Origin of the sequence: Burkholderia sp. AU16741, from assembly GCF_002223345.1 — a bacterium.
GTDB lineage: Bacteria > Pseudomonadota > Gammaproteobacteria > Burkholderiales > Burkholderiaceae > Burkholderia > Burkholderia sola.
Genome location: NZ_NKEZ01000003.1, coordinates 1423497 through 1536632, shown reverse-complemented (window position 1 = coordinate 1536632; position 113136 = coordinate 1423497). Strand labels below are relative to the sequence as shown.

General features: G+C 66.2%; 109 protein-coding genes, 1 other RNA gene and 3 pseudogenes (2 of these 113 running past the window's edge). 77 read left to right on the top strand and 36 right to left on the bottom strand.

Annotation, left to right across the window (positions count from 1 at the left end):
- The 5 genes from CFB89_RS09575 to CFB89_RS09560 form a co-directional block, all read left to right on the top strand.
- Positions 1-1062: the end of a calcium-binding protein gene (locus tag CFB89_RS09575; RefSeq protein WP_089467642.1), read on the top strand. 1950 nt of this gene lie to the left of the window's left edge; only the last 1062 of its 3012 coding nucleotides appear in the window; the start codon falls outside the window, past its left edge; its stop codon occupies positions 1060-1062.
- Positions 1059-2006 carry a hypothetical protein gene (locus CFB89_RS34115; RefSeq protein ID WP_144030080.1) on the top strand — a complete coding sequence of 316 codons (948 nt, stop codon included), beginning with the start codon at positions 1059-1061 and terminating at the stop codon, positions 2004-2006. Before CFB89_RS09575 ends, CFB89_RS34115 begins: the two co-directional genes overlap by 4 nt.
- A 10-nt stretch (positions 2007-2016) precedes the next feature.
- Positions 2017-2268: a PAAR domain-containing protein gene (locus CFB89_RS09570; protein WP_089467641.1), complete on the top strand. Its 252-nt coding sequence runs from the start codon at positions 2017-2019 to the stop codon at positions 2266-2268.
- A gap of 1879 nt (positions 2269-4147) precedes the next feature.
- Positions 4148-4444: a hypothetical protein gene (locus CFB89_RS09565; protein WP_089467640.1), complete on the top strand. Its 297-nt coding sequence runs from the start codon at positions 4148-4150 to the stop codon at positions 4442-4444.
- Positions 4445-4460: 16 nt separating this feature from the next.
- On the top strand, positions 4461-5099 hold the full coding sequence (locus tag CFB89_RS09560) for a hypothetical protein (RefSeq protein WP_256979623.1): 639 nt from the start codon (positions 4461-4463) through the stop codon (positions 5097-5099).
- 57 nt (positions 5100-5156) lie between these two features.
- Here CFB89_RS09560 and CFB89_RS09555 read toward each other — a convergent pair whose 3' ends face one another.
- Complete coding sequence (locus CFB89_RS09555) at positions 5157-5549, bottom strand: helix-turn-helix domain-containing protein (RefSeq protein WP_256979622.1); 393 nt, start codon at positions 5547-5549, stop codon at positions 5157-5159.
- A gap of 195 nt (positions 5550-5744) precedes the next feature.
- Between CFB89_RS09555 and CFB89_RS09550 the strand changes: the two genes are divergently transcribed.
- Positions 5745-6146, top strand: a complete 402-nt coding sequence (locus CFB89_RS09550; protein WP_256979621.1) for a hypothetical protein — start codon at positions 5745-5747, stop codon at positions 6144-6146.
- A gap of 82 nt (positions 6147-6228) precedes the next feature.
- Positions 6229-6618, top strand: coding sequence for a hypothetical protein (locus tag CFB89_RS34110; RefSeq protein ID WP_144030079.1), 390 nt, complete (start codon positions 6229-6231; stop codon positions 6616-6618).
- 1432 nt (positions 6619-8050) lie between these two features.
- Here CFB89_RS34110 and CFB89_RS09540 read toward each other — a convergent pair.
- Positions 8051-9283, bottom strand: coding sequence for an integrase arm-type DNA-binding domain-containing protein (locus CFB89_RS09540; RefSeq protein WP_089467637.1), 1233 nt, complete (start codon positions 9281-9283; stop codon positions 8051-8053).
- A gap of 178 nt (positions 9284-9461) precedes the next feature.
- On the opposite strand from CFB89_RS09540, the gene CFB89_RS09535 reads away from it, so the two are divergent.
- The 4 genes from CFB89_RS09535 (at position 9462) to CFB89_RS09520 (ending at position 11863) form a co-directional block, all read left to right on the top strand.
- Complete coding sequence (locus CFB89_RS09535; RefSeq protein WP_012328683.1) at positions 9462-9776, top strand: Dabb family protein; 315 nt, start codon at positions 9462-9464, stop codon at positions 9774-9776.
- A complete protein-coding gene (locus tag CFB89_RS09530; RefSeq protein ID WP_089467636.1) occupies positions 9773-10252 on the top strand; it encodes a PaaI family thioesterase in 480 nt (159 codons plus the stop codon). The genes CFB89_RS09535 and CFB89_RS09530 overlap by 4 nt, the downstream gene beginning before the upstream one ends.
- Positions 10253-10415: 163 nt before the next feature.
- Positions 10416-11375 carry an alpha/beta hydrolase gene (locus CFB89_RS09525; protein ID WP_089467635.1) on the top strand — a complete coding sequence of 320 codons (960 nt, stop codon included), beginning with the start codon at positions 10416-10418 and terminating at the stop codon, positions 11373-11375.
- A 41-nt stretch (positions 11376-11416) separates the two neighbouring features.
- Positions 11417-11863, top strand: a complete 447-nt coding sequence (locus CFB89_RS09520; RefSeq protein ID WP_089467634.1) for a GNAT family N-acetyltransferase — start codon at positions 11417-11419, stop codon at positions 11861-11863.
- A gap of 16 nt (positions 11864-11879) precedes the next feature.
- Here the strand turns inward: CFB89_RS09520 and CFB89_RS09515 are convergent, their stop codons facing one another.
- Positions 11880-12725 carry an NRDE family protein gene (locus tag CFB89_RS09515; protein ID WP_089467633.1) on the bottom strand — a complete coding sequence of 282 codons (846 nt, stop codon included), beginning with the start codon at positions 12723-12725 and terminating at the stop codon, positions 11880-11882.
- A gap of 76 nt (positions 12726-12801) precedes the next feature.
- Entirely contained in the window at positions 12802-13836 is a 1035-nt protein-coding gene (locus CFB89_RS09510; protein ID WP_089467632.1) for a folate-binding protein YgfZ, read from the bottom strand.
- Between the two features lie 77 nt (positions 13837-13913).
- On the opposite strand from CFB89_RS09510, the gene mltG reads away from it, so the two are divergent.
- The 9 genes from mltG to CFB89_RS09465 all read left to right on the top strand — a co-directional run bounded on the left by mltG (position 13914) and on the right by CFB89_RS09465 (position 22562).
- Positions 13914-14933 carry an endolytic transglycosylase MltG gene (gene mltG, locus CFB89_RS09505; protein ID WP_089467631.1) on the top strand — a complete coding sequence of 340 codons (1020 nt, stop codon included), beginning with the start codon at positions 13914-13916 and terminating at the stop codon, positions 14931-14933.
- Entirely contained in the window at positions 14934-15554 is a 621-nt protein-coding gene (gene tmk / locus CFB89_RS09500; RefSeq protein ID WP_089467630.1) for a dTMP kinase, read from the top strand.
- Between the two features lie 19 nt (positions 15555-15573).
- On the top strand, positions 15574-16602 hold the full coding sequence (locus tag CFB89_RS09495; RefSeq protein WP_089467629.1) for a DNA polymerase III subunit delta': 1029 nt from the start codon (positions 15574-15576) through the stop codon (positions 16600-16602).
- A gap of 126 nt (positions 16603-16728) precedes the next feature.
- Positions 16729-17508, top strand: a complete 780-nt coding sequence (locus tag CFB89_RS09490) for a TatD family hydrolase (RefSeq protein WP_089467628.1) — start codon at positions 16729-16731, stop codon at positions 17506-17508.
- Between the two features lie 43 nt (positions 17509-17551).
- Positions 17552-18262 (top strand): ankyrin repeat domain-containing protein, encoded by a 711-nt coding sequence (locus CFB89_RS09485; protein ID WP_089467627.1) that lies wholly within the window; start codon positions 17552-17554, stop codon positions 18260-18262.
- 121 nt (positions 18263-18383) lie between these two features.
- On the top strand, positions 18384-18740 hold the full coding sequence (locus CFB89_RS09480) for a Rap1a/Tai family immunity protein (RefSeq protein WP_006485939.1): 357 nt from the start codon (positions 18384-18386) through the stop codon (positions 18738-18740).
- A gap of 89 nt (positions 18741-18829) precedes the next feature.
- Positions 18830-20002 (top strand): mechanosensitive ion channel family protein, encoded by a 1173-nt coding sequence (locus CFB89_RS09475; RefSeq protein ID WP_089467626.1) that lies wholly within the window; start codon positions 18830-18832, stop codon positions 20000-20002.
- A 31-nt stretch (positions 20003-20033) separates the two neighbouring features.
- The gene (locus CFB89_RS09470) at positions 20034-21209 is read left to right on the top strand and encodes an AAA family ATPase (protein ID WP_089467625.1); all 1176 of its coding nucleotides are present in this window, start codon (positions 20034-20036) and stop codon (positions 21207-21209) included.
- A 288-nt stretch (positions 21210-21497) separates the two neighbouring features.
- A complete protein-coding gene (locus CFB89_RS09465; protein WP_089467624.1) occupies positions 21498-22562 on the top strand; it encodes a glycosyltransferase family 4 protein in 1065 nt (354 codons plus the stop codon).
- Between the two features lie 113 nt (positions 22563-22675).
- On the opposite strand, the gene CFB89_RS09460 is transcribed toward CFB89_RS09465, so the two are convergent.
- The 3 genes from CFB89_RS09460 to CFB89_RS09450 all read right to left on the bottom strand — a co-directional run bounded on the left by CFB89_RS09460 (position 22676) and on the right by CFB89_RS09450 (position 24514).
- Positions 22676-23263, bottom strand: coding sequence for a YSC84-related protein (locus CFB89_RS09460; protein WP_050013250.1), 588 nt, complete (start codon positions 23261-23263; stop codon positions 22676-22678).
- 252 nt (positions 23264-23515) lie between these two features.
- Positions 23516-23965 carry a hypothetical protein gene (locus CFB89_RS09455; RefSeq protein ID WP_089467623.1) on the bottom strand — a complete coding sequence of 150 codons (450 nt, stop codon included), beginning with the start codon at positions 23963-23965 and terminating at the stop codon, positions 23516-23518.
- 258 nt (positions 23966-24223) lie between these two features.
- On the bottom strand, positions 24224-24514 hold the full coding sequence (locus tag CFB89_RS09450) for a PsiF family protein (RefSeq protein ID WP_059233960.1): 291 nt from the start codon (positions 24512-24514) through the stop codon (positions 24224-24226).
- Positions 24515-24784: 270 nt separating this feature from the next.
- On the opposite strand from CFB89_RS09450, the gene CFB89_RS09445 reads away from it, so the two are divergent.
- Positions 24785-25807 (top strand): asparaginase, encoded by a 1023-nt coding sequence (locus CFB89_RS09445; protein WP_089467622.1) that lies wholly within the window; start codon positions 24785-24787, stop codon positions 25805-25807.
- Between the two features lie 87 nt (positions 25808-25894).
- Here the strand turns inward: CFB89_RS09445 and lysM are convergent, their stop codons facing one another.
- The 4 genes from lysM to gcl all read right to left on the bottom strand — a co-directional run bounded on the left by lysM (position 25895) and on the right by gcl (position 30392).
- Positions 25895-26365: a peptidoglycan-binding protein LysM gene (lysM, locus tag CFB89_RS09440; protein ID WP_089467972.1), complete on the bottom strand. Its 471-nt coding sequence runs from the start codon at positions 26363-26365 to the stop codon at positions 25895-25897.
- Positions 26366-26827: 462 nt separating this feature from the next.
- Positions 26828-27721 (bottom strand): 2-hydroxy-3-oxopropionate reductase, encoded by an 894-nt coding sequence (locus tag CFB89_RS09430; RefSeq protein WP_089467621.1) that lies wholly within the window; start codon positions 27719-27721, stop codon positions 26828-26830.
- Between the two features lie 41 nt (positions 27722-27762).
- Positions 27763-28572, bottom strand: coding sequence for a hydroxypyruvate isomerase (gene hyi, locus CFB89_RS09425; RefSeq protein WP_089467620.1), 810 nt, complete (start codon positions 28570-28572; stop codon positions 27763-27765).
- A 44-nt stretch (positions 28573-28616) separates the two neighbouring features.
- Positions 28617-30392, bottom strand: a complete 1776-nt coding sequence (gcl, locus tag CFB89_RS09420) for a glyoxylate carboligase (protein ID WP_089467619.1) — start codon at positions 30390-30392, stop codon at positions 28617-28619.
- Between the two features lie 170 nt (positions 30393-30562).
- On the opposite strand from gcl, the gene CFB89_RS09415 reads away from it, so the two are divergent.
- From CFB89_RS09415 to CFB89_RS09370, 10 genes are all read left to right on the top strand, one after another.
- Positions 30563-31474 (top strand): LysR family transcriptional regulator, encoded by a 912-nt coding sequence (locus tag CFB89_RS09415; RefSeq protein ID WP_089467618.1) that lies wholly within the window; start codon positions 30563-30565, stop codon positions 31472-31474.
- A gap of 167 nt (positions 31475-31641) precedes the next feature.
- Positions 31642-32289 (top strand): RNA polymerase sigma factor, encoded by a 648-nt coding sequence (locus CFB89_RS09410; RefSeq protein ID WP_089467617.1) that lies wholly within the window; start codon positions 31642-31644, stop codon positions 32287-32289.
- Positions 32279-33169 (top strand): anti-sigma factor, encoded by an 891-nt coding sequence (locus CFB89_RS09405; RefSeq protein WP_089467616.1) that lies wholly within the window; start codon positions 32279-32281, stop codon positions 33167-33169. The genes CFB89_RS09410 and CFB89_RS09405 overlap by 11 nt, the downstream gene beginning before the upstream one ends.
- 232 nt (positions 33170-33401) lie before the next feature.
- Positions 33402-33776 carry a 30S ribosomal protein S6 gene (gene rpsF / locus CFB89_RS09400; RefSeq protein WP_006486255.1) on the top strand — a complete coding sequence of 125 codons (375 nt, stop codon included), beginning with the start codon at positions 33402-33404 and terminating at the stop codon, positions 33774-33776.
- Positions 33777-33816: 40 nt separating this feature from the next.
- Positions 33817-34116: a primosomal replication protein N gene (gene priB / locus CFB89_RS09395; protein ID WP_011549649.1), complete on the top strand. Its 300-nt coding sequence runs from the start codon at positions 33817-33819 to the stop codon at positions 34114-34116.
- Between the two features lie 4 nt (positions 34117-34120).
- Entirely contained in the window at positions 34121-34396 is a 276-nt protein-coding gene (gene rpsR, locus CFB89_RS09390) for a 30S ribosomal protein S18 (protein ID WP_004193360.1), read from the top strand.
- Between the two features lie 27 nt (positions 34397-34423).
- Complete coding sequence (rplI, locus tag CFB89_RS09385) at positions 34424-34876, top strand: 50S ribosomal protein L9 (protein ID WP_006486256.1); 453 nt, start codon at positions 34424-34426, stop codon at positions 34874-34876.
- Between the two features lie 142 nt (positions 34877-35018).
- Positions 35019-36401: a replicative DNA helicase gene (locus CFB89_RS09380; RefSeq protein ID WP_006486249.1), complete on the top strand. Its 1383-nt coding sequence runs from the start codon at positions 35019-35021 to the stop codon at positions 36399-36401.
- Between the two features lie 138 nt (positions 36402-36539).
- On the top strand, positions 36540-37166 hold the full coding sequence (locus CFB89_RS09375) for a DUF47 domain-containing protein (RefSeq protein WP_089467615.1): 627 nt from the start codon (positions 36540-36542) through the stop codon (positions 37164-37166).
- A gap of 10 nt (positions 37167-37176) precedes the next feature.
- Positions 37177-38187 carry an inorganic phosphate transporter gene (locus CFB89_RS09370; RefSeq protein ID WP_089467614.1) on the top strand — a complete coding sequence of 337 codons (1011 nt, stop codon included), beginning with the start codon at positions 37177-37179 and terminating at the stop codon, positions 38185-38187.
- 134 nt (positions 38188-38321) lie between these two features.
- Here CFB89_RS09370 and CFB89_RS09365 read toward each other — a convergent pair whose 3' ends face one another.
- Positions 38322-39410, bottom strand: coding sequence for a C40 family peptidase (locus tag CFB89_RS09365; protein WP_089467613.1), 1089 nt, complete (start codon positions 39408-39410; stop codon positions 38322-38324).
- Between the two features lie 235 nt (positions 39411-39645).
- Positions 39646-41448, bottom strand: a complete 1803-nt coding sequence (locus CFB89_RS09360; protein WP_089467612.1) for a PhoH family protein — start codon at positions 41446-41448, stop codon at positions 39646-39648.
- Here CFB89_RS09360 and CFB89_RS35275 point away from each other — a divergent pair.
- Positions 41344-41585, top strand: a pseudogene (locus tag CFB89_RS35275) (hypothetical protein); the annotation flags it as partial. The gene CFB89_RS09360 and the pseudogene CFB89_RS35275 sit on opposite strands and share 105 nt — an antisense overlap.
- Positions 41586-41783: 198 nt before the next feature.
- Here CFB89_RS35275 and CFB89_RS09350 read toward each other — a convergent pair.
- The 9 genes from CFB89_RS09350 to CFB89_RS09310 form a co-directional block, all read right to left on the bottom strand.
- Complete coding sequence (locus CFB89_RS09350) at positions 41784-42245, bottom strand: peroxiredoxin (RefSeq protein WP_089467611.1); 462 nt, start codon at positions 42243-42245, stop codon at positions 41784-41786.
- A 109-nt stretch (positions 42246-42354) separates the two neighbouring features.
- Positions 42355-43251 (bottom strand): polysaccharide deacetylase family protein, encoded by an 897-nt coding sequence (locus CFB89_RS09345; RefSeq protein ID WP_089467610.1) that lies wholly within the window; start codon positions 43249-43251, stop codon positions 42355-42357.
- A gap of 13 nt (positions 43252-43264) precedes the next feature.
- A complete protein-coding gene (locus CFB89_RS09340; RefSeq protein ID WP_011352307.1) occupies positions 43265-44320 on the bottom strand; it encodes a bifunctional UDP-4-keto-pentose/UDP-xylose synthase in 1056 nt (351 codons plus the stop codon).
- Complete coding sequence (locus tag CFB89_RS09335; protein ID WP_089467609.1) at positions 44317-45264, bottom strand: formyltransferase; 948 nt, start codon at positions 45262-45264, stop codon at positions 44317-44319. The genes CFB89_RS09340 and CFB89_RS09335 overlap by 4 nt, the downstream gene beginning before the upstream one ends.
- Complete coding sequence (locus CFB89_RS09330) at positions 45261-46319, bottom strand: glycosyltransferase (protein ID WP_179233393.1); 1059 nt, start codon at positions 46317-46319, stop codon at positions 45261-45263. Before CFB89_RS09330 ends, CFB89_RS09335 begins: the two co-directional genes overlap by 4 nt.
- 6 nt (positions 46320-46325) lie before the next feature.
- Positions 46326-47477 (bottom strand): DegT/DnrJ/EryC1/StrS aminotransferase family protein, encoded by a 1152-nt coding sequence (locus CFB89_RS09325; RefSeq protein ID WP_089467608.1) that lies wholly within the window; start codon positions 47475-47477, stop codon positions 46326-46328.
- 129 nt (positions 47478-47606) lie between these two features.
- Positions 47607-47978 (bottom strand): EamA family transporter, encoded by a 372-nt coding sequence (locus CFB89_RS09320; protein WP_050013231.1) that lies wholly within the window; start codon positions 47976-47978, stop codon positions 47607-47609.
- 13 nt (positions 47979-47991) lie between these two features.
- Positions 47992-49668, bottom strand: coding sequence for a glycosyltransferase family 39 protein (locus CFB89_RS09315; protein ID WP_089467607.1), 1677 nt, complete (start codon positions 49666-49668; stop codon positions 47992-47994).
- A 123-nt stretch (positions 49669-49791) separates the two neighbouring features.
- Complete coding sequence (locus CFB89_RS09310) at positions 49792-50166, bottom strand: Mth938-like domain-containing protein (RefSeq protein WP_012328660.1); 375 nt, start codon at positions 50164-50166, stop codon at positions 49792-49794.
- A 316-nt stretch (positions 50167-50482) separates the two neighbouring features.
- Between CFB89_RS09310 and CFB89_RS09305 the strand changes: the two genes are divergently transcribed.
- The 6 genes from CFB89_RS09305 (at position 50483) to CFB89_RS09280 (ending at position 56824) form a co-directional block, all read left to right on the top strand.
- Positions 50483-51721 carry a pyridoxal phosphate-dependent aminotransferase gene (locus CFB89_RS09305; RefSeq protein WP_089467606.1) on the top strand — a complete coding sequence of 413 codons (1239 nt, stop codon included), beginning with the start codon at positions 50483-50485 and terminating at the stop codon, positions 51719-51721.
- A 53-nt stretch (positions 51722-51774) separates the two neighbouring features.
- Positions 51775-53103 carry a homoserine dehydrogenase gene (locus CFB89_RS09300; RefSeq protein WP_089467605.1) on the top strand — a complete coding sequence of 443 codons (1329 nt, stop codon included), beginning with the start codon at positions 51775-51777 and terminating at the stop codon, positions 53101-53103.
- Between the two features lie 10 nt (positions 53104-53113).
- Complete coding sequence (gene thrC / locus CFB89_RS09295) at positions 53114-54565, top strand: threonine synthase (RefSeq protein WP_089467604.1); 1452 nt, start codon at positions 53114-53116, stop codon at positions 54563-54565.
- Positions 54566-54812: 247 nt separating this feature from the next.
- Complete coding sequence (gene glp, locus CFB89_RS09290) at positions 54813-56060, top strand: gephyrin-like molybdotransferase Glp (protein WP_089467603.1); 1248 nt, start codon at positions 54813-54815, stop codon at positions 56058-56060.
- Between the two features lie 19 nt (positions 56061-56079).
- Positions 56080-56337, top strand: a complete 258-nt coding sequence (moaD, locus tag CFB89_RS09285) for a molybdopterin converting factor subunit 1 (protein WP_011352296.1) — start codon at positions 56080-56082, stop codon at positions 56335-56337.
- 10 nt (positions 56338-56347) lie between these two features.
- Entirely contained in the window at positions 56348-56824 is a 477-nt protein-coding gene (locus tag CFB89_RS09280; RefSeq protein WP_089467602.1) for a molybdenum cofactor biosynthesis protein MoaE, read from the top strand.
- A gap of 62 nt (positions 56825-56886) precedes the next feature.
- On the opposite strand, the gene CFB89_RS09275 is transcribed toward CFB89_RS09280, so the two are convergent.
- Positions 56887-57447, bottom strand: coding sequence for a group III truncated hemoglobin (locus CFB89_RS09275; RefSeq protein WP_089467601.1), 561 nt, complete (start codon positions 57445-57447; stop codon positions 56887-56889).
- Positions 57448-57699: 252 nt separating this feature from the next.
- Between CFB89_RS09275 and CFB89_RS09270 the strand changes: the two genes are divergently transcribed.
- Together CFB89_RS09270 and clpB are read left to right on the top strand one after the other, a co-directional pair.
- A complete protein-coding gene (locus tag CFB89_RS09270) occupies positions 57700-58218 on the top strand; it encodes an Rrf2 family transcriptional regulator (RefSeq protein ID WP_089467600.1) in 519 nt (172 codons plus the stop codon).
- 158 nt (positions 58219-58376) lie between these two features.
- Complete coding sequence (gene clpB / locus CFB89_RS09265) at positions 58377-60974, top strand: ATP-dependent chaperone ClpB (RefSeq protein WP_089467599.1); 2598 nt, start codon at positions 58377-58379, stop codon at positions 60972-60974.
- Positions 60975-61085: 111 nt separating this feature from the next.
- Here the strand turns inward: clpB and CFB89_RS09260 are convergent, their stop codons facing one another.
- Together CFB89_RS09260 and CFB89_RS09255 are read right to left on the bottom strand one after the other, a co-directional pair.
- Positions 61086-61517 carry a YidB family protein gene (locus CFB89_RS09260; RefSeq protein ID WP_089467598.1) on the bottom strand — a complete coding sequence of 144 codons (432 nt, stop codon included), beginning with the start codon at positions 61515-61517 and terminating at the stop codon, positions 61086-61088.
- Positions 61518-61605: 88 nt separating this feature from the next.
- A complete protein-coding gene (locus CFB89_RS09255) occupies positions 61606-62217 on the bottom strand; it encodes a helix-hairpin-helix domain-containing protein (RefSeq protein ID WP_089467597.1) in 612 nt (203 codons plus the stop codon).
- A 297-nt stretch (positions 62218-62514) separates the two neighbouring features.
- Between CFB89_RS09255 and CFB89_RS09250 the strand changes: the two genes are divergently transcribed.
- Together CFB89_RS09250 and CFB89_RS09245 are read left to right on the top strand one after the other, a co-directional pair.
- The gene (locus CFB89_RS09250) at positions 62515-62976 is read left to right on the top strand and encodes a MerR family transcriptional regulator (RefSeq protein WP_089467596.1); all 462 of its coding nucleotides are present in this window, start codon (positions 62515-62517) and stop codon (positions 62974-62976) included.
- Positions 62960-63394, top strand: coding sequence for a carboxymuconolactone decarboxylase family protein (locus tag CFB89_RS09245; RefSeq protein WP_089467595.1), 435 nt, complete (start codon positions 62960-62962; stop codon positions 63392-63394). The genes CFB89_RS09250 and CFB89_RS09245 overlap by 17 nt, the downstream gene beginning before the upstream one ends.
- A gap of 19 nt (positions 63395-63413) precedes the next feature.
- Here CFB89_RS09245 and CFB89_RS09240 read toward each other — a convergent pair whose 3' ends face one another.
- The gene (locus CFB89_RS09240; protein ID WP_089467594.1) at positions 63414-65330 is read right to left on the bottom strand and encodes a sigma-54-dependent Fis family transcriptional regulator; all 1917 of its coding nucleotides are present in this window, start codon (positions 65328-65330) and stop codon (positions 63414-63416) included.
- Between the two features lie 535 nt (positions 65331-65865).
- Between CFB89_RS09240 and CFB89_RS09230 the strand changes: the two genes are divergently transcribed.
- From CFB89_RS09230 to lipA, 6 genes and pseudogenes are all read left to right on the top strand, one after another.
- Positions 65866-66924: an ATP-NAD kinase family protein gene (locus tag CFB89_RS09230; RefSeq protein ID WP_089467592.1), complete on the top strand. Its 1059-nt coding sequence runs from the start codon at positions 65866-65868 to the stop codon at positions 66922-66924.
- Between the two features lie 57 nt (positions 66925-66981).
- Positions 66982-67068: pseudogene (locus CFB89_RS34105) on the top strand (SDR family NAD(P)-dependent oxidoreductase); the annotation flags it as partial.
- A gap of 96 nt (positions 67069-67164) precedes the next feature.
- Entirely contained in the window at positions 67165-68148 is a 984-nt protein-coding gene (locus tag CFB89_RS09225; RefSeq protein ID WP_089467591.1) for a thiamine pyrophosphate-dependent dehydrogenase E1 component subunit alpha, read from the top strand.
- A 54-nt stretch (positions 68149-68202) separates the two neighbouring features.
- Positions 68203-69207, top strand: a complete 1005-nt coding sequence (locus tag CFB89_RS09220) for an alpha-ketoacid dehydrogenase subunit beta (protein ID WP_089467590.1) — start codon at positions 68203-68205, stop codon at positions 69205-69207.
- Between the two features lie 4 nt (positions 69208-69211).
- On the top strand, positions 69212-70327 hold the full coding sequence (locus CFB89_RS09215; protein WP_089467589.1) for an acetoin dehydrogenase dihydrolipoyllysine-residue acetyltransferase subunit: 1116 nt from the start codon (positions 69212-69214) through the stop codon (positions 70325-70327).
- Positions 70328-70329: 2 nt separating this feature from the next.
- Positions 70330-71295, top strand: coding sequence for a lipoyl synthase (lipA, locus tag CFB89_RS09210; RefSeq protein WP_089467588.1), 966 nt, complete (start codon positions 70330-70332; stop codon positions 71293-71295).
- Between the two features lie 11 nt (positions 71296-71306).
- Here lipA and CFB89_RS09205 read toward each other — a convergent pair whose 3' ends face one another.
- The 8 genes from CFB89_RS09205 to trxA all read right to left on the bottom strand — a co-directional run bounded on the left by CFB89_RS09205 (position 71307) and on the right by trxA (position 79900).
- The gene (locus tag CFB89_RS09205; RefSeq protein WP_089467587.1) at positions 71307-72659 is read right to left on the bottom strand and encodes an MATE family efflux transporter; all 1353 of its coding nucleotides are present in this window, start codon (positions 72657-72659) and stop codon (positions 71307-71309) included.
- Between the two features lie 2 nt (positions 72660-72661).
- Positions 72662-74494: a glycosyltransferase family 39 protein gene (locus CFB89_RS09200; protein ID WP_089467586.1), complete on the bottom strand. Its 1833-nt coding sequence runs from the start codon at positions 74492-74494 to the stop codon at positions 72662-72664.
- A 144-nt stretch (positions 74495-74638) separates the two neighbouring features.
- Positions 74639-74905: a type B 50S ribosomal protein L31 gene (locus tag CFB89_RS09195; protein WP_050013208.1), complete on the bottom strand. Its 267-nt coding sequence runs from the start codon at positions 74903-74905 to the stop codon at positions 74639-74641.
- Between the two features lie 158 nt (positions 74906-75063).
- Positions 75064-75897, bottom strand: coding sequence for a zinc-dependent peptidase (locus tag CFB89_RS09190; RefSeq protein ID WP_089467585.1), 834 nt, complete (start codon positions 75895-75897; stop codon positions 75064-75066).
- 38 nt (positions 75898-75935) lie between these two features.
- Positions 75936-77489, bottom strand: coding sequence for an MFS transporter (locus CFB89_RS09185; RefSeq protein WP_089467584.1), 1554 nt, complete (start codon positions 77487-77489; stop codon positions 75936-75938).
- A complete protein-coding gene (locus tag CFB89_RS09180; protein WP_089467583.1) occupies positions 77486-77986 on the bottom strand; it encodes a MerR family transcriptional regulator in 501 nt (166 codons plus the stop codon). The genes CFB89_RS09185 and CFB89_RS09180 overlap by 4 nt, the downstream gene beginning before the upstream one ends.
- 129 nt (positions 77987-78115) lie before the next feature.
- The gene (gene rho / locus CFB89_RS09175) at positions 78116-79378 is read right to left on the bottom strand and encodes a transcription termination factor Rho (RefSeq protein ID WP_006478662.1); all 1263 of its coding nucleotides are present in this window, start codon (positions 79376-79378) and stop codon (positions 78116-78118) included.
- Between the two features lie 195 nt (positions 79379-79573).
- Positions 79574-79900: a thioredoxin TrxA gene (gene trxA, locus CFB89_RS09170; protein WP_006402348.1), complete on the bottom strand. Its 327-nt coding sequence runs from the start codon at positions 79898-79900 to the stop codon at positions 79574-79576.
- Between the two features lie 390 nt (positions 79901-80290).
- On the opposite strand from trxA, the gene ffs reads away from it, so the two are divergent.
- The 10 genes from ffs to CFB89_RS09120 all read left to right on the top strand — a co-directional run bounded on the left by ffs (position 80291) and on the right by CFB89_RS09120 (position 89880).
- Positions 80291-80389, top strand: an RNA gene (gene ffs, locus CFB89_RS09165) — signal recognition particle sRNA small type.
- A gap of 127 nt (positions 80390-80516) precedes the next feature.
- A complete protein-coding gene (locus CFB89_RS09160) occupies positions 80517-82892 on the top strand; it encodes a DNA polymerase III subunit gamma/tau (protein ID WP_089467582.1) in 2376 nt (791 codons plus the stop codon).
- Positions 82893-82987: 95 nt separating this feature from the next.
- A complete protein-coding gene (locus CFB89_RS09155; protein ID WP_006482124.1) occupies positions 82988-83314 on the top strand; it encodes a YbaB/EbfC family nucleoid-associated protein in 327 nt (108 codons plus the stop codon).
- Positions 83315-83345: 31 nt separating this feature from the next.
- Positions 83346-83942 (top strand): recombination mediator RecR, encoded by a 597-nt coding sequence (gene recR, locus CFB89_RS09150; RefSeq protein WP_006478665.1) that lies wholly within the window; start codon positions 83346-83348, stop codon positions 83940-83942.
- Between the two features lie 48 nt (positions 83943-83990).
- Positions 83991-85196: a CaiB/BaiF CoA-transferase family protein gene (locus CFB89_RS09145; protein WP_050013203.1), complete on the top strand. Its 1206-nt coding sequence runs from the start codon at positions 83991-83993 to the stop codon at positions 85194-85196.
- 217 nt (positions 85197-85413) lie between these two features.
- Complete coding sequence (gene surE / locus CFB89_RS09140) at positions 85414-86175, top strand: 5'/3'-nucleotidase SurE (protein ID WP_089467581.1); 762 nt, start codon at positions 85414-85416, stop codon at positions 86173-86175.
- Entirely contained in the window at positions 86172-87104 is a 933-nt protein-coding gene (locus CFB89_RS09135) for a protein-L-isoaspartate(D-aspartate) O-methyltransferase (protein WP_089467970.1), read from the top strand. Before surE ends, CFB89_RS09135 begins: the two co-directional genes overlap by 4 nt.
- Before the next feature lie 5 nt (positions 87105-87109).
- Positions 87110-88000 carry a peptidoglycan DD-metalloendopeptidase family protein gene (locus tag CFB89_RS09130; RefSeq protein ID WP_089467580.1) on the top strand — a complete coding sequence of 297 codons (891 nt, stop codon included), beginning with the start codon at positions 87110-87112 and terminating at the stop codon, positions 87998-88000.
- An 11-nt stretch (positions 88001-88011) separates the two neighbouring features.
- The gene (gene rpoS, locus CFB89_RS09125; RefSeq protein ID WP_089467579.1) at positions 88012-89100 is read left to right on the top strand and encodes an RNA polymerase sigma factor RpoS; all 1089 of its coding nucleotides are present in this window, start codon (positions 88012-88014) and stop codon (positions 89098-89100) included.
- A 3-nt stretch (positions 89101-89103) separates the two neighbouring features.
- Entirely contained in the window at positions 89104-89880 is a 777-nt protein-coding gene (locus CFB89_RS09120) for a 3'-5' exonuclease (RefSeq protein ID WP_074802594.1), read from the top strand.
- Positions 89881-89910: 30 nt separating this feature from the next.
- Here CFB89_RS09120 and CFB89_RS09115 read toward each other — a convergent pair whose 3' ends face one another.
- Complete coding sequence (locus CFB89_RS09115; RefSeq protein ID WP_089467578.1) at positions 89911-90765, bottom strand: endonuclease/exonuclease/phosphatase family protein; 855 nt, start codon at positions 90763-90765, stop codon at positions 89911-89913.
- A 327-nt stretch (positions 90766-91092) separates the two neighbouring features.
- On the opposite strand from CFB89_RS09115, the gene rlmD reads away from it, so the two are divergent.
- On the top strand, positions 91093-92397 hold the full coding sequence (rlmD, locus tag CFB89_RS09110) for a 23S rRNA (uracil(1939)-C(5))-methyltransferase RlmD (RefSeq protein WP_306427122.1): 1305 nt from the start codon (positions 91093-91095) through the stop codon (positions 92395-92397).
- A gap of 117 nt (positions 92398-92514) precedes the next feature.
- On the top strand, positions 92515-93843 hold the full coding sequence (locus CFB89_RS09105; protein WP_089467576.1) for an IS4 family transposase: 1329 nt from the start codon (positions 92515-92517) through the stop codon (positions 93841-93843).
- A 46-nt stretch (positions 93844-93889) separates the two neighbouring features.
- On the opposite strand, the gene CFB89_RS09100 is transcribed toward CFB89_RS09105, so the two are convergent.
- Positions 93890-94588: a Bax inhibitor-1/YccA family protein gene (locus CFB89_RS09100; RefSeq protein ID WP_089467575.1), complete on the bottom strand. Its 699-nt coding sequence runs from the start codon at positions 94586-94588 to the stop codon at positions 93890-93892.
- A 249-nt stretch (positions 94589-94837) separates the two neighbouring features.
- On the opposite strand from CFB89_RS09100, the gene ndk reads away from it, so the two are divergent.
- The 17 genes and pseudogenes from ndk to CFB89_RS09015 form a co-directional block, all read left to right on the top strand.
- Entirely contained in the window at positions 94838-95263 is a 426-nt protein-coding gene (gene ndk, locus CFB89_RS09095) for a nucleoside-diphosphate kinase (protein ID WP_006478674.1), read from the top strand.
- 55 nt (positions 95264-95318) lie between these two features.
- Positions 95319-96458: a 23S rRNA (adenine(2503)-C(2))-methyltransferase RlmN gene (rlmN, locus tag CFB89_RS09090; RefSeq protein ID WP_050013195.1), complete on the top strand. Its 1140-nt coding sequence runs from the start codon at positions 95319-95321 to the stop codon at positions 96456-96458.
- 163 nt (positions 96459-96621) lie between these two features.
- Positions 96622-97611 (top strand): helix-turn-helix domain-containing protein, encoded by a 990-nt coding sequence (locus CFB89_RS09085; protein ID WP_089467574.1) that lies wholly within the window; start codon positions 96622-96624, stop codon positions 97609-97611.
- Positions 97612-97723: 112 nt separating this feature from the next.
- Positions 97724-99028: a flavodoxin-dependent (E)-4-hydroxy-3-methylbut-2-enyl-diphosphate synthase gene (gene ispG, locus CFB89_RS09080; RefSeq protein ID WP_027806072.1), complete on the top strand. Its 1305-nt coding sequence runs from the start codon at positions 97724-97726 to the stop codon at positions 99026-99028.
- Between the two features lie 20 nt (positions 99029-99048).
- Complete coding sequence (hisS, locus tag CFB89_RS09075; RefSeq protein ID WP_034207440.1) at positions 99049-100389, top strand: histidine--tRNA ligase; 1341 nt, start codon at positions 99049-99051, stop codon at positions 100387-100389.
- 58 nt (positions 100390-100447) lie between these two features.
- Positions 100448-101077: a tetratricopeptide repeat protein gene (locus CFB89_RS09070; RefSeq protein ID WP_089467573.1), complete on the top strand. Its 630-nt coding sequence runs from the start codon at positions 100448-100450 to the stop codon at positions 101075-101077.
- Positions 101078-101118: 41 nt separating this feature from the next.
- Positions 101119-102264 (top strand): outer membrane protein assembly factor BamB, encoded by a 1146-nt coding sequence (gene bamB, locus CFB89_RS09065; RefSeq protein WP_059645732.1) that lies wholly within the window; start codon positions 101119-101121, stop codon positions 102262-102264.
- Positions 102265-102511: 247 nt separating this feature from the next.
- The gene (gene der, locus CFB89_RS09055) at positions 102512-103849 is read left to right on the top strand and encodes a ribosome biogenesis GTPase Der (RefSeq protein WP_089467572.1); all 1338 of its coding nucleotides are present in this window, start codon (positions 102512-102514) and stop codon (positions 103847-103849) included.
- A 129-nt stretch (positions 103850-103978) separates the two neighbouring features.
- A pseudogene (gene hfq, locus CFB89_RS35270) lies at positions 103979-104209 on the top strand (RNA chaperone Hfq); the annotation flags it as partial.
- A gap of 93 nt (positions 104210-104302) precedes the next feature.
- Entirely contained in the window at positions 104303-105475 is a 1173-nt protein-coding gene (gene hflX / locus CFB89_RS09050) for a GTPase HflX (protein ID WP_256979660.1), read from the top strand.
- A gap of 47 nt (positions 105476-105522) precedes the next feature.
- Positions 105523-106869, top strand: coding sequence for an FtsH protease activity modulator HflK (gene hflK, locus CFB89_RS09045; RefSeq protein WP_089467570.1), 1347 nt, complete (start codon positions 105523-105525; stop codon positions 106867-106869).
- A 15-nt stretch (positions 106870-106884) separates the two neighbouring features.
- Positions 106885-107784, top strand: a complete 900-nt coding sequence (gene hflC / locus CFB89_RS09040) for a protease modulator HflC (protein ID WP_089467569.1) — start codon at positions 106885-106887, stop codon at positions 107782-107784.
- A gap of 36 nt (positions 107785-107820) precedes the next feature.
- Positions 107821-108012, top strand: coding sequence for a DUF2065 domain-containing protein (locus tag CFB89_RS09035; RefSeq protein WP_012328623.1), 192 nt, complete (start codon positions 107821-107823; stop codon positions 108010-108012).
- A 114-nt stretch (positions 108013-108126) separates the two neighbouring features.
- Complete coding sequence (locus CFB89_RS09030) at positions 108127-109275, top strand: ATP phosphoribosyltransferase regulatory subunit (protein ID WP_089467568.1); 1149 nt, start codon at positions 108127-108129, stop codon at positions 109273-109275.
- A gap of 113 nt (positions 109276-109388) precedes the next feature.
- Positions 109389-110735, top strand: a complete 1347-nt coding sequence (locus tag CFB89_RS09025) for an adenylosuccinate synthase (protein ID WP_089467567.1) — start codon at positions 109389-109391, stop codon at positions 110733-110735.
- A gap of 7 nt (positions 110736-110742) precedes the next feature.
- Positions 110743-111339, top strand: coding sequence for a phosphoribosyltransferase (locus tag CFB89_RS09020; protein WP_179233391.1), 597 nt, complete (start codon positions 110743-110745; stop codon positions 111337-111339).
- 273 nt (positions 111340-111612) lie between these two features.
- On the top strand, positions 111613-113136 hold the 5' portion of the coding sequence (locus tag CFB89_RS09015; protein ID WP_089467566.1) for a potassium transporter Kup. It continues 393 nt past the right edge of the window; 1524 of the gene's 1917 nt are visible here — the first part of the coding sequence; its start codon is at positions 111613-111615; its stop codon lies beyond the right edge, outside the window.

Here is a 113136-nt window from a genome sequence, read left to right as displayed (position 1 = left end):
AGTGAGCTCATCCAGAAGCTCGAAAAAGCCATTGATGTCAATCACGACGGCAAGGTTACTGCCGCGGAATTGGCGGATGCGCAGAAGACGCCATGGTTAGCCGAAGCAATTTCGCACATAGTCGTGAAAAGTGAGAGCGAATGGGGCGGCAACATGGGGAAGTGGGAGGACATCACGCCCCATATGAAGCTCGTGCCATGGAAATGGCAGAACGAGATGGAACGGATCAAGAAGCTTCAGTGGTGGGAGGATGTTCAGTGTATTGATTCGAAGATTCTTCCGAAAGAACCGAAACCATGGCATTTTCATCCGATTGGGCTGATTGGAAATTTCTCGGCATCAGGCTCCTGCAATTGCATAAACGTGGATGAGTTTTGCAAGCGATATGCGGATCAACATCCGACTGAATTTGGCTGGTTCGAAGGCAAGAAACATGTGACGTTGCCACCGATGAATCCCCAGTCGGTCAAGAGCTTGCATGATCTTGTAACCGAAATGATGAAGCAATACCCGGTCCATTTCAAGGAATGCAAAACAGAGTACCTTGCGTATATGCTGGCAACAGCGCGAATTGAGTCGTACGACTGGCATACTCAGCATTTCTTCTCCCCGATATGCGAAGGAATTTCATATGATGAGGCGGAGACAAATTACGGAGTTGGCCCTCATGCAACAGAAGCACATAAAAAACGGGCTATAGCCAACGGAAACACAGAGGCTGGAGATGGGTATAAATATCGGGGGCGCGGACTGGTTCAACTTACGTGGAAAATTGGATACAAGAAATTTAAAGAAATAGCTGGCGCCGATATTGTCGCAAATCCAGATTTGGTCTTGGATTTACCTGTCGCGGTTAGAATTATGATGATTGGAATGAGGGATGGATTGTTTAGAGGCGGGAACTCGCTATCAACTCACCTCGATGGAGCAAAGCCTGACTATTATCATGCTCGCTACATTATTAATGGCGATAGTCCGGCGGGGTCAGGTCATCCAGACAAAGCTGAGCAGTTTCAGTTTTATGCAGAGAAATTTGAGAAGCTTATCAGGGAAACGAAATGATTGCTAAGTTTAGCTTTGGAACATGCCTCGCATTTGCATTTGCGTCAACTGCAATGGCGGGCAGCTATCAGATTCCTGGCCTGGAAGTTTGCGATGCGAATTCATCTGGGAAGCACTGCGGCCTCCAGTTGGATAGCAGTGGTTATCTCGTGGATAGCGCTAGCGGTACACACTTGTCTTCTGATCCAGATTTCAAGGGAGTCGTGGGTGATGCTACGCTCTATGAAAGTAAGACAAGTCTGGCTTTGGAATACAGCGATTCTTCATCGTCAAAAAACTGGACCGTCCTGATCTTCTCCTACAAGAATGGCGAGTTGCATGCTAAGAATTACATATCGCTCTCGAAGATGACGTTAGTGAATGGTGAACGATGGGGCGGGCAAAGTTGCCGAGGGGATGTGGTCTTGACCAGAGGGAAAACTATTTTGGCGAGCGCCTTTAAGGGCCTGTGCAATGGGAATGTGAATAATGATTCGCCGACTCCGACCAACACAGAAGCAATCAGAGTTGCAAGCCAAGCAGGGCTTGTTGTAACAGTGCCTGCATACGATGCTGATACGAGAGTTTGGTCGGTAGCAACGTACGCATTCCCTTCCAACAGCATGCCCGACGCAAGCGCATTACTCTGCCTTTCTGGTTGCAAGACTGATCCAGTAAATCAGCGTTTAGGTGGGTGGATCGGAAAGGATTTTTGGATAGATGCATCCTTGCCAAAAAGTGAGACTGGCACGGTCGACGGCAGCTACATCTATCTGAATAAAAAGGCACCAATTTCCGTTAAAGGAACAGTAGCGAATGGAAGTATGAACTTGACAGAATATTCGAGCTCAGGAAACGTGCCTGTCGCGACATTCACCGGAAAGAAGTTTGATAGCGCATATGTTGGAACCTGGGCATCAAATAACAAAAAATACAAATTCCTCCTGGGAACGATACTTTATTGATTATCCCGCCATGATTGATCTTATCCGCATCGACGACGACACGGACCATGGCGGCAAGGTCGAAACGGGCTCTGCGACCATGCGTTTCGATGGTCGCTATGTCGCCCGCAAGGGTGATCGCGTGTCGTGCCCCCAACATCCCGATGTCTCACCTAACCTCATCGAGGAAGGCGATCCATCGATGACGGATAATGGTATTCCGATCGCTCGTCACGGCCACCGCGCCACGTGCGGCTGTCACCTAATCTCAAGTCTCGTTTGAGTCTGAGGTCGAGCAGGTAGCGCCGTGTCGACACCATCATCGGTCATGCCTAGTGCCCCACACTTTTGCCGGGCTGGGGTGTTGGGTAACACATGGTTTGTTATTGGTAACGAGCGCTGTTTTTATGGCAACCGGCAACGATCGCCTCTCGAAAATCCGTGACTACCTCGCAACAGCAGGATTCACGCTGATGGCCCGCGAGTGGCGCGGTGTCTCGCATCAGTACCGGTTTCGTTGCGAAAACGGGCACGTATCTTCCCAGTTAGGAGCCAGTCTTTTGCGCCTCGTCCGAGTGACGCGGCGCTCGGTACGATGCCTTAAATGCTGGGGCGAGCAGACGATGACTCTAATGCACGATACGGCTGTCTCGGCTGGAGGTCAGTGTCTGAGTAAGCGGTATCGTGGAAAAAGCGCACACTACCGCTTCGTCTGTGCTGCAGGCCACAAGTTTGAGGCCAGCGCCGCTTCGGTCTTGGCCGATCATTGGTGTGCAAAGTGCTCCACCGAACGACGAGCTGAGCGTCGTCGATATCAAGGCGGCCTGAAACCGATACAGGATCGTGCGCGAGAGCGCGGCGGCGAATGCTTGTCGCCCGTCTATAACGGCCGCATGGCGAAGTATCGATTCCGATGCAGGCATGGGCATGAGTGGGAGGCCGCTGGCTACGACATCTTGCGTAAGGCATGGTGTCAAGAATGCTTCGTTGATGCGCGGCGAATTCCCGACGGACTTGCGAAACTGCAAGCGAAGGCGGCGGAGCACGGCGGCAGATGCCTCGCATCCTGCTATCAACGTATTCAGGCTCGTTACCCATTTCAGTGCGACCGGGGACACGAGTGGATGGCGTGGGGTACGGAAATCTTGAAGGGGCACTGGTGTCCGACATGTCGTACCGAAGACAGGCAGCGGCAGGGCATCGAATTGATGCGATCGATCGCTGCGGACCGGGGCGGCATGTGCGTATCTGGGCACTATGTCGACAACAACACGAGGCTCGAATGGGAGTGTGCGCGCGGTCATCGATGGTGGGCGCGACCCCGGCAGGTTTCGTCAGCGGGCAACTGGTGTGCTCAATGTCAGTATTTGTCGCAGATTACTCGGGAAAAAACGAGGCGAAAGCGTCGTTATGAGGCAGTAAGTCGTCGGAACCTTGATTTGTAGTCGCATTAATGAATTTGATGGGGCTGGAAAGCGATATCGAGCCTCGTTTTGCTATTCCTGCGCCCGATTTGGGTAGGTAATAAAGGCGTTAGCCTATATTTCGGGTTGCAAAATACACGAGGCGGCCTATTTTGCTCAAAAAATGAGCACCGATGCCCATTTTTCGCCCCGCAACGGTCCCATCCAGCGGTTGCCGCGCCACGCAAAGTTTACAAAACCATTTCGAATTGAAAATTCGGCCCATAGCGCCGCCGCATGGTTGCACCCATGCCAAGTCCTATCTGGGGTGAATCGGAGCCCCTGACGGGCCGGAAAATGAGTCAGAGAGCCATTTCCGGTATCAGCGGAGGATTCGGGACCGGCCCGAAGACATGAAAAAGTAAAAATTACCGATTTGTGAGCACTTGATCGAACCCCTTTATCTATTTTGATCGAGTTGTGCTACATTTTCCCCGCCGAAGAGTCGTTCTATGGTGTTGTTGGCCGATTTTGAGCAAAAATCCCTAGTTTTGCCTCTCTGCCTCGCGGTTGCCTGCACGTTTTCCGGCTCGGCCTGGACATCGCGTCTTCAACGGCCCCCGCGATCCCATTCATCGCACCTCGCTTTCCTGAAACGCCCCTGTATCGCCTCGCGTTTCAGTCTTTTCCACCCTTGAGCTTGTTTCCGAACATCAGTTCGGCGCCTTCGTTCGTCTTAATTATTCTGGATACCTAACCATGTACGCGCATCATCATTGCGAACCTCTGTTCCCTCTTGGCTTGATTGTTGCCACACTGGGCGCGCTCGACCTTCTCGACCGCACCGGCACCAACGCCAATGGCCTGCTTCGGCGGCACGGCAGAGGTGATTGGGGTGTCGTCTGCGCGGCCGATGCTCGCTCGAACGATCTCGCGGTCACGCATGGAACGCGTCTGCTGTCTGCATATGAGCTGGGCGATCGTCGCGAACGGCTGTGGGTCATCACGGAAGCCGATCGCCGGGCGACAACCCTCTTGTTGCCTTGCGAATACTGATGCGATGGAGTTTACCGTGCAAAAACTCCATCCGGCTCTTCATTCTGGCCGACGCCTCACGCTTGTCGGCTCGAATACCCCGGCATTCAGTTTTCAAGGGTGTTGGGACGGCGCCTGCGCATTACATGCAACGGCGATGGCGCTTGCCATGCTTGGGCTCTTGTCCGATCCATTGAATGTTCCGTCGCGCCGTCGCGACCCTGAAGCGGAATTCTGGCGTCGCGCGCAGCCGTTTTATCTCTCGGGCATGTCGCTCGAAGAACTGCAAGCGCTGATTCGGGAACTCGGCTCGGGACTGCGCACTACCCGCTTCGAAGGGGCACACGCTGACGTTCTCCGATTCAGCGAGCGAGAAGTATTGCGCGGTCGGCCGGTGATCCTGACGTTTCGGCAATCGCGTCGGGCGACCCTACATGCGGTGTTGGCTGTCGGCATCGAAGGAGGAAGGATCGGCCGGACCTTCGACGGACACACGTTGTTGGTGATCGATTCCGCTGAAGCCGAACCCGTACTCGCGGCCTACAACGCGCGGTTGACACGGACAGAAACCGTCCGCGGCAGGTTGGGCGGGTACGCGCGGTATGTGACTGGACTCGATCAGCGAAAAGTCGTGCTCACCGGCGCAATGTCGATTCGAACCATGAAGCCGCCGTAACGGCAGATGTCACTGGCACAGACGTTCGTTTGCCCACGTGGTACTTGCGATTCGGGATCACGTTCCCTTTCTGCTCGACTTTGTGCTCAACCGTGAAGGACGCTTACCTTGGGGCGCTTCCAGCAGGGCAAGAGCGTCGTCGATTAACCGCTCAACTATTTCTTGTTGCGCCGGCGTTAGGTGCGCGAGTTTTTCGTGAACTCTCGTTGCTCGGTCGTGTGAACTGACGCCAGCCGCACTCAATAAGTCGGCTAGTCGGCACTGCAGGCTCTCGGCAATGCCAGCTAAGCGCTCAAGACTAGGGATCAATGTCCCGCGTTCAATCCGCGAAAGCGACGACTGCTCTATTTGGAGTAGCTCAGACAGCTTCTCCTGCGTCATGTCGAGCGCCCTTCTGCGAGCCGCAATAGCCGCACCGATCGACCGCGCGAGCTGTTCAACGTTGCTCAAGCCTGACCCCTTCCTCGTTTGACGAAGAAGTGTCAGTTGTCACGGCATCGTGAGAGAAGAGCGTTATATGGAATAATATTCGTTATGTGGAATATTTCGGAGCGTGGCGAATGCGACAGGCCTCGGTGCAGGTCACAGGGCCGCCGTCGCTCGAGCAGTCGGACGGGTCCGTCAGATAACAACTGCGCGACTTTAATGCAAACCAGTCTCAACCACCAACGGGGTACCAAAGCCATGAAGCTTGCACATATTTCTGCCATTGCAATCGCACTTGCGGCGTCCGTCACACACGCGCAGACGAGCCAAGCGCCACAGCTTGATGCTGCACGGAAGATCGCGAGCGTGTGTCCTGACTTGACGAATGGGAAATACAACTCGGGGGAGCGGATCATTCGATGCCGCAACAGGGGGCTGACAGAAGAGCAACAAATGACGTTTGTGGGCGGATTGCCGATCTTGGCCCAAGCCTATGCGGCTTCGATGGTCCAAGACATCTACGAAGACAACGTCACCGACCCGATGCGAGGAAAGGCCATCTCCGACTACTACAACGCCTGCCTTCAGCGCGGGACGCCGTGTGCTCGCCCGAAGTGGTAAGCAACCTCATTTGCTGATGTTCCGATACATCGGCAACGTGCTTCGGCGGCAGACCTCTATTTAATTCACAACGGAGCCTGTTATGAGTTCATCTGGAAGCGATACCAATGCCTCGGCTGCAACGCCAGCTGCGAACCCGATCGCTAAACGAAGCAGACTGGGAACAGCGACATGGATCATCGGCGCGCTATTTATCGCGCTCTTGGCGACTGGTGTGTACATGCCACAGCATCCAAGCCACCCAGCTCTCAAGTTTCTCTTTCTCTGGTTCGGTGGTGCGTGGCTTGGCTATATCGGCGTCAGGCTGGGTGACGGCGTGCGGAAAATCTTCAGGCCCGACATCCTCGTGACGAGCGGCGGAATCTCCGATGCGATCTGGACGAGGATGTGCTGGGCGATCGGTCCACAATGCGTAGGACTGTTCTTGGGCGCGGTCACGGGTACCAGCATCTTGGCTGGTTGGATTAGCTGAACTTTGCGCACGAGTCTACTGGAGACTCACACGTGCCGAAGGCAGTGAAGCTGCAACACAGCTTCACTGCCTTCGGCACTTCATCACGCGCGGAGTTCGGCAGTACGGTGCGACTGCGACGGTCAAGGCTGGCAAGCTGATCGTGCACCGTGCACCGTGCGGCGGTGGCAGAGCATTCGACGCTTGGTTACTGCTGCATCCTTGGTGTGACGGTTGCAGGTGCTGCGGTGGGTTGCGTGCTCATGTGAGCGGGAAAAGTTGCCTCAGCTGCCCGAGTTTACCAGCGGCCCGCACGGGGTCGGTCGAAGCGCGCCATCGGCGAGTCATCGGCGGCGGCGATGGCGAGAGGCAGCTACCGGCCAAAAGCAGAACTTTTCGGTGATCATGCGAATGGCCGCGTTCTGCGTCACAACGGCTGCTTATCCGCTCGCCGCGGAGGGCGGGACCCGCGCCGCTGACGCGAACGCCATCACCTAACCCAATGCCCTTATGTTCTAACTGCCATTACTGGGCGCGCGTTCAGTTCCGCGAATGTGCATTCGCTCGCCAAGAAGCGGCCAGATAACGTCTGCCTCTCTACTGTCTGGATATAGTCGTCGCCGACGGCCATAGGAATATACGTAGGATTGGGCGCAATTTCGTCAGGCCAGCCGCCAGTTACGGCCCCGAGGAGGTCTGGCCGATTCCATACGGCTGACAACGTGGACCATAGGGTAACGTCGATCACCTCGCCGGATGGTAACGTCCACCACGCGTGCAAGTTGATGCCGGACCGTCCTACGAAGTCCGATGCCCGCAACCCTTGCCGATACCAAGTCCGAAGATCGGCCCAACTTGGATCGAAAAAGGGTCTGCTTGAGCTCAAGACTTGTCCAAAGGTAAGCAGGATTGGCTCGCCAAATACTTCCTCCGCGTGAGGTCGGAGGGCATGACTCCACTTCACGCACTGCCCGACAGCGCCGGCGAATGAATCAATGCCCAAATTTGAGATTCTCGCATGCAAGCACTCGCCTAGCTTAGCTGTGAATAACTCGGTTTTAGTTACAGGAAGCCGCGTGAATGAAGCGCCGAGACCTTCGGTGAAGTCATACGCGGCACGCAATCTCGCAATGTATGTATCGGTCATAGTTTTTTCACTGGTGACGGCGTGATCTCTGCAATATCGGCAAGCGCAGCCCCGATCTTAAATCGGCACCTTCGATGCCCGGGGTTGTCAGCCAAATCGGCCAGACAGAAACTGCTCGAGCTAGGGGCGCAAGTGACGGACGCCTCAATTATCTTGGTCTCATATCGGCGGGGAAGGAGGTAGTCACCGACCTTATGCGGGTGTCCCAAACGGATCGATAGCGGCCTGTCCTCAGATGCACAAGCGTAGGTCTTGGCGTAGGTTTGCACAGGAAGCCCTGTCAGGAAAGATGCAGGTGCTGCTGCATCATCGGTTACTGATGGGGGCGCTTGCGGTGCCCCGGTCTTGGCATGCCTCTTCCTCGACGTCGTCCAGCCAGTTAGCCCATGCTTGCATCATCTCCCGGCGCTCCGGCAAATACTTGGCATGGTTGTATGTCGAGCGAGTCCTGTCCTTGTCTTTGTGCGATAACTGCATTTCGACCACTTCGTCCTTCCACCCCATTTCATGGAGGTTGGTCGACGCAGTTGCTCGAAAGTCATGACCCGTTATCGGTTCCGGATTATCCGGAACCATGTAGTTGATAGCCCGATTGATCGTTGCGCGACTCATGTGCGGACGTTCTCGATTGCTATGCAGAATAGGCAGGATATACCCGCGATTTCCATACATCTCCTGCAGCTCGCGCAGAAGTCCAAGCGCTTGCTGGGGAAGGGGAACGATGTGGAGGCGCCGTGATTTTATTTTTTCCGGGGGTACTTTCCATTCAGCGGTTCCCAGGTCGATTTCGTCCCATCGAGCCCGGCAAAGTTCGATTGTTCGCGGAAACAGCATCATCAGCAATCGAATCGCAATCGCGGTTCGTCTGCTCTTGTAGGCCGGAAGCTGTCGGAAGAGCCGCTTTAGTTCTTCGCGGCTCAACGGCCGGGCATTCTCAGTCGGTGGCTTCAGGACCGAGCCACGCAGCACTGATGCGGGGTCCGTATCTGCCCGAAGTGTGATCACCGCGTATTGGAACACGTTCGATACGTACTGACGGAGCTTAATTGCTACGGAAGGCGAGCCCCGCTCTTCGACTCGGCGCATCAAAGCAAGGACATCGTGGGCGGTAATGGAGCGCATGGGGCGGTTTCCGATGAACGGGTACGCATCGGTTTCTAGCATGCGCAGAATCTCGCCAAAATGTCGTTCGGTCCATGTCTTCCGCTTCTTCTCCAGCCACTCGTCGCTGACGGCTCGAAATGTTGTTTTGCCTTCGTTGATACGCGCCGACAGCACTTCCTGTCGCGCGTGCGACGGATGCAGTCCCTTCTTTACGAGTTCGCGGGCATCGTCACGCGCTGCGCGAGCGGCCTGGAGGCTGACCGTTGGGTATTCACCGATCGCGAAGAGATTCTCCTTCCCAGCAATTCGGTACTTATATCGCCAGAGCTTGGAGCCGGACGGCTTCACCAACAGATACAGTCCATTGCCGTCGGTAAGTTTGGTAGGCTTGTTGCCTGCTTTCGCTTGTCGGATTTTGACGTCGGTAAGTGGCATAGTGAAAAAGGGGGTATCGACTCTGGATTATCGAAATGATACCCCCTTTTATACCCCCTTTTTTCTCGGGTGGACACGATTTCCGACGAACGTAAGCGAACAGTGGGAGGGCGCAAAGCGACCGACTGACAAGGGTTTTCGGAAAATTCGCGAACCAACACGAACAGGAGCGAACGAAGTGATTAGACATATCGTCATGTGGAAGTTGAAGGAATCGGCGGAAGGCGCCACGCGCGCGCAGAACGCGCTGAAGCTGAAGGAAAAGCTCGAAGGCTGCCGCGACCTCGTGCCGGGCACGTTACAGATCGACGTCGGCCTGGCGACCCCTGGCCTCGACGCGACCGCCGACATCGTGCTCGTCTCCGATTTCACCGACAAGGCAGCGCTCGACGCGTACCAGGTGCATCCGGTTCACCAGGAAGTGAAGAAATTCGTCGTCGCGGTGGCCGAATCGCGCGAGTGTGTCGACTACATCGTCGACGTCGCACGATGAGCGACGCGGCAACCCCGGCGGAAGGCCCGTCGATCGAAAGCCCGTTCGTCGATCTGCTCGGCGTGCAGCTTGTGTCCGCGAAGGATGGTGCGAGCGAGATCGTGCTGTCGCTCGAGGAGCGCCACATGAACACGTGGAGCATCGCGCACGGCGGCGTGACGATGACGCTCGCCGATATCGCGCTCGCGATGGCGGCGCGCAGCCTGACCGACGATGGCATCGGCGTCGTCACGGTCGAGATGAAGGTGAACTTCATGCAGCCGGGCCGCGGCGAGCTGCGCGCTTACGGGCGCGTGATGCACCGCTCGACGACGATGGCCTACTGCGAAGGCGAAGTGCGCGACAGCGACGGCAATTTCGTCGCGAAGGCGCTCGGTACGTTCAAATACATGCGGCGGCTCGCGGTCGGCCGCGACATCAAGCGGCAACGCTCGCGCACGGCGCCGGACGCCCACCCCGGCCCGAGCGACGCGTAAGCATCCGCCCCGCACGGCCCTGTCTCTTCGATGCGGCAGGGCCGTTTCGTTTTGGCGGCGCGGAATGCCGGCACACGGCGCTGCGCGCACGCCGGCCCGGCCTCCGCGTGGCATCATGTCACGCTTGTCCGTTCACGGCGCCACGCCGGCGCCGTCCACACCGATGCCGCTGAATCCGAAGATCGCCCAGGTGCTCGACATGATCGAGCGCGCGAAACGCCCGTCGTATCACCATCAGACGCCGCAGCAGGCGCGCGCCGCGTACGAGAAAAGCGCGCCGATCCTCGACGTCGCGCCGGCCCCGATGCATTCGGTGGAGGAGTGCGTGGTGCCGACGCGCGACGGCCGCACGATCGGCGCGCGGCTGTATCTGCCGGTCGCGCCGAGCCTGGCGGAGCCGCTGCCCGCGCTCGTGTACTACCACGGCGGCGGCTTCACGGTCGGCAGCGTCGACACGCACGATGCGCTGTGTCGGATGTTCGCGCACGATGCGCAATGCGCGGTGCTGTCGGTCGGCTACCGGCTCGCGCCCGAACACAAATTTCCGACCGCGGTGAACGACGCGGACGACGCGCTGCAGTGGCTGCATCGCGAGGCCGCCGCGTTCGGCATCGACGCCGCGCGGCTGGCGGTTGGCGGCGACAGCGCGGGCGGGACGCTCGCGACGGTCTGCGCGGTGCTCGCGCGCGACGCGGGCATTCGTCTTGCGCTGCAGCTGCTGATCTATCCGGGTGTGACGCGGAACCAGGACACCGAATCGCACGCGCGGCTCGCCAGCGGCCACCTGCTGACGCAGGAGACGATCCAGTGGTTTTTCACGCAATACGTGCGCGATCGGGCGGATCGCGACGACTGGCGTTTCGCGCCGCTCGACGGCACGCGCGATGCGCCGTCGTTCGCGGGCGTCGCACCGGCGTGGATCGCGACGGCCGAATACGATCCGCTGAGCGACGAGGGCGCCGCCTACGCGGACAAGTTGCGCGCGGCCGGCAACGCGGTCACGCTGGTCTGCTATCCGGGGATGATCCACGAATTCTTCAAGATGGGCGGCTACGTGCCGGAGGTGCGGACCGCGCATGCCGATGCGGTCGCGGTGCTGAAGGCTGCATTCGACGAGGTTTGACGGCGAGCGCCGGAAGGCGCGCGCGCCGCGGGAGGGCTGCGATGACGAACGGCGTGGGTGGGGTGGAAACGGGCGACTGGACGGTGCTGGGCGGCGACGCCGCACGCATCCGCGATGCGGTGTTCGTGCGCGAGCAGCAGATTCCGCCGGAATGGGAGCTCGACGACGACGATCCGCTGTCGCTGCATGCGGTCGCGTACCGGACCGACGCGGCGACCGGGCTGCGCCGCGCGGTCGCGACAGGGCGGCTGCTGCCGACCGGCACGATCGGCCGCGTCGCGGTGCTGGCCGACATGCGCGGGCAGGGCGTCGGGTCGGCCGTGCTGAATGCGCTGCTGGACGCCGCGCGGCGCCGCGGCGAAGCCGTCGTGCGGCTGTACGCGCAGGATTCGGCGGTGTCGTTCTATCTGCGGCACGGCTTCGCGGCGGTCGGCGAACCGTTCGTCGAAGCCGGCGTGCCGCACGTCGAGATGGCGCGCGCGCCGTAGCGCGCCGCGTGTGCGCTCAGCGCGGCCGCGCCGCGTCGATATCGAACGTAAACGCGCGTTCGAATGCGCCGGGGCGGACGGTGCGGTGCGAGCCGTCGTCGTCGCTGCGCTCCTTGACCTCGACCGTCAGCCGCACGCCTTCCTTCATCGTGACGCGCAGCGCGGTCGTGCCGCGCGTGCCGTATTCGGGCGTCTCGATGAACGCGGCCGACAGCGCGCGCTCGCGCTCGATCGGAATGCCCGTGTGCGGCAGCGCGTCGTCGTCCGCGACGTGCGGGTCGCGCATCAGCGCGATCAGCTCGTCGAGCGACGGGGTCGGGTTGTCGGTGAGCAGCGTGCCGAGCTCCGCGCGCTTGCGCACCACTTTGGGCCAGGGCGTATCGAGCCGTGCATTCGACAGCGCATGCACGCCCGGCGCGATCGCGACGGGCGCGGCGACACGGCTTTCGCCTTCGGGCGCGCGATTGCAGAACCACGCGAGCTCGCGCCGGCGCCAGTCGCCGACGAGCAGGTTGAAGCCGTTGTACACGGCCGCATGCTCGGCAAGCTGCGCGAGATAGTCGAGCGGCGCGACGGACGTGCCGCCGAGAAAGTCGGAGACCAGCTTGCCGCGGGTCGGCGCGCCCGCGCGGATGTCGAACGGCGCGCGGTAGTTGGTCAGCGCGGCGAAGCGGCCGTCGCGCGAGACGCCGAGCCACGTGCCGCCCGCTTCGAGATCGCGGCCGGCCAGTACGCCCGGCACGTCCTCCCACCACGAGAGCGGCGCGCTGGTCCGGCGAAAGAACTCGTCGCGATTGGCGGCGAGGGTAAAGACGGGACCGGCGGCGGCATCGGGCTGCCAGTCGAAGGCAATCAGACACATCGGGCGAATCTCTCGCAGGAAACGTCGTGCGCCGGCTGCGACTCGCGAGCCGGCGCGCGAACGGGTTGTCAGTGCATCACGCTTCGGTCGGCCACGCGTACGGCAGCGCGTCGAACGAGAGCGCCGGGCCGTCGGCCGAACCGAGGTGCACCGTGCCGCTGTCGAGCGCGGCGAGCTTGATCTCGACGAGCGCGTCGACGCCGCCCGCCGGCGCGGCCGCCGCGTTGACGATCATCCCGCACGGCTGGCCCGGGTCGTCGCTGTGGAACAGCTCGACGCCGGCATGCACGGTATCGGTCTCGCCGGCGACGTGCGCGAGCGCGGTGCGGCGCTTGATCGTGCCGCGGTACTGGCTGCGCGCCACCACTTCCTGGCCCGGGTAGCACCCTTTTCTGAAGTTAACGGCACCGATCACGTCGAAGTTGACCATTTGCGGCACGAACTGTTCGACGGCCGGCTGCGTGATGCGCGGCTCGCCCGCGCGAACGTCGAGCCAGTCCCACACGGCGGGCGACACGACGGGCAGCGTGCCGGCCAGCGCGGCGAGGCGCGCGTCGACCTCGGCGCGCGAGCCGATCCACAGATACCGCTTGCGGCCGGCCGCATCGGGCACGCGGATCAGCGCGCCGGCCGGGCCGTCGACCTTCACGTGCACGCCGTCGGGCAGCGCATCGAAGATGCCCGACAGCGCGTCGCGTACGTCGCCCGCGAAGCCGGCCACCGCGAGCGCGTCGTTCGCGTCGGTCAGCTTCGCCTTCGCGCGCAGCACGAACATCGACAGCCGCTTCTGCACGGCCGGCTGCACGTCCTTCGAGACGAGCAGGCGCACGTCGTGGCCGGCGCGCCACGTGAGGAACGACGCGAGCAGGCGGCCTTTCGGCGAGCAGTACCCGGACAGCCGAGCGCTACCGGCATCGAGATGCTCGATGTCGTTGGTGAGCTGGCTGTGCAGGAACGTCGCGGCGTCGTCGCCGGCCACGTCGATCACGCCGAACTGCGGCAGCGGCATGCAGGCGCCCGGCGCATCGAAATCGGCGGCGGACGGGCGGGGGAAAACGGGGAGCGAGGCAGATGCGGCCTGGGCAGCCGGTGAAGCGAACGGTGTGCTCATGGAATGAGGGAACAGTCAACCCTGACTTTGACGGAGGCGAGCAAGTATTATATGGGTCTTACCTGAGTCACGTTTCCATGTCCCTACTGAAGAAATGCGCCGCGACGATGGTGGCGCTGGCCGTCGTTGTGGCCGCTGCCGGCGCGGGCGGCGGGTATTACTGGGCAACCCGGCCGCTGTTGCTGGGCGCGGCATCGATCGACGTCACGATCAAGCCGCGCAGCAGCGTGAAGAGCGTCGCGCTGCAGCTCAAGCGCGGCGGCGTGCCGGTCGAGCCGTTCGCGTTCGTCGCGATGACGCGCGTGCTCGGGCTGTCGAGCCGCCTCAAATCGGGCAACTACGAATTCAAGACCGGCATCACGCCTTACGACGTGCTGCAGAAGATCGCGCGCGGCGACGTGAACGAGTATGTCGCGACGGTCATCGAGGGTTGGACCTTCAAGCGGATGCGCGCGGAGCTCGATGCGAACCCCGATCTGGTGCACACGACGGCCGGCATGAGCGACGCCGAGCTGCTGCGCGCGATCGACGCATCGGACAGCGCGGTGCGGCGCGGCAGCGGCGAGGGGCTGTTCTTCCCCGATACCTACCTGTTCGACAAGGGCACGAGCGACCTGAACATCTACCGGCGCGCGTACCGCCTGATGCAGACGCGCATCGACGAGGCCTGGGCCGCGCGCACGCCGGGGCTGCCGTACAAGACGCCTTACGAAATGCTGACGATTGCGTCGATCGTCGAGAAGGAAACGGGACACGCGGCCGACCGCGCGTTCGTCGCGGCCGTGTTCGCGAACCGGCTGCGCATCGGCATGCCGCTGCAGACCGATCCGTCGGTGATCTACGGGCTCGGCGACGCGTACGACGGCCGGCTGCGCAAGCGCGACCTGCAGACCGACACTCCCTACAATACCTACACCCGACGCGGGCTGCCGCCCACGCCGATCGCGTTGCCGGGTGTCGCCGCGCTGCAGGCGGCGATCAATCCGGCGCCGACGAGCGCGCTCTATTTCGTCGCGAAGGGCGACGGCACGAGCGTGTTCTCGGACACGCTCGGCGATCACAACAAGGCCGTGGACAAGTACATACGAGGTCAATAAATGGCGAGCGGTAAATTCATCACGTTCGAAGGTATCGACGGGGCGGGGAAGACCACCCACCTGCAATGGTTCTGCGAACGCCTCCGGGGCCGGCTGGCCGCGGCCGGCCGGCAGGTCGTCCTGACGCGCGAGCCGGGCGGCACGCAGCTCGGCGAGAAACTGCGCGACATCCTGCTGAACCAGCCGATGAATCTCGAGACGGAAGCGCTGCTGATGTTCGCCGCGCGTCGCGAGCACCTCGCGCTCGTGATCGAGCCGGCGCTCGCGCGCGGCGACTGGGTCGTGTCGGATCGCTTCACCGACGCGACGTTCGCATACCAGGGCGGCGGCCGCGGGCTGCCGCGCGACAAGCTCGAGACGCTCGAGCGCTGGGTGCAAGGCGGTTTCCAGCCCGACCTCACGGTGCTGTTCGACGTCGCGCCGCAAGTCGCGAGCGAGCGTCGCGGCGCCGCGCGCATGCCCGACAAGTTCGAAAGCGAATCCGACGCGTTCTTCTCGCGCACGCGCACCGAATACCTGCGTCGGGCGGAAGAGGCGCCGCACCGCTTCGCGATCGTCGACGCGACGCAACCGATTCCGGAGATCCGCCGGCAGCTCGAACGCGTGCTCGCCGCGCTGTAACCCGCAAGGAACGCACCCCATGATTTATCCGTGGCAAACCGACGACTGGAACCGCCTGCAGCAACTGCGTGCGCAATGGCCGCATGCGCTGCTGCTGCACGGTCAGGCCGGGATCGGCAAGCTGCAGTTCGCGCAGCATCTCGCGCAGGGTTTCCTGTGCGAATCGCCGCAGCCGAACGGCGAGCCGTGCGGCGCCTGCGCGGCGTGCAACTGGTTCTCGCAGGGCAACCATCCGGACTACCGGATCGTGCTGCCCGAGGCGCTGGCGGGCGAGGCGCCGGGCGCCGCCGACGACGCGAAGCCGGCCGACGCGGACGAAGGCGGCAAGAAGACGCGTGCGCCGAGCAAGGAAATCAAGATCGAGCAGGTGCGCGCGCTGCTCGACTTCTGCGGGGTCGGCTCACACCGCGGCGGCGCGCGCGTCGTCGTGCTGTATCCGGCCGAGGCGCTCAATGTCGCCGCGTCGAACGCGCTGCTGAAGACGCTGGAGGAGCCGCCGCCGGGCGTCGTGTTCCTGCTCGTGTCGGCGCGCATCGACCGCCTGCTGCCGACCATCATCAGCCGCTGCCGGCAGTGGCCGATGACCGTGCCGGCGCCGGAGGCTGCCTCTGCGTGGCTCGCGGCGCAGGGCGTGGACCATGCCAGCGCGCTGCTCGCCGAGGCCGGCGGCGCGCCGCTCGCCGCGCTGGCGCTCGCGAGCGACGAGAACCGCCCGCTGCGCGACTACACGCTGGGGCAGCTGGCCGCCGGCGCGGGCTGCGATCCTTTCGCCTGCGGCGAGGCGCTGCAGAAGCTGCCGGTGCCGCTGGTGCTCGGCTGGCTGCAGCGCTGGCTGTACGATCTGCTCGCGCAGCGGATGGCCGGCGCGCCGCGCTACTTCCCCACGCATGCGGCAGCCCTGGCGCGCTGCGCGGAAGCGGTCGACGCGAATGCATTCGCGCGCTTCATGAAGGCCGTGACGCGGCAGCGGACGGTCGAGAACCATCCGCTCAACGCGCGGCTCGTATTCGAGGAATTGTTTCTCGGATATCGGGAAATATTCGGTTGATCCGGTATTGTTTCCGATGAGTTGCGAAACGATGAACGGATCACGCGGCGGCCGGGCCGCGCACGTCGCCCGGTGCCGCATGCCGGCGGGCGCATGAGCGCCCGTCTTACGTATTCAGGAAACACGATGTTCGTCGACTCTCACTGCCACATCAATTTCAAGGGCCTGGCCGACCGCCTGCCGGCCGTTCTCGCGAACATGCGCGAGCACGAGGTCACGCACGCGCTGTGCGTGTCGGTCGATTTCGAGACGCTGCCCGACGTGCTCGCGATCGCCGAAGCGCACGACAACGTGTACGCGTCGGTCGGCGTGCATCCCGATCACGAGGACGCGCGCGAGCCGACGCTCGCGGAGCTGGTCGAGCTGGCCGCGCACCCGAAGGTCGTCGCGATCGGCGAAACCGGCCTCGACTACTACCGTCTCGAAGGCCGCTCGATCGCCGACATGGAATGGCAGCGCGACCGCTTTCGCACGCACATCCGCGCGGCGACCGCGACGATGAAGCCGCTGATCGTCCACACGCGTTCGTCGTCGGAAGACACGCTGCGGATCATGGCCGAGGAGCGCGCGGACGTGCCGGGCGGCGTGATGCACTGCTTCACCGAGCCGTGGCCGGTCGCGGAGCAGGCGCTCGCGCAGAACTTCCATATCTCGCTGTCGGGCATCGTCACGTTCAAGAACGCGACCGACGTGCAGGACGTCGCGCGGCGCGTGCCGCTCGACCGGTTGCTGATCGAGACCGACTCGCCGTACCTCGCGCCGGTGCCGTATCGCGGCAAGCCGAATGAACCTGCGTACGTCAGCCATGTCGGACGCTTTATCGCATCCGAGCGCGGTGTCGCCGTCGAGGCGCTCGCCGATGCGACGACGCAGAACTTTTTCCGGCTGTTCAAGATCGCCCGCTAACGACGTGCGCGCAGCCGACAACCCAGGGAAGGAGCCCACAACAATGACGAAGCCGACCAACCATCTGTCCAAACGCGTACTCGTTGCCGCCGCATTCGTCGCGAGCGGCCTGTTCGCCGCCGCCGGCGCGCATGCCGAGTCGCTCGACGCGGTCGTCAAGGCCGTCAAGTTCGACGACATCGCCGATATCGGCAAGCAGCTCAAGAGCGGCAAGCTCGATCCGAACACGGTCGCGCCGAACGGCGACCCGATCCTCGTGATCGCCGCGCGCGAGAAGTCCGACAAGGTCGCGGCGGCGATCGCCACGACGCCGAACGTCGATCTCGAGAAGGAAGACAAGGCCGGCGAGAACGCGCTGATGCTCGCGTCGCTGAACGGCGACCTCAACCTCGTCAAGCTGCTGATCGACAAGGGCGCGGAAGTGAGCAAGAAGGGCTGGGCGCCGCTGCACTACGCGGCGACCAACGGCCAGGACGCGGTCGTCAAGGTGCTGCTCGACCACGACGCGTACATCGACACCGCGTCGCCGAACGGCACGACGCCGCTGATGATGGCCGCGCGCGGCAACCATGCGTCGACGGTCACACTGCTGCTCGACCAGGGCGCCGATCCGCAGGTGAAGAACCAGCTCGGCATCACCGCGCTCGAGTTCGCGAAGCACTACAACGCGCCGGACGCGATCGAGATCCTGAGCAAGCGGACGACGCGTATCGGTGCGGCGACGCCGGCAGATGCTCAAAAGAGTGCAAAATAACGGTTTTTGGTGCGGCGGCGCGTGTCCGCCCGGCCGGCTTCCGGCCGGAGCAGCGCGTCCGGCGCCGCACCGGCCAAGGCAGCAGGCGGTCTCCGGCCGCATTGACATAAGAAGGAACACCATGTTGCGCGCAATGTTTTGTGCCGCGGCGTTTGCCGTGCCGTTGTCGGCGGCGGCTTTCACGGGCGCGGATCTCGACCGGCTGTGCGCGAAGACGGACGTCAAGTCGCGGGCGTCGTGCGCGGCCTATATCGAAGGCGCCGCCGACGGCGTCTACAACACGATCGATGCGATCGGCGGCACCACGGGGCCGCGCGTCGGCCAGTACTTCTGCCTGCCGCCCGACATCCGGGCGCAACAGATGACGGACGCGGTGCGCAAGTACATCGCGGAAAATCCGAAGCTGGCCGACTACAACGCGAGCACCGCGGTGTCGCTCGGTCTCGGCAAGGCGTTTCCCTGCAGGAGCGGCAACTGATCTGACGCCGTGTCCGGGCGCGTGCGTGGCCCGGACGTCGCCGACGCATCCAGGACGAAGCCTGTGCGCTTCATCACTCGAGGGCGCCGATGATTTCAATCGAGGAACTGCAGCGCATCGCCGATGCGCCGTTGCATTCGTGGCTCGGCACGCTGGGCGTGTCGGTCATCGTCATACTGGTCGTCACGGTCGTGCACCGCCTCGGCGCACGCATCGTCAAGCGCATCGCGCAGCCGTATCCGCTGATGAGCGCGATCCTGCGCTACATCGACAAACCGTCGCTCGTCGTGCTGGCGCTGCTGGCGCTCGAGTTCCTGTGGGTCCAGGCGGACGACGGCATGTCGTTCGTGCGCGGCATGCGCACCGCTGCCGCGGTCGGCTCGATCGTGTCGCTCACGTGGCTGCTGGTGCGGCTCGCGGCCGGCGTCGGCGACGCGATCATCCAGGCCCATCCGATCGATACGGCCGACAACCTCCAGGCGCGGCGCGTTCATACGCAGGCCAAGGTGCTCGTGCGGACCGTGATGGTGCTGATCGTGATCATCGGCACGGGCGCCGCGCTGATGACGTTTCCGAACGTGCGCCAGATCGGCGCGAGCCTGCTGGCATCGGCCGGCGTGGCCGGGCTGGTCGCCGGTATCGCCGCGCGGCCGGTGCTCGGCAACCTGATCGCCGGGTTGCAGATCGCGCTCACGCAGCCGATCCGGCTCGACGACGTGGTCGTGATCCAGGGCGAGTGGGGGCGCATCGAGGAAATCACCGGTTCGTTCGTGTCGGTGCGGCTGTGGGACCAAAGGCGCCTCGTCGTGCCGCTGCAGTGGATCATCGAGAACCCGTTCACGAACTGGACGCGCAGCAGCGCGGAAATCATCGGCACCGTCTATCTGTCGGTCGACTACCGCACGCCGCTCGCGCCGCTGCGCGAGGAACTCGCGCGGCTCGTCCAGGCCGCGCCCGAGTGGGACGGCCGCGTGCAGGTGCTGCAGGTGACCGACGCGACGGAGCGCACGATGCAGTTGCGCGCGCTCGTGAGCGCGGCCGATTCGTCGTCGTGCTGGGATCTGCGCTGCCGCGTGCGCGAAGGGCTGATCGCCTATCTGCAGAGCCGCTATCCGCAATGCCTGCCGCGCAGCCGGATGGAACTGTACCCGCACGAATCCGCGCCGGACGCGCCGAATCCCGAACGGTCGCATGTGCGCTCGCCCGCCGCCAGCACGGCGGCCAACACCGCAGCCGATCCGCAGGCTGTCGACGGCCGCTGAATACGCCCGGCCTGCTCATTGCCCATTTCCCATGACCGCGCTGAAGACGCTCGCCATCGCCAATTACCGCTCGCTGCGCGAGCTGATCGTGCCGCTCGCGGCGCTCAACGTCGTCACGGGGCCGAACGGTAGCGGCAAGTCGAGCGTGTACCGCGCGCTGCGTCTGCTCGCCGATACCGCGCAGGGCCGCGTGATCCCGTCGCTCGCGCGCGAAGGCGGCTTGCCGTCGACGTTGTGGGCCGGCCCCGAGCGCTTCTCGCGCGCGATGCTGGCCGGCGAGGTGTCGGTGACGGGCACCGTGCGCAATGGCCCGGTGAGCTTGAGGCTCGGCTTCGCGTGCGACGATTTCGGCTATTCGATCGATCTGGGCCTGCCGGTGCCGAGCCATTCGCAGTTCGCGCTCGATCCGGTGGTCAAGCGCGAATGCATCTGGGGCGGCGCGGTGCCGCGCCCGTCCACGCTGCTGGTCGACCGGCAGGGCGCGCAGATCCGGGCGCGCACCGCATCGGGAGACTGGCAGACGATTCCGCAGCCGGTCGCGAGCTTCGACAGCATGATGACCGAGTTCGCCGACCCGACCGGCGCGCCCGAGATGATCGCAGTGCGCGAACGGATCCGCTCGTGGCGCTTCTACGACCATTTCCGGACCGATGCGCAGGCGCCGGCGCGCCAGTCGCACATCGGCACCCATACGCCGGTGCTCGCGGACGACGGGGCCGATCTGGCCGCCGCGCTGCAGACGATTCGCGAAATCGGCGACGCGGCGGCGCTCGACACGGCGATCGACGACGCGTTTCCCGGCGCGTCGGTCGAGATCGACAATCCGGGCGGCCGCGGCCGCTTCGACGTGCTGATGCGCCAGCCGGGGCTGCTGCGGCCGCTGGCGGCGGCCGAGCTGTCCGACGGCACGCTGCGCTACCTGCTGCTCGCGGCCGCGCTGCTGACGCCGCGGCCGCCCGCGTTGATGGTGCTGAACGAGCCGGAGACGAGCCTGCATCCCGATCTGCTGCCGGCGCTCGGCCGCCTGATCGCGCGGGCGGCCCGGCACTCGCAGGTGCTGGTCGTGTCGCACGCGGCGCGGCTCATCGCGACGCTCGAGCGCGAGGCCGGCTGCGAATCGCTGGTGCTCGACAAGCGGCTCGGCGCGACCACGCTCGTCGATGCCGATTCACGCGACCTGCCGGCATGGAAGTGGCCGTCGCGTTGACGGCCCGATCGTGTGCCTGGAGGCGAGATCGGCAGCCGGCGGCGCCGGATCGGCCCGGCCGGGGCCTGATGCGAGGTAGGTCCCGGGCCCGGGCGGCCGAATGTATCCGGTCTGTAACAACCCCCAAAAAATGCAAGACCTGCGGTTCCGCTCCTCGGGATCGCCAATAATAATGAGATATCAGGCCGGTGCCATGCCGGCCCGCGCTGAATGGACGCAGGGCGGGATCGCATGAGCGAGTGCTCCGCCGGCCGTGCCGCAACGGACAGGACACAGGAGACGTCGACCATGAGAATTGCCCAGATCGCCCCGCTGACCGAATCCGTGCCGCCGAAGCTGTACGGCGGCACGGAGCGCGTCGTGTCCTACATCACCGAGGCGCTCGTCGAGCTCGGCCACGATGTGACGCTGTTCGCGAGCGGGGATTCGACGACGCGGGCGAAACTCGAGCCCGTGTGGCCGCGCGCGCTGCGGCTCGATTCGTCGATCCGCGACCGCGTCGCGCCGCACATGCTGCTGATGGAGACGGTCGCGCGCCGCGCGAAGGATTTCGACGTACTCCATTTCCACATGGACTACTACTCGTTCTCGGTCTTCAACCGGCAGGAAACGCCTTACGTGACGACGCTGCACGGCCGGCTCGACCTGCCCGAGCAGCAACCGGTGTTCGACACGTTCAACACGGCGCCGGTGATCTCGATTTCGAATTCGCAGCGCCAGCCGTTGCCGCAGGCGAAATGGCTGACGACCGTCTATCACGGGCTGCCCGATACGCTGTACATGCCGCAGCCCGTCGAGCCGCGCTATCTCGCGTTCCTGGGCCGCATCTCGCCGGAAAAACGCGTCGACACCGCGATCCGCATTGCCCGCCAGTGCGGGCTGCCGATCCGGATCGCCGCGAAGATCGACACGGCCGACCAGGAATACTTCGACCGCGAGATCAAGCCGCTCTTCGCGTTGCCGCACGTCGAATACATCGGCGAGATCGCCGATCACGAGAAGGCCGAATTCCTGTCGGGCGCGCATGCGCTGCTGTTTCCGATCGACTGGCCGGAGCCGTTCGGCCTGGTGATGATCGAGGCGATGTCGTGCGGCACGCCGGTGATCGCATTCAACCGCGGCGCGGTGCCCGAAGTGGTGGACGAGGGCGTATCGGGTTTCATCGTCGAGGATGAAATCAGCGCGGTGGCCGCCGTGAACCGGCTGCACCTGCTGCCGCGTGCGCGCGTGCGGCAGCGCTTCGAGGAGCGCTTCACGTCGCGCCGGATGGCGCAAGAGTACGTCGACGTGTACCAGTCGGTGATCCGCGCGCAGAAGCGCTCGCGCTTCAAGGTGATCGACTCGACGACCTGATCCACCAGACCGATCCGGCGCGCGGCGCAGGCGGATAAAAAAACGGCGATGCCCGCAAGGACATCGCCGTTTGCGCATGCCCCGCGCGCCATGCGCGCGGGCGTGCGTCGACGTCAGATCTTGAGCTTCGTGACCTTCGTGCCGTTGATCGACACGTCGCCCATCAGGCCCGCGTTGGTCAGCACGACGACCTGGATCGGCGCCGTGGCCGTGTTGGAGTCGACCGCACCGTTCGCGCCCATCTTCACGAGTGCGACCGATGCGCCGGCGCCGGCTGCCCAGCCGTCCGAGTTGCGGAATTCGTCGAGCGCCTGCTGCGTCATGAACAGGAACACGACCGCCTTCGATTGCGCGCCGGCCTGCAGGCCGACCGACAGCGACGACGTGTTGTAGTAGCCGACGGTGCTGCCGCCCACGCGCAGCGCGCCGTTGCCGGACTGGGCGCCGACGATGAAGCCGGCCTGCAGCACTTCGGGGAAGACCAGCACGCCGCGCGATTTCGCGACGAGCTCGCGCGAACCCTTGACGGTGGAGTACATGCGCGACAGCGTGGCGTCGACGCTCGCGTCGATCGACTGACGCTTCGACGCGTTGGTCGCGGCGTTGTCCGGCTTGTCCGGGGTGGTGGTGCAACCGGTGAGCGCGAGGCTACCGACGATCAGCGCGGCGGCGGCTTTGAGCACAAGAGTCCGTTTTTGCATCGTTGTTCTCCATCGGATGATGTTCGGAGTGAGTCTCGCTCAAGGAGCGGATCACGTCGGCAGTTATATCACAGCGGATTGGCGCCTTTTTTCGTTGCCGTGTGAAAAAGCGTCAAATCGCGCGGCGGTGTCGCGGCGCGCCAACGACGCATCGACGCCGACGCGCAAGGCGCGCCCGGCGCGTGACCGGCTGGCGGCGAACGCGAAGGTCGAACGCGAAGGTCGAACAAAGGGCGGCGGCGCGCGCCGGTGTCAGTGCGTGACGGGCGGAACGGGCGGCTTGATCGGCGGGCGGCGCAGCGCGCGGCGGATCAGCGCGATCACGACGCCGCACGCGAACAGGAACGCGGCCGGGACGACCCAGTAGCCGACGAACGCATGCCACAGGTAACCGGCGAGCGTGTTGCGGCGCACCACGTATTCGTCGCGGGCCGCCTGCTGGCGCGGCGCGTTGGCGGCGAGCACGTCGGCGGGGCAGCCGGCCGCGCGCGCCTCGTCAGGATCCCCGTGGCACTTCGCGGTGGCGCCGGCGGCCTGCTGCGCGTCGGTGAGCTGCCAGGTGGTCAGCGCAAGCTGCAGGTCCGTCTTGTTGTACGCCATTTCCTCGCGGATCTCGCGCACGGCGACGATCGCGACGGGCACGGCCCAGAACACGATCACGATCAGCCAGCGGCGGAACCAGCGGTGTTGTCTCCATGCCATCCAAGCCTCCGTTTGACGCGCGTGCGCGTCCGTCTCGAGGGCGGCCCGATGGCGCTTCTTGGTCTTGGGTGGGCCGCGTTGCAGCCATCATAGAAGAAAACGCGGCGAATTGCCGCACCATGTGGCGACGCCGCGGCGGCGGGCCGGAAAAACGGGGTGGGAAGGGCGGGAATGCGTGGGTCGATGCGCGTGCAACGAAAACGAAAATGCCGCGCCCGCCGAAGCGGTGCGCGGCATTCGAGACGGGAGCGCCGGAACTCAGGCGGCCGGCTGGTTGCTCAGGCAGCTCTTCATGAACGCCTTGCGATCGTCGCCTTTCTTGCCGGTGGCCTGCGTGTTGCACGCCTTCATCTTTTCCTGCTGCGTCATCGCCTTCGCGGGCTTCGCCGACAGGCAGTCCTTCATGAACGCCTTGCGTTCATCGCCCGTCTTGCCGGTGGCCTGCGTGTTACAGGCCTTCATCTTGTCCTGCTGGCTGTTCGCCGCGAATGCGGGGGAAGCCAGCATGCCGCCGAGAAGCACTGCGGCTACGAGCGATTGAATTTTCATTTCGACACTCCCATGGGGTGAGTTGCGTGTGATCGACGCGTCACGAAGCACGACGCGATGAGGACGGGGCCACATCGCACCACGCGTTCCGATTATGGCAAATCAATGTGAAAACACCAAAACGGCACTTTCTATAACGTTGCGGACGCCACGGCCGTTGACGGCACGCGCGTGCCGGAGATCGGGACAAACCATGACGCGCGACGGCCGGCCACGGCCGCCGCGCGGGAACCTGCCGGCTCGCGGCCGCGAGCCATTACAATCGCGGCCATGAATACTCCGAACTCCGCATCTTCTCCGTCCGCGGCGGCGCTGCCGCGCATCGCCGTACTCGCTACCGGCGGCACGATCGCCGGCGCCGCGCCCGACGCGGCCAGCACGGCCGGCTATCAGGCCGGCGCGCTCGGCGTCAATTTTCTGGTCGACGCCGTGCCGGCGCTCGCATCGGTCGCACGCATCGACGCCGAGCAGGTCGCCAGCATCGACAGCAAGGATCTCGCGCTGCCGCTGTGGAACACGCTCGCCGCGCGGATCGACGCGCTGATGGCCGATCCGGCCATCGACGGCATCGTGATCACCCACGGCACCGATACGCTCGAGGAAACCGCGTACGCGCTGCATCTGGTCGTCCGGGGCGACAAGCCCGTCGTGCTGACGGCCGCGATGCGGCCGGCGACCGCGCTGTCGTCCGACGGCCCGCTGAACCTGTTGAACGCGGTGACGGTGGCCGCCCATCCGGCCGCGCGCGGGCAGGGCGTGCTGGTCGCGTTCAACAACCGGATCCATGGCGCGCGCGAGGTCGTGAAGACGAGCACGTACGCGGTCGACGCGTTCCAGTCGCCGGAGCTCGGTGCGCTCGGCTGGGTGCAGGACGGCCGCGTCGAATTCGCCCGCCACGTCACGCGCACGCGCGACGCGCAACTGGCGATCGCGGCGACCTGGCCGCCGGTCGAAGTCGTCGCGAGCTATGCGGGCGTGACGCGCACGGCCGTCGACGCGCTCGTCGCGGCCGGCGTGCGCGGCCTCGTCGTCGCGGGCACCGGCAACGGATCGATCCACGCGACGCTGCAGGCGGCGCTCGCCGAGGCGGCGAGCGCGGGCGTGGCCGTGGTCCGTGCGTCGCGCGTCGGGTCGGGGCACGTGATGCGCAACGGCGCCGCGAGCGACGATGCGCTCGGTTTCGTGAGCGCGGGCTCGCTGCACCCGTTCAAGGCGCGCGTGCTGCTGATGCTCGCGCTCGCGAACGGCATTCACGATCGCGACGCACTGCAACGCGCATTCGACACGCTGTGACCGATGGCCGCCGCTCGGGCGGTGCGTAGAGCATAAAAAATGGCAGGCCAATGGCCTGCCATTTTTGCGTCAGTGCTGCGCGAATGCTCAGGACTGCGGCGGAATCACGAGCTTCTGGCCCGGGTAGATCCGGTCCGGGCTCGACAGCATCGGCTTGTTCGCCTCGAAGATCACCGGATACTTGTTCGCGTCGCCGTACACTTCCTTGGCGATCGCCGACAGCGTGTCGCCCGGTTTCACGTCGTGGTACTGCACTTCCGGATCGTCCGGCTGCAGATCGTCGTCGTTGACGCCCGCGACACCCTGCACGTTGCCGGCCGCGACCTTGACCTTCGCCTTGGTGTCGAGATCGGCGACGCTGCCCGACAGCGTGACGGTGCGCGATGCGCCGTCGAACGCGACGGTCAGGTTCGACGTGTCGAGCCCTTGCGAGTTGATGTAATGCTTGATCGCGTCGGCCGCGGTCTGGTTCGCGGCATTCGGATCTTCCGCTGCCTGTGCATCGGCGTGACCCAGCAGTTTTTCACCCGCCTCCTTGATAAACGAAAGAAGACCCATCGTTGCACTCCTTAGGTGGTTGAAAAGAAAACGCGCCGTGAAGTGGCGAAAAAAACACCGCGCTGGGTGCGAGCCCCGGAAGGGGCGCGCGGGCGCGGCGGTTTTCTCGAAAGGCGTGGCGAAAGTGTAGGCGTTCGACGCGACGAATGCATGAAAAATCGCTCGCTCGAACGTAAAGAAATGTAATACGCGAAATCCGACAGGCGGACACCCGACGACGACGTCTGACCGACCAAGGCTTCCCCGGCGCCGCCGGGTGCCGCTGCGGACCCCACCACGCCGCTCTCAGCCCAGAGCGGCGTTTTTTCGCCCCGTCGCGCACGCGTTTTTGCGATGCGCGGCGGGGCGCCCCACCGTGATGCGCGCGTGCATCGCGCATCGATGCGACCGGCCGCGGCCGGCTCGCGTGTGTTCGTCGCGCGCGTTTGCCGTTGCAGCGAAACGCACGCTGTTGCATCCGCGTTACGCGGCCGGCGTCTGGCCGATCTCGAAGTTCGACATGATCTCGAGCGCACGCACGAGCGCCGAGTGATCCCATGCCTTGCCGCCGTGCGAGGCGCACACGCTGAACAACTGCTGCGCGCTCGCCGTGTGCGGCAGCGCGAGGCCGAGCTTGCGCGCGCCGTCGAGCGCGAGGTTCAGGTCCTTCTGGTGCAGCTCGATGCGAAAGCCCGGATCGAACGTGCGCTTGGTCATCCGCGCGCCGTGCACTTCGAGGATGCGCGACGCGGCGAAGCCGCCCATCAGCGCTTGGCGCACGCGCTCCGGATCGGCGCCCGAGCGCGCGGCGAACAGCAGCGCTTCGCCGACCGCCTCGATGTTCAGCGCGACGATGATCTGGTTTGCGACCTTGCAGGTCTGCCCCGCGCCGTTGTCGCCGACGAGCGTGATGTTCTTGCCCATCTTCTCGAACAGCGGCTTCGCGCGCTCGAACGCCTTTTCCGGGCCGCCGACCATGATCGTCAGCGTCGCTTCGCGTGCGCCCACTTCGCCGCCGGACACCGGCGCGTCGAGGTAGTCGCAGCCGAGCGCGTTGACCTGCTTCGCGAATGCCTGCGTGTCGAGCGGCGAGATCGAACTCATGTCGATCACGAGCTTGCCGGCTGTCAGGCCCTTCGCGACGCCGTCGTCGGCGAACAGCACGTTACGCACGTCGGGCGTGTCCGGCACCATCGAGATGATGATGTCGGCGTGCTGCGCGACTTCGGTCGAGTTCGCGACGACCTTCGCGCTCGCGCGCAGATCGTCCGGCACCGGGAACGCGCCGTTCACGACGAGCTGATGATCGCCCTTGAGCAGGTTGCGCGCCATGTGCGCGCCCATGATGCCGAGGCCGATGAAACCGATGGTTGCCATGTGAAAGTCTCCTGTGGGGCTGAAAACGGGAAGGGCGCGACTCAGGCGGCGCGACGCGCCGAGGCCGGTGCGCAGCCGGCCACGCTTTGCAGCCAGCCGAGGCCCTCCGTCGTGGTGGTGCGGGGCTTGTATTCGCAGCCGACGTAGCCGGCATAGCCGAGCCGGTCGAGCAGCGCGAACAGGAACGCATAGTTGATCTCGCCGGTGCCCGGCTCGTTGCGGCCCGGGTTGTCCGCGAGCTGGACGTGGCCGATCGACGCGAGGTTGCGTTCGATCGTCGCGGCCAGTTCGCCTTCCATGCGTTGCATGTGATAGATGTCGTACTGCAGGAACAGGTTGTCCGAGCCGACCGCGCGGATCACGTCGAGGCCTTCCGACGAGCGGTTCAGCGCGAAGCCCGGGATGTCGAAGCGGTTGCACGGCTCGACGAGCAGGCGGATGCCTTCGCGCTTGAGCGCATCGGTGGCGAAGCGCAGGTTGTCGACGATCGTCACGAACGTCTTGTCGCGCGCGGTGCTCGCCGACGGGATGCCGACGAGGCAGTTCAGTTGCGGCGCCTTCAGCGCCTTCGCATACTCGATCGCACGGCCGACGCCTTCCTGGAACTCGCCGACGCGATCGGGCAGGCACGCGATGCCGCGCTCGCCCTGATCCCAGTTGCCGGCAGGCAGGTTGTGCAGCACGAGGCGCAGGCGGTGCGTCTCGAGCCGTTCGGCGAGTTCCTCTTTCGCGTACGGGTACGGGAACAGGAATTCGACGGCGTCGAAGCCCGCGTCCGCGGCCGCCTTGAAGCGGTCGAGGAACGGCACTTCGTTGAACAGCATGGTCAGGTTTGCAGCAAACTTCGGCATGAGCTAAGCCTCTTCGGTCGGTCAGTCAAAAAATGTCGTGCGGTTCAGTCGAGCATCGAGATCGCGGTCGGTGCGTGCTCGGCCTTTTCGGCGAGATCCTCGAATTCGTTGATCGCGTCGATTTCGGTGCCCATCGAGATGTTCGTCACGCGCTCGAGGATCACCTCGACGACCACCGGCACGCTGAATTCTTCCGCGAGCGTTTGCGCCTGGCGCAGCGCCGGTTCGATCTCTTCCGGCTTGAACACGCGCAGCGCCTTGCAGCCGAGGCCTTCGGCCACCGCCACGTGGTCGACGCCATACCCGTTCAGCTCCGGCGCGTTCACGTTGTCGAACGCGAGCTGCACGCAGTAGTCCATGTCGAACGCGCGCTGCGCCTGGCGGATCAGCCCGAGGTACGAGTTGTTCACGACGACGTGCACGTACGGCAGCTTGAATTGCGCGCCGGCGGCGAGCTCCTCGATCATGAACTGGAAGTCGTAGTCGCCGGACAGCGCGACGATCGGGCGGCTCGGGTCGGCCGCGCGCACGCCGAGCGCGGCGGGGATCGTCCAGCCGAGCGGGCCGGCCTGGCCGCAGTTGATCCAGTTGCGCGCCTTGAACACGTGCAGGAACTGCGCGGCCGCGATCTGCGACAGGCCGATCGTGCTGACGTAGCAGGTATCGCGGCCGAACACCTTGTTCATCTCCTCGTACACGCGCTGCGGCTTGACCGGCACGTTGTCGAAGTGCGTCTTGCGCTGCAGCGTGCGCTTGCGTGCCTGGCAGTCGGCGACCCACGCGCTGCGATCCTTCAGCTTGCCGGCGGCCTTCCATTCCTGCGCGACCGCGACGAACAGCTCGAGGGCGGCCTTCGCGTCGGACACGATGCCGAGATCCGGGCCGAACACGCGGCCGATCTGCGTCGGCTCGATGTCGACGTGCACGAACTTGCGGCCCTTCGTGTAGACCTCGACGCTGCCCGTGTGGCGGTTCGCCCAGCGGTTGCCGATGCCGAGCACGAAGTCGGACGCGAGCATCGTCGCGTTGCCGTAGCGGTGCGAGGTCTGCAGGCCGACCATGCCGGCCATCAGCGGGTGGTCGTCGGCAATCGCGCCCCACGACATCAGCGTCGGGATCACCGGCACGCCGACCGTTTCCGCGAACTGCACGAGCAGGTCCTCGGCCGCCGCGTTGAGCACGCCGCCGCCCGACACGATCAACGGCTTGTCCGCGTCATTGAGCATCGCGAGCGCCTTCTCGATCTGCGCGCGGGTGGCCGCGGGCTTGTAGACCGGCAGCGGTTCGTACGTGTCGATGTCGAATTCGATTTCGGCGAGCTGCACGTCGATGGGCAGGTCGACCAGCACCGGGCCCGGACGGCCCGAGCGCATCAGGTGAAACGCCTGCTGGAACACGCGCGGCACGAGCGCCGGTTCGCGCACGGTGACGGCCCACTTCGTGACCGGCTTCGCGATCGATTCGATGTCGACGGCCTGGAAGTCTTCCTTGTAGAGACGTGCGCGCGGCGCCTGGCCCGTGATCGCGAGGATCGGAATCGAGTCGGCGGACGCGGAGTAGAGGCCGGTGATCATGTCGGTGCCGGCGGGGCCCGACGTGCCGATGCACACGCCGATGTTGCCCGGCGCCGCCCGCGTGAAGCCTTCGGCCATGTGCGATGCGCCTTCGACGTGGCGCGCCAGCACGTGGCTGATGCCGCCCGACTTGCGCATGGCCGAGTAGAACGGGTTGATCGCGGCGCCCGGCACGCCGAACGCGGTCTGGATGCCTTCCTTCTCCAGCACGAGTACGGCAGCGTCGACGGCTCTCATCTTGGCCATGAATGTCTCCTTGAATGGTGGAATCTTGCGAATCGATCTGTTGAGGACACTTTAGGGATGCAGGAAAGGTTTGATAAGATCAGCCGAAGTCGCTTATTTCGAAACTAAAAGTATGGAATGACGGCCGGCCGGGGCTTCCCGCCGGTGTCGGAGCCGGGTGGAGACAGCAGATGGATCGTTTCAAGCAGATCGAGACGTTCGTGCGGGTGGCCGATGCCGGCAGCCTCGCGGCGGCCGCGCTCGAGGAGGGTGTGTCGCCGGTGGTGCTCGGGCGGCGCATCGACGCGCTGGAGAAGCGCCTCGGCGTGAAGCTGATGTACCGCTCGACGCGGAGGCTGGTGGTCAGCGAGGAGGGCGCCGCGTTTCTCGAGCGTTGCCGCGGGCTGCTGTCCGAATGGGATCAGGCCGAGAACGAGCTGGCCGCCGGGCGGCGCGCGGTCAGCGGGCACCTGATCGTGTCGGCGCCGGCCGCGTTCGGGCGCAAGCACGTCGCGCCGCACGCGCCTGGCTTCCTGGCCGACAAGCCAGAGATGCAGCTGTCGTTCAACCTGACCGACCGCGTCGTCGACCTGGTGCGCGAAGGCTACGACCTGTCGATCCGGATCGGCGGCGCGGTCGATCCGAACTTCGTCGCGGTGAAGCTCGCGTCGAACCGGCGCGTCGTGTGCGGCACGCCCGACTATTTCCGTCAGCACGGCCGCCCGAAGTCGCTCGACGACCTGCTCAAGCACAACTGTCTCGCGTTCAACCTGCAGGGCGGGCAGAACCGCGGCTGGTATTTCCAGCGCCACGGCAAGATCGCGACGATGCGCGTGACCGGCAATCTCGACTGCAACGACGGCGAGCTGCTGCACCGCTGGGTGGCCGAAGGGCTCGGGCTCGGCTGGCGCTCGACGTGGGAAATCGCCGCGCAGCTCGAGACGGGCGAACTCGAGACCGTGCTCGACGACTACGCGCTGCCCGACTACGACATCCTCGCGGTCTACCCGCAGCAGCGCTACGTGCCGGCGCGCGTGCGCTATTTCATCGACTACCTGCGCGAAGCGTACGCGCGCCCCGGCTACTGGAGCACCACGCCGTAACGGGCGGCCCGCCCGGCCGCCCGGCGATTTTTTACGCTTCATGCACGCGGCGCGGGAATAAACTCGACGCAGCAGCGGTAAGGTCATCGAGCGCGCACGTTGCCGGTCTGTCCGGGCGCCGTGCGCGGAACGGGCGCGGCGTCGGCCGCCGGGACCAGGGAGGCCATGTGGGGCAAGCCGGACAGGCGGTCGATGAACGGGCGGCGGACGATGCGCTCGCGCGCGGCGAGCGGTTTCGCGCGCTCGTGCTGCCGCATCTCGACGCCGCTTACAACCTCGCGCGCTGGCTGAGCGGCAGCGCCGGCGACGCGGACGACGTCGTGCAGGACGCGTGCATGCGCGCGTTGCGCTTCGTCGATTCGTGTCGCGGCGACAACGCGCGGCCGTGGCTGCTGACGATCGTGCGCCACACCTGGTACACCGAATGGCGGCGGCGCACGCATGCGCACGAGGTCGCGCTGCCCGACACGCTCGACGATGCCGACGTGCCCGACGACTGGCAGCCGGCGACGGAGGACCCGCTCGCGCACCTGCTGCGCGGCGAGAACGTGCGGCTCGTGAACGCGGCGCTCGCGAAGCTGCCGACCGAATACCGCGAGGTGCTCGTGCTGCGCGAAATGGAAGACCTGAGCTACCGCGAGATCGCGGCGATCGCGGACGTGCCGGTCGGCACGGTGATGTCGCGGCTCGCGCGCGGCCGGCGCAAGCTCGCCGCGCTGCTGGCCGGCGAGCCGGCGCCGGCGCCGACGACCGAAGGCCGGCCGGGCCGTGCGTCGGCGGGCGGAACCGCATCGGAGGCGATCGATGGACTGTAACGAAGCGCGAGCGTTGCTGGACGCGGACGTCGACCGCGAGCTGTCGGCGCCCGATGCGTTGCGGGTCCAGCAGCATGTCGAAGGGTGCGAGGCGTGCCGGCGCGAACGCGCGAGGATCGTCACGCTGGTGCAGGCGGTGCGGCAGGCCGATTATCACCGCGCGCCGGACGCACTGCGGGCGAGCATTCTCGCGAGCCTGCCAGCAGCGGCCGCGCCTGTTCACGAACCGTCGCGATCCGAGCCGCGGCCCGAGCCCCCGTTGCCGCGGCGGCGGCCGCCCGGACGCGAATGGTTCTCGTGGCTGGCCGGGCGGGGCGGGCCGGCACGACCGGGCCCGGTCGGCGCCGGCCCGCGCGTGGCCGCGTGGCCGGGCCTCGGCTGGGGCGTCGCGTTGCTGATGGCGGTCGCGGCGGCGGGCGGCATGGCGTGGTCCGCCCGCCACGCGGACACCGACCGAACGGTCGACGAACTGGTCGCGAGCCACGTGCGGGCCGATCTGTCGGGGCGCGACATCGACGTGATCTCGACCGACCAGCACACGGTCAAGCCGTGGTTCAACGGCCGGCTCGATTACGCGCCGCCGGTCGAGGATCTCGCCAAGGACGGTTTCGCACTGGTCGGCGGCCGGCTCGATTACGTCGGGCGGCGCCGTGTCGCGGTGCTCGTCTATCGCCACCGGCAGCACGTGGTCGACGTCTACGTGCAGCCGGCGGGCGAACGGCCGGCGGCCCCTTACGCGACCGTGTCGCAGGGCTATGCGCTGGATCGCTGGAACGCGGCCGGCATGACGTGGTGGGCCGTGACCGACGCCGAGCCGTCGGCGCTCGCGGCGTTCCGCACGGCGCTCGATGCGCGGCTTGCCGGCGCGCCTGACGAATGACCGTGGCGGCGGCGGGCGGGCGCATTGACGTTCCGACCCCCGCCCTCGCGAGGCCGAGCCATCGCCGCTTGCCCGGGCAATACCTGTTCAAGTCTTTGAAAACACGGCCGAATCCGGTGGCGAATCGTCGATTGGCCTTGCATGCGCCCCGTAACCGGGTTAAAATCTTCGGCTTCTCACTTGCCACACCGGTTCAGACGCCCGGGTGGCTTTAATCCACAAGGAGTGTGTAATGCGTCATTACGAAATCGTATTCATCGTGCACCCGGATCAAAGCGAGCAGGTGCCCGCGATGATCGAGCGCTACAAGTCCACGATCACGTCGCACGGCGGCCAGATCCACCGTGTCGAAGACTGGGGCCGTCGCCAGCTGGCCTACATGATCGAGAAACTCGCGAAGGCTCACTACGTCTGCATGAACATCGAGTGCGACCAGACGACGCTCGACGAACTCGAACACGCGTTCAAGTTCAACGACGCCGTGCTGCGTCACCTCATCGTCAAGATGAAGAAGGCCGAAACCGGCCCGTCGCCGATGATGAAGGAAGTTCAGCGCGAAGAAGCCAAGAAGGCGGCTGCTGCTCAGCCGGCCGAAGCGCAGGCTTAAGTTCGTCACTTATTAAGCCATCAAGGAGCGCGCCACTCACGTGAACAGGTTGCAATTGACGGCGAGCGTCGTCGAACGCGCACCGGTGCGATATACGCCGGCCGGTGTTCCGATCGCAAGCGCCACGTTGCATCACCGCACGGAAGTCGTCGAAGCAGGCATTCCCCGTCAGGTCGAAATGACGATCGAGGCGGTGGCGGCCGGTGAGGCGAGCGGCAAGCTGGAAAGTCGTGAAATGGGCGTCGAAACGCTGTTCACGGGCTTCCTGGCCAAGAAAAGCCGCAACGCGAGAACCTTGGTGTTTCACATCACTGCATTGCAGGACACAGGAAAGGACTGAAATCATGGCCCGCCCGACTGGTAAGAAATTCGACAAGCGTCGTCAGCAACAAAACCCGCTCTTCAAGCGCAAGAAGTTCTGCCGTTTCACGGCTGCCGGCGTCGAGCAGATCGACTACAAGGACACGGAAACGCTGAAGGACTTCATCGGCGAAAACGGCAAGATCACGCCGGCTCGCCTGACGGGTACGAAGGCGCACTATCAGCGTCAGCTGGATACGGCGATCAAGCGTGCGCGTTTCCTCGCGCTGCTGCCGTACACCGATCAGCACAAGGCGTAATCAGGCGACGCAATAAGGAGAATTCGAATGCAAATCATTCTGTTGGAAAAAGTCGCCAATCTGGGCAACCTCGGCGACATCGTCAAGGTCAAGGACGGTTACGCTCGCAACTTCCTGATCCCGAACCGCAAGGCTCGCCGTGCAACGAAGGAAGCGATCGCCGAATTCGAAGTGCGCCGCGCTGAACTCGAAAAGATCGCCGCTGAAAAGCTGGCGGCATCGCAGGCGGTCGGCGAGAAGCTGAACGGCCAGTCGTTCGAAATCACGCAGAAGTCGGGCGTCGACGGCCGTCTGTTCGGCTCGGTCACGAACGGCGACGTCGCGGAACTGCTGAAGAAGGCAGGCTACGAAGTCGAGAAGCTGCAAGTGCGCATGCCGGAAGGCCCGCTGAAGATGATTGGCGAGCACAACGTGCAAGTCGCGCTGCACACGGACGTCGTCGTCGACGTCACGATCAACGTGATCGGCGACCACGCGTAAGCGCAGACGCAAGCTTGCCGGGCGGCTTCCGCCGTCCGGACAAGGGCAGGCGCCCGGGTAACCGGGGCCTGCCTTTTTTGTTGCCCGCTCGCCGGCAAGCGGTGGTAGCGCTGCCGCCATCTATTCGCGATAATCCCAACCCATGAACGCGCCGCAAGATCCCCAAATCGAATCGCTGAAAGTCCCGCCGCATTCGGTGGAAGCCGAGCAGTCGGTGCTCGGCGGCCTGTTGCTCGACAACGCGGCATGGGACCGGATTGCCGATTTCCTGTCGCAGGGCGACTTCTACCGCTACGACCACCGGATCATCTACGAGCACATCGGCCGCCTGATCGCGTCGACGCGCCCGGCCGACGTCGTGACCGTGTACGAAGCGCTGACGACGTCCGGCAAGGCCGACGACGTCGGCGGGCTCGCGTACCTGAACGCGCTCGCGCAGAACACGCCGAGCGCGGCGAACATCCGCCGCTACGCGGAAATCGTGCGCGACCGCGCGGTGCTGCGCCGGCTGGTGTCGGTCGCCGACGAGATCTCGGCCGACGCCTTCAATCCGCAGGGCAAGGAAGTCCGCCAGCTGCTCGACGAAGCCGAATCGAAGGTGTTCTCGATCGCCGAAGAGGGCGCGCGCGGCAACCAGGGCTTCCTCGAGATCGGCCCGCTGCTCACGCAGGTGGTCGAGCGCATCGACACGCTGTATCACACCGCGAACCCGAGCGACGTCACCGGCACGCCGACCGGCTTCGTCGACCTCGACCGGATGACGTCGGGGATGCATGGCGGCGAGCTGATCATCGTGGCCGGAAGACCGTCGATGGGTAAGACGGCCTTCTCGATGAACATCGGCGAATACGTCGCGGTCGAGTACGGGTTGCCGGTCGCGGTGTTCTCGATGGAAATGCCGGGCACCCAGCTCGTGATGCGTATGCTCGGCTCGATCGGCCGGCTCGACCAGCACCGGATGCGTACCGGCCGCCTGACCGACGAGGACTGGCCGAAACTGACGCACGCGGTGCAGAAGATGAGCGAGGCGCAGCTGTTCATCGACGAGACGGGCGGGTTGAACCCGATGGAACTGCGCTCGCGCGCGCGGCGCCTGGCGCGGCAGTGCGGCAAGCTCGGCCTGATCATCGTCGACTACCTGCAACTGATGTCGGGTTCGTCGCAGGGCGAGAACCGCGCGACCGAAATTTCGGAAATCTCGCGATCGCTGAAGAGTCTCGCGAAGGAACTCGACGTGCCGGTGATCGCGCTGTCGCAGCTTAACCGCGGCCTCGAACAGCGCCCGAACAAGCGTCCGGTGATGTCGGATTTGCGCGAATCGGGCGCAATCGAACAGGATGCGGACGTGATCCTGTTCATTTATCGCGATGAGGTCTACAATCCGGACAGCCCTGACAAGGGGACGGCCGAAATCATCATCGGCAAGCAGCGTAACGGCCCGATCGGGCCCGTTCGGCTCACGTTCCTGGGGCAATACACGAAGTTCGACAATTTTGCCGGGGCGCAAACTTTCTACGGCGAGTAACGCCGGTTGTAAACATCTATTTCGCCAATTGTTGTATCCCATCCCGGCGTGCGCATATGCGCACGTCGCGTCGCGACCGAAACCGGTACAATGTCGCCCGTTTTCGTGACAGTAGTTTGACAATCTCTCAGGAATCCCATGTTCGGTCGATTCATGCCCACCGAGGGCAAGTTCTTTGAACTCTTCAACGCGCACGCGAAGCACATCGTTTCCGGTGGTCGCGAGCTCGAACTGCTGATCGACAATCTCGCCGACGCCGAGATTCACAAGCAAAACGTGCAAATCGCCGAGAAGGCCGCCGACAAGCTCACGCACGAGGCGATCGATCTGCTGCACAAGACCTTCATCACGCCGCTCGATCGCGACGAGATCCACAAGCTGATCACGACGATGGACGACATCCTCGACCTGATGGAAGACGTCGCGACGGCCGTGTCGCTGTACGACGTGCAGTCCGTCACGTCGGAGGCGAGCCAGCTCGCGCACATCGTCACGCAGTCGGCGCAACACGTGCAGCAGGCCGTCGGCCTGCTGTCCGACATGAAGCAGTCGGCGCAGATCCTCAAGCAGTGCGAGGAAATCGACCGCTGGGAGTCGGAGGCCGACCGCGTGCTGCGCTCGGCCATGTCGAAGCTGTTCCGCGAGGAAGACGACGTGAAGACGCTCATCAAGCTGAAGGCGATCTACGAGCTGCTCGAGGAGATCACCGACAAGTGCGAGGACGTCGCGAACATCATCGAAGGCATCGTGCTGGAAAACGCCTGAGCGGACCACGATGCATTCGATACAACTCGCCCTATGGATGGTCGCGACGCTGGTGCTCGTCGCGCTCGTATTCGACTTCATGAACGGCTTTCACGACGCGGCGAACTCGATCGCCACCGTCGTGTCGACCGGGGTGCTGAAGCCCCAGCAGGCCGTGGTGTTCGCGGCCGCGTTCAACGTGATCGCGTACTTCATCTTCCACCTGAAAGTCGCGCAGACCGTCGGTAAAGGCACGATCGATCCCGAGATCGTCGACCATTACGTCGTGTTCGGCGCGCTGGTCGGTGCGATCGGCTGGAACGTGATTACCTGGTACTACGGGATTCCGTCGAGCTCGTCGCACGCACTGATCGGCGGCCTCGTCGGCGCGGCGCTCGCGAAGTCCGGCTGGAGTGCGCTGAACGTCGACGGTCTGTTGAAGACGATCGCGTTCATCTTCATTTCGCCGCTGCTCGGTTTCATCCTCGGTTCGCTGTTCATGCTCGGCGTGTCGTGGCTGTATTTCCGTACCGCGCCCAGCAAGGTCGACCGGCGCTTCCGCCGGCTGCAGCTGCTGTCGGCCGGCCTGTACAGCTTGGGCCACGGCGGCAACGACGCACAGAAGACGATCGGTATCATTTGGATGCTGCTGATCGCGAGCGGCTACGCGTCGGCCACCGCCGATGCGCCGCCGGCGTGGGTGATCGGCGCGTGCTATCTGTCGATGGGCCTCGGCACGCTGTTCGGCGGCTGGCGCATCGTGCGCACGATGGGCCAGAAGATCACGAAGCTCAAGCCGGTCGGCGGCTTCTGCGCGGAAAGCGGCGGTGCGATCACGCTGTTCGTCGCGTCGTTCCTCGGCATTCCGGTGTCGACCACGCACACGATTACCGGCGCGATCGTCGGGGTCGGCGCGACGCAGAAGTTGTCGGCCGTGCGCTGGGGCGTCGCCGGCAACATCGTGTGGGCGTGGGTGCTGACGCTGCCGGCGGCCGCGCTGTTCGCGGCCGGCGGGTGGTGGCTCGGGCATCAGATCTTCTGAGCGCCGGCGCTGCCGGATCGACCTGAAATGCGCCGCAAGCCGAAAGGCTGCGGCGCATTTTCTTTGGGGGCGGCGCCGAGAGGGAGGGTGGTGGATGCCGCCAACGTCGCGGCGGTTGGGGTTCGGGCAACCGCTCAGTAACTGCCGTTCGCGAACCGCGCGATTGGATCGTCAGTCGTACTCGTACGCGGGCTGACGGGCGCGGATTGCGTCGACGCACGCCACACCTGAACGGGCGTGGGCTCGATACTGCGTGGGGGCGCCGACGCGGTAGCGGGCGGCGGTTCGGCATCGAACGCGGCGGCCTGGGCGGCCGTCAGCGCGGTCGTCGGAATCTGCGTGCCGACTTCCGCCGGCGCGGCCGGTGCGGCATTGGCCGTCATCGCGGTCGCGTCGTCATTTGCCGACGTGGCCTGCTGCTGGGCCGTCCGCATCCGCGGTGGCGGCGGTTCGTACGGATCGGCGGTCTGGACTGCCGGGGCAGTTGCGGCAGCCGTCACGACGGGCGTGCTCGGCGCGAATGCCTGCGCCTGCGTCGCTCTCGCTTGCGACGGCACGGTCGCCGACTGTCGCGGCGTGGCCGCGGCCGTCACGACCACCGGAGCGGCCGCGACCGCCGGCGCATTGCGCGGCGCGTCGCGCTTGGCCTCGTAGGTCGGCGCATCGAACGGCGTCGGGGCCGAGCGCGGCGGCGCGACGCGGCGAATGCCGTCGAATCGCTTGGCCCAGTACGGGTTCGTCAGATAGTCGAGCCGCACGGTGCCACCCGTCGACGGCGCGTTGACGAAGCGCAGCTTGCCGACATAGATACCGACGTGCGAATGCGGCCGCCCGGTCGTATTGAAGAAAATCAGGTCGCCCGGCGCGATCTCGTCGGGTTCGACCGACACGCCGCGGCCGCTCATGTCGGCGGTCGTGCGCGGCAGGTTCACGTCGGTCGCGCGGCCGATCACGTAGCGCACGAGCCCGCTGCAGTCGAAGCCGCTCGTCGGCGTGTTGCCGCCCCAGCGATACGGGACGCCGACGAGGCTCATCGCCTGGATCGAGATTTCTTCCTGACCCACGCTGTGGTCGACGAATTTCGGGAAATTGGCGGGCGCCGGGAACGCACGCGGCGTCGTGATCTTCATGCCCGACGCGGAACGCGATGCCGACTGCGGCGGCACGCTGGAACAGGCCGCAAGCAGGGAGACGACGGCGACGGGAACCCAGATTCGAAGCATGGCAAGGCGGGCGAGCGCGACGCGCTCGCGAATCGTATGACAACAGACAGACCCGATGGTAGACGCTCCGGCGGGGCTTAAGCAACCATTCTTGAGAATTTACTTGAAGTTTCGCGCGTAAACAGAGTTGTTGCGTGACGAAGTGTTACCTCGGTATTCGACCCCAAATAAAAACGGCGCTCCGAAAATGGAGCGCCGCGTGGCGTCGAAAGCCGGCCGATCGGCCGGGGGCGCGTTACAGAATGTCCGACGCGTAGTCGGCGAGCCGCGAGCGTTCGCCCCGCGCAAGGGTCACGTGGCCGCTGTGGCCCCAGCCCTTGAAGCGGTCGACGACGTAGGTCAGGCCCGAGCTGCCTTCGGTCAGGTAGGGCGTGTCGATCTGCGCGATGTTGCCGAGGCACACGATCTTCGTGCCCGGGCCCGCGCGCGTGACGAGCGTCTTCATCTGCTTCGGCGTCAGGTTCTGCGCCTCGTCGATGATCAGATACTTGTCGACGAACGTGCGGCCGCGCATGAAGTTCATGCTCTTCACCTTCAGGCGCGAGCGGATCAGCTCCTGCGTCGCGGCACGGCCCCATTCGCCGGCCGCGTCGTCGGTCTTCTGCAGCACTTCGAGGTTGTCGTCGAATGCGCCCATCCACGGCTGCATCTTCTCTTCCTCGGTGCCGGGCAGGAAACCGATGTCCTCGCCGACGGGCACGGTCGCGCGCGTCACGATGATCTCGTTGTAGCGCTTGTCGTCGAGCACCTGGGCGAGGCCGGCCGCGAGCGCGACGAGCGTCTTGCCGGTGCCGGCCTGGCCGAGCAGCGTGACGAAGTCGATCTCGGGGTTCATCAGCAGGTTCAGCGCGAAATTCTGCTCGCGATTGCGCGCGGTGATGCCCCACACGTTGTTCTTGTGGTGGCTGTAGTCGCGCAGCGTCTGCAACAGCGCCGTCTTGCCGTTCAACTCGCGGACGATCGCATGGAACGTCGGTTCGCCGTTCTGCGGCTCGAGATAGACGAACTCGTTGACGAGCATCGACGCGACGAGCGGGCCGGTCACGCGGTAGTACGTGGTGCCCGTCTTCGTGTCCTGCCAACTCTCCATGCCCTTCGCATGCTTGGTCCAGAAATCCTGCGGCAGTTCGCGCACGCCGTTGTACAGGAGATCCGAATCCTCGAGCACCTGGTCGTTGAAGTAGTCCTCCGCGGGCAGGCCGAGTGCGTGCGCCTTGATCCGCATGTTGATGTCTTTCGACACCAGCACGACCTGGCGGTCGGGCCGGTCGCGCTGCAGCGCGCGCACGACGCCGAGGATCTGGTTGTCGGCCTTGCCTTCGGGCAGGCCTTCGACGGGCGCGATGTCGGCGAGCTTCGTCTGGAAGTACAGGCGGCCGAGCGCGTCGCGGCTGCCGAGGCGCGACAGCGGAATACCGCCCGTGATCGGGCCGCCGTCGGCGACGAGCGCGTCGAGCGTGCGGCTGACCTGGCGGGCGTTGCGCGCGACTTCGGACATCCCCTTCTTGTGGTTGTCGAGTTCCTCGAGCGTCATCATCGGCAGATAGACGTCGTGTTCCTCGAAGCGGAAGAGGCTGCTCGGGTCGTGCATCAGCACGTTGGTGTCGAGCACGAACAGTTTCTGCTGTTCGGTTTCGGCGGGCTTGCGGCTGCGCGACTTCGTCGCGGCGCCGGCATCGCGCGCGGGCGCGGCGGCCGGTTTGCCGGCGGCCGGCTTGTCGTTGCGTGCGACGACCGGCGCCGCGGGTTCGGCGGGCGCCTGCAGCGGCTGCAGCAGCGCGGCCGTCTGTTTGGTCTTGCGGCCGCGCGCGGGTGTGCTCGCGGCGTCGGGCGCCGAAGACGCGACGGCGCGCAGCGGCGCGGCCGTGTTCGCGGCTTCGATCATCGGTTGGGCCACGCTGGCCGGACCATAGTCACCGGCTGTGGATGCGTCCCCTTCGGCGGATTTCTTCGCGGCTTTCGCGGGCCGCGCTTTCGCCTTGTATTCGTCGGGCGGCAGCAGGCTGCCGAGCTTGCTGGGGGGAGTAGGCAAAGGCATGGTGTCCCTCGGGAGGAATCGTGTCGCATGGCGTGCGCCGCTGATCGCATCCTGCGTGACGTAGACGCATGCAGTTTGCGCGCGGTGGCGCACAGGAATTTCGTCTAGCCGGTTCGCCTAAGTGTCGATCAGCTCCTCGATGCGGTAAAGGCCGGACCGGGGAGGGCCGGCGCGCGTTCCATAAAAAAAGCCGCTGCCCCGTCGACAGGGACATGCGGCTCGGCTGATGCCGTCGTGATGCGCGTCAGGTGCCGGGAGACAATGCAACGGGCACCGGCGCAGCTACGAGAAATATGGGGCGAACGGGCATTCATTGCGGCCCAATATAACGCGCCTCAAAGCGCTTGTACAGCCTTTAGCACGTCGTCCACGTGACCCGGTACCTTGATGCCGCGCCATGCCTGGCGGAGCACGCCGTCGGCGTCGAGCAGGAACGTCGAGCGCTCGATTCCGCGTACTTCCTTGCCATACATTTTCTTCATCTTGATGACATCGAACAACGCGCACAGCGCTTCGTCGGCATCGGAGATCAGCGGGAACGGCAGCTCGAGCTTGGCCTTGAAATTGTCGTGCGAGCGCAGGCTGTCGCGCGACACGCCGATGACTTCCGCGCCGGCTTTCTTGAACTTCGGATAGAGATCGCGGAACTGCAGCCCTTCGGTCGTGCAGCCGGGCGTGTTGTCCTTCGGATAGAAGTACAGCACGAGCTTCTTGCCCTTCAGGCCGGACAGCGAAATGTCGCCGCCCGTGGCCGGTGCGGTGAAATCGGGAACTTGACGGTCAACTTCGACGGACACGTGTTTCTCCTGTTGTTATGGAATGGCGCCGCTGCGGCGGCGCGGTTCGGCGGGGCGTCGCGGCAGCGCGCCGCAAGGGCGGAGCGGCGACGCCGGCTCGCGCGCGGACTCAGTCGGGCTGGACGACCAGTTCGCCGGAGCGACCGGGGATTTCGCCCCACGCGACAGGGTACGATGGCAGCGAGCCGCGGTCCAGCGTCGCGTGGTAGTCGCCCATCGTCGCGAACGTATGGCCTTGCGCGCGCCAGCCGGCGAGCAGTTGCTCGAACACGGGCGCGAGCTTCTGGCCTTCCAGCTCCGCATGCAGCGTGAACACCTGGTCGTGCGGATTGGTTTCGGTGAACTGGAGGATGTGCGCGGCGACGTTGTGCGTATCGATGCCGCCGACGCCGAGCACTTCGTCGAGCGTCGGCAGCGTGGTCGGCATCTGCACGTGCGACAGCGTGCGGCCGCCGACGACGGGCAGGTACGGCGAATGGCCGCGACCGTCGGACGCGTAGCGCATCCCCCATGCGTCGATCTGCTCGAACGCGGCGTCGTTCATCTGCCAGCCGGCCGCGCCGTGCGTGACGGGCGGCGCGCCGAAGATCTCGACGAAGCGCGCGTGACTCTTCTGCATTTCACGCGCGGTCCAGTCGCGATCGCGTGCGCGCACGTTGTCCTGCCAGACCACGTGATCCCACGTGTGGATCCCGCATTCGAAGCCGGCCTCGTGAATCGCGCGCATGTCGGCGATCGCGCGGCGGCCGATGTCGGGGCCGGGCAGCAGCACGCCGTACATCAGCTGCTTCACGCCGTAGTGTTCGACCACCGACGTGCGCGATACCTTCTTCAGGAAGCCCGGGCGGAACACGCGTCGCAGCGCCCAGCCCGTGTGATCGGGCCCGAGGCTGAAGAGGAAAGTCGCGCGCGCGTTGAAGCGGTCGAAGATGCGCGCGAGGTTCGGCACGCCTTCGCGCGTGCCGCGCAGCGTGTCGACGTCGATCTTGAGGACGATGCGAGCCAAGCGAACGTCCCGATCAGCCTTGCTGTTCGACGAGCGCGCGCGCGTCGGCGACGTGGCCGCGATACGCTTCGAAGATGTTGCGCAGCGCGTCGTCGAACGTCGCTTGCGGCGCCCAGCCGAGTTCCTGCATCGTGTTGTCGATCTTCGGCACGCGGTTCTGCACGTCCTGGTAGCCGTTGCCGTAGTAGGCGCCGGACGTCGTTTCGACGAGCTTCACCTGCTTGGCCGAATCGGCGTACTCGGGGAATTCCGCCGCCAGTTCGAGCATCTTGTGCGCGAGTTCGCGAACCGAGAAGTTGTTCTTCGGATTCCCGATGTTGTAGATCTTGCCCGACGCGACGCCGTCCTTGTTGTCGATGATCTTCATCAGCGCGCTGATGCCGTCGCCGATATCGGTGAACGCGCGCTTCTGCGAGCCGCCGTCGACGAGGCTGATGTTCTCGCCGCGCACGATGTGGCCGAGGAACTGCGTGACCACGCGCGAGCTGCCTTCCTTCGGCGTGTAGATCGAGTCGAGGCCCGGGCCGATCCAGTTGAACGGACGGAACAGCGTGAAGTTCAGGCCTTCCATCCCGTAGCCCCAGATCACGCGGTCCATCAGCTGCTTCGAGCACGCGTAGATCCAGCGCGGCTTGTTGATCGGGCCGTAGGTGAGCGCCGACGCGTCCGGGTCGAACTGCTCGTCCGAGCACATGCCGTAGACCTCGGAGGTCGACGGGAACACGAGGTGCTTGCCGTACTTGACGGCCGAACGCACGATCGGCAGGTTCGCCTCGAAGTCGAGTTCGAACACGCGCAGCGGCTGCTGGACGTAGGTGGCCGGCGTGGCGATCGCGACGAGCGGCAGGATCACGTCGCACTTCTTCACGTGATACTCGACCCACTCCTTGTTGATCGTGATGTCGCCTTCGAAGAAATGCATCCGCTCGTGGTTGACGAGGTCGCCCAGCCGGTCGGTCTGCATGTCCATGCCGAACACTTCCCAATCGGTGGTTTCAAGAATGCGCTTCGACAGGTGATGGCCGATGAAGCCGTTCACACCCAGGATCAGGACTTTTTTTGCTTTCATGAATGACGGGAAGAATGAATGAACTGCGCGAATTCCGCGGGCGTCACGACGGTTTCGCTGCCGTCGCGCTGCTGCCGGAGTTCGAGAATGGATAGGGCGCGGCTGTCGCCGCAGACGCCGAATAGCGCATTATCGCTTACGTGCAGGCCGGGCGGCAAATCTGCCGCGGCGGCCGCTGCCGCGCTGCCGGGCGCCGCGAGGCGCGCACGCGCGATGATGAAGCGCGCGCCGTCGATGTCCGTGAAGGCGCCAGGATACGGGGGCGCGACCGCGCGCACCAGGTTGTAAACCTGCGCGGCCGGCTTCGACCAGTCGACGCGGCCGTCCTCGGGCTTGCGCCCGCCGTAGTAGCTGCCGGTCGCGAGATCGTTCGGCAGGTGCGGCGCCTCGCCCGCGAGCAGCGCGGGCAGCACGCGCCACAGCGTCTGTTCGGCGGCCACCGTGACCTTGTCGAACACCTGCGCGGCCGTGTCGTCCGGCAGGATCGGCACCGCGGTCTGCGCGACGATCGCGCCCGCGTCGGGCTTGGCGGCCATCTCGTGCAGCGTCGCGCCGGTCTCGGTCTCGCCGTTCAGCACGGCCCAGTTGGTCGGCACCCGACCCCGGTATTTCGGCAGCAGCGAACCGTGCATGTTGTACGCGCCGCGCGGCGCGATCGCGAGCAGGTCCACCGGCAGCATGTGACGGTAGTAGAACGAGAAGATGAAATCGGGCCGCGCGTCGGACACCGCGCGGCGCAGCGCCGGATCGGCGGGGTCGGCCGGCGTGAGCACCGGAATGCCGTGCTCGGCCGCGACGGACGCGACGCTGCAGAACCAGATGTTCTCGTTCGGATTGTCCTCGTGCGTGACGACCAGCGCGACGTCGACGCCGCGCGCGAGCAGCACCTGAAGGCAGCGCACGCCGACGTTGTGATACGCGAAGACGACCGCGCGCGGCTTCATTGCGCGGCTCCCGGGCCCGGGCGATTCGCGGCGGCCGGCACCGGCGGCATGCCGTCGTGCTGCTCGAGCACGGCCTGGATCAGGTAGCGGGGGCGCGCGCGCACCTGCTGGTAGATGCGGCCGACGTATTCGCCGAGCAGGCCGAGCGCGAAGATGATCACGCCGAGCAGGAAGAACGTGATCGCGAACAGCGTGAACACGCCTTGCACTTCCGCGCCGACGATGAAGCGGCGCACGAGCAGCAGCACGAACAGCGCCGCGGAGCCGAGCGACAGGATCACGCCGATGAACGACAGCCACTGCAGCGGCACGACCGAGAAGCCCGTCACGAGGTCGAAGTTCAGCCGGATCAGGCTGTACAGCGAATACTTCGATTCGCCCGCGAAGCGTTCCTCGTGCGCGACCTCGATCTCGGTCGGGTTCTGCGCGAACGTGTACGCGAGCGCGGGGATGAACGTGTTGACTTCGCCGCACACGTTGATCGTGTCGATGATGCGGCGGCTGTACGCGCGCAGCATGCAGCCCTGGTCGGTCATCTTGATGCGCGTGATGCGCTCGCGCAGCCGGTTCATCATCTGCGACGCCTTGCGCCGCCACAGGCTGTCCTGGCGTTGCTTGCGGATCGAGCCGACGTAGTCGTAGCCCTCGCGCATCTTCGCGATCAGCTTGCCGATTTCCTCGGGCGGGTTCTGCAGGTCGGCGTCGAGCGTGATCACGATCTCGCCGCGCGACTGCGCGAAGCCCGCGAGGATCGCCATGTGCTGGCCGTAGTTGCCGTTGAGCAGCACGACGCGCGTCGTGTCGGGCCGTACGTGGAACTGATCGGCGAGCATCGCCGCCGAGCGGTCGCGGCTGCCGTCGTTGATCAGGATCACTTCGTACGACGTGTCGAGTGCGTCGAGCGCCGGATACAGTCGCGCGAACAGCGCGGCGAGGCCGTCTTCCTCGTTGTACACGGGGATGATGACCGATACTTCGGGCCGGCCGGCGTCCAGGTGCGCGGCGCCCGGGTGCCCGGCGCCCGGATGCCCGGCGCGTGCTTCAAGGTGACTCATGTACGCTTATTTTCCGTATTGTTCGCAAATCTGATTGACGGCGTCGGCCACGCGACGCACGTCGCCTTCCGTCATCTGCGTAAACAGCGGCAGCGTGACGGTCGACGCACCGTACCGTTCGGCGTGGGGGAACATGCCCTCCTTGAAACCGCGCGCACGGTACAGCGTGAAAAGATGGATCGCCGGGTAGTGGATGCCCGTGCCGATGCCGCGTTCCTTCAGTTGCGCCATGAATTCGGCGCGCGTGATCGTCAGCCGCTCGAGCGGCAGCGTGACCAGGAACATGTGCCAGTTGCCGTTCTCGAATTCGGCGACCGGCAGGCCGAGGCCGAGCTTCACGGCCGCGCCGCCGTCGAACGCGGCGAAATACGCGCGGGCGAGCGCGCGGCGCTGCGCGGTGAAGCGCTCGATGTGCGGCAGTTGGCCGAGGCCGACGCGCGCGGCGACGTCGGTCAGGTTGTACTTGCCGCCGAGCACGTCGCAGTCCATCCCGTCGAAGCCGGTGCGCGTGATGCCCTGCAGCCGGTACTTCTGCGCGAGCACGGCTTCGTCCTCGTTGTTCAGCACGAGCGCGCCGCCTTCGATCGTCGTCAGGTTCTTGTTCGCGTGGAAGCTGAACGACACGATGTCGCCGATCGCGCCGATGCGCTTGCCGTTCCACGTCGAGCCGAACGCCTGCGCGGCATCCTCGATCACGCGCAGGTTGTGCGCGCGGGCGATCGCGTACAGGCGGTCCATGTCGACCGGCAGGCCGGACAGGTACACGGGGATGATCGCCTTCGTACGCGGCGTGATCGCCTGCTCGAGCTTGTCGAGGTCGATGTTGCGCGTGACGGGATCGATGTCCGCGAACACGGGCGTCGCGCCGGTTTCGATGATCACGTTGCTGGTCGAGACCCACGACGCCGGTGTCGTGATCACCTCGTCGCCGGGGCCGACGCCCGCGATGCGCAGGCCGATCTCGAGCGTGCAGGTGCCCGAATTGAACGCGCGGACCGGACGGCCGCCGCAGTACTCGGACAGCGCGGCTTCGAATTTCTGGCACTGCGGGCCGGTGGTGATCCAGCCCGAGCGCAGCACGTCGACGACGCCCTGGATGGTTTCCTCATCGATCTCGGGGCGGGTGAACGGCAGAAACGGAGCGGTAGTCTGGCTCATGAACGCGTTGGGCCTGTAATGGCGTGTAATAAAAGGGTCGGGCGATCCGTCCGAAACCGGCATTAAACACCGGTTGGCCGATTCGCACCGTGATTTTTTGTAGGCGGACGCTTAACGCCGCGGCCGTGCTCAACTGCGCGCGAGCACGAGCACGCCGATCAGGATGATGCCGATGCCGACGAACTTCTGGATCGACAGCACCTCGCCGAACAGGTACCACGCCGCGAACGCGTTGACGACGTAGCCGAGCGACAGCATCGGGTACGCGATCGACACGTCGACCCGCGACAGCCCGACGATCCATACGACGACGCTCAGCACGTAGCAGCCGAGCCCGCCGATGATCGGCAACTGGGTCGCGATCTTGAACCCGACCGGGATGATGTTCGCACGGCTGAATTCGAAGTGTCCAACGGCGTTGACGCCGGCTTTCAGCAGAAGTTGCGCACAGGCGTTGAGCATCACGCCGGTGATGATGCAGACGAACGAAACGGGATTCATGCGAAGGACGTCCTTACGATTGCGGTTTCTCGACGATCACGCGGCGGTTGTCGCGCGCGATCACGCGCATCGGCACGCCTTCCTTGACCAGCGCGTCGTACTGGCCGGGCGGCATGATCGCGAGCGCATGGGCGTCTTGCTTCCAGCGCGTGACCCATTCGCCGACGGTCGGGATCCATTTGTTCGGCTCGACCGAGATCCCGAACGCCAGCTCGTCCTGGCGCTGCACCATGATCGTCGTGTGGCCCACGTAGAACGGGAACGTGTGATCGAGCATTTCGATCGAGTAGAACGGCGTGTCGGGCGGCAGTTTCGCCAGTTCGGCACGCACGGCCGGCGCGAGCAGCGCGCCCGAGCTGTAGCGGCCGAACTCGTCGTGCCCGGTGCCGCCGATCGTCCCGAACGCGAGCCATGCGGCGCCGAACGCGGCCAGGGCGGCGGCTACGCCCGCGCGGCGGTTCAGCCATGCGGCCGCGAGCGTCAGCGCGGCCGACACCGCGAGACCCGCGTACAGCCACATCTGGAACGCGCGGTACAGCGCGTTCGGCGTGCGGGCGTCGCCCTGGTACGCGAGGAAGATGATCCCGAACGCCGCGGCGACGAAGAACACGAGATAGCCGAGCAGGTGGCGGCGGAAGCGGTCGGCCGTCATCAGCGGCAGGTACGCGCCGATGATCAGCGCGAGCGCCGGCGCGACCGGCAGCACGTACGAGATCAGCTTCGAATGCGACGCGCTGAAGAACAGGAAGATGAACGCGCTCCAGATCAGCAGCACGAGCATCGGCGCGAAACCGTTCGGCTGGCGCGGCATGCGCAGCGCGTGGCGGATGCTCTGCCACGCGACCGACAGCCACGGCAGGAAGCCGACCAGCAGCACGGGCACGAAGTAGTACAGCGGGCCCGGGCGGTTCTGCTCCGGGGTCAGGTACCGGCGGAATTGCTGGACGACGAAGAAGAAATTGAAGAATTCGGGGTTGCGCTGCTGGACGAGCACGAACCACGGCGTGACGATCGCGAAGAAGATCACGAGGCCGCTGACGAGGTACAGGCGCTTCCACAGCGCCCAGTCGCGCGCGATCAGCGTATACAGCACGAGCACGGCGCCCGGCAGGATCAGCCCGACGAGGCCCTTGGACAGCACCGCGAACGCCATCGCGGCCCAGCACGCCCACATCCAGCCGCGCACCGCGGCGGGGCGTAGCCCGGGCCGCTGCGCGAGCAGCAGCGAGCACAGCGACAGCGCCATCCAGAACGCGAGCCCCATATCGAGCGCGTTGAAGTGGCCCATCAGGTTCCAGTACGGCGCGCTGGCCAGCACGACGGCCGCGAGGAAGCCCGACAGCGGATTGAACAGGCGCGCGCCGGTGTAGCCGACGAGCAGCACGCCGGCGAAGCTCGCAACGGCGGTGTACAGGCGCGCCTGCCATTCGCCGATGCCGAACCACGCGAACGTCAGCGCGTTCAGCCAGGTCTGCAGCGGCGGCTTCTCGAAGTACTTGTAGCCGTTGTAGCGCGGCGTGATCCAGTCGCCGGTGACGAACATCTCGCGCGCCATTTCCGCGTAGCGGCCTTCGTCGCTCGGGATCAGGTGGCGCAGCCCGAGCGGCGCGAACCAGACGATCGCGAACGCGACGAGCAGGAGGACGAGCGTGATGCGATTGAGCGGTAGCCTCGACGGCGTATCGTTCATGGGTTTTCAGCCTGTTGGTTGGTGTGACGGGCCGCCGGCGGGGTGCGCCGGGGGCGGGCAGTCTGGCCGGGGCGAGCGGGGGATCGACCCGCTGCGCCGGCCGGTGTTTTACCGCATCGGGGATTAACGTTCAATCAAGAGCGCGGCGGCGACTTTGCGGCCTTCGGCCATCAGGATGTTGTAGGTGCGGCAAGCGGCCTGGAAATCCATCGTCTCGACGCCGATGCGCTTCGCGGTGAGCGCCGCGACGAGCCGCGGGTGCGGGAAGCGCAGCCGCGCGCCGCTGCCGAAGATCACGAGTTCGGGCGTCGGGTCGAGCAGCATCGCGAAATGTTCGGGCGCGAGCGCGTCGAACGACGACACGGGCCACGCCTGGACCGGCGCGCCGGGCAGCACGATGACGCTCGTTTCATGGCGTTCGAGGTTGACGTCGACATAATCGGGGCCGTAGCCGGTAACTGTGTTGAGCGCGCCGCTCGTGTCCTGGTGCAGTTTCAAATCGGTATTCCGCGGTTCCGTAGGGGAATGGATTGGCCCGGCCGCAGGGGCCCGGCGGGCCGGTTTCGCGCGCCCCGGCACGCGCGGACGCCCGACGGCGCGGGCCCGGCGCGGCTATGGTGCATTGCGAAAGTCGGCCAAAATCCGCTAAATTATAACTTTTTGGTCGCCTGCGGGCGCCACTTGCGTCGTGCGTCGCCACAAGCTGCGTCCGACCGCCGCTTTTTCCCAGTCTAGACAGCGCGCACAGACCGGCCGCTTTCCAGTTTTGATCCCGTCCCCCCGGCCGCAAGGCCAACCCAGGAACCGTGTCGTCGTGAAACCGATTCAGAAGTCGAACAAGCTGCTCAACGTCTGCTACGACATCCGTGGCCCGGTGCTCGAGCACGCGAAGCGCCTCGAGGAAGAAGGCCACCGCATCATCAAGCTGAACATCGGCAACCTCGCGCCGTTCGGTTTCGACGCGCCGGACGAAATCATCCAGGACATGATCCGCAACCTGCCGGCGTCGTCCGGCTATTCGGATTCGAAGGGCGTGTTCTCGGCGCGCAAGGCCGTGATGCACTACACGCAGGAAAAGGGCGTAGTCGGCGTCGGTCTCGACGACATCTACATCGGCAACGGCGCGTCCGAGCTGATCGTGATGGCGACCCAGGCGCTCCTGAACGACGGCGACGAAGTGCTGCTGCCCGCGCCCGACTATCCGCTGTGGACGGCGGCCGTGAGCCTGTCGGGCGGCACGCCCGTGCACTATGTGTGCGACGAGCAGAACGCGTGGATGCCCGATCTCGACGACATCCGCAGCAAGATCACGCCGAACACGAAGGCGATCGTCGTGATCAACCCGAACAACCCGACCGGCGCGCTTTATTCCGACGAATTGCTGCTGGAGCTGCTCGAGATCGCGCGCCAGCACGGGCTGATCGTGTTCGCCGACGAGGTCTACGACAAGATCGTCTACGACGGCCTCGAGCACACGGCGCTGGGTTCGCTGTCGGAGGACGTGATCACCGTCACCTTCAACAGTTTGTCGAAGAGCTATCGGTCGTGCGGCTATCGCGCGGGCTGGATGGCCGTGTCGGGCCTCGGCGGCGACAACCGCCGGCGCGCGAAGGATTACCTGGAAGGGCTCGGCATCCTGTCGTCGATGCGCCTGTGCGCGAACGTGCCCGGCCAGTTCGCGATCCAGACGGCGCTCGGCGGCTACCAGAGCATCAACGAGCTGATCGTGCCGAGCGGGCGCCTGTACAAGCAGCGCGAACTCGCGTATGACATGCTGACGTCGATCCCGGGCGTGACCTGCGTGAAGCCGCAGGCCGCGCTGTACATGTTCCCGCGCCTCGACCCGAAGCTCTACCCGATCCAGAACGACCAGCAGTTCATTCTCGACCTGTTGCTCGAGGAGCGCGTGCTGCTGGTGCAGGGCACGGGTTTCAACTGGGGGGCGCCGGACCACTTCCGCGTGGTCTTCCTGCCGAACCTCGACGACCTGACCGATTCGATCAACCGGATCGCACGCTTCCTCGACGGCTACCGCAAGCGCCATTCGGTCTGAGCGGGCAGCGTCACACGGAACTCATTACTTCTTACTCATCGATCACACGCAGCATGGAACCGATCAAAGTTGGCCTGTTGGGCTTCGGCACCGTCGGCAGCGGCACCTTCACGGTGTTGCACCGCAACCAGGAAGAAATCAAACGACGCGCGGGGCGCGGCATCGAGGTCGCGCGCATTGCCGTGCGCAACCCGGCCAAGGCGCAGGCGGCGCTCGGCGCTGACGCCGGCACCGCGCAGATCACCGACGATTTCAATGCGGTCGTCGACGACCCGTCGATTTCGATCATCGCCGAGATGATCGGCGGCACGGGCATCGCGCGCGAGCTCGTGCTGCGCGCGATCGCGAACGGCAAGCACGTCGTGACGGCGAACAAGGCACTGCTCGCGGTGCATGGCACCGAGATCTTCGAGGCCGCGCGCGAGAAAGGCGTGATGGTCGCGTTCGAGGCGGCCGTCGCCGGCGGCATCCCGATCATCAAGGCGCTGCGCGAAGGCCTGACCGCGAACCGCATCCAGTACATCGCCGGCATCATCAACGGCACGACGAACTACATCCTGTCGGAAATGCGCGACCGCGGGCTCGACTTCGCGACCGCGCTGAAGGCCGCGCAGGAGCTCGGCTACGCGGAAGCCGATCCGACCTTCGACATCGAGGGCGTCGACGCCGCGCACAAGGCGACGATCATGAGCGCGATCGCGTTCGGCGTGCCGGTGCAGTTCGACCGCGCGTACGTCGAGGGCATCAGCAAGCTCGACGCGACCGACATCCGCTACGCAGAAGAGCTCGGCTACCGGATCAAGCTGCTCGGCATCGCGCGCCGCGCCGCAAACGGCATCGAGCTGCGCGTGCACCCGACGCTGATCCCGGAAAAGCGGCTGCTCGCGAACGTCGAGGGCGCGATGAACGCGGTCGTCGTGCACGGCGATGCGGTCGGCACGACGCTGTACTACGGCAAGGGCGCGGGTGCGGAGCCGACCGCGTCGGCGGTCGTCGCGGATCTCGTCGACGTCACGCGCCTGCATACGGCCGACCCCGAGCACCGCGTGCCGCACCTCGCATTCCAGCCGGACAGCCTGTCGAACACGCCGATCCTGCCGATCGAGGAAGTGACGAGCGGCTACTACCTGCGCCTGCGCGTCGCGGATCAAACCGGCGTGCTCGCCGCGATCACGCGCATCCTCGCCGAATCGGGGATCTCGATCGACGCGCTGCTGCAGAAGGAATCGGAGCAGATCGACGGCGCGAACGGCGAAACCGACATCATCCTGATCACGCACGAGACGGTCGAGAAGAACGTCAATGCGGCGATCGCGCAAATCGAGAGCCTCGCGACCGTCGTGTCGAAGGTGACGAAGCTGCGCATGGAAGCGCTGAACTGAGGCTGACGACATGAACTACATTTCCACGCGCGGCGCCGGCATCGGCGAGCGCCATACGTTCTCCGACATCCTGCTCGGCGGTCTCGCGAAGGACGGCGGGCTTTACCTGCCGGCCGACTATCCGAAGGTGTCCGCCGACGAGCTCGCGCGCTGGCGCACGCTGCCGTATGCGGATCTCGCGTTCGAGATCCTGTCGAAGTTCTGCGACGACGTGCCGGCCGACGACCTGCGCGCGATCACGCGCCGCACGTACACGGCCGCCGTGTACAGCAACACGCGCCACGGCGAGAACGCGTCCGACATCACGCCGCTGAAGACGCTCGGCACCGAGCACGGCACGGCGCTGTCGCTGCTCGAACTGTCGAACGGCCCGACGCTCGCGTTCAAGGACATGGCGATGCAGTTGCTCGGCAACCTGTTCGAGTACACGCTCGCGAAGCACGGCGAAGCGCTGAACATCCTCGGCGCGACGTCGGGCGACACCGGCAGCGCGGCCGAATACGCGATGCGCGGCAAGGCCGGCGTGCGCGTGTTCATGCTGTCGCCGCACAAGAAGATGAGCGCGTTCCAGACGGCGCAGATGTTCAGCCTGCAGGATCCGAACATCTTCAACCTCGCGGTCGAAGGCGTGTTCGACGACTGCCAGGACATCGTGAAGGCCGTGTCGAACGATCACGCGTTCAAGGCGCAGCAGAAGATCGGCACGGTCAACTCGATCAACTGGGCGCGCGTCGTCGCGCAGGTCGTGTACTACTTCAAGGGCTATTTCGCGGCGACGCAGTCCAACGACGAGCGCGTGTCGTTCACGGTGCCGTCGGGCAACTTCGGCAACGTCTGCGCCGGTCACATCGCACGGATGATGGGGCTGCCGATCGCGAAGCTGGTGGTCGCGACCAACGAGAACGACGTGCTCGACGAGTTCTTCCGCACCGGCGCCTACCGCGTGCGCAGCGCCGAGAACACCTATCACACGAGCAGCCCGAGCATGGACATCTCGAAGGCATCGAACTTCGAGCGCTTCGTGTTCGACCTGCTCGGCCGCGATCCGGCCCGCGTGATGCAACTGTTCCGCGACGTCGAGGAGAAGGGCGGCTTCGATCTCGCGGCGAGCGGCGATTTCGCGCGCGTCGCCGAATTCGGCTTCGTGTCGGGCCGCAGCAGCCATGCCGACCGCATCGCGACGATCCGCGACGTATTCTCGCGCTACGACACGATGATCGATACGCATACGGCCGACGGCGTGAAGGTCGCGCGCGAGCATCTGGAGGCCGGCGTGCCGATGGTCGTGCTCGAGACGGCGCAGCCGATCAAGTTCGGCGAGACGATCCGCGAAGCGCTCGATCGCGAAGCCGAGCGGCCGGCCGCCTTCGACGGGCTCGAGGCGCTGCCGCAGCGTTTCGAGGTCGTGAAGGCCGACGCGCAGCAGGTGAAGGACTTCATCGCCGCCCATACGCGCGCATGACGCATGGCCGGGCCTGCGGGCCCGGCGGCGCACGACGGCCGGAATGCCGATTCGTCGAACGGATCGGGGTTCCGGCCGTTTCGTTTGGCCCGCGGGTTTGGCTCGCGGACATCGCATTCGGTGCGAAACAAGTGCCAGACCTGAAGGTGCGCGCCGATCACAGTCTTCGCATGCTCGCCATATCGCGCGTACGCGTGGCGGCGTCGCTACAATGACGTACTGACTCCAACGATTCCCGATGCCATCGATGTCGAACCCGAATCCCGCGGCGCCGCGCGCGCCGATGCTGTCGACCGCCGAGGCGCTCGCCGCGTTGCTCGACGCCGCGAAGCCGCTGCCCGGCGCGGAAACCGTCGCCACGCTCGACGCGCTGGGCCGCGTGCTGGCGGCCGACGTGAGCTCGCCGCTCGACGTGCCGCCGATGCATACGAGCGCGATGGACGGCTACGCGGTGCGCGTCGCCGACCTGCTGCACGGCGATCGGCGCTTGCCGGTGTCGCAGCGCATTCCGGCCGGGCATCCGGCCGCGCCGCTGGCAGCCGGCACGGCCGCGCGGATCTTCACCGGCGCGACGGTGCCGCCCGGTGCCGACGCCGTCGTGATGCAGGAGCAGACGTCGGCAGACGGTGACGCGGTCGAGATCCTGCACACGCCGAAGGCCGGCGAATGGATCACCGCGCAGGGCGCTGACATCCGCCAGGGTTCGGTGATCCTGCCGGCCGGCACGCGGCTCACGCCGCAGGCGCTGGGTCTTGCCGCATCGGTCGGCTGCGCGCAGTTGTCGGTCGCGCGGCGGATTCGCGTGGCGGTGTTCTTCACCGGCGACGAACTGACGATGCCGGGCGAGCCGCTGAAGCCCGGTGCGATCTACAACTCGAACCGCTTCACGCTGCGCGGGCTGCTCGAGCGACTCGGCTGCCACGTGACCGACTACGGGATCGTGCCCGACTCGCTCGCCGCGACGCGCGACACGTTGCGCGAGGCCGCCCGCGACCACGACGTGATCGTGACGAGCGGCGGCGTGTCGGTCGGCGACGAGGATCACGTGAAGCCGTCCGTCGAGGCCGAAGGGCGGCTCGCGCTGTGGCAGATCGCGATGAAGCCCGGCAAGCCGCTCGCGTACGGCGCGGTGCGCCGCGGCGACGAGCGCGCCGACGCGCACTTCATCGGGCTGCCCGGCAATCCCGTCTCGAGTTTCGTCACGTTCCTGCTGTTCGTGCGGCCGTTCCTGCTGCGCCTGTCCGGCGTGCGCGACGTCGCGCCGCGCGCGTTGTCGCTGCGTGCCGATTTTTCGCAGAGCAAGGGCGACCGGCGCAACGAATTCCTGCGCGCGCGCGTCAATGCGGCCGGCGGTCTCGACCTGTTCCCGAACCAGAGCTCGGCCGTGCTCACGTCGACGGTCTGGGGTGACGGGCTGATCGACAATCCGCCGCAGCACGCGATCAGTGCAGGCGAGACCGTGCGTTTCATTCCGTTTTCCGAATTGCTGTCGTAACGCGGCGGCTTCCCGAACCATGAAGATTCAGCTGAAGTTTTTTGCAAGCGTGCGCGAGGCACTGGGCGTCGCCGACGAACAGGCCGACGTGCCGGACAGCGTGACGACCGTCGGCGACGTGCGCGCGTGGCTGCGCGTGCGCGGCGGTGCGTGGGCCGAGACGCTCGCCGAAGGGCGCGCGTTGCGCATGGCGTGCAACCACGAGATGACCGATCCCGACACGCGGCTCACCGAAGGCTGCGAGGTCGCGTTCTTCCCGCCGGTGACGGGCGGTTGAGGCGGGCGTGATGGCGACGATACGAGTCCAGACCGACGATTTCGACCTGAACGCCGAAGTGGCGGCATTGCGGGCGCGCAACCCGAGGATCGGCGCGGTCGCGTGCTTCGTCGGCACGGTGCGCGACCTGAACGAAGGCGATGCGGTTGCCGCGATGGAGCTCGAACACTATCCGGGCATGACCGAGAAGGCGCTCGAGAAGATCGCGGCCGAGGCCGGCCGGCGCTGGCCGGGCATCGACGTCGCGATCGTGCATCGCGTCGGCAGGCTGCTGCCGCTCGACCAGATCGTGATGGTCGCGACGGTCGCGTCGCACCGCGGCGATGCGTTCGCGTCGTGCGAGTTCGTGATGGACTATCTGAAGACCGAAGCGCCGTTCTGGAAGAAGGAAACGACGCCGGATGGCGAGCGCTGGGTCGATGCGCGCAGTACCGACGACGCCGCGCTCGCGCGCTGGGGCGTCGAGTCGGGCAACACGCGGCGCTGAGTGCGGCGCGCGGGCGATGCGGCGATGTGCCGCAGATGCCGCATCGTCGCGCGTGACGGGCGTTACGCGTCCGGGTCGGCGCCGCGCCCGATGATCTTCGTCGGAAACGGCTCGCCGCGCTCGCGCGACGGCAACGCGTGCGGATCGTCGCCCGCGTCGCGGCGGCGCGGCGCGATCGCGTCGAGCAGCGCCTGCTGTTCGGCCGGAATCCGGTAGTCCCAACCGAAGCGGCTCAATTGCAGGCTCTGCGCGATCCGCAGCGCGGGCTCCATGAAACGGATCGCCGCGGCCGGCGCGTAACGCGCTTCGACGGTGTTCAGGAACAGCGACAGCCAGCGGCTGAAATGGGCCGGCTCGATGCCGTCGAGCGGCTGGTGCGCCTGCTGCACGTTGCCGCGATAGCCCTTGGTACCGAGCACGAGGCTCGACCAGAACGTCACCATCTTCGGCAGATGATCGTCCCAGCGGCCGGCGAGCTTCGCGGCGAACACGGGCCCGAGCAGCGGATCGGCGCGCACGCGGTCGTAGAACGCGTAGACGAGATCGCGGATGTTGTCTTCGGTCGGCTCGGCGTCGCGGGGGCGGGCCGGTACGGGTTCGGGCGAGGCGGGCAGGGCGGTCATGACAAAAAGGGCTGGTGGAGCAGGGCGGCGACGGGGCACCGGCGTGGGCAACGAGCAGGACGCCGGCCGGATTTTGACGCAAAATAGCGTCCTGTCACCCCTGGAAAACGTGCGGATATCACGCATGTTATTGCGCGCCCGCGATCCCGGCAACCCGGGGCCGCGCCGCGGGACCTTCGATCGGCCCTGCACGCATCGCGATCGGCCCGCCTCACGTCATCGGGGCACGATCGATCTTTTCCGTATTCGCTCATGAGACTCACCGACTACACCGACTATTCGCTGCGCGTGATGCTGTACCTGGCCGTGCGCGGCGAGGGGCTGGCGACGATCCAGGAGATCTCGGACGCCTACGGCATCTCGAAGAACCATCTGATGAAAGTCGTCCAGCAGCTCGGCGAGCTCGGCTGGGTCGACACCGTTCGCGGCCGCAACGGCGGGCTGCGGCTATTCGCCGATTCGCTGCGATTGACGGTCGGCCAGGTCGTGCGGGCGACCGAGAACGACTTCGCGCTGGTCGGTTGCTTTTCGTCCGACGGCAGCGACTCGCGCGGCTGCGTGATCGAGCCGCAGTGCCGGCTGAAGGGCGTACTGGCGGCCGCGCTCGAGGCGTTCTTCGCGGAACTCGATCGTCACACGCTCGGCGAACTGGCCGAGCCCGGCTCGCCGCTCGCGGCGCTGCTCGGCATTCATCCGGTCGCGCTCGTGCGCGCCGCGCCGGCGCCGGACGAAGCGCCGGCGGCCGCCGAGCCGTCGTCGCAGGCCCGCTGACACGCGGGCGCCGCGTATCCCGCGCCCATCCCCATCGCGCCGCCGGGCCGCTTGCCGGAGATCCGGCAATTTTTGCGCTGAATCAACCCGAATTTCGCTTGAAAGCCGCATAACCATCCTCATCTTGGTGTTAATCGAAAATTGGAGGTCTCAACCAAATGAGAATCGACAAGCTCACCACCAAGTTCCAGGAAGCACTCGCGGACGCGCAAAGCCTCGCGGCAGGCCGCGACAATCAATACATCGAACCCGTTCACGTGCTCGCGGCGCTGGTCGCGCAGCAGGACGGCTCGGCCCGCTCGCTGATGTCGCGCGCGGGCGTTCACGTGCAGGCCCTGCAAGGCGCGCTGAACGAAGCTATCTCGCGCCTGCCGCAAGTAACGGGCACGGGCGGCGACATCCAGATCGGCCGTGAGTTGGCCGGGCTACTGAACCAGGCCGACAAGGAAGCGCAGAAGCTCAACGACACGTTCATCGCGAGCGAGATGTTCCTGCTCGCCGTGTCCGACGACAGGGGCGACGCGGGCAAGCTCGCGCGTCAGCACGGCCTCACGCGCAAGGCGCTCGAAGCCGCGATCGCCGCGGTGCGCGGCGGCTCGCAGGTGCACAGCCAGGACGCCGAAAGCCAGCGCGAGGCGCTGAAGAAATACACGGTCGACCTGACCGAGCGCGCCCGCGCGGGCAAGCTCGACCCGGTGATCGGCCGCGACGACGAAATCCGCCGCTCGATCCAGATCCTGCAGCGCCGCACGAAGAACAACCCGGTGCTGATCGGCGAGCCGGGCGTGGGCAAGACCGCGATCGTCGAAGGGCTCGCGCAGCGGATCGTCAACGGCGAGGTGCCCGAGACGCTGAAGGGCAAGCGCGTGCTGTCGCTCGACATGGCCGCGCTGCTCGCCGGCGCGAAGTATCGCGGCGAGTTCGAGGAGCGCCTGAAGGCGGTGCTCAACGACATCGCGAAGGACGAAGGCCGGACGATCGTCTTCATCGACGAAATCCACACGATGGTCGGCGCGGGCAAGGCCGAAGGCGCGATGGATGCGGGCAACATGCTGAAGCCGGCGCTGTCGCGCGGCGAGCTGCACTGCATCGGCGCGACCACGCTCGACGAATACCGCAAGTACATCGAGAAGGATGCCGCGCTCGAACGCCGTTTCCAGAAGGTGCTCGTCGACGAGCCGAGCGTCGAGGCGACGATCGCGATCCTGCGCGGGCTGCAGGAGAAGTACGAACTGCACCACGGTGTCGACATCACCGACCCGGCGATCGTCGCCGCGGCCGAGCTGTCGCATCGCTACATCACCGACCGCTTCCTGCCCGACAAGGCCATCGACCTGATCGACGAAGCCGCTTCGAAGATCAAGATGGAAATCGATTCGAAGCCCGAAGAGATGGACAAGCTCGACCGTCGTCTGATCCAGCTGAAGATCGAGCGCGAAGCCGTGAAGAAGGAGCAGGACGAAGCGTCGCAGAAGCGCCTGCAACTGATCGAGGAAGAGATCGACCGCCTTGGCCGCGAATATGCGGACCTGGAAGAGATCTGGACCGCCGAGAAGGCCGCGGTGCAGGGCAGCGCGCAGCTCAAGGAAGAGATCGAGAAGGTGCGGGCGGACATCGCGCGCCTGCAGCGTGAAGGCAAGCTGGAGAAGGTCGCCGAGCTGCAGTACGGCAAGCTGCCGCAGCTCGAGTCGCAGCTCAAGCAGGTCACGCAGGCCGAAGAGCAGGAGCAGCACAACCCGACGCGTCCGCGCCTGCTGCGCACACAGGTCGGCGCCGAGGAAATCGCGGAAGTCGTGTCGCGTTCGACGGGCATTCCCGTGTCGCGGATGATGCAGGGCGAACGCGAGAAGCTGCTGCACATCGAGGAAAAGCTGCACGAGCGCGTGGTCGGCCAGGATGAGGCGATCAGCGCGGTGGCCGATGCGATCCGTCGTTCGCGCGCGGGTCTCGCCGATCCGAACCGTCCGTACGGCTCGTTCCTGTTCCTCGGGCCGACGGGTGTCGGCAAGACCGAGCTGTGCAAGGCGCTGGCGTCGTTCCTGTTCGATTCGGAAGAGCATCTGATCCGCATCGACATGAGCGAGTTCATGGAGAAGCACAGCGTCGCGCGGCTGATTGGCGCGCCGCCGGGCTATGTCGGCTACGAGGAAGGCGGCTACCTGACGGAAGCCGTGCGCCGCAAGCCGTACAGCGTGATCCTGCTCGACGAGATCGAGAAGGCGCATCCGGACGTGTTCAACGTGCTGCTGCAGGTGCTCGACGACGGCCGCATGACCGACGGGCAGGGGCGCACGGTCGACTTCAAGAACACGGTGATCGTGATGACGTCGAACCTCGGCTCGCAGGTGATCCAGGCGATGACGGGCGCGCCGCAGGACGAGATCAAGGACGCGGTGTGGCTCGAGGTGAAGCAGCATTTCCGCCCCGAGTTCCTGAACCGGATCGACGACGTCGTCGTGTTCCATGCGCTCGACCGCAGCAACATCGAGTCGATCGCGAAGATCCAGCTCGCCCGCCTGCACGACCGGCTCGCGAAGCTCGACATGGCGCTCGACGTATCGCCGTCGGCGCTCGAGCAGATCGCGAAGGTCGGCTACGATCCGGTGTTCGGCGCGCGGCCGCTGAAGCGCGCGATCCAGCAGGAGATCGAGAACCCGGTCGCGAAGCTGATCCTCGCCGGCCGCTTCGGTCCGAAGGACGTGATCCCGGTCGACGTCAACGATGGCCAGTTCGTGTTCGACCGCGTCGTGCACTGATCGCCTGCCGTCGGCAGCGTGCCCGGTTCGCACCGGGCGCAAAAACGAACACCCCGCCTCGGCGGGGTGTTTGCTTATGGAGTGGCCGAACGGGCCGCCCGATGGCGGTGGTCAGCCCTGCTTGTTGCCGCCGAACATGCCGGCGAGCTGCGTGAGCGTGCCGAGTACGTTCGACGTGTCGACCTGGCCGCTGGCCGGCACTTCGCCGTTCGGCGTCGCGCCGTTGACGACGTGCGGCAGTACCTGCGCGAGGATCGACGAGGCCTGCGACGGATCGATGCCGACCTTGCTCGCGAGCGAGCCGACGACGTCCGAGCCGAGCACGTTTTGCAGCGTATCGGGCGAGATCGGCTGGTTTTCACCGGTGCCGACCCACGAACCGATGATCTCGCCGGCGCCGCCGGCCTTGAACTTCTCGATCAGCCCGTTCAGGCCGCCCGGCTGGTTGTTGATGAATTCGAGCGCGGTCGCGATGAGCGCGCTTTGCGAGTTGCCGCCGGCCTGGCCGCCGATCAGACCGCCAACGATGTCGAGGAGACCCATGGTTCTTCACCTTCACTGAAAAGGGCGCCGTGACGACGGCGCCCGTTGAACGAATGCCGCGCGCACGCCGTCGCGCGCGCGGCGTACATCAGGCGCCCGACGCCGCGGCGGCGGAGGCGGCCTTGTCCTTCTTGCTCTTCTTCTTCGAACCCTTCGTCGCCTTCGCGGACGATGCGGCGGCCGGTGCGCTCGCGCCGGCGTCGGCGGATGCCGCGGCAGCCGCTGCGGCCTTTTCCTTCTTCGAGGCGCGCTTGGTTTTGACGGGCTTGCTCGCCGCTTCCGGTGCGCTCGCCGTCGGCGCGGGCGCCGCGGTCGTCGTGCCGGCCGTCGCGGTCGTGGACGTCGATGCGGTGCCCGCCGACGTCGTGGTCGACGGGGTCGCCGACGTCGTCGCGGCCGGCTTCGACAGCTTCACGCCCTTCGGCGGCGTGGACGCGCCGCCGATCGTCAGGCCGTTTTCCTCGAGATGCCCGACCGACTTCGTGCCGAGGCCCTTCACGCGGTTCGCGAGATCGTCGGCGTCCTTGAACGGGCCGTTCTTGGTGCGTTCGTCGATGATCGCCTTCGACTTCACGGGCCCGAGCCCCTTCACGGATTCGAGCGCGGCCTGGTCGGCCGTGTTGACTTCGACGGCGGCGGCAAGGCCGGCGGCGAGCGACAGCGATAGCGCGACGAACAGCATCAGCAGCTTTTTCAGCATGGCGAGGGCTCCCTGGTTCTGACGGATGAATGGTTGTTGCAACGGACGGCGGCGCGCGAGCCGGCCGAGCGTCGCCGTTAAGCATAGGACAAATGCGTGCCCTTTTTGAGACAGGCTGACCGAATCTTGCTGAAGGCTTGCGGTGCTGTAAAGGCCGAAACCGGTGCCGGGCGCCGATTTTGACCATTCTTTACGGTGTCGCCGCGGTATCGCGGGCGTATCGAGCGTGAATGTCGCGCTGGCCGACAGACAATGCTTGACTTAGAGTGAACTCTAACTCCTAACCTTGTTCCTGCCATGTCGAAAGCCATATCCCAACTCTCCGCTGCCGGTCCGCTGACGATCGGGCAAGTCGCCGAACTGACCGGCGTGTCGACGCACACGTTGCGGTACTACGAGCAGGCCGGGCTGCTGCGCGCGATTTCGCGCACGGCGGCCGGGCACCGGCTCTATGCGCCGGCCGACCTCGACTGGCTGGCCTTCGTGATGCGCCTGAAGGCGACCGGCATGCCGATCGCGCAGATGCAGGCGTTCGCGGTGCTGCGCGAGCAGGGCGCGTCGACGTTCGGCGCGCGGCGCGACTTGCTGGTCGCGCATCGCGACGCGGTGCGCGCGCATATCGCGGAGCTGCAGGCGAGCCTCGATGCGATCGGCGACAAGATCGCGTACTACGAGGCGCAGGAACGGGAAACGGCACGACGGGCGAAACCTTCTCACTCTTTATCGGAACAGGACGGACACGATGGAACGACTCGTTGAGGATCGCTACACGCGCGGCTGGAACAAACTGAAGGAAATCGACGGCGAAGCGGGCGAACGCGTGATCGCGGCGCTGGCGCCGATCGCGCCGGATTTCGGGCGGCTGCTGGTCGAATTCAGCTTCGGCGATATCTACAGCCGGCCGCAGCTCGACCTGAAGGCGCGCGAAATCGCGACGATCGCGGCGCTGGCCGCGCTCGGCAACGCACAGCCGCAACTGAAGGTGCATATCGAGGCCGCGCTGAACGTCGGCTGCACGCGCGACGAGATCGTCGAGGTGTTCATGCAGATGGCCGTGTATGCGGGGATGCCGGCCGCGCTGAACGCGCTGTTCGCCGCGCACGAGGTGTTCACGCGGCGCGACGAAGCGGCCGGCGTGACGGCCGACGCGAACGAAGCGGCCGGGCAGCCCGCATGACGCGGCGTGCGCCGGTGCGTCACGCGCGGTGCGGCGCGACGATCCGGTACTTCGCGATGCGCCGGTACAGCGTCGCGCGCGACATGCCGAGCGCCCGGGCGGCCGCGTCGGGCCGCCAGCGATGCGCGGTGAGCGCGGCGACGATGCGGCCGCGTTCGTCGTCGGGCAGCGCGCCGGGCGGCGCGCCGCCGAGTTGCGCGGCGAGGTCGGCCGGCAGGTCGCGCCGCGTCACGCGCGCGGCGTCGCACACCGCGCACGCATAGCGCAGCACGTTGCGCAGTTGCCGCACGTTGCCCGGCCATGCATACGCGGCGAGCTGTTCGGCGAGCGTCGCGTCGAGCGTGAGCACGTGGCCGGTCGCCTGCGCTTCCTCGGCGAACACGGCGGCGATCACGTCACGCACGTCCGCGCGTTCGCGCAGCGGCGGCAGGTCGAATGTCGCGCCGCTCAACCGGTAGTACAGATCTTCGCGGAACGTGCCGTCCGCGACCATTCGCGCGAGATCGCGGTGCGTCGCGCAGATCACGTCGAGATCGACGCGCACCGGCGTATCGCTGCCGAGCGGCACGACCTCGCCGTCGGCCAGCACGCGCAACAGGCGCGTCTGCAGCGCGAGCGGCATGTCGCCGATTTCATCGAGAAACAGCGTGCCGCCGTCGGCGAGTGCGATCTTGCCGCGCGCGCCGTGCTTGCGTGCGCCGGTGAACGCGCCGGCCGCATAGCCGAACAGTTCGCTCTCGATCAGCGCTTCCGGCAGCGCGCCGCAGTTCACGGCGACGAATGGCCGCGCGCGCCGCGCGCCGGCGTCGTGGATCGCGCGGGCGAACACTTCCTTGCCCGCGCCGGTTTCGCCGAGCACGAGGATCGGCAGCCGTTTGCTCGCGACGCGCAGCGCGAGTTCGGCCTGTTGCGCGATGCGTGCATCGCTGCTGTGCAGGAACGGCGTCAGCGCGCTGACGTGACGCGGCGCGGTGCCCGGGCGCCGCGAGGCCGCGCCGGGTTCGCGGCCGGCGCGCCGCAGCGGCGCACGCAGCCGCGCGTAGAGCGGGGCGCCGGTCGCGCGCACGCGCAGCGCGACGATCGTATCGAGCCGCGCGGCGTCGCGCAGCGGCATCTCGGTCGCATCGAAGATCTCGTCGATATGGCGCGGCTCGCGCAGCGCCGGCAGCGCATCGCGCGCCTGCCGGTTCGCGGCGACGATGTTGCCGCATTCGTCGAATGCGATCAGCCACTCGGGCTGCGCCTCGACGTAGTGACGGTTCGGATGCCCGAACAATATCCAGTGCTGCGCGGTGCTGTGCACGAAGTAGCCGTCCTCGATCAGCGCCGCGCTCTGCCGCACGAGTTGATAGACGAGGCGCTGACTGTCGCGGCCGTCGGGCGAATGCACGGCCGACGCGTCGAGCACGCCGATCAGTTCGCCGCCCGGCGAGAAGATCGGCGCCGCGCTGCACGTGAGCGTCGTGAACGCCGCGCGAAAGTGATCGGCCTTGTGCACGGTGATCGGCGCGAGATCGGTCAGCACGCTCGCGACGCCGCACGTGCCTTCCTCGCTTTCCGACCAGCACGAGCCGATGTGCAACCCCGCATGGCGGAAGTCGTTGCGGCGTTCGCGGTCGATCCGGTAGTCGATGGTCACGCCGTGCGCGTCGGTCAGCATCACGCAGTAGTCGGCGACCCGGATCATGTCGTGCAGCCGCGTCAGGCACTGACCCGACGCGCGCAGGAAGGCCTCCTCCTTGTCGCGCACTTCGCGCAGCTCCGCCGCGGTCAGCACGCGCGGGCCGATCGACGACGCGGGGTCGAGACGGTAGCGCTCCAGCGACCGTTGCCACGACGACACGAGGCGCGCGGAATCCGCCGGCGCGGGCAGGCGTCCGGCGAGCGCGCCGAGTACACGGTCGGCGTGCTGGGCCTGGGGGACGGCGTAGGGCATGGTCGGCTCCGGTTCCGTACGGCGGGGATGTCGCTGTTCTTGTAGCACATCCGGTTCGGCGAATCACATTGCATCGCAGCACGCGGCGCGCATGAGACGGTCGTCTCACCGGTATCGCGCCGTGTCTCGCGCAGTTGAGACGGCCGCATGCGCGCGGCGTGACGGTCGTCCGGCCGCGCGTCGCACGCGCGGCGCCGCGCGAACGCAGGGTTTGCGGGCAGAACGGCGCGCATGCGCGGGCGTCGCGGCGATCGCGTCGCCGTATCGACGATGTGAGACGTCCCAGCGAATTCGCCGCGCGCTGTGTCGTCGCGGTCGCGCATCCCGAACACGTGCAAGCCCGCCGAACCAGTGCGGACGCGGGTTTCGCGGCGATCGCGCGCACGATGGCACGCCGCTTGCAGAGATGACGGGCAAGCCGCCGCGATCGCGTCGGCGACGACGATCCGCCGCCCGTCGATGGCAGCGGACGAAACAGGCGGAGCCGGCGCGCGTATCGATGCGCCGGCTCCGTCGACTGGATGGAGACGAACCCGTGACGACGCCCGTTCCCGTCGGCGTGATCGCGAACCCCGCATCGGGGCGCGACATCCGCCGCCTCACGACGCATGCCTCCGTGTTTCCGACGGCGGAGAAGGCGAACATGATCGTGCGCCTGCTGGCCGGTCTCGGCGCGATGGGCGTCGAGCGCGTGCTGACGCTGCGCGACCGCACGGGCATCGCGACGCTGCTGCTGCGCGCGATCGACACGCATCGCGCGGTCGCGCCGCACGAGCGCTGGCCCCAGGTCGAATTCGTCGACCTGCCGATCACCGATAGCGTCGCCGATACGCAGGCGGGCGCGGCCTATCTGCACCGGATGGAAGTGTCGCTGATCGTCGTGCTCGGCGGCGACGGCACCCATCGCGCGGTGGCCGCGCATTGCGGCGCGACGCCGCTCGTCGCGCTGTCCACCGGCACCAACAACGCGTTTCCCGAACATCGCGAGGCGACCGTCGCGGGCGTCGCCGCGGGGCTCGCCGCAACCGGCGCCGTGCCGGCCGAGGTCGCGTTCGTGCGCAACAAGCGGCTCGTCGTGCGCTGCGTCGCGGGCGCGCAGCCGGGGCGCGAGGAGATCGCGCTCGTCGACGTGTGCGCCGCGCGGCAGCGCTTCATCGGCGCGCGCGCGATTTCCGGCTCCGACGACATCGACTCGCTCTACCTGACGTTCGCGGAACCGGACGGCATCGGGTTGTCCGCGCTCGGCGGCGCGTGGGCGCCGCTCGAACGCAGCGCGCCGCACGGGCTCGCGATGCGCTTCGCGCAAGGCGGCAACGCGTCCGGCACGCCGCTCGTCGCGCCGATCGCGCCGGGGCGCGTCGACCGTGTCGTGATGCGCAGCTGCGAGCGGCTGGAACCGGGCACGTGGCACGCGATTCCGTTCGAGCACGGCACGCTCGCGTTCGACGGCGAGCGCGAGATCGAGGTCGCGCGCGGCGATCGCTACGAGATTGCGCTCGACTGGCACGGGCCGTTGACGGTCGACGTCGGCCGCACGCTGCGCTACGCGTCGTCTCGGCAACTGCTGCGCGACGCCGGTGCGTGGCACGACTGATACACCGGTTTTACGAAAATTCTTCGCCATCCATAACGATCATCCAGGAGACATCGCATGACAGCCCCGCTCGAAGGACAGGTCGCCGTCGCCACGGGCGGCGCGCGCGGCATCGGCCGCGGCATCGCGCTGGCGCTGGCCGGCGGCTTCACGTTCCACTGACGGCCGCAAGGCCGTGCAATCCGCCGCCACGGCACGGCCGGGGCGGCATTCGCAGTCAGACCTAACCAGGAGACACACATGACCGCTTCGACACAGCTCGGCAGGGACACGCTGCTGGACGCCTATCGGCTGATGCGCACGATCCGCGAATTCGAGGAACGCCTGCACGTCGAATTCGCAACCGGCGAGATTCCCGGCTTCGTTCACCTGTACGCGGGCGAGGAGGCGTCCGCCGTCGGCACGATCCTGCACCTCGGCCTCGACGACTACGTGGCCACCACGCACCGCGGCCACGGCCATTGCATCGCGAAGGGCGTCGACGTGCACGGGATGATGGCCGAGATCTACGGCAAGAAGACGGGCGTCTGCCGCGGCAAGGGCGGCTCGATGCACATCGCCGACCTGTCGATGGGGATGCTCGGCGCGAACGGGATCGTCGGCGCGGGCGGCCCGCTCGTGTGCGGCGCGGCGCTCGCGGCCAAGCACAAGAAGACGGGCGGTGTCGGCGTGTGCTTCTTCGGCGACGGCGCATCGAACCAGGGCGTGATCTTCGAATCGATGAACCTCGCGTCGGTGTGGCGGCTGCCCGCGATCTTCGTCGCCGAAAACAACGGCTACGCGGAAGCGACGTCGTCGAGCTGGTCGGTCGCGACCGACAACATCGCCGATCGTGCGAACGGCTTCGGGATGCCGGGCGTGATCGTCGACGGCTTCGACTTCTTCGCGGTGCACGAGGCGCTCGGCGAGGCCGTCGAGCGCGCGCGCAACGGCGGCGGCCCGACGCTCGTCGAGGTGAAGTTCACGCGTTATTTCGGCCACTTCGAGGGCGACGCGCAAACCTACCGCGCGCCGGGCGAAGTGCAGAAGCTGCGCGACGAGAAGGACTGCCTGAAGCATTTCGAAACGCGCGTCGTGCGCGCCGAAGCGCTGACGACCGCCGACCTGCGCGCGGTGGACGCACAGGTGAAAGCGCTGATCGACGACGCGGTCGCGCAGGCGAAGGCGGCGCCGCTGCCGGATGCCGCCGACCTGCTGGCCGACGTCTACGTGTCGTATCCGTGAGCGCGGGCTGACCCCGCAGCCGGCACGGCGAACCGAACATTCCAGGAGACAGACATGGCAAGGAAGATCACTTATTCGCAGGCGATCAACGAGGCGCTCGCGCAGGAAATGGCGCGCGACGACAGCGTGATCGTGATGGGCGAGGACAACGCGGGCGGCGCGGGCGCGCCGGGCGAGGACGACGCGTGGGGCGGCGTGCTCGGCGTGACGAAGGGGCTGTTCCACAAGTTTCCGGGCCGCGTGCTCGATACGCCGCTGTCGGAGGGCGGCTACATCGGCGCGGCGGTCGGCGCGGCCGCGTGCGGGATGCGGCCCGTCGCGGAACTGATGTTCATCGATTTCATGGGCGTGTGCTTCGACCAGATCTTCAACCAGGCCGCGAAATTCCGCTACATGTTCGGCGGCAAGGCCGTGACGCCGGTCGTGATCCGCGCGATGTACGGCGCGGGCCTGCGCGCGGCCGCGCAGCACTCGCAGATGCTCACGTCGCTGTTCACGCATATTCCCGGGCTGAAGGTCGTGTGCCCCGCGACGCCGTACGACGCGAAGGGGCTCCTGATCCAGGCGATCCGCGACAACGATCCCGTGATCTTCCTCGAACACAAGCTGCTCTATACGCGCGAGGGCGACGTACCGGAGGAATCCTATGCGATTCCGTTCGGCGAGGCGAACGTGCTGCGCGACGGCGACGACGCGACGATCGTCACGTACGGCCGCATGGTGCATCTCGCGATGGACGCGGCCGCGACGCTCGCGAAGGACGGCGTCCAGTGCGACGTGATCGACCTGCGCACGACGTCGCCGCTCGACGAGGAAACGATTCTCGAAAGCGCGGAACGCACGGGGCGCGTGGTCGTCGTCGACGAAGCGAATCCGCGCTGCTCGATCGCGACCGACATCGCAGCGCTCGTCGCGCAGCGTGCGTTCCGTTCGCTGAAGGCGCCGATCGAGCTCGTTACCGCGCCGCATACGCCCGCGCCGTTCGCCGGCGTGCTGGAAGACCTGTATATCCCGTCCGCCGACGCGATCGCGCAGGCGGTACTCAAGACGAGGAGCTGACACGATGTCGATTCACATGATCACGATGCCCAAGTGGGGGCTGTCGATGGAGCAGGGGCAGGTCAACGGCTGGCTGAAGGCGATCGGCGAACGCGTGGCGAAGGGCGACGAGGTGCTCGACGTCGAGACCGACAAGATCTCGTCGGGCGTCGAATGCGCGTTCGACGGCACGCTGCGCCGGCAGGTCGCGCAGGAAGGCGAGACGCTGCCCGTCGGCGCGCTGCTGGGCGTCGTCGCGGCCGCCGATGCGAGCGACGCCGACATCGATGCGGCGATCGCCGACTTCCAGCGCGATTTCGTGCCGAGCGCGGCATCGGACGAGGCGGCCGGCCCGCAGCCGGAGAAGGCGCAGATCGGCGGACGCACGATCCGCTTCCTGAAGCTCGGCGACGGTTCGGGCACGCCGGCCGTGCTGATCCATGGCTTCGGCGGCGACCTGAACAACTGGCTGTTCAATCATGCGGAGCTTGCCGCGCACCGGCCGGTGTGGGCACTCGATCTGCCCGGCCACGGCGAATCGGGCAAGGCGGTCGAGACCGGCAGCCTCGACGAGCTGGCCGACGCGGTGCTCGCGCTGCTCGATGCACAGCATATCGAGCGCGCGCACCTGATCGGCCATTCGATGGGCGGCGCGGTGGCGATGACGTTGGCCGACAGCGCGCCGGAGCGCGTGGCGTCGCTGACGCTGATCGCGAGCGCCGGGCTCGGTACCGACATCAATCGCGCGTACATCGACGGCTTCGTCGCCGGCAACAGCCGCAACACGTTGAAGCCGCACCTCGGCGCGCTGTTCGCGGACAACGCGCTGGTCACGCGGCAACTGGTCGAGGATCTCGTCAAGTACAAGCGGCTCGAAGGCGTGCAGGGCGCGCTCGAGAAGATCGCGAACGCCGCGTTCGACGGCGCCGCGCAGCGGCGTGTGTTCCGCGACCGGCTCGCGTCGCTGGCGCCGCGCACGCTCGTGATCTGGGGCGAGCGCGACCAGGTGATTCCCGTGCAGCACGCGCAGGCCTTGCCGGACGGCGTGCGCGCCGAGGTGATCGCCGCCGGCGGCCACATGGTGCAGATGGAGGCGGCCGCCGACGTGAACCGCCTGATCGTCGCGTTCCTCGGAGACTGACGATGGCCGCCGCGCTCGAACGACCCAGCCTCACGGCGCTCGGCCAGCCCGGCGCGAGAAGTCGCGACAAGCTCGCGCGCATTCCGGTGCGCGTCGAGCCCGCGGCCGGCGCGGCGCTGCCGAAGCCGCCGTGGCTGCGCGCGCTGCCGATGATGAGCGCGGCGGTGGCCGACATGGCCGCCGTGCTGCGCGAGCATCGGCTGCATTCCGTCTGCGAGGAGGCGATGTGTCCGAACATCGGCGAATGCTTCGCGCAGCGCACCGCGACTTTCATGATCATGGGTGGGCTGTGTACGCGGCGTTGCGCGTTCTGCGATGTCGCGCACGGCCGTCCCGAGCCGCTCGATCCCGCCGAGCCAGCGCGGCTGGCCGACGCGGCGGCGGCGCTCGGGTTGCGCTACGTCGTGATCACGTCGGTCGACCGCGACGATCTGCGCGACGGCGGCGCCGCGCATTTCGCCGCATGCATCGCGGCGGTGCGCGCGAGCGTGCCGGGTATCGGCGTCGAGGTGCTGACGCCCGACTTCCGCGGCCGCGCGGCCCGTGCGCTCGACGCGCTGTCGTCGGCGTGGCCCGACGTGTTCAATCACAACATCGAGACGGTGCCGTCGCTGTACCGGGCGGCGCGGCCGGGCGCCGACTATCGCGGCTCGCTGGAGCTGCTCGCGCAGGCGAAGGCCGCGCGGCCGACGCTCGTGACGAAATCGGGATTGATGCTCGGGCTCGGCGAACGCGACGACGAGGTGCGCGACACGTTGCGCGACCTGCGTGCGCACGAGGTGGACGTGCTGACGCTCGGCCAGTATCTCGCGCCGTCGGCGCACCATTTGCCGGTGCGGCGCTACGTGAGCCCCGACGCGTTCGCCGCGTGGCGCGACGAGGCGCTCGCGCTCGGTTTCAGGGAAGTCGTCGCCGGCCCGCTCGTGCGGTCGTCATATCACGCAGCCGACGTGCTGGAGGACGCGTAGCGCGCCGCGCGTCAGGCCGCGGCGGCGTGTGCGCGACTAATACGGCGCAGGTACAGCACGAGCCCCGCGCCCGCCAGCATCAGGCTGACCGTGTTCGCGAACCAGAAGCCGCGCGCGCCGGTCAGCCACGCGGGCGCGATGCCGCCGACGTCGAAGCCGAGCACGTAGCCGCCGCTGAGTCCGACGCCCCACAGCGCGACCGCATAGATCACGGTCGGCACGACCGCCACCTTGTACGCGCGCAGCACGAACGCCGACGTGACCTGCAGCGCATCGAACACGTGGTAGCACGCGACGATCGCGACGAGCGGCATCGCGGCCGCGGCGACGGCCGGGTTCGGCGTATACCCGCCGATGATCAGCGGGCGCAGCGCGAACACGAGCACGCCGTAGGCGGCCGCGATCCCGCACGCGAACATCACGCTGTGCCGGCCGAGCAGCCGGGCCTCTTCCGGACGTCCGGCGCCGAGCGCGCGCGCGACCAGCGTCGACGAAGCCACGCCGATCGACAGCGGCGTCATGTACAGCACCGCGCCGATGTTGCCGGCGATCTGATGGCCGGCGAGCGTCGTCGTGCCGAACTGCGCGATGAACAGCGCCATGCACGTGTACGACGTGACCTCGATCAGGTACGACAGGCCCATCGGCACGCCGAGCTTCAGGATGGCCTTCTGCCGTTCCCACACGGGCCAGCAGAAGCGCGAGAAGATCGCGAGCAGCGCGAACACGTCGAGCTTCGCGAGCAGCGTGTAGCCGATCAGCGCGAGCGCCCAGTTGATCAGCGTGCTCGCGAGCCCGCAGCCGGGGCCGCCGAGCGCCGGTACGCCGAAGCCGCCGAAGATGAACCACACGTTCAGCGGAAACTTGAGCAGCAGCGCGCCGATCTGCAGGATCATCGCGAGCCGCGGCTTGCCGACCGCGTTGGTCAGCGCGTTGTAGATGCGGAACACGAGGCTGGCGGGCAGCCCGTACGACAGGATGCGCAGGTAGTCGACGGTGCGCTCGTGCAGCGCGGCGGGGGCGTGCGCGACACGCAGCAGCGGTTCGGGAAAATGCAGCAGCAGGAAGCCCGGAATCGCGAGCAGCAGCGCAAGCCACAGCGCCTGGCGCACTTCCTCGCCGATCTCGGCATAGCGGCGCGCGCCGTACAGTTGCCCGGTGATCGGCTGCAACGCGGACAGGATGCCCGTCAGCCCGATATAGATCGATACGTAGATCGACGAGCCGAGCCCGAGCGCGGCGAGATCGACGGCCGAGTAGCGGCCGACCATCGCGGTGTCGATCACGCCGAACGCGATGATCGCGAGCTGGCCGACCAGCACCGGCCACGCGAGACCGACGATCCGGCGGATGTCGCCGAACATCGTCAATCGGCCGCCTGGCGGCGCGGCGGACGCCGCTTGACGGGTGTCTTCGGCCGTTCGATGCGCTCGTACAGGCGGAAGCGCTCGTCGCGGTCGGCGACGCGGCGGCCTTCCCAGACGAGACGCCATACGTATTGCGACATCGCGCTCGGCTCGCCGAAGTCGGAGCGGTCCTGACGCAGGATCACGTCGCAGTCGCCGGAGAAATCGAAGTGCATGTTGCCGAAGTAGGCGAAGGTCGCGATCTGCGCGTCGCCGAGCCGCACCGGCGAGATGCACTCGTAGTCGGACGGCAGGTGGACGGCGATCTGTTGCGCGACGTCGCGATAGGTCCGGCCGTAGTTGACGATCGGCAGCCACAGCGTCATCAGCAGCACCCACATCAGCGTGGTGCCCGCGCTCGACAGCACGACGCTGCGCCACAGCACCTTCGGCTGTCGCGACACGCGCCAGCGCGCGAGGAAGCACCAGCACACGGTGACGATCACCGCGCAGATGAACGACAGGATCTTGAAATGCGGCTCGTAGCCGGGCACGAGGCGCGCGAGGTTGCGCGCGAGCGGATGCGGGAAGCCGGTGAGCGACGCGAGCCACACGAGCCACACGAAGGTGCCGAGGATCGTGAAGCTCAGCACCGCGAACCAGTCGATCGCGTTGATCGCGCCGCGTTTGAGGGTCGGCAGCGCGAACGTCGCGAGCACCGCGAGCGGCGGCAGCAGCAGCATGTACATGCGGTTCGACTGCTGGCTTTGCAGGATCACGAGCGCGACGAGCGGCACGGCGACCGACAGCGGAATCGCGATGTGCGCACGGCGACGCATGCCGGCCCAGCTCCACCACGCCCAGATCGCGAGCGGCCACGCGGGCCACGTGAACAGCGGCAGGTTCTTCGCCGCATAGCCGAGCACGGCCGTCGGCGGGCCCGAAAAGCGCATCAGGCTGCCGTGGATCCACTGGTTGAAGAACCACGCGGCGTCGTCGGGCGCCGCGACGAACGCGGCGAGCGGCCACAGCGCGAAGATCGCGGCCGCGAGCGGCAGGCCGACCAGCGGCAGGCGCAGGTTGCGCATTTCGGGTGTGACGAGCCACAGCGCGGCCGTGCCCGCGAGCAGCGCGACGACCAGCACCGGGTTGCCGGACAGCGCGACGAGCCCCATCGCGAGGCCCCCCCACAGTGCGCCCTGCAGCGGCTTGTCGATGCCGCGCACGATCCCGTACACGAGCATCGCGATCCACGCGAACTGTGCGAGCTGCGGCGTCGTTTCGTGCCCGCGTTCCGCGAGGCCGAAGCAGGCGACGAGCACCAGCAGCGCGCCATCCGCGAGCGTGCGGCCGTAGTCGCGCGGCTCGGGTTCGCCGCCGAACGCGTATTTGAACGGTTGAACCTCGGCGCGCCGGCCGAGCAGGTAGGCCGCGTACCAGACGAACGCGCACGCGATGCAGAACAGCACGCCGGTATCGACGCGCGACGCGTTGCTCGCATCGACCCACGGATCGAGACCGCGGATCGACAGCGCGCCGAGCCAGTAGCCGAGCGGCCCGTCGGTCGTGATGAACTTGCCGACCAGGTTCGGCAGCAGCCAGTCGTGCCAGCCGCCCTTGGCCATCGTCCACATCACGCCGAAGCCCGCCGCGTCCTCGTTTTTCCACGGGTCGCGGCCGAACAGGCCGAACGCCGCGTAGACGAGGCAGAGCGTGAGCAGCAGCCAGCGCGGCAGCGCGCGCGTGGCGGAGGCGGTGAGACGGACGACAGGCTTCATGCAGATGAGCGATTTGTTATGGGCGGGCGGCCGGCGCGATCGCACGCGGCCGAGCCGGTTTCGAGCATCCGGCATTGTAGTCGCGCCCGCTGTTGAGCGTCAGGTCGTTTCCCGGGCGCCGGCCGGCGCGTGCCGGGCGAGCAGAGACAAAAAAGGGCAGCCTGGGCTGCCCTTTCGTGCGGTACCGGGTGCGTTGCCGCCGCCGGATCGGTGCAAAGCTTACTTTGCAGCAGCCTTGCCGTTGGCGCGTGCGCCGAACTTGTTCTTGAACTTCTCGACACGGCCTGCCGTGTCCATGATCTTTTGCTGACCCGTGTAGAACGAGTGCGATTCCGACGACACTTCGATCTTGGCGAGCGGGTAGGTCTTGCCGTCGAGTTCGATGTTTTCACGCGTCTGGATCGTCGAGCGCGTGATGAACTTGAAGCCGTTCGACATGTCTTGGAAGACGACTTCGCGGTAATTCGGGTGGATGCCTTCTTTCATGGTCTTTCCTTGGTGAGAGCGGTAGCCAACCCGCCGCTTGCCGTGCCGGGTACGCCAATTTGCGTATCACCAGACGACGCCAAGCCCGGCGCGAGCCACTTGCCTAAGGTCGAAAAACGGCGATTATGCCAGAAAATCAGACGGTTGACGAATAATTTTCACGGTGCGTCGAGCGCGCCGGTGCCGGCCGGATCCTGCTGGTAGTAGCGCGCGAGCAGCCGGTACAGCTCCGGAAATTCGGACTCGAACGCTTTCGGCCGAACGAACAGCGCCTCGCTGCACACCGCGAAGAATTCCGACGGGTGGTCGGCCGCATAGGGATCGATCAGCGAATCCCGCTCGAAGCGCGCCCATGCGCGATCCGGCACCGCGTCGACGCGCGCGCAGAACTGGTCGTACGCATGTTCGAACACGTCGGCCCACGTCTGCGCGTCGAGGTGCGGCGCATGCCAGCGGCGAAAAAGGGGCGGATAACCGTCGGCCGCGCCGTTGACCATGTCGATCTTGTGGGCGAACTCATGGATCACGACGTTGTACGCGTCCTGGCCGTCCGTCATCTGCGCGTCTTCCCACGACAGGATCACGGGGCCGCCTTCCCATGCTTCGCCGCTCGCGTCCTGCTCGACTTCGTGGACGACGCCGTCCTCGTCCTGCACGGTCTTGCGGATCACGAATTCGCCCGGATACACGACGACGCCGACCCAGCCGTCGTACAGCGACAGGTCGAGATTCAGCACGGGCAGGCAGGCCTGCGCGGCGATCGCGACGATCATCGCGTCGGTCAGCTCGAGCCCGTGCGCGGTCGAAAACGACTTTTTCGCGACGAACAGGCTCGTCAGCTCGCGCAGCCGGCCGAGCGCGTCGGGCGGCAGGGCGCCGAGGAACGGCAGGCGCTCGACGGTTTCGTGCCACAGCGCGTCGGGAATCGGATGGCTGCGCAGCGCGCGGTCGCGGCGGCGGTCGTCGAACCAGCGGGTCAGTTTCGAGAGCATGGAGGCGGCGGACGAAAATCCAAAGCCTGTCTTTTAACTCAATCGATCTGTTTTTGCCATGCCGCGAAGAGGCCGCCGACGAGCGCGACGCCCGCGAGGAAGTAAAAGCCGTCGAGCGACGCGAGGAACGAAGCCTGTTGCGCGACCATCCGCGCGATCGACGCGATCGCGAGGCCGTGCGCGTCGTTCAGCGCGTGGCCGGCGGCCGCATAGCTGCGCGTCAGCGCGTCGGCGGTCTGCTGGAACAGCGGATCGAACACGTTCGCGCGCTCGACGAGCCGCGTCCGATGCATGGCCAGCCGGTGCTGCTCGACGATGATCACCGACGACGTCGCGAACGAGATCGTCAGTTGCCGCACGATGTTCTTCACCCGGTAGCCGTGCGTATATTCGTCGATCGCGAAGATCCGGAACGTGAGGTTGGCCACCGGCAGCACGATGAACAGCAGCAGCAACCCGCGCAGCAGCAGCGGGACGACCAGCGCCGCTTCGCCGACCTGCGGCGTCATCCGCGTCATCCACAGCGCGGCCGTGACGGCGATCGCGAATCCCGGCACGACGAACCACTTCTTGTGCGTGACGAATTTCGCGTAGCGCAGGTAGGCGAACAGCGCGATGGCCGAGAGCAGCGACATCGTGCCGACCAGGCGCCCGGCATTCTCGACCGGATAGCCGAGGCCGTTCTCGAGCAACCGCGCCGTCAGGTAGCTGAAGCCCGTCGTCTCGTAGTAATAGAACATGTAGAGCAACAGCCCGACCTGGAACGTCCGCTCGCGAAACGCATGCAGCCGCACGAGCGGCGTCGGGTGGTGCCACTGGTGATACGCGAACCACGCGAGCGCGCCGAGCCCGGCAAACGTCAGCAGGATCAGCATCGGCGAGCCGCTGTAGAGCTGGTAATGCACCTGCTGCAGCACGATCTGCAGCGCGCCTTGCGCGAGCGCGAACACGACGTATGGCCAGAAATGTCCGGAGCCGCGCTCGTCGTCCTGCGTGCGGCCCGAATCGGGCAGCGTGAGCAACGCGAGGATCGCGAGCGCGATGCCGGCCGGCGCCGTGCACGCGAACAGTGCGCGCCACGTCGAATGCGCGACCAGCAGCCCGCCGACGATCGGCGCGAGCGCGCTGCCGAGCAGGATCATGATCAGGAACGCGCGCGTCGCGGGCGGCCGTGCCTGCGGCTTGAAGCTGATCTGGATCAGGATCCGGCACGCGCCCATCATCGGGCCGATGCAATAGCCCTGAAAGCCGCGCGCGAACGCCAGCTCCAGCGACGTGTCGGCGAGCGCCGCCGCGATCGCGCCGAACGAGAACATCAGCATGCAGCCCGCGACGTAGCGGCGATGGCCGAGCCGGTCGACCCACCATTGCTGCTGCAGGATGCCGAGCACGGCCGCGACCGCGTACGCGCTCGACGGCCACACGAGTTCGTCCGGCGATGCGTTGATGCCGCCCGCGATGTAGCTCGCGAAGAACGAGAAGACGGCGTTGTCGAAGTAGTCGATGCCGGTGACGAGCGCGAGCGCCCATGGAAACAGGTCCGCGCGCAGGTTCGCGCGGCTCCACGGCGCCCGGCCCGGCACCGCGTTCATTCGCGATCCTTGCGGGCGCGCCGTGTGCCGGCCTCGGCCCGCCGCTGCGCGATCAGCGCATCGGCGTTCTCGCCGGCGAGACGCCGCTCGACGTAATCGATGTCGTGCTGCAATTCCTTGCGTAGCGTGACGGCTTCCTTCAGTTCGCGCTGGACGGCCGCGATGCGCCGGTCGAGCGTGTCGATCTGTTCGGCGAGGCCGGCGCGGATGTCGCGCAGCGATGCGTCCGAATAGCGGCGCCGGCCGTCGCCCGTTTCTTCCAGCGGGCGCTTCAGCATTTCGGTGATGCCGTGCAGCGAGAAGCCGAGCGCGCGCAATCGCAGGATGCGCGCGAAGCGCTCGAGGTCGGCTTCGTCGTAGAGGCGGTAGCGGCCTTCGCTGCGCGACGGCGTGACGAGCCCGCGCTCTTCGTAGTATTTCAGCGTGCGCGGCGTCACGCCGAGCCGCGACGCGGCGTCGCTGACGGTCAATAGCGGGGCGGAGGCATCGTTCGGCATCGGATGGAGGGATTGGGCGGGACAATGATGCGATTATAGATCAACCTGTACGTTCACGTTCAGGTTGGGATCGAAAAACGGCCGCCGGGCAGGATGCGCGGGCGGCCGTGTTGCGGAGCGGGAGGGCGATCAGCCGCCGCGGCGCATCAGGTCGAAGAACTCGGAATTGCTCTTCGTCTGGCGGATCTTGTCGAGCAGGAATTCCATCGCCTCGACTTCGTCCATGTCGTGAATGAACTTGCGCAGCACCCAGATCTTCTGAAGGATCTCGGGCTTGATCAGCATTTCCTCGCGACGCGTGCCCGACTTGTTCAGGTTGATCGACGGGTACACGCGCTTTTCCGCGAGACGGCGCTCGAGGTGCACTTCCATGTTGCCGGTGCCCTTGAACTCTTCGTAGATCACGTCGTCCATGCGGCTGCCGGTTTCGATCAGCGCGGTGCCGATGATCGTCAGCGAGCCGCCTTCCTCGATGTTGCGCGCCGCGCCGAAGAAGCGCTTCGGACGCTGCAGCGCGTTCGCGTCGACACCGCCCGTCAGCACCTTGCCCGACGCCGGGATCACGGTGTTGTACGCACGCGCGAGACGCGTGATCGAGTCGAGCAGAATCACGACGTCGTGCTTCATTTCGACGAGGCGCTTGGCCTTCTCGATCACCATTTCGGCAACCTGGACGTGGCGCGTGGCCGGTTCGTCGAACGTCGACGCGATCACTTCGCCGGCGACCGAGCGTTGCATTTCGGTCACTTCTTCCGGACGCTCGTCGATCAGCAGCACGAACAGGATCACGTCCGGGTGGTTCTGCTTGATCGCGTGCGCGATGTGCTGGAGCATCACGGTCTTGCCCGACTTCGGCGACGCGACGAGCAGGCCGCGCTGGCCCTTGCCGATCGGCGCGATCATGTCGATGATGCGGCCCGTGACGTTTTCCTCGCCGCGCATTTCGCGTTCGAGCGACAGCGGCTTGTTCGGGTGCAGCGGCGTGAGGTTCTCGAACATGATCTTGTGTTTCGAGGCCTCGGGCGGCTGCCCGTTGACTTTGTCGACCTTCACCAGCGCGAAGTAGCGCTCGCCGTCCTTCGGCGTGCGGACTTCACCTTCGATGGTGTCGCCGGTGTGCAGGTTGAAGCGGCGGATCTGCGACGGGCTGATGTAGATGTCGTCGGTGCTCGCGAGGTACGACATTTCCGGCGAGCGCAGGAAGCCGAAGCCGTCCGGCAGCACTTCGAGCGTACCGTCGCCGAAGATCGTCTCTCCCGTCTTGGCGCGCTTTTTGAGAATGGCGAACATCAGCTCCTGCTTGCGCAGGCGGTTCGCGTTTTCGATCTCCAGGCCGTTGGCCATTTCGATCAGTTCGGAGACGTGCAGAGACTTGAGCTCGGATAAATGCATACGGAGAACCCGCCAGGGAGGAGATGCGACGAAAGAAAATAAGGGAGGAGGGCGAGCGGAAGCGCTCAGAGACTTAAATGCGTCTTGCCGACGTTTTTTAATTCTAGCATAGGCCGATTCGCGCTTGAGCGAGCGATCGGCGGCTTGACGGCGGACGTGTTGCCGACTGACAACACGTCCGCGGACCTGCCGGTATTACAGGTGGCTGTCCAGGAATGCGGTGAGCTGCGACTTCGACAGCGCGCCGACCTTCTGCGCGGCGGCCGCGCCGTTCTTGAACAGGATCAGCGTCGGGATGCCGCGCACGCCGAATTTCGCGGGCGTGGCCTGGTTGTCGTCGACGTTGATCTTCGCGATCTGCAGCTTGTCGCCGTAGTCCTTCGCGACTTCGTCGAGGATCGGGGCGATCATCTTGCACGGGCCGCACCACTCGGCCCAGAAATCGACGAGCACGGGCTTGTCGGACTTGACGACGTCCTGTTCGAACGATGCGTCGCTGATGTGTTTGATCTGTTCGCTCATTGGGTCAATACCTCTTACGGTTCGGGGACTGCCTGCTTGCGCGTTGCAGCGTACCGGCCTGCGCAAGGCTGCCGGCCGCTGCGGCAGGGCACTCCGCCTTCCGGGAAGGAGGGACGTAAGCGCTGCATGCCGCGGCTCGCGGGTCGTTCGGGCGTCATATTAGCCTAAATTGCTATCTGCTGCGGGCGGCGATAGTAGCCGCTACGCGAGTAGGGGTACGACGCGACGTTCGACCGTTGTGCGACGCAGATGGAGGCCGGCCCGCCAATTACAAGGGGCGGGCCGCATGCAGTGCGTGCGCATGGACGACGCGCCGGTTTGCCCGGCGAGATTCGCATTGATGCGAACAAACGGTCGCATTCGTCCGGAAGCGGTGATAGAATATGCCGTGACGGGCCTCCTCGCATGGTGGGGCGGTGAACCTGGTCAGGTCGGGAACGAAGCAGCCACAATCGTTTTCTGCCAGTGCCGAGGGTTGGGCTCGTCACCTTCCTTCTCGCCCCGTTCGCAGGGCGTTTTTTATTTCTGCGTCACATTCCGTTCGACCTGCGCCTTGCCCGTGTTCCGCCCCGTTTCGCGTGTCGGCGCGACGCAGCGTTACTGATACAATTTCCCGATGACCTATCAAGTTCTCGCACGCAAGTGGCGTCCGAAGGATTTCGCTTCGCTCGTCGGCCAGGAGCACGTCGTCAGGGCGCTCACGCACGCGCTCGACGGCGGGCGTCTCCATCACGCCTATCTGTTTACCGGAACCCGCGGTGTCGGCAAGACGACGCTGTCGCGGATCTTCGCGAAGGCGCTCAACTGTGAAACGGGCGTCACGTCGCAGCCGTGCGGCGTGTGTCGCGCCTGTCGCGAGATCGACGAGGGCCGTTTCGTCGATTACGTCGAGATGGACGCGGCGAGCAACCGCGGCGTCGACGAGATGGCCGCGCTGCTCGAGCGCGCGGTGTATGCGCCCGTCGATGCGCGCTTCAAGGTCTACATGATCGACGAAGTGCACATGCTGACGAACCACGCGTTCAACGCGATGCTGAAGACGCTCGAAGAGCCGCCGCCGCACGTCAAGTTCATCCTCGCGACGACCGATCCGCAGAAAATTCCCGTCACCGTGCTGTCGCGCTGCCTGCAGTTCAACCTGAAGCAGATGCCGGCCGGGCACATCGTGTCGCATCTCGAGCGGATCCTCGGCGAAGAGCAGATCACGTTCGAGCCGCAGGCGCTGCGCCTGCTCGCGCGCGCCGCGCAGGGCAGCATGCGCGATGCGCTGTCGCTGACCGACCAGGCGATCGCCTATTCGGCGAACGAAGTGACCGAATCGGCGGTGTCCGGCATGCTCGGCGCGCTGGACCAGACCTACATGGTGCGCCTGCTCGATGCGCTCGCGGCCGGCAACGGCCCGGAAATCCTCGCGATTGCCGACGAGATGTCGCTGCGCAGCCTGTCGTTCTCGACCGCGCTGCAGGATCTCGCGAGCCTGCTGCACCGGATCGCCTGGGCGCAGTTCGCGCCGGGCTCGGTGCTCGACGAATGGCCGGAAGCGGCCGACCTGCGCCGTTTCGCGGAGACGCTGAGCCCCGAGCAGGTGCAATTGTTCTATCAGATCGCGACGGTGGGGCGCGCCGAACTCGGCCTGGCGCCGGACGAATACGCCGGTTTCACGATGACGCTGCTGCGGATGCTCGCGTTCGAGCCGTCCGCTGGCGCCGGCAGCGCGCCGGGCGGTCAGCCGTCCGTGCCGCCGCGTGCGGTGCCGGCCCCGCGCGCTGCCGCGGCGCCGGCCGCCGCTGCGGCGAAGCCGGTAGTGGCCGCGCCGCCTGTCGCAGCGCGGCCGCAAGCCGCGGCGCCGGCTGCACCTGTTGCGCCGGTCGCGCGTACGGCGCCGATGCAGTCCGGTGACGACGCCGACCGCCCGGCCGCCAAGCCCGCAGCCGTTCCGGCACCGGCAGAAGCAGCAGCGCCGGCACCCGTAGCGGCCGACGCTCAAGCGATCGAGCCGCCGCAGCCGGAAGCGAAAGCTGCGCCCGCTGGCGACATGCCGCCTCCTGCCCGCAAGGAACCCGAGCCGACGGCCGTTGACGCCGTGCAGCGAAACGACGAACCGGCGCCGCAGCCGGAACCGGCACCGCGCGCCGTGTCGCCCGACCCGGTCGCCGCGCGCCCCGCGGCGCGCGCGGGCGGTGCCGCCGCCGCGCTCGACGTGCTGCGCAATGCAGGGATGCGCGTGTCGTCGGACCGCGGGCGCGCGGGCGCAGCAGCCAAGCCGGCGGCGTCCCAGCCGGTCGCCGAAAAGCCGGCCGCGCCGCGTCCGGCCGTCCAGGTGCCCACGCCGCGTGCCGCTGCGCGTGCGCCGCAAGCAGCCGATTCGCGCCAGCCGTCGCCGCCGTGGGAAGACATTCCGCCCGACGACTACGTGCCGCTCAGCGCCGACGAGATGTTCGGCGGTTCCGACGACGGTTTCGTGCCGGTGTTCGACAGCGGTCCCGACGATGTGCGCGTGACGCCGAAGCCGGCGGAGGCACGCCCGGTCGCACCGATCGACACGCGCCCGTTGCCGCCCGCGATCGCGCTCGATCCGATCGGCTTCGACGGCGAATGGCCGGCGCTGGCCGCGCAGTTGCCGCTGAAGGGCGTCGCGTACCAGCTCGCGTTCAACAGCGAGCTGACGGCCGTCGATGCGAGCGCATTGAAATTGTCCGTGCCGGTGCCGCAGTATGCGGACGCCGCGCAGGTGGCGAAGCTGAAGGCCGCACTGGCCGATGCGCTCGGCAAGCCGGTCGAGGTGAACGTCGAGGTCGGGCCCGCACGGCGCACCGCGGCGGCGCTCGATGCGGCCGCCCGCGCGGCGCGCCAGCGCGAAGCCGAGCAGGAGATTCACGGCGATCCGTTCGTCCAGCAGCTCGTGCGCGAGTTCGGTGCGCGCATCGTCGAGGGCTCGGTGCGCCCGCTGGCCGATTCGGCGCCGGACGGCGCGCCGCCCACGCTGCATTGAACTGACCGCCCCGCGACAGGCACAATCACGCCCCGCACACATTGGCCGGCACGCGCCGCGTGCCGGTTTTCACACGATCAAGAAGGAGTATTCCCATGTTGAAAGGCAACCTCGCCGGACTGATGAAGCAAGCGCAGCAAATGCAGGAAAACATGAAGAAGATGCAGGAGCAGCTTGCGCTGATCGAAGTCGAAGGGCAGTCGGGCGCCGGCCTCGTCAAGGTGACGATGACGTGCCGCAACGAAGTGCGCCGCGTGTCGATCGACCCGAGCCTGCTCGCGGACGACAAGGACATGCTCGAGGATCTCGTCGCCGCTGCGTTCAACGACGCGGTGCGCAAGGCCGAAGCCACGTCGCAGGAAAAGATGAGCGGCATGACGTCGGGCCTGCCGCTGCCCCCGGGCTTCAAGCTGCCGTTCTGAGCGCCGCGTCCTTGCCACCGTTTGCCGCCGTATGAAACAGCCGTCCGCCTTGTCCGCTCTCGTCGAAGCGTTGCGCGTGCTGCCCGGCGTCGGGCCGAAATCCGCGCAGCGCATGGCGGTTCACCTGATGCAGCACGACCGCGAGGGCGCGGAGCGGCTCGGCCGGTCGCTGCTGTTCGCGACCGAGCACCTGCAGCACTGCGAGAAGTGCAACACGTTCACCGAGGCGCAGATCTGCGAGGTCTGCAGCGACGAGGAGCGTGATCCGACGCTGCTGTGCGTCGTCGAGACGCCCGCCGACCAGATCATGCTCGAGCAGACAATGACCTACCGCGGGCTGTATTTCGTGCTGATGGGGCGACTGAGCCCGCTCGACGGAATCGGCCCGAAGGAAATCCATTTCGACCGCCTCGTGCGGCGCGCATCCGACGGCGTCGTCAAGGAAGTCGTGCTCGCGACCAACTTCACGAACGAAGGCGAAGCCACCGCCCACTACCTCGGCCAGACGCTCAAGGCGCGCGGGCTGGCGGTCACGCGCCTCGCGCGCGGCGTGCCGGTGGGCGGCGAGCTCGAGTACGTCGACGCGGGCACCATCGCCCGCGCGATGCTCGACCGCCGCACGATGTAAGCCGGGCGCCGCCTGCCGGCGGCGCCGTTCCTCATGCCAGGGAGACACATGAGCACCAGCCAGGGCCCGCTCGCGGGCGTCAAAGTGCTCGAATTCGGAACGCTGATCGCGGGGCCGTTCGCGTCGCGGCTGTTCGCCGAATTCGGCGCGGAAGTGATCAAGATCGAGGATCCGAACGGCGGCGACCCGCTGCGCAAGTGGCGCAAGCTCCATCCGGAGCAGGGCGGTACGTCGCTGTGGTGGTCGGTGCAGGCGCGCAACAAGAAATCGGTCACGCTCAATCTGAAAGCCGATGCCGGCAAGGCGATCGCGCGGCAGCTCGCGAGCGAGGCCGACATCGTGATCGAGAATTTCCGCCCGGGCCTGCTCGAAAAGCTCGGGCTCGGCTACGACGTGCTGTCGGCCGACAATCCGGGCCTCGTGATGGTGCGTCTGTCCGGCTACGGGCAGACGGGCCCGTACCGCGACCGGCCCGGCTTCGGCGCGATCGCCGAATCGATGGGCGGGCTGCGCCACATCACCGGCTATCCCGATCTGCCGCCGCCGCGCATCGGCATTTCGATCGGCGATTCGATCGCAGCGCTGCACGGCGTGATCGGCGCGCTGATGGCGCTCCATCACCGCAAGGTCAACGGCGGCGCGGGGCAGGTGGTCGACGTTGCACTGTATGAAGCCGTGTTCAACATGATGGAAAGCGTGGTGCCCGAATACGGCGTGTACGGGATGGTGCGCGAGCGCACCGGCGCGTCGCTGCCGGGCATCGTGCCGTCGAATACGTATGCATGCCGCGACGGCAGCATCGTGATCGGCGGCAACAGCGATCCGATCTTCAAGCGGCTGATGAAGGCGATCGAGCGCGACGACCTCGCCGACGATCCCGCGCTCGCGCAAAACGACGGGCGGGTGCCGCGCACGCAGGAAATCGACGACGCGATCGCCGCGTGGCTCGCGCCGCGCACGATCGACGAGGCGCTCGTCGTGCTCAATGCGGCCGACGTGCCGGCCGGGCGCATCTACAGCGCGGCCGACATGTTCACCGATCCGCAGTTCGTCGCGCGCCAGATGATCCAGCGTTTCAAGCTGGCCGACGGCACCGACATTCCGCTGCCGAACATCACGCCGAAGCTGTCGGACACGCCGGGCGAAACGCGCTGGCTCGGGCCCGAGCTCGGCGAGCATACCGACGAGGTGCTGCGCGGCCTCGGCTACGACGCGCACGCGATTGCCGCGCTGCGCGAGGCGGGCGCGATCTGAGCGCATCCGGCGTGGCGCTTTGCGCCGGGCCGCTCGACGAAGGGTTCCCCGAGGCGATTTTGTCCGGGCGGAAAACCCGGCGGCCCGGTGTTTTCCCCAGCGCGCGGAATGCCGCCGCGCAGTGCGGCGGCGCATCGCATGCCCATGCGTATACCCGGCCGTCCGCGGCGGCCGGACTGTCGCTCTCGCGCCATCTTTCCTCGGTTACAATCGCCGGATGCGAATCCTACTCAGCAACGACGACGGCTATCTCGCCCCCGGTCTCGCCGCGCTCAGCGAAGCGCTGCAGCCGCTGGCCGAGCTTACGGTGATCGCGCCCGAGCAGAACTGCAGCGGCGCGTCGAATTCCCTCACGTTGTCGCGGCCGCTGTCGGTGCAGCGCGCAGCGGGTACGGGTTTCTTCTACGTGAACGGCACGCCGACCGATTCGGTGCACGTCGCGCTGACGGGGATGGCCGACGCGAGGCCGGACATCGTCGTATCCGGCATCAACAACGGCCAGAACATGGGCGAAGACACGCTCTATTCGGGGACAGTTGCGGCCGCCACCGAAGGCATCATGTTCGGCGTGCCGGCCGTCGCGTTCTCGCTGGTCGACAAGGGCTGGGCCCATCTGGCCGACGCCGCGCGCGTCGCCGCGGAAATCGTCGCGCACTATCTCGCGCATCCGCTGCCGGGTAACCCGCTGCTGAACGTCAATATTCCGAACCTGCCGTACGACCACCTGAAGGGCTGGAAGGTCACGCGTCTTGGCAAGCGTCATCCGTCGCAGCCGGTGATTCGCCAGACCAACCCGCGCGGCGAGCCGATCTACTGGATCGGCGCCGCGGGCGACGCGCTGGACGCCAGCGACGGCACCGATTTCCACGCCGTCGCAAACGGTTTCGTATCGATCACACCGCTGCAGCTCGATCTCACGCATACGCAGATGCTGCCCGCGACGCGCGAATGGGCGCGCGCCGGAGGGCGGGCTTCATGAGCGGCGAGCGCGCGAAGCGGTTCCCGCTCGCGCTCGAAGATCTCAAACGAGCGCCACGCAAATCGGAAGGTCGGGCCGGCGAACGCCAAGCGGCGGGCGCGGTGCCGAAGGCCGCCGACAAACCCGCAGCCGTACTGAAACCGGTTGCGGTGAAGCCGGCCGCCGCGCGGGTGCCGCTGTCGGGCATCGCCGCCGCGAAGCCGGCGACCGCACCGAAGCCGACCGCGCTGAAACCCGCACTGCCGAAGCCGGCTGCGCCGAGCATCGCGCCGGCCGGCGCGTTCGCCCTCACGTCGGAACGCGTGCGCGAGCGGATGGTCGAACGGCTGCGCGCGAACGGCGTGACCGATGCGCGCGTGCTGGACGCGATGGCCGCGGTGCCGCGCCACCTGTTCGTGGATCCCGGGCTCGCGACGCAGGCCTACGAGGATTCGGCGTTGCCGATCGGCCACCAGCAGACCATTTCAAAGCCGTCGGTCGTCGCGCGCATGATCGAGCTCGCGATGGCCGGCCGCACGCTCGAGCGCGTGCTCGAGATCGGCACGGGTTGCGGCTATCAGGCCGCCGTGCTGAGCCACGTGGCACGCGACGTGTATTCGATTGAACGCATCAAGCCGCTCTACGAGCGCGCGAAGCTGAACCTGCGGCCGCTGCGCGTGCCGAACATCCGTCTGCATTACGGCGACGGGCGTGTCGGCCTGCCGTCCGCGGCCCCGTTCGACGCGATCGTGATCGCCGCGGCGGGGCTCGACGTGCCGCAGGCGCTGCTCGAGCAGCTCGCGATCGGCGGGCGGCTCGTCGCGCCGGTCGGCGGCCAGAGCGGGCAGCACCAGGTGCTCACGCTCGTCGAGCGCGTCGCGCACGCGCAATGGCGAGCGTCCCGGCTTGATCGCGTTTTCTTTGTCCCTTTAAAATCCGGAGTGATTTGAAACCGATGAGTATGTTGCGCGCGATGCAAAACAACCGATCCAGGGAACCGCTCACGCTCGCCCAGCGCGCGATCTGTGTGGCTGCGTTCTCCACGCTGCTGGCCGCCTGTGCGACGCGGCTCGACAACGCGCCCGTCGTCGATCGCTCCGGGTCGCTCGGCACGACCGCCGCCGCGCAGCCCGCGGCGCCGCTTCCGCCGGCGCCGCCGGGTTACTACCGGGTGAAGCCGGGCGACACGCTGTACCGGATCGCACTTGAAAACGGGCAGAACTATCGCGACATCGCCGCGTGGAACAATCTGGCGAACCCGAATCAGATCGAAGTCGACCAGCTGCTGCGCGTGTCGCCGCAAGCCGGCGCCGCGGTCGCGGGCACGCCGGCCGCCGCGCCGATCGTCGGCGGTGCGGTCGCGACCGCACCGCTGAGCAGCGGTCCGGCCGCGCCGGCTGCCGGCACGTCGTCCTCGCTCGCCGCCACGCCGCCGGCCGCGGCAACCGGCTCGAGCGATACGGCGGCGGCGCCGAGCGGTCCCGTGACGTTCGCGTGGCCCGCGCGCGGCCCCGTGCTGAACGGGTTCGACGATGCGAAGAACAAGGGTGTCAATATCGGCGGGACGGCCGGCGAGGCCGTGAAGGCGGCGGCGGACGGCCGTGTCGTTTACTCCGGCAACGGTCTGCGTGGTTACGGCAACCTCATTATCATCAAGCACGACGCAACTTACCTCACGGCGTATGCACACAATCGCGCTTTGATGGTAAAAGAGGGGGACGCGGTAACGAAGGGGCAGAAGATCGCCGAGATGGGTAACAGCGATGCCGACCGCGTGATGCTGCATTTCGAGGTTCGCCGGCAGGGTAAGCCTGTCGATCCGCTGAAGTATTTGCCGCCTCAATAACCGAGACGACCATGCCGAAATCGAAGCGCCACGAGCCGCAAGCCGAGTCTGAGAAGATCAGTCGTGCCACGCAAGCATCGGTGGGGCGAGCAGGTGCTTCGACGGACGACGAGGACGACGTCGCGGAAAACGAACGCGATCTCGAGGCCCGCGACGCCGAAGCGGACGGTGGCGACGACGAGCGCGAAGGCCGCCAGGAAGCGGCGCCCGACGTCGACGATTTCCGCACGCTGCTGCAGGCCGAGCTCACGGCCGACACGATCCAGCATTACCTGAACCGCATCAGCGTGAAGCCGCTGCTGACCGTCGAGGAAGAGCAGCGCTATTCGCGCCTGGCGAAGGCCGGCGAATTCGAGGCGCGGCAGGTGATGATCGAGCGCAACCTGCGTCTCGTCGTCAGTATCGCGAAGGGCTACCTGAACCGCGGCGTGCCGCTGCTCGACCTGATCGAGGAAGGCAACCTCGGCCTGATGCACGCGATCGAGAAATTCGACCCGACGCGCGGTTTCCGTTTCTCGACCTACGCGACGTGGTGGATCCGGCAGAGCATCGAGCGGGCGATCATGAACCAGGCTCGCACGGTGCGCCTGCCCGTGCACGTGATCCGTGAACTGAACCAGGTGCTGCGCGCGAAGCGCCATCTCGAAAAGAATTCGATGTCGACGGGCGAGGCGGCCGAACGCCGCGAAGCCAGCATCGACGACATCGCCTATCTCACCGGCAAGACCGCCGAGGAAGTCACCGATATCCTCGCGCTCAACGAACACACCGCGTCGCTCGACGCGCCGCTCGATCTCGATCCCGCGAGCAGCCTGCTCGACCTGTTGCCCGACGACCAGAGCCAGTCGCCCGACGCCGAGGTGCAGCACCGCGAACTCGAAACGCTGACGCGCGCGTGGCTGTCGCGGCTGTCCGACAAGCACCGGCACGTGATCGAGCGCCGCTTCGGCCTGAACCACATCGAACCGGCGACGCTCGAGGAACTCGCCGACGAGATGGGGCTCACGCGCGAGCGCGTGCGGCAGATCCAGCAGGAAGCGCTGGTGCGCCTCAAGCGGTTCTTCGCCTCCAACGGCGTGCGCAAGGACGCCGTTCTGTAACTGATGACCCCGATCCTTGTTTTTGACATCGAGACGATTCCCGATGTCGACGGCATTCGCCGTCTGGAAGACCTGCCCGCGACGCTCGACGATGCCGCGGTGGCCGAACATGCGTTTGCCGCACGCCGCGAGAAGACCGGCGGCGATTTCCTGCCGCATCATCTGCAGCGGATCGCGGCGATCTCGTGCGTGTTCCGCGACAACAACGGTTTTCGCGTGCGCTCGCTCGGGACGCCGCAGGACAACGAAGCGACGCTGATCCAGTCGTTCTACCGCGTGATCGAGAAGTACACGCCGCAGCTCGTGTCGTGGAACGGCGGCGGTTTCGATCTGCCGGTCCTCCATTACCGCGCGCTCGTGCACGGCATTCCCGCCACCCGCTACTGGGATCTCGGCGAGGACGACCGCGAGTTCAAGTGGAACAACTACATCTCGCGCTATCACTCGCGGCATACCGACCTGATGGACGTGCTCGCGATGTATCAGGCGCGCGCGAACGCCCCGCTCGACGCGCTGGCGAAGCTGTGCGGTTTCCCGGGCAAGCTGGGGATGGACGGCAGCCAGGTGTGGCCGGCGTTCCGCGATGGCCGGATCGACGAAATCCGCAACTATTGCGAAACCGACGTCGTCAATACGTATCTGCTGTATTGCCGGTTCCAGTTGATGCGCGGCGGCCTGACGCCGAGCGAGTACGCGGACGAGATCCTGCTCGTGAAGAACGCGCTCGCGCTGGAACCGGCGCCGCACTGGGTCGAATATCTGGCGGGCTTCGACGCGTAGCGCGGGCAGGCCGCGCCGCAACCGGTGCGATCAGGCGAGTTCGAGCAGCACCGGCTGATGATCGGACGCGCGTACGTCGCCGTTGATCTCGCAGCCGACGACGCGCGGCAACAGCGTGTCGGTCACGAATACGAAATCGCACGCGAGCGGGCCTTCCGACCATTGTGCGGTGTCGTAGACGCCGGCCGTCGGCGGCGGCGTGCGACCGGGATGCCGTGCGACCCACGCGTCGACGAAACCGGGTGCGTCGGCAATCGGCTCCAGAAAGCGCTGGTACGCATCGTTGCCGAACGCGCTGTTGAAGTCGCCGCAGACGATCGCATCGCGCGGTTGTCCGGTCGCGGTGAACGGCCCGTCGGCGGTTTCGGCGGGAGCGGGATGGGTCGCATGCGCGCAGGCGTCGCGATGCCGGTCGCGTAGCGCGTCGACCTGCGCCAGCCGCTGGCGTGCCGAGTAATACTCCAGATGCGTGGTGACCACGCGCAACGCCCCGAACGGCGTATGCAGCTCGACATCGAGCGCGACGCGCGGCATCGACGGCGCACCGGCGTCGGCCGGCCACGGCAGCGAGTGACGCAGCACGCGCCCGATCGGCAGCCGCGTCGCGATCGCGTTGCCGAACTGGCGGCGCGGTGCGCGTGGCCGGATGGCCGGCAGGTCGGCGCCGATGACGCCGACGATCGTATAGCCGGGCAGCAGCGCCGCGAGTTCGGCGAACTGGTCCGGGCCTGGCCGGCCCGGCAGGGCGTCGAAACCGCGCGTGACCTCCTGCAGGCACAGCACGTCGAAATCGCCGAGCCGGCGAATAGCCGCGACGGTGCCGGACAGATCGACCACGCCGTCGGCGTCCCGACCCCATTGGATGTTCCAGTCGATCAATCGCATGGTCGAATCTCCTTGGTCTGCTGCTGCGAGCAGAACCCGTGCCGCCGGTGGGCCGTGCCGCGAATCGCACGCGACCGGCCAGCCGGCGTGCAACGGGGTGCGCGATCGTCGGCCGCTCCGGCGCCACGCAGCGCGGCATGCGCATCGGCATCGGCGCTTGCGCGACGAAAGCGCGCGACGGGGGCCGTCGTCGTCTACAATCTCGCCTTCTTCAACGTTTGTCAGGAAAAGCTGGTGTCCGAAGCCGTCCCCACTTCTGCGCGCAAATCGAAAAACGCGCCCGTCGCGCCCGGTCCTGCCCCGGTTCTCGAGATCGAATCGCTCGACATGGAAGCGCGCGGTGTCGGCCGCACGATGACCGAGGACGGTCAGCCGGGCAAGGTGATCTTCGTCGAAGGCGCGCTGCCGGGCGAGCGCGTGACCTATTCGAGCTATCGCCGCAAGCCGAGCTACGAGCAGGCGACGGTTGTCGACATTCTGCGCCCGAGCGTGATGCGCACGCAGCCGAAGTGCACATTCTTCGGCACCTGCGGCGGTTGCTCGATGCAGCATCTCGACATGCGTGCGCAGGTGGCGGTCAAGCAGCGCGTGCTGGAAGACAACCTGTGGCACCTGGCGAAGCTGCGCGCGGAAACGATGTTCGCGCCGATCCATGGACCGTCGTGGGGCTATCGCTACCGGGCGCGCCTGACCGTGCGCAACGTCGCGAAGAAGGGCGGCGTGCTGGTCGGGTTCCACGAGAAGAAGAGCAGCTACGTGGCCGACATGACGAGCTGCGAAGTGCTGCCGCCGCACGTGTCGGCGATGCTCGTGCCGCTGCGTCGGCTCGTCGAGGGGCTGTCGATTCGCGACCGGATGCCGCAGATCGAACTCGCGGTCGGCTCGGCCGTCACCGCGCTCGTGCTGCGCGTGCTGGAGCCGATCAACGCGGACGACGAAGCGCTGCTGCGCGCGTTCGCTGACGAGCACAACGTGCAGTTCTGGCTGCAGCCGAAGGGGCCGGACACGGTGACGCCGTTCTACCCGCTCGACGTATCGCTCGATTACACCCTGCCGGAATTCGGCATCCGCATGCCGTTCAAGCCGACCGACTTCACGCAGGTCAATCACCAGATCAACCGCGTGCTGGTGGGGCGTGCGCTGCGCCTGCTCGCGCCGTCGCGCGACGATCGCGTGCTCGACCTGTTCTGCGGGATCGGCAACTTCACGCTGCCGCTCGCGCGGCTGTCGCGCGAGGTGATGGGCATCGAGGGCAGCGATACGCTGACCACGCGTGCGCTCGCGAACGCTCGTGAGAACGGTGTCGACGGCCACACGACGTTCGCGTGCCGGAACCTGTTCGAAGTCACGGGCGACGACCTGCGCGCACTCGGCGCATTCGACAAGTTCCTGATCGACCCGCCGCGCGAAGGCGCGCTCGCGGTGTCGAAGGCGCTGGCCGAGATCGCGCAGAGCGGCGCAGGCCCGCTGCCGAAGCGCATCGTCTACGTATCGTGCAACCCGTCGACGCTCGCGCGCGATGCGGGCCTGCTCGTGCACGAAGCCGGCTACCGGCTGAAGGGCGCCGGGGTCGTGAACATGTTCCCGAATACGTCGCACGTCGAATCGATCGCGCTGTTCGAGCGCGACTGAGCCGGGCGGCGGACGTAAAAAACCGGCCCGCGGGCTAATGCCGTTCAGTTAAGAACTGAACGGCATTTTTGTTTTGGGTGTTGTAAACGGTGATGGAGGCTGTTAACCTGCGTCGCCATGCTTGATGACACCCTGAATTTTCTCGCTGAAGAACAGGAGGCGCCCGACTGGGCTCGCCTGGGCGAGCACTTGCCCTACGAGTGGATTGAGCAGGTGGTGGCTTACACGGGACGGGCGAGCATCCGGCAACGCCGCTTGCCCGCTGAGCAGGTTGTTTGGCTGGTTATTGCGCTGGCATTGTATCGGCATCAATCGATCAGCGAGGTTGTCGACGATCTCGATCTTGCGCTACCGGATATGCAGGCGCCGTTCGTCAGCAAGAGCGCTGTCGCTCAGGCCCGGCAGCGCCTGGGCGCGCAACCACTGAAGGCGCTGTTCGAATTGTCGGCCAAGGCGTGGGCCGAGCAGGACCGCAAACAATACCTGTTCAAGGGGTTGAGCCTGTTTGCGATGGATGGCACGACGCTCAGGACGGCGGACACCCCCGAACATCGGGCTCATTTCGGCGCCCAGGTTTATGCCGGCAACACCATCGCCAGTTATCCGCAGGTCCGTGGCGTGACGCTGACTGCCGTGCCCACGCACCTGATCCGCAGCGCGGCGTTCGGTCCGTATGGCACGAACGAGATGCTATATGCCAAGGATCTGCTCGACGCCATCCCCGATGATTCGCTGACGGTATTCGACAAGGGGTTTCTATCTGCAGAAATCCTGTGTGGCTTGAGCCGCGCGGGTTCGAACCGTCACTTCCTCATCCCGGCCAAGGCCAACACCAAATGGGAAGTCATCGAGGGAACGCCTGATGATGCGGTGGTAAGCATGCGCGTGTCGCCCCAGGCACGCAAGAAATGCCCGGACCTGCCAGAGGTGTGGCAGGCGCGAGCCGTCACCCTGGTCGACTCAAGTGCCCGCAAGCGCGTACTGCTGACGTCACTGTTCGACCGAAAACGCTACACGAGCGCCGATATCGTGGCCTGCTATGCGCGCCGCTGGCAAATTGAAACCAGCTATCGAGAACTCAAGCAGACGATGATGGGCATGGCGCCGATCCTGCGCAGCCGCAGCGTTGAGGGGGTGTATCAGGAAATCTGGGGCGCGCTGATTGCCTACAACCTCGTGCGATTGGAGATTGCCAAGGCCGCGCTTGCGGTGAAGTGCGAGCCGACCGAGATTAGCTTCGTGCGCGCCTTCCACGTCATCCAGTACGAATTGCACTGGGCCGCGGTTACCCGTGCGCAGGGCAAACTCCCAGCCCTGCTGCAACGACTGCGACTACGTCTGGTCGCGCTACTCAAAGAAGAACGGCCCGCTCGAAAATTCGAGCGGGCCGTGAAGGCCGTGCCAAAACGCTATGCCGTCCGTGTCCTTAAAAAGAACCTTAACTGAACGGCATTAGGCCCGCGGGCCGGTTTTTCATGGTGCGTGCCGAACGTCAGTTGCGGTTGCCGCCGAAAATGCCGAGCAGCACGAGCAGGTTCGTGAACACGTTGTACAGGTCGAGGTAGATCGCGAGCGTGGCCGAGATGTAGTTCGTCTCGCCGCCGTTCACGACGCGCTGGACGTCGAACAGCATGTAGGCCGAGAAGATCGCGATCGCGAGCACCGACACGGTGAGCATCAGCGCCGGCAGTTGCAGGAAGATGTTCGCGACCGACGCGAGCAGGATCACGATCACGCCCATGAACAGCCACTTGCCGAGGCCCGAGAAGTCGCGCTTGCTGACGGTGGCGATCGTCGCCATCGTGGCGAAGATGATGCCGGTGCCGCCGAACGCGAGCATGATCAGCGACGGGCCGTTCGAGAAGCCGAGGATGAAGCTCAGCAGCCGCGACAGCATCAGGCCCATGAAGAACGTGAAGCCGAGCAGCACGAACACGCCGGCCGCGCTGTTTTTGGTCCGCTCGATCGCGAACATGAAGCCGAACGCGATCGCGAAGAACGCGAGCAGGCTCATCATCGGGCTCGTGGCCGCGAACAGCGAGAAGCCCGTCGCGACGCCGACCCAGGCGCCCAGCACGGTCGGCACCATCGACAGCGCGAGCAGCCAGTACGTGTTCCGCAGCACGCGGTTGCGAACCTCGGCGGTGCTGACGGAGCCGCCGCGGCCGAAATTGTACGGATAGTCGTTCATGGTTTCTCCTAACATTGAACGCGTGAGCGTCCGGGGCCGGTTCGGCGCACGCGGTGTGCGGCGCAGCAAACCGGAGCAGCTATGGCTAAGATACGTTCCGTGCCCGGAGGTTTCAATGGCCGGGCGGCACAAAACACAGGGATTTCGAACCTTTCACGTATGTAAGGGTTCAATCGCAATGATACACGGGATCGTGCTACAATAGCGGATTCATTTGAACCTGTAACTTCTTAATTTTTTGGAGTTTTTATGGCAATCGAGCGCACCCTGTCGATCATCAAGCCGGATGCGGTGGCAAAGAACGTGATCGGCCAGATCTACAGCCGTTTCGAAGGCGCCGGCCTGAAGATCGTCGCATCGCGCATGGCGCACCTGTCGCGTGCCGACGCAGAGAAGTTCTACGCAGTTCACGCAGCGCGTCCGTTCTTCAAGGACCTCGTCGATTTCATGATCTCGGGCCCGGTGATGATCCAGGTTCTGGAAGGCGAAGGCGCGATCCTGAAGAACCGCGACCTGATGGGCGCAACGGATCCGAAGAAGGCGGAAAAGGGCACGATCCGCGCCGACTTCGCCGACAGCATCGACGCGAACGCCGTGCACGGCTCGGACGCTGCGGAAACGGCAGCGGTCGAAATCGCGTTCTTCTTCCCGGAAATGAACGTTTACTCGCGTTAAGCCCTGGCTGACAGCAAGTAGGCAGGATTCAGCGCACGCGGCAAGGCAGCACATCATGACGAGCGAAACTTCCGTCAATCTTCTCGACTTCGACGCCGAGGGTCTTGTCGCGTACTGCGGCAGCCTGGGCGAGAAGCCGTTCCGCGCCAAGCAGTTGCAGCGCTGGATCCACCAATACAACGCCGGCGATTTCGACGGCATGACCGATCTCGCGAAGTCCCTGAGGGAAAAACTCAAGGGCCGCGCATCGATCGTGATGCCGGACATCGCCAGCGATCACGTTTCCGCCGACGGTACGCGCAAGTGGCTGATCGACGTCGGAAACGGCAATGCGGTCGAAACCGTGTTCATCCCGGAAGAGACGCGCGGCACGCTGTGCGTGTCGTCGCAGGCCGGGTGCGCGGTGAACTGCCGCTTCTGTTCGACGGGCAAGCAGGGCTTCTCCCGCAACCTGTCGACAGCTGAAATCATCGGCCAGCTCCGGATGGCCGAATTTGCATTGCGAGCGTCGCTGGGCCGCGCGCCCGGCCCGAACGGCAAGGCCGAACGGGTCGTCACCAACGTGGTGATGATGGGCATGGGCGAGCCGCTCCTGAATTACAGCGCGGTCGTGCCCGCGATGCGGCTGATGCTCGACGACAACGCGTACGGCCTGTCGCGCCGTCGCGTCACGCTGTCGACGTCCGGCGTGGTGCCGATGATGGACCGCCTCGGCGCCGAGTTGCCGGTCGCGCTGGCCGTCTCGCTGCATGCGCCGAACGATGCGCTGCGCGACGAGCTGGTGCCGCTCAACAAGAAGTATCCGCTGCGCGAGCTGATGGCCGCGTGCCAGCGTTATCTGAAAGTCGCGCCGCGCGACTTCATTACATTCGAATACTGCATGCTCGACGGCGTCAACGATACCGAAGCGCATGCGCGCGAACTGCTGGCCGTCACGCGTGACGTGCCGTGCAAGTTCAACCTGATCCCGTTCAATCCGTTTCCGGAATCGGGCCTCATCCGCTCGAAGCCGGAGCAGATCAAGCGCTTCGCCCAGATCCTCATCGATGCGGGTGTCGTCACGACCGTGCGCAAGACGCGCGGCGACGACATCGATGCCGCGTGCGGGCAACTGGCCGGCGCGGTGAAGGATCGCACGCGCCTCGCGGAGCGGACGGGCGCGGCAGGAAAAATCATCGAAGTTCGGGCAGTTTGACGGGGGCACCTGGCCGGGGTGCCCGAACCCTTTGGCGGTGCAACACGCGAATAGCGATCGGTCGCGGCGCCTCGGCGCCGCGCATGGTATGAACCGTTGCGGGTGCCGGCCGGCAGGGGCCGGCGGCAGCCGCCAGTGAAGAAGAATCGACGCGAGGACAAGGATGAGTGAGCCGCAGCCGTCTAACGGCGCAGAGACGAATGCCGCAAAGCCGGCACCGGCGGGACTGGAATCGCTGGCGGCGGTCGGCAGCCGCCTGGCGCAGCTTCGGGAGACGAAGGGCTGGTCGGTCGACGACGTGTCGGCGCGACTCAAGGTCGCACCGCAAAAACTCCGGGCGCTCGAGGCCGGCGACATCAGCCATTTGCCCGGCGTGACGTTCGCGCTCGGTGTCGTGCGCAGCTACGCGAAGATGCTCGGCGTCGATCCGGAGCCGTTCGCGCAGGCGCTGCGCCGCGAGCGCGGGGTGCCGGAAGTCGATCTGTCGATGCCTGCGTCGTCGGGCACGGATCTGCCGCGCGGCCGCGTGTCGATTCCGCTCGGCGGCTCGTCGCGCAACCATCCGTGGCTGTGGGGAACGGGGATCGTCGTCGTCGCGGTGGTCGCCGTACTGATGTGGCACACTGGCGGCGATTCGTCGAGCCTGCTCGCGCGCTTCAAGGGCGGCGACGCCGAGCATGCGTCCGCTGCGAGCGCGTCGGCGGCATCGTCGTCTGCCGAAGAGGCGGCGACGAACGGCGCGTCGGCGGCGGTGGCGAATGAGGTTCCGGCCCCGGCTGCCGCATCGGCTGCCCCGGCGCCGGCGGCTCCGGTCGCGACGGCGGCTGCGTCGCAGCCCGTGACGGAAGCGGCAGCGGCGAGCACGGCCGCGCCGGCCCAGCCCGCGAGCGTCGTGGTGGCGGCAGGCCAGTCGATGGTCGAACTGAAGGTCAAGCAGGATTGCTGGTTCAGCGTGCGCGACAGGAACGGCAAGGAGCTGTTCTCGGCGCTGGTGCGCGCCGGCGAAACGAAGCAGGTTGCCGGTGACGGGCCGTTCAAGGTCACGATCGGCAACAAGGCCGGCCTCGACGCGGTTGCGTTCGACGGAAAACCGGTCGATCCGGCAAAATATTCGGCAGCGCGGGGTAACGTGGCGCGGTTCACGTTGCCCTGACGTCAAGCGCCGTGGCGAAGGCTTGCCGTCGATACTGGCAGGCCGTGAGGGCACGGCGCTTTTTCAATTCATGCGCCGCGTCGCGGCGCATTCCGCGTAAATGGATCTATCGATGCAATCCGAAGCTCAATCCCCACGCAGCAGTCAGATTTGTTCAACCGAGCCGGTGTTCGGCGGGCATCAGCCGCGCCGCGTATCGCATGCGGTGGATGTCCGCTGGGGCGGGCAACTCGTGACGATCGGCGGTGACGCGCCGGTGCGCGTGCAGTCGATGACGAATACCGACACGGCCGATGCGATCGGCACGGCGATCCAGATCAAGGAACTCGCGAATGCGGGCTCCGAACTGGTGCGCATCACGGTCAACACGCCCGAAGCCGCGGCCGCCGTGCCGGCGATTCGCGAGCAGCTCGACCGGATGGGCGTGACCGTGCCGCTCGTCGGCGATTTCCACTACAACGGCCACCTGCTGCTGCGCGACTACCCCGGCTGCGCGGAGTCGCTGTCGAAGTACCGGATCAACCCCGGCAACGTTGGCCAGGGCGCGAAGCGCGACACGCAGTTCGCGCAGATGATCGAGGCCGCGGCGAAGTACGACAAGCCGGTGCGGATCGGCGTGAACTGGGGCAGTCTCGACCAGGACCTGCTTGCGCGCATGATGGACGAGAACGGCGCGCGGGCGCAGCCGTGGGACGCGCAGAGCGTGATGTACGAGGCGCTGATCCAGTCGGCGATCGGCTCGGCCGAACGCGCGGTCGAGCTCGGCCTGGGCCGCGACCGCATCGTGCTGTCGTGCAAGGTCAGCGGCGTGCAGGACCTGATCGCCGTGTACCGCGAACTCGGCCGCCGCTGCGGCTTCGCGCTGCACCTCGGGCTGACCGAGGCCGGCATGGGCTCGAAGGGCATCGTCGCGTCGACGGCAGCGCTCGGTGTGCTGCTGCAGGAAGGGATCGGCGACACGATCCGCATCTCGCTGACGCCGGAACCGGGCGCGTCGCGCACGGGCGAGGTGATCGTCGGCCAGGAAATCCTGCAGACGATGGGCCTGCGCTCGTTCGCGCCGATGGTGATCGCGTGCCCGGGCTGCGGCCGCACGACGAGCACGCTGTTCCAGGAACTCGCGATGCAGATCCAGACGTATCTGCGCGAGCAGATGCCGGCCTGGCGCAAGGAATATCCGGGCGTCGAAAAGATGAACGTCGCGGTGATGGGCTGCATCGTCAACGGCCCGGGCGAATCGAAGCACGCGAACATCGGCATCAGCCTGCCGGGTTCGGGCGAGAACCCGGCCGCGCCCGTCTTCATCGACGGCGAGAAGGTCAAGACGCTGCGCGGCGAGCGGATCGCCGAGGAATTCCAGCAGATCGTCAGCGACTACGTCGCGCGCAATTACGGCCGCACCGAGGCCCTGAACTAATTCGTCCACACACACGAACGATGACTGAACAGAAACGCAAGATCGAGAAGCTCACCGGCGTCAAAGGCATGAACGACATCCTTCCGCAGGATGCCGGCCTGTGGGAATTCTTCGAAGCTACCGTGAAATCGCTGCTGCGCGCGTACGGCTACCAGAACATCCGCACGCCGATCGTCGAACACACGCAGCTCTTCACGCGCGGCATCGGCGAGGTCACGGACATCGTCGAGAAGGAGATGTACAGCTTCACCGACGCGCTGAACGGCGAGAACCTGACGATGCGTCCGGAAAACACCGCGGCCGTCGTGCGTGCGTCGATCGAGCACAACATGCTGTACGACGGCCCGAAACGCCTGTGGTACATCGGCCCGATGTTCCGTCACGAGCGTCCGCAGCGCGGCCGCTATCGCCAGTTCCACCAGGTCGGCGTCGAGGCGCTCGGCTTCGCGGGTCCCGATGCGGATGCCGAGATCATCATGATGTGCCAGCGTCTGTGGGACGACCTCGGCCTGACCGGCATCAAGCTCGAGATCAATTCGCTCGGCCTCGCCGAGGAGCGCGCCGCGCACCGCGTCGAACTGATCAAGTACCTCGAGCAGTTCGCCGACGTGCTCGACGAGGACGCGAAGCGCCGCCTGTATACGAACCCGTTGCGCGTGCTCGACACGAAGAATCCCGCGTTGCAGGAGATCGCGCAGAACGCGCCGAAGCTGATCGACTTCCTCGGCGACGAATCGCGCGCGCACTTCGAAGGACTGCAGCGCCTGCTGCTCGCGAACAACATTCCGTTCAAGATCAACCCGCGTCTCGTGCGCGGCCTCGATTATTACAACCTGACCGTGTTCGAGTGGGTAACCGACAAGCTCGGCGCGCAGGGCACGGTTGCGGCCGGCGGTCGCTACGATCCGCTGATCGAGCAGCTCGGCGGCAAGCCGACCGCCGCGTGCGGCTGGGCGATGGGCATCGAGCGGATCCTCGAACTGCTGAAGGAAGAGGATCTCGCGCCCGAGCAGGAAGGCGTCGACGTGTACGTCGTGCACCAGGGCGAGACCGCGCGCGAACAGGCGTTCATCGCGGCCGAGCGCCTGCGCGACACGGGCCTCGACGTGATCTTCCACTGCAGCGCCGACGGCGCGCCGGCAAGCTTCAAGTCGCAGATGAAGCGGGCCGATGCGAGCGGCGCCGCGTTCGCGGTGATCTTCGGCGAAGAAGAGGTCGCGAACGGCACGGTGGGCGTGAAAGCGTTGCGCGGCGCGGGTGCGGAAGGGGAAAAGAACGTTCAGCAGACCGTACCGGTCGAAAGCTTGACCGAATTCCTAATCAATGCGATGGTTGCATCCGCCGAAGACGGCGACGACTGATCGCGCTGGCATCCGCTCGACAAGAAAAGCCTGAACAGGAAGAAGGAATCGCTCGCCGATGAGTTATCACGACGAACAAGAATCGATTGAAAGTCTCAAGGCGTGGTGGGCCCGCTGGGGCAACCTCACCACGTGGATCGTGCTCGCGGCGCTCGTCGTCGCGGCCGGTTTCAACGGCTGGAACTACTGGCAGCGCCGTCAGGCTGCCGAGGCGTCCGGGCTGTACGAGCAGGTCCAGAAGGCCGCCGCCGCGAACGACAAGGCGCCGATGGCCCGCGCGGCTGCGGACATGGAAGACAAGTTCGGCAGCACGCCGTATGCGCAGATGACGGCGCTCGCGGCCGCGAAGACGCTGTATGCGGCCGGCGACGCGGCAGGCGCGAAGGCGCAGCTGCAATGGGCCGTCGATCACGCCAAGGACGACGAGTACAAGCAGATCGCGAAGCTGCGTCTCGCGTCGCTGCTGCTCGACGAGAAGGCATACGATGCGGGCCTCGCGCTGCTCTCGGGTACGCCGGTCGATGCATTCAAGGGCCTCGTGGCCGATCGTCGCGGCGATCTGCTTGCCGCGCAAGGCAAGACCGACGATGCGCGCGCGGCTTACAAGCTCGCGCTCGACGGCCTGTCGAAGGACGACCAGTCCGCGCGCCAGCTCGTGCAGTTCAAGCTGGACGCGCTCGGCGGCTGAATCCCGGTCCCCTCAACCTCTTAACTCTGCTTCGCTATCCGATGAATTTGCTGAAACGTTACGCTGTGCCCGTTGCCTGCGCGGCGGCTGTCCTCGCTTTGGCGGCTTGCTCGTCGTCGAAGGACGCGCGCCGCGTGCCGACGCCGCTCACCGAGTTCAAGCCCGTCATGGACGTGCAACAGGTCTGGAAGGCGAGCGTCGGCAAGGGCGGACGCTACCTGTTCTCGCCGGTGGCCGTGGGTGACGCCGTCTACGCGGCGGGCGAAAACGGGTCGGTCGAGAAGATCGACGCGAAGACGGGCCAGACGCTGTGGCGCTCGAAGGTCGGTTCGGACCTGTCGGCCGGCGTCGGCAGCGACGGCAACCTGACTGCGGTCGGTGCGCTGAAGGGCGGCGTGTTCGTGCTGGGCCCGGACGGCAAGCAGCTGTGGAAGACCACCGTGCAGGGCGAGATCTTCTCGCCGCCGCTCGTCGGCAACGGCCTCGTGATCGTCCGCACGATCGACGGCCAGGTGATCGCGTTCAACGCGCAGACGGGCGAGCAGAAGTGGAACTACCGCAACCGTGCGGTGCCGCTGAACCTGCGCGTGTCGGCCGGCATGACGTTCGCCGGCGACGCGGCCGTGCTCGCGGGCTTCCCGGGCGGCGGTCTGGTCGCGATCAACCTGCAGACGGGCGAGCCATTCTGGCAGACCCCGGTGTCGTTCCCGAAGGGCGTGACCGAGGTCGAGCGCATCAACGACGTCAGCGGCCCGCCGACGCTCGTGGGCGCGGAAACCTGTGCGGTGACGTTCCAGGGGCAGCTCGGCTGCTTCGATGCGAATTCGGGTCGGCCGCTGTGGGAAAAGCCGTTCTCGAGCCGCAGCGGCCTCGCGCAGGACGATTCGGTGGTTGCCGGCGGCGACGACTGGTCGGTCGTCACCGCGTACGACGCGGCCACGGGCAACCAGCTCTGGCGTAACGACAAGCTGAAGAGCCGTGACGTCGGCGTGCCGTACCTGCTCGGGCACGCGGTCGTGATGGGCGATTACAAGGGCTTCGTGCACTTCCTGTCGCGCGAAGACGGCAGCTTCATCGCGCGGATGAAGACCGACGGCAGCGCGATCACGGCGGCGCCGGTCCTCGCGGGCAATACGCTCGTCGTGCAGACGAAGGACGGCGGCCTGTACGGGTTCCGCCCGCGCTGACGCGCAGGAAACAGGCACGGCCGTGGCGCGGCGGGCAGATCCCGCGCGCCGCGGCCGCGCGACTTGAAGGCGGCCGGCGTTCCCGGCCGCTCGGTATTTGAAAGGCAGTTCGAGACGAAAGACGACGGCGCGCAACGCGCGCCGGGCGCACGCATCCGGCGCGGCCCGAATTCGTGATATTTTCATTCAGCGCAGCCGCCCGCAGCAGCGGGCCTCCCGCTGCTGCGCTTCACCGTAGAAAACACAGATGAAACCGGTCATTGCCCTCGTTGGGCGCCCCAATGTGGGGAAATCCACGCTGTTCAACCGGCTCACGCGCTCGCGCGATGCGCTGGTCGCCGACTTGCCGGGCCTCACGCGCGATCGCCATTACGGCGAAGGACGCGTCGGCGAGCGGCCGTACCTGGTCGTCGATACCGGCGGCTTCGAGCCCGTCGCGAAGGACGGCATCCTGCACGAAATGGCGCGCCAGACGCGGCAGGCCGTCGAGGAAGCCGACGTCGTCGTGTTCATCGTCGACGGCCGCAATGGGCTCGCGCCGCAGGACAAGTCGATCGCCGACTACCTGCGCAAGACCGGCCGGCCGATCTTCCTCGTCGTCAACAAGGCCGAGGGGATGAAGTACACGGCGGTCGCGACGGATTTCTACGAGCTCGGGCTCGGCGATCCGCGCGCGATCTCGGCCGCGCACGGCGATGGCGTGACCGACATGATCAACGAGGCGCTGGAAGTCGCGTATGCGGGCCAGCCCGAGGAAGCGGACGAGGACGATCCGTCGCGCGGCGTCAAGATCGCGATCGTCGGCCGCCCGAACGTCGGCAAGTCGACGCTCGTGAATGCGCTGATCGGCGAAGACCGCGTGATCGCGTTCGACATGCCGGGCACGACGCGCGACTCGATCTACGTCGACTTCGAGCGTAACGGCAAGAAATACACGCTGATCGACACGGCCGGCCTGCGACGCCGCGGCAAGGTGTTCGAGGCGATCGAGAAGTTCTCGGTCGTGAAGACGCTGCAGTCGATCTCCGACGCGAACGTCGTCATTCTTCTGCTGGATGCGCAGCAGGACATTTCCGACCAGGACGCGCACATCGCCGGCTTCGTCGTCGAGCAGGGCCGCGCGCTCGTGATCGGCGTCAACAAGTGGGACGGCCTCGACGATCACGCGCGCGACCGCGCGAAAGCGGATTTGACCCGCAAGCTGAAATTCCTCGACTTCGCGAAATCGCACTTCATTTCGGCCGCGAAGAAGACGGGTATCGGCGCGCTGATGCGCTCGGTCGATGACGCGTACGCGGCGGCGATGGCGAAGCTGCCGACGCCGAAGCTCACGCGCGCGCTGATCGAGGCCGTCGAATTCCAGCAGCCGCGCCGTCGCGGCCCGGTGCGCCCGAAGCTGCGCTATGCGCACCAGGGCGGCCAGAATCCGCCGATCATCGTGATCCACGGCAATGCGCTCGACGCGGTGACGGAGACCTACAAGCGTTACCTCGAAAACCGGTTCCGCGAAACTTTCTCGCTGACCGGGACTCCATTGCGCATAGAGTTCCGTTCGTCGAACAACCCGTACGCGGACAAGGGCTGAAGCACGCCCCGCAAGGCATCGGCCGCATGGCCAGTGGCCGGGCGGGGCAGGCAAAATCAGCTATAGTGTAGCGATTGGCGCCGGATCTCTTTTTCTTCGCCGCCAATCCAGATCAACCTGCAAAAAAAGATGGAGTACGCCATGAGCAACAAAGGGCAATTGTTACAAGACCCGTTTTTGAACGCACTGCGCAAAGAGCACGTTCCCGTTTCGATCTACCTCGTCAACGGCATCAAGCTTCAAGGGAACATTGAATCGTTCGACCAGTACGTCGTGTTGCTCCGTAATACGGTGACCCAGATGGTTTACAAGCACGCCATCTCGACGGTCGTGCCGGCGCGCCCGGTGAATTTCCACCCGGACGCGGAAGCCTCGTCCCAACCTATCGCAGCGGCCGGCATCCGGTCGCCGCGAGCGACCGATGCCAGCCGCCTTATCTTGACACCCGATAATTTGATCAACGCAGCGCTCGTCGGCATCGATTTCGGCAAGACCGATTTCGAAGCCAGTCTCGAAGAACTCAGTCTTCTCGCCTCCAGTGCGGGGGCCTGTCCCGCCGTCACCCTCACGGGTCGTCGCGCCAGTCCCGATGCCAAGATGTTCATCGGCAGCGGCAAAGCCGAAGAACTGCGGCTTGCCTGCGACGCGCACAACGTCGAAATCGTCATCTTCAACCACGCGTTGGCGCCCGCCCAGCAACGTAATCTGGAGCAAGCGCTTAACAGGCGCGTGGTCGATCGCACGAGCCTCATCCTCGACATCTTCGCGCAGCGCGCCCGCAGCCACGAAGGCAAGCTGCAGGTCGAGCTCGCGCAGCTTCAATACCTGTCGACCCGGCTCATTCGCGCGTGGACCCACCTCGAACGGCAAAAGGGCGGTATCGGCCTGCGCGGCCCCGGCGAAACCCAGCTCGAAACCGACCGCCGGCTGATCGGCGAACGCATCAAGATGCTGAAGTCGAGGCTCGACCGGCTGCGCCGCCAGCACAGCACGCAGCGCCGGCAGCGCGCGCGCAGCGGCACGATGTCGGTGTCGCTCGTCGGCTATACGAACGCGGGCAAGTCGACGCTGTTCAATGCGCTGACGAAAGCGCAGGCGTACGCGGCCGACCAGTTGTTCGCGACGCTCGATACGACGTCGCGGCGCGTGTACCTCGGCGACGAAGTCGGGCAGATCGTCGTGTCCGATACGGTCGGGTTCATTCGCGAACTGCCTCACCAGCTCGTCGCGGCGTTCCGCGCGACCCTCGAGGAAACGATCCACGCGGATCTGCTGCTGCATGTGGTCGATGCGTCGAGCACGGTCAGGCTCGAGCAGATCGAGCAGGTCAACGGCGTGCTGCACGAGATCGGCGCGGACACGATCCGCCAGGTGCTGGTATTCAACAAGATCGACGCCGTACCCGAGCTGGCGGCCCGCGGCGACGCGGTCGAGCGTGACGAGTATGGTAATATTTCGCGCGTCTTTTTGAGCGCGCGCACCGGTCAGGGTCTCGATACGTTGCGTGCCGCCATCGCCGAAATTGCCTCCGCGGAACACCTTTCCAGCGCGACGTTACCCGACGCGCTCGATGGCACGTCCGCTGAACCACACGAAGACCACACGATTTCCGAACACGGGCGCTAACCGGTCCCGGCCGGTTCGTCGGCGTCTAATCTGGTGAACAAACTCTGGTGAACGAATACAACGAGCGGAGTACCTGGCGGCGGATGCGCGCCTTGCTGTCGATCAACGATCCCCGCTGGGGACGCGGCGAAGGCAATGGCAAGGACGGATCCCGTCCGCGCGCGAACGAATCGAAGCGCCCGCCAGGCGGCGACGGCGATGGTCCGCCCGATCTCGACGAGATGTGGCGCAACTTCAACCGGCGCTTGAGCGGCCTGTTCGGCGGCAAGGGCGGCAACGGCTTTCGTCCTGACAACGGCCGGGCCGCACGGGTCGGCGTCGGGATCGTGATCGGCGTGCTGGTCGCGGTGTATGCGGGCAGCGGGCTGTTCGTCGTGCAGGAAGGCCAGACGGGCGTCGTGCTGCAGCTCGGCAAGCTGTCGGGCACGGTCGGCCAGGGCGTGCACTGGCGCGCGCCGTATCCGTTCGCGTCGCACGAGATCGTCGACACGTCGCAGGTCCGCTCGATCGAGATCGGCCGCAACAACGTCGTGCGTCTCGCGAACGTGAAGGAAGCCGCGATGCTGACGCGCGATGCCGACATCGTCGACGTGCGCTTCATCGTCCAGTACCGGATTCGTTCCGCCACCGATTACCTGTTCCGCAGCGTCGATCCCGAGCGCAGCGTGTCGCAGGCCGCGCAAGCCGCGGTGCGCGCGATCGTCGGCACGCGCAGCGCGGCCGACATGCTGAATCAGGATCGCGATGCGCTGCGCGAGCAGCTTTCCACCGTGATCCAGCGCGATCTCGACCGCTACCAGTCGGGGCTCGAGGTGACGGCCGTCACGATGCAGAGCGTCGCGGCGCCCGAGCAGACCCAGGCCGCATACGCCGAAGTCGCGAAGGCGCGCGACGAGCGCGAGGCCGCGAAGCGCGCCGCGCAGGCGTATGCGAGCGACCTGCTGCCGAAGGCGCAGGGCGATGCGGCGAAGCTCGTCGACGAAGCGAAGGCGTATGCCGATCGCGTGGTCACGGAAGCCGAGGGCGACGCGGACCGCTTCAAGCAGGTCTATGCGCAGTACTCGAAGGCGCCCGCGGTCATCCGCGAGCGGATGTACCTCGAGACGATGCAGGAAATCTATTCGAACGCGACGAAAGTGTTCATCGGCAACAAGGGCGGCAACAGCGTCGTGTACCTGCCGCTCGACAAGCTCGTCGAGCAGGGGCGGCAAAACGCCGCGGCGTCGACCGGCGCGTCCGCGCCCGATGCGGCGTCGGCACCGGCGGCCACGGCGCCGGCGGCGGCCGCAGCCGCACCGGCGAGCGCCGCACCGGCCGTCACCGCGTCGGGTGTCGACGTGCTGCGATCGCGCGAAGCGTTTCGCAGCCGCTCGCGTGAAGACGATACGAAGTAACGGGGAACGCAGAACATGAACCGAATCATTGCGCTCGTCGTCGCAATCGTGATCGTTGCCTTCGCGGCCTCGTCGACGGTCCTCACCGTCGATCCGCGCCATGCAGCCGTGCTGTCGGGTCGCGACGGCACGCAGCCGGAGCTCGCGGGGCCCGGCGTCCACTTCAAGCTGCCGCCGCCGCTGCAGACGGCCACGCTGATCGACACGCGCCTGCAATCGCTCGAATCGTCCGATCCGCTGCAACTGGCGACCGAAGACAAGCACGACCTGCTCGTCGCGTACACGGTGAAGTACCGGATCAGCGATCCGATGAAATATTTCACCGCGACGGGCGGCGACCCGGCGGCTGCGGCCGAACGGCTGTCCGGCGCGTTGAAGGGCGCGCTCGGCGACGCATTCGGCAAGCGCGCGCTCGACGATGCCCTCGGCAGTCAACGCGCGATCGCCGATGCGGCGCGCGATGCGGCGAAGGCGCAAGCGTCCGCTTTCGGCGTCGACGTGGTCGACGTCCAGCTGACGCGTGTCGACCTGCCTGCCGCGCAGACGGAAGCCGTCTATCAACGGATGATCGCCGCGTTGCGCGATCAGGCGGCCCAGGTGCGTGCGCAAGGCGCGGCCGACGTCGAGCAGATCAAGGCCGACGCCGAACGCGAGCAGCAGGCCGTGCTCGCGAACGCGTACAAGTCCGCGCAGACGATCAAGGGCGAGGGCGACGCGAAGGCCGCCACGATCGCCGCCGACGCGTTCGGCCGCGATCCGCAGTTCTATCAGTTCTACGCGAGCCTGCAGGCCTACCGGAACACGTTCAAGCGCAACGACATCATCGTCGTCGATCCCGACAGCGAGTTCTTCCGCTTCATGCGCAGCCCGACGGGCGGTGCCGCACCGGCGGCGCCTGCTCCCCGCAAACATTGACCTTGGGGCGCCGCGTCGAGCGGCGCCGTCGCTCGCATGGACCTGGCTGGCTCGTTGTTGCTCGCAGTAGCGCTGATGCTGATTATCGAGGGCGCATTCCCCTTCGTGTTTCCGTCCGCATGGCGTGACACGTTTCGTAGAATAGCGGAACGGCCGCCGCATCATATCCGGATCGGCGGGCTGATCGTGATGGTGCTCGGGCTCGTGCTGCTGTTGCTCGCGACCTGACCGGCGCCGCGATCCGGACGGCGCATCCGCCGTTCGTTCCGCCCTGATTTCGAAGTTCCGATTCAACTCGCGGCGCGCGTGACGCGCGCCGTTTCCCGTCGTAGGACCGTACCGATGTCGACCTGGTTACTTCCCGAGAATATCGCCGACGTGCTGCCGTCGGAAGCGCGCAAGATCGAGGAGCTGCGCCGCAGGCTGCTCGACCGCTTCCGCTCGTACGGCTACGAAATGGTGATGCCGCCGCTGCTCGAATACCTCGAGTCGCTGCTGACGAGCGGCGGCGCCGATCTGCGCCTGCGCACCTTCAAGCTGGTCGACCAACTGTCGGGCCGCACGCTCGGCCTGCGCGCGGACATCACGCCGCAGGTCGCGCGCATCGATGCTCACCTGTTGAACCGTCAGGGCGTGACGCGCCTCTGCTACGCGGGCCACGTGATGCATACGCGCCCGCGCGGCCTGCACGCGACGCGCGAGCAGATCCAGATCGGCGCCGAAATCTACGGCCACGCCGGGCTCGAAGCCGATCTCGAGATCCAGCAACTGATGCTCGACGCGCTGCATCTCGCAGGCCTGTCGCGCATCCGTCTCGACCTCGGTCACGCGGGCGTGCTTGCGGCGCTGCTGGCGCGCGACGCGCAGGCCGCCGAACGCGGCGAGTCGCTGTACGACGCGCTGTCGGGCAAGGACGTGCCGCTGCTGAACGAACTCACCGACGATCTCGGCGCCGATACGCGCGCCGCGCTGCGCGCGCTGCCGAACCTCTACGGCGACGCGAGCGTGCTGGCCGAGGCGCGTACGCGCCTGCCGGTACTGCCCGAAATCACGCGAGCGCTCGACGATCTGGCGCAGCTCGCGTCGCAGGCGAAGGGCGTCGAAGTCGCGATCGATCTCGCCGACCTGCGCGGCTACGCGTACCACAGCGGCGCGATGTTCACCGCATACGTCGACGGCGTGCCGAACGCGATCGCGCGCGGCGGCCGTTACGACCACGTGGGGCAGGCCTATGGCCGCGCCCGTCCGGCAACCGGCTTCTCGCTCGACCTGCGCGAACTCGCGCGGATTTCGCCGGTCGAGGCGCGCGGTACCGCGATTCTCGCGCCGTGGGCACAGGACGACGCGCTGGGCGCGGCCGTCGCGGCGCTGCGTGATGCGGGCGAAGTCGTGATCCAGGCGCTGCCGGGCCACGACCACGTGCTCGACGAGTTCGCGTGCGATCGTTCGCTCGTCGAGCGTAACGGCGCATGGATGGTCGAACCCCGATAAAGAGGTGTTCGCGGGCCGTGCTTCGGCGTGCATATCGTTGAAGCGAAACGGAAAAATTCGGAAACGCCCGCGAACATAGGTAGAATACGTTTTTAACCAGCTAACGAATCAACATGTCTGCCAGCGCAGTGAACGTGACTCCCGGGCGCAACGTCGTCGTCGTGGGAACGCAATGGGGTGATGAAGGCAAGGGCAAGATCGTCGACTGGCTGACGGACCACGCTCAGGGCGTCGTGCGTTTCCAGGGCGGTCACAACGCCGGCCACACCCTCATCATCGGCGGCAAGAAAACGATCTTGCGCCTCATTCCGTCGGGCATCATGCGTGAAGGCGTCGCCTGCTACATCGGCAACGGCGTCGTCCTGTCCCCCGAAGCACTGTTCAAGGAAATCGGCGAGCTCGAAGAAGCCGGCGTGAACGTACGCGACCGTCTGTTCATCTCCGAAGCCACGACGCTGATCCTGCCGTACCACATCGCGATCGACCAGGCGCGCGAAGCGCGCAAGGGCGCCGGCAAGATCGGCACGACCGGCCGCGGCATCGGCCCCGCGTACGAAGACAAGGTCGGCCGCCGCGCGCTGCGCGTGCAGGACCTGTTCGACGCGAAGACCTTCGCCGATCGCCTGCGCGAAAATCTCGATTTCCACAATTTCGTGCTGACCCAGTATCTGGGCGGCGCGGCCGTCGACTTCCAGGCCACGCTCGACACGATGCTTGGCTATGCCGATCGCCTGAAACCGATGGTGGCCGACGTGTCGCGCCGCCTGTACGATGCGAACAACGCGGGCCAGAACCTGCTGTTCGAAGGCGCGCAAGGCACGCTGCTCGACATCGATCACGGCACCTATCCGTTCGTCACGTCGAGCAACTGCGTCGCAGGGGCGGCGTCGGCCGGCGCGGGCGTCGGTCCGCAGAAGCTCAACTACATCCTCGGCATCACGAAGGCGTATTGCACGCGCGTCGGCTCGGGCCCGTTCCCGAGCGAGCTGTACGATGCGGACAACCCGCAGCGCCAGGACCAGATCGGCGTCACGCTCGCGAACGTCGGCAAGGAATTCGGTTCGGTCACCGGCCGTCCGCGCCGCACCGGCTGGCTCGATGCGGCTGCGCTGCGCCGCTCGATCCAGATCAACGGCGTGTCGGGTCTGTGCATGACCAAGCTCGACGTGCTCGACGGCCTCGATGAAGTCAAGCTGTGCGTCGGCTACCAGGTCGACGGCAAGGACGTGGACATCCTGCCGCGCGGCGCGGTCGATGTCGCGCGTTGCGAGCCGGTGTACGAGACGTTCCCGGGCTGGAAGGAAAGCACCGTCGGGATCAATACGTGGGACGCGCTGCCGGCGAATGCGCAGGCTTACCTCGCCCGCGTCCAGGAAGTGGCTGGCGTGCCGGTCGACATGGTGTCGACGGGCCCGGACCGCGACGAAACGATCCTGCTCCGCCATCCGTTCAAGGTGTAAGACCCAGATGACGCAGCAAATCACGATGACGGCGGCAGACTTGATGACCGATCCGCGCAACGACGACAAGAACCTGTGGGTAGGCTGGGACGAGTATCACCGTCTGATCGAACTGCTCGCGCTTCAGGTGCACGCCTCGGGCTGGAAGTTCGACCAGATCCTGTGCCTCGCGCGCGGCGGCCTGCGCGTCGGCGACCAGTTGTCGCGCATCTATGACGTGCCGCTGGCGATCCTCGCGACGAGTTCGTACCGGGAAGCGGCCGGCACCGAGCAGGGCGAGCTCGACATCGCGCAGTACATCACGATGACGCGCGGCCATCTCGCGGGCAACGTGCTGCTGGTCGACGATCTCGTCGATTCGGGCGTCACGCTCGCGCGCGTGCAGGAGCACCTGAAGGAGCGCTATCCGGCGGTCACGGCCGTGCGTTCGGCCGTGCTCTGGTACAAGGGGTGCTCGAAGGTCAAGCCCGACTATCACACGCAGTTCCTGCCGACGAATCCGTGGATCCATCAGCCGTTCGAGGAGTGGGACACGGTTCGTCCGCACAACCTCGAGGCGTGGATCAAGCGCGGTCGCGCGCAGCGCGACGGTTCGGACGCGTAAGCGCCGGCCGATCGAAGGACAGCCTTGTACGGCGCCGCTTGCGGCGCCGTTTTTCGTTGGCGCGCGCGGTGCGCCACGTGGTGCGCGGTGCGCACCCGATAGGCAGGGGGCGCGGCCGCGGCTATGATGGCTGCCCTGCCACAGGTCGCGTCGGATTGCATGCGTCACGTGGATCACGTGGTTCCACGGCAACACGGCAGGGCGGCGTTTCACGGGGGCGCGAGTAGAATAGCGCTCGTTTTGTCCGACCCGGACCCGATTATTACGCTTCATATGAACGACACGACCCACGCGACCGACGCCGCCCATTCGCCGCATTCGACGCAACAACACTCGATGCGGGCGCTAGCGATAGCAGCCATCGGCGTCGTGTTTGGCGACATCGGCACCAGCCCGCTGTATGCGCTGAAGGAGGCGTTCAGCCCCGCGCACGGCATTCCGCTGACCGAAGCGTCGATTCTCGGCGTGATCTCGCTGCTGTTCTGGGCCATCGTGCTGGTGGTCGGCGTCAAATACCTGCTGTTCGTGATGCGGGCGGACAACAACGGCGAAGGCGGTGTGCTCGCGCTGATGGCGCTGTCGCTGCGGCCGCTGGACTCCAAAACCCGGGTTGCGGGCGCGCTGATGGCGCTCGGGATATTCGGCGCGTGCATGTTCTACGGGGACGCGGTGATCACGCCGGCGATTTCCGTGATGTCGGCCGTCGAAGGTCTCGAGATCGCGACGCCGCACCTGTCCCATCTCGTGCTGCCGATCACGATCGTGATCCTGATCGCGCTGTTCTGGATCCAGCGGCACGGTACCGCACTGGTCGGCAAGCTGTTCGGCCCGATCATGGTGCTGTGGTTCGTCGTGATCGCGGCGCTCGGCGTGTACCACATCATGCGCGTGCCGGGCATCATCGCGGCGATCAATCCGTATTACGCGGCGTCGTTCATGGCCGACCACCTGCTGCAGGCCTACGTCGTACTCGGCTCGGTCGTGCTGGTGCTGACCGGCGCGGAAGCGCTCTACGCGGACATGGGCCACTTCGGTGCAAAGCCGATCCGGTACGCCGCGTACGGGCTCGTGATGCCGTCGCTCGTGCTGAACTACTTCGGCCAGGGCGCGCTGCTGATCCAGAATCCGAAAGCGATCGAAAACCCGTTCTTCCTGCTGGCGCCCGAATGGGGGCTGCTGCCGCTCGTTGTGCTGTCGACGGTCGCGACCGTGATCGCGTCGCAGGCCGTGATCTCGGGCGCGTATTCGCTGACGTCGCAGGCGATCCAGCTCGGCTACGTGCCGCGCATGAAGGTGCTGCATACGTCCGAACTCGCGATCGGCCAGATCTACGTGCCGGTCGTGAACTGGCTGCTGCTGTTCGTGATCCTCTGTATCGTCGTCGGTTTCAAGAGTTCGGACAACCTCGCGGCCGCGTACGGCATCGCGGTGACGGCGACGATGGTGATCACGACCGTGCTCGCGTGCGTCGTGATGGTCAAGGTATGGAACTGGAACCGGCTGTTGGTCGGCGCGATCATTGCGGTGTTCCTCGCGATCGACCTCGGCTTTTTCGGCGCGAACCTGCTGAAGGTCGCGCAGGGCGGCTGGCTGCCGCTCGGTATCGGCGCGCTGCTGTTCTTCCTGCTGATGACCTGGTACAAGGGGCGTCACATCGTCAAGGAACGCACGGCGGCCGACGGTATCCCGCTCGAGCCGTTCCTGCAGGGGCTGCTCGCGCATCCGCCGCACCGCGTGTCGGGCACCGCGATCTACCTGACCGGCAACGACAAGCTCGTGCCCGTCAGCCTGCTGCAC

Bases quoted from the DNA above. Each gene is read 5' to 3' on its own strand.
- CFB89_RS34115 (WP_144030080.1), top strand. From the start codon at position 1,059: ATGATTGCTAAGTTTAGCTTTGGAACATGCCTCGCATTTGCATTTGCG.
- CFB89_RS09570 (WP_089467641.1), top strand. From the start codon at position 2,017: ATGATTGATCTTATCCGCATCGACGACGACACGGACCATGGCGGCAAG.
- CFB89_RS09565 (WP_089467640.1), top strand. From the start codon at position 4,148: ATGTACGCGCATCATCATTGCGAACCTCTGTTCCCTCTTGGCTTGATT.
- CFB89_RS09550 (WP_256979621.1), top strand. From the start codon at position 5,745: ATGCAAACCAGTCTCAACCACCAACGGGGTACCAAAGCCATGAAGCTT.
- CFB89_RS34110 (WP_144030079.1), top strand. From the start codon at position 6,229: ATGAGTTCATCTGGAAGCGATACCAATGCCTCGGCTGCAACGCCAGCT.
- CFB89_RS09540 (WP_089467637.1), bottom strand. From the start codon at position 9,283: ATGCCACTTACCGACGTCAAAATCCGACAAGCGAAAGCAGGCAACAAG.
- CFB89_RS09530 (WP_089467636.1), top strand. From the start codon at position 9,773: ATGAGCGACGCGGCAACCCCGGCGGAAGGCCCGTCGATCGAAAGCCCG.
- CFB89_RS09525 (WP_089467635.1), top strand. From the start codon at position 10,416: ATGCCGCTGAATCCGAAGATCGCCCAGGTGCTCGACATGATCGAGCGC.
- CFB89_RS09520 (WP_089467634.1), top strand. From the start codon at position 11,417: ATGACGAACGGCGTGGGTGGGGTGGAAACGGGCGACTGGACGGTGCTG.
- CFB89_RS09515 (WP_089467633.1), bottom strand. From the start codon at position 12,725: ATGTGTCTGATTGCCTTCGACTGGCAGCCCGATGCCGCCGCCGGTCCC.
- CFB89_RS09510 (WP_089467632.1), bottom strand. From the start codon at position 13,836: ATGAGCACACCGTTCGCTTCACCGGCTGCCCAGGCCGCATCTGCCTCG.
- mltG (WP_089467631.1), top strand. From the start codon at position 13,914: ATGTCCCTACTGAAGAAATGCGCCGCGACGATGGTGGCGCTGGCCGTC.
- tmk (WP_089467630.1), top strand. From the start codon at position 14,934: ATGGCGAGCGGTAAATTCATCACGTTCGAAGGTATCGACGGGGCGGGG.
- CFB89_RS09495 (WP_089467629.1), top strand. From the start codon at position 15,574: ATGATTTATCCGTGGCAAACCGACGACTGGAACCGCCTGCAGCAACTG.
- CFB89_RS09490 (WP_089467628.1), top strand. From the start codon at position 16,729: ATGTTCGTCGACTCTCACTGCCACATCAATTTCAAGGGCCTGGCCGAC.
- CFB89_RS09485 (WP_089467627.1), top strand. From the start codon at position 17,552: ATGACGAAGCCGACCAACCATCTGTCCAAACGCGTACTCGTTGCCGCC.
- CFB89_RS09480 (WP_006485939.1), top strand. From the start codon at position 18,384: ATGTTGCGCGCAATGTTTTGTGCCGCGGCGTTTGCCGTGCCGTTGTCG.
- CFB89_RS09475 (WP_089467626.1), top strand. From the start codon at position 18,830: ATGATTTCAATCGAGGAACTGCAGCGCATCGCCGATGCGCCGTTGCAT.
- CFB89_RS09470 (WP_089467625.1), top strand. From the start codon at position 20,034: ATGACCGCGCTGAAGACGCTCGCCATCGCCAATTACCGCTCGCTGCGC.
- CFB89_RS09465 (WP_089467624.1), top strand. From the start codon at position 21,498: ATGAGAATTGCCCAGATCGCCCCGCTGACCGAATCCGTGCCGCCGAAG.
- CFB89_RS09460 (WP_050013250.1), bottom strand. From the start codon at position 23,263: ATGCAAAAACGGACTCTTGTGCTCAAAGCCGCCGCCGCGCTGATCGTC.
- CFB89_RS09455 (WP_089467623.1), bottom strand. From the start codon at position 23,965: ATGGCATGGAGACAACACCGCTGGTTCCGCCGCTGGCTGATCGTGATC.
- CFB89_RS09450 (WP_059233960.1), bottom strand. From the start codon at position 24,514: ATGAAAATTCAATCGCTCGTAGCCGCAGTGCTTCTCGGCGGCATGCTG.
- CFB89_RS09445 (WP_089467622.1), top strand. From the start codon at position 24,785: ATGAATACTCCGAACTCCGCATCTTCTCCGTCCGCGGCGGCGCTGCCG.
- lysM (WP_089467972.1), bottom strand. From the start codon at position 26,365: ATGGGTCTTCTTTCGTTTATCAAGGAGGCGGGTGAAAAACTGCTGGGT.
- CFB89_RS09430 (WP_089467621.1), bottom strand. From the start codon at position 27,721: ATGGCAACCATCGGTTTCATCGGCCTCGGCATCATGGGCGCGCACATG.
- hyi (WP_089467620.1), bottom strand. From the start codon at position 28,572: ATGCCGAAGTTTGCTGCAAACCTGACCATGCTGTTCAACGAAGTGCCG.
- gcl (WP_089467619.1), bottom strand. From the start codon at position 30,392: ATGGCCAAGATGAGAGCCGTCGACGCTGCCGTACTCGTGCTGGAGAAG.
- CFB89_RS09415 (WP_089467618.1), top strand. From the start codon at position 30,563: ATGGATCGTTTCAAGCAGATCGAGACGTTCGTGCGGGTGGCCGATGCC.
- CFB89_RS09405 (WP_089467616.1), top strand. From the start codon at position 32,279: ATGGACTGTAACGAAGCGCGAGCGTTGCTGGACGCGGACGTCGACCGC.
- rpsF (WP_006486255.1), top strand. From the start codon at position 33,402: ATGCGTCATTACGAAATCGTATTCATCGTGCACCCGGATCAAAGCGAG.
- rpsR (WP_004193360.1), top strand. From the start codon at position 34,121: ATGGCCCGCCCGACTGGTAAGAAATTCGACAAGCGTCGTCAGCAACAA.
- rplI (WP_006486256.1), top strand. From the start codon at position 34,424: ATGCAAATCATTCTGTTGGAAAAAGTCGCCAATCTGGGCAACCTCGGC.
- CFB89_RS09380 (WP_006486249.1), top strand. From the start codon at position 35,019: ATGAACGCGCCGCAAGATCCCCAAATCGAATCGCTGAAAGTCCCGCCG.
- CFB89_RS09375 (WP_089467615.1), top strand. From the start codon at position 36,540: ATGTTCGGTCGATTCATGCCCACCGAGGGCAAGTTCTTTGAACTCTTC.
- CFB89_RS09370 (WP_089467614.1), top strand. From the start codon at position 37,177: ATGCATTCGATACAACTCGCCCTATGGATGGTCGCGACGCTGGTGCTC.
- CFB89_RS09365 (WP_089467613.1), bottom strand. From the start codon at position 39,410: ATGCTTCGAATCTGGGTTCCCGTCGCCGTCGTCTCCCTGCTTGCGGCC.
- CFB89_RS09360 (WP_089467612.1), bottom strand. From the start codon at position 41,448: ATGCCTTTGCCTACTCCCCCCAGCAAGCTCGGCAGCCTGCTGCCGCCC.
- CFB89_RS09340 (WP_011352307.1), bottom strand. From the start codon at position 44,320: ATGAAAGCAAAAAAAGTCCTGATCCTGGGTGTGAACGGCTTCATCGGC.
- CFB89_RS09335 (WP_089467609.1), bottom strand. From the start codon at position 45,264: ATGAAGCCGCGCGCGGTCGTCTTCGCGTATCACAACGTCGGCGTGCGC.
- CFB89_RS09330 (WP_179233393.1), bottom strand. From the start codon at position 46,319: ATGAGTCACCTTGAAGCACGCGCCGGGCATCCGGGCGCCGGGCACCCG.
- CFB89_RS09325 (WP_089467608.1), bottom strand. From the start codon at position 47,477: ATGAGCCAGACTACCGCTCCGTTTCTGCCGTTCACCCGCCCCGAGATC.
- CFB89_RS09320 (WP_050013231.1), bottom strand. From the start codon at position 47,978: ATGAATCCCGTTTCGTTCGTCTGCATCATCACCGGCGTGATGCTCAAC.
- CFB89_RS09315 (WP_089467607.1), bottom strand. From the start codon at position 49,668: ATGAACGATACGCCGTCGAGGCTACCGCTCAATCGCATCACGCTCGTC.
- CFB89_RS09300 (WP_089467605.1), top strand. From the start codon at position 51,775: ATGGAACCGATCAAAGTTGGCCTGTTGGGCTTCGGCACCGTCGGCAGC.
- thrC (WP_089467604.1), top strand. From the start codon at position 53,114: ATGAACTACATTTCCACGCGCGGCGCCGGCATCGGCGAGCGCCATACG.
- glp (WP_089467603.1), top strand. From the start codon at position 54,813: ATGTCGAACCCGAATCCCGCGGCGCCGCGCGCGCCGATGCTGTCGACC.
- moaD (WP_011352296.1), top strand. From the start codon at position 56,080: ATGAAGATTCAGCTGAAGTTTTTTGCAAGCGTGCGCGAGGCACTGGGC.
- CFB89_RS09280 (WP_089467602.1), top strand. From the start codon at position 56,348: ATGGCGACGATACGAGTCCAGACCGACGATTTCGACCTGAACGCCGAA.
- CFB89_RS09275 (WP_089467601.1), bottom strand. From the start codon at position 57,447: ATGACCGCCCTGCCCGCCTCGCCCGAACCCGTACCGGCCCGCCCCCGC.
- CFB89_RS09270 (WP_089467600.1), top strand. From the start codon at position 57,700: ATGAGACTCACCGACTACACCGACTATTCGCTGCGCGTGATGCTGTAC.
- clpB (WP_089467599.1), top strand. From the start codon at position 58,377: ATGAGAATCGACAAGCTCACCACCAAGTTCCAGGAAGCACTCGCGGAC.
- CFB89_RS09260 (WP_089467598.1), bottom strand. From the start codon at position 61,517: ATGGGTCTCCTCGACATCGTTGGCGGTCTGATCGGCGGCCAGGCCGGC.
- CFB89_RS09255 (WP_089467597.1), bottom strand. From the start codon at position 62,217: ATGCTGAAAAAGCTGCTGATGCTGTTCGTCGCGCTATCGCTGTCGCTC.
- CFB89_RS09250 (WP_089467596.1), top strand. From the start codon at position 62,515: ATGTCGAAAGCCATATCCCAACTCTCCGCTGCCGGTCCGCTGACGATC.
- CFB89_RS09245 (WP_089467595.1), top strand. From the start codon at position 62,960: ATGGAACGACTCGTTGAGGATCGCTACACGCGCGGCTGGAACAAACTG.
- CFB89_RS09240 (WP_089467594.1), bottom strand. From the start codon at position 65,330: ATGCCCTACGCCGTCCCCCAGGCCCAGCACGCCGACCGTGTACTCGGC.
- CFB89_RS09225 (WP_089467591.1), top strand. From the start codon at position 67,165: ATGACCGCTTCGACACAGCTCGGCAGGGACACGCTGCTGGACGCCTAT.
- CFB89_RS09220 (WP_089467590.1), top strand. From the start codon at position 68,203: ATGGCAAGGAAGATCACTTATTCGCAGGCGATCAACGAGGCGCTCGCG.
- CFB89_RS09215 (WP_089467589.1), top strand. From the start codon at position 69,212: ATGTCGATTCACATGATCACGATGCCCAAGTGGGGGCTGTCGATGGAG.
- lipA (WP_089467588.1), top strand. From the start codon at position 70,330: ATGGCCGCCGCGCTCGAACGACCCAGCCTCACGGCGCTCGGCCAGCCC.
- CFB89_RS09205 (WP_089467587.1), bottom strand. From the start codon at position 72,659: ATGTTCGGCGACATCCGCCGGATCGTCGGTCTCGCGTGGCCGGTGCTG.
- CFB89_RS09200 (WP_089467586.1), bottom strand. From the start codon at position 74,494: ATGCCGGATGCTCGAAACCGGCTCGGCCGCGTGCGATCGCGCCGGCCG.
- CFB89_RS09195 (WP_050013208.1), bottom strand. From the start codon at position 74,905: ATGAAAGAAGGCATCCACCCGAATTACCGCGAAGTCGTCTTCCAAGAC.
- CFB89_RS09190 (WP_089467585.1), bottom strand. From the start codon at position 75,897: ATGCTCTCGAAACTGACCCGCTGGTTCGACGACCGCCGCCGCGACCGC.
- CFB89_RS09185 (WP_089467584.1), bottom strand. From the start codon at position 77,489: ATGAACGCGGTGCCGGGCCGGGCGCCGTGGAGCCGCGCGAACCTGCGC.
- CFB89_RS09180 (WP_089467583.1), bottom strand. From the start codon at position 77,986: ATGCCGAACGATGCCTCCGCCCCGCTATTGACCGTCAGCGACGCCGCG.
- rho (WP_006478662.1), bottom strand. From the start codon at position 79,378: ATGCATTTATCCGAGCTCAAGTCTCTGCACGTCTCCGAACTGATCGAA.
- trxA (WP_006402348.1), bottom strand. From the start codon at position 79,900: ATGAGCGAACAGATCAAACACATCAGCGACGCATCGTTCGAACAGGAC.
- CFB89_RS09160 (WP_089467582.1), top strand. From the start codon at position 80,517: ATGACCTATCAAGTTCTCGCACGCAAGTGGCGTCCGAAGGATTTCGCT.
- CFB89_RS09155 (WP_006482124.1), top strand. From the start codon at position 82,988: ATGTTGAAAGGCAACCTCGCCGGACTGATGAAGCAAGCGCAGCAAATG.
- recR (WP_006478665.1), top strand. From the start codon at position 83,346: ATGAAACAGCCGTCCGCCTTGTCCGCTCTCGTCGAAGCGTTGCGCGTG.
- CFB89_RS09145 (WP_050013203.1), top strand. From the start codon at position 83,991: ATGAGCACCAGCCAGGGCCCGCTCGCGGGCGTCAAAGTGCTCGAATTC.
- surE (WP_089467581.1), top strand. From the start codon at position 85,414: ATGCGAATCCTACTCAGCAACGACGACGGCTATCTCGCCCCCGGTCTC.
- CFB89_RS09135 (WP_089467970.1), top strand. From the start codon at position 86,172: ATGAGCGGCGAGCGCGCGAAGCGGTTCCCGCTCGCGCTCGAAGATCTC.
- CFB89_RS09130 (WP_089467580.1), top strand. From the start codon at position 87,110: ATGAGTATGTTGCGCGCGATGCAAAACAACCGATCCAGGGAACCGCTC.
- rpoS (WP_089467579.1), top strand. From the start codon at position 88,012: ATGCCGAAATCGAAGCGCCACGAGCCGCAAGCCGAGTCTGAGAAGATC.
- CFB89_RS09120 (WP_074802594.1), top strand. From the start codon at position 89,104: ATGACCCCGATCCTTGTTTTTGACATCGAGACGATTCCCGATGTCGAC.
- CFB89_RS09115 (WP_089467578.1), bottom strand. From the start codon at position 90,765: ATGCGATTGATCGACTGGAACATCCAATGGGGTCGGGACGCCGACGGC.
- rlmD (WP_306427122.1), top strand. From the start codon at position 91,093: ATGGAAGCGCGCGGTGTCGGCCGCACGATGACCGAGGACGGTCAGCCG.
- CFB89_RS09105 (WP_089467576.1), top strand. From the start codon at position 92,515: ATGCTTGATGACACCCTGAATTTTCTCGCTGAAGAACAGGAGGCGCCC.
- CFB89_RS09100 (WP_089467575.1), bottom strand. From the start codon at position 94,588: ATGAACGACTATCCGTACAATTTCGGCCGCGGCGGCTCCGTCAGCACC.
- ndk (WP_006478674.1), top strand. From the start codon at position 94,838: ATGGCAATCGAGCGCACCCTGTCGATCATCAAGCCGGATGCGGTGGCA.
- rlmN (WP_050013195.1), top strand. From the start codon at position 95,319: ATGACGAGCGAAACTTCCGTCAATCTTCTCGACTTCGACGCCGAGGGT.
- CFB89_RS09085 (WP_089467574.1), top strand. From the start codon at position 96,622: ATGAGTGAGCCGCAGCCGTCTAACGGCGCAGAGACGAATGCCGCAAAG.
- ispG (WP_027806072.1), top strand. From the start codon at position 97,724: ATGCAATCCGAAGCTCAATCCCCACGCAGCAGTCAGATTTGTTCAACC.
- hisS (WP_034207440.1), top strand. From the start codon at position 99,049: ATGACTGAACAGAAACGCAAGATCGAGAAGCTCACCGGCGTCAAAGGC.
- CFB89_RS09070 (WP_089467573.1), top strand. From the start codon at position 100,448: ATGAGTTATCACGACGAACAAGAATCGATTGAAAGTCTCAAGGCGTGG.
- bamB (WP_059645732.1), top strand. From the start codon at position 101,119: ATGAATTTGCTGAAACGTTACGCTGTGCCCGTTGCCTGCGCGGCGGCT.
- der (WP_089467572.1), top strand. From the start codon at position 102,512: ATGAAACCGGTCATTGCCCTCGTTGGGCGCCCCAATGTGGGGAAATCC.
- hflC (WP_089467569.1), top strand. From the start codon at position 106,885: ATGAACCGAATCATTGCGCTCGTCGTCGCAATCGTGATCGTTGCCTTC.
- CFB89_RS09035 (WP_012328623.1), top strand. From the start codon at position 107,821: ATGGACCTGGCTGGCTCGTTGTTGCTCGCAGTAGCGCTGATGCTGATT.
- CFB89_RS09030 (WP_089467568.1), top strand. From the start codon at position 108,127: ATGTCGACCTGGTTACTTCCCGAGAATATCGCCGACGTGCTGCCGTCG.
- CFB89_RS09025 (WP_089467567.1), top strand. From the start codon at position 109,389: ATGTCTGCCAGCGCAGTGAACGTGACTCCCGGGCGCAACGTCGTCGTC.
- CFB89_RS09020 (WP_179233391.1), top strand. From the start codon at position 110,743: ATGACGCAGCAAATCACGATGACGGCGGCAGACTTGATGACCGATCCG.